The organism is Krasilnikovia sp. MM14-A1259 (assembly GCF_047159535.1).
Classification (GTDB): domain Bacteria; phylum Actinomycetota; class Actinomycetes; order Mycobacteriales; family Micromonosporaceae; genus Actinoplanes.
In genome coordinates this window covers 2,177,214-2,292,556 of sequence record NZ_BAAGAJ010000002.1, presented here as the reverse complement: position 1 = coordinate 2,292,556, position 115,343 = coordinate 2,177,214, and the positions used below count along the sequence as shown (strand labels likewise).

107 protein-coding genes, 1 tRNA gene and 3 pseudogenes (2 of these 111 cut by a window edge) are annotated in these 115,343 nt (G+C 69.6%); 77 read left to right on the top strand and 34 right to left on the bottom strand.

Annotated features, from left to right (window positions below):
- The 18 genes from recN to ACMCNK_RS09865 form a co-directional block, all read left to right on the top strand.
- Positions 1–1,224: the 3' portion of a DNA repair protein RecN gene (gene recN, locus ACMCNK_RS09950; RefSeq protein ID WP_412736101.1), read on the top strand. Its footprint begins 534 nt before the window's first position; 1,224 of the gene's 1,758 nt are visible here — the last part of the coding sequence; its start codon lies off the left edge, out of view; the stop codon is at positions 1,222–1,224.
- Positions 1,225–1,324: 100 nt separating this feature from the next.
- Positions 1,325–2,503 carry a putative cytokinetic ring protein SteA gene (gene steA / locus ACMCNK_RS09945; protein ID WP_412736100.1) on the top strand — a complete coding sequence of 393 codons (1,179 nt, stop codon included), beginning with the start codon at positions 1,325–1,327 and terminating at the stop codon, positions 2,501–2,503.
- A gap of 27 nt (positions 2,504–2,530) precedes the next feature.
- Positions 2,531–3,460, top strand: coding sequence for a copper transporter (locus ACMCNK_RS09940; protein ID WP_412736099.1), 930 nt, complete (start codon positions 2,531–2,533; stop codon positions 3,458–3,460).
- 73 nt (positions 3,461–3,533) lie between these two features.
- On the top strand, positions 3,534–4,403 hold the full coding sequence (locus tag ACMCNK_RS09935) for a hypothetical protein (RefSeq protein ID WP_412736098.1): 870 nt from the start codon (positions 3,534–3,536) through the stop codon (positions 4,401–4,403).
- A gap of 157 nt (positions 4,404–4,560) precedes the next feature.
- A complete protein-coding gene (locus ACMCNK_RS09930; protein ID WP_412736097.1) occupies positions 4,561–6,279 on the top strand; it encodes a lipid II flippase MurJ in 1,719 nt (572 codons plus the stop codon).
- Positions 6,276–7,409: a glycosyltransferase family 4 protein gene (locus tag ACMCNK_RS09925; RefSeq protein ID WP_412736096.1), complete on the top strand. Its 1,134-nt coding sequence runs from the start codon at positions 6,276–6,278 to the stop codon at positions 7,407–7,409. The genes ACMCNK_RS09930 and ACMCNK_RS09925 overlap by 4 nt, the downstream gene beginning before the upstream one ends.
- Before the next feature lie 98 nt (positions 7,410–7,507).
- On the top strand, positions 7,508–9,700 hold the full coding sequence (locus ACMCNK_RS09920; RefSeq protein ID WP_412740804.1) for a hypothetical protein: 2,193 nt from the start codon (positions 7,508–7,510) through the stop codon (positions 9,698–9,700).
- 155 nt (positions 9,701–9,855) lie between these two features.
- On the top strand, positions 9,856–11,559 hold the full coding sequence (locus ACMCNK_RS09915; RefSeq protein ID WP_412736095.1) for a CTP synthase: 1,704 nt from the start codon (positions 9,856–9,858) through the stop codon (positions 11,557–11,559).
- Complete coding sequence (locus ACMCNK_RS09910; protein WP_412736094.1) at positions 11,556–12,152, top strand: NUDIX domain-containing protein; 597 nt, start codon at positions 11,556–11,558, stop codon at positions 12,150–12,152. The genes ACMCNK_RS09915 and ACMCNK_RS09910 overlap by 4 nt, the downstream gene beginning before the upstream one ends.
- 161 nt (positions 12,153–12,313) lie before the next feature.
- Positions 12,314–13,429 carry an alanine dehydrogenase gene (ald, locus tag ACMCNK_RS09905; RefSeq protein WP_412736093.1) on the top strand — a complete coding sequence of 372 codons (1,116 nt, stop codon included), beginning with the start codon at positions 12,314–12,316 and terminating at the stop codon, positions 13,427–13,429.
- Positions 13,426–14,394, top strand: a complete 969-nt coding sequence (locus tag ACMCNK_RS09900; RefSeq protein WP_412740803.1) for a site-specific tyrosine recombinase XerD — start codon at positions 13,426–13,428, stop codon at positions 14,392–14,394. The genes ald and ACMCNK_RS09900 overlap by 4 nt, the downstream gene beginning before the upstream one ends.
- A 152-nt stretch (positions 14,395–14,546) precedes the next feature.
- Complete coding sequence (locus ACMCNK_RS09895; RefSeq protein WP_412736092.1) at positions 14,547–15,479, top strand: ParA family protein; 933 nt, start codon at positions 14,547–14,549, stop codon at positions 15,477–15,479.
- Positions 15,480–15,707: 228 nt separating this feature from the next.
- A complete protein-coding gene (locus tag ACMCNK_RS09890; RefSeq protein WP_412736091.1) occupies positions 15,708–16,634 on the top strand; it encodes a segregation and condensation protein A in 927 nt (308 codons plus the stop codon).
- Positions 16,631–17,653, top strand: a complete 1,023-nt coding sequence (scpB, locus tag ACMCNK_RS09885) for an SMC-Scp complex subunit ScpB (protein WP_412736090.1) — start codon at positions 16,631–16,633, stop codon at positions 17,651–17,653. Before ACMCNK_RS09890 ends, scpB begins: the two co-directional genes overlap by 4 nt.
- Positions 17,640–18,377: a pseudouridine synthase gene (locus ACMCNK_RS09880; RefSeq protein WP_412736089.1), complete on the top strand. Its 738-nt coding sequence runs from the start codon at positions 17,640–17,642 to the stop codon at positions 18,375–18,377. Before scpB ends, ACMCNK_RS09880 begins: the two co-directional genes overlap by 14 nt.
- A 67-nt stretch (positions 18,378–18,444) precedes the next feature.
- Positions 18,445–19,125 carry a (d)CMP kinase gene (gene cmk, locus ACMCNK_RS09875; RefSeq protein WP_412736088.1) on the top strand — a complete coding sequence of 227 codons (681 nt, stop codon included), beginning with the start codon at positions 18,445–18,447 and terminating at the stop codon, positions 19,123–19,125.
- Complete coding sequence (gene der, locus ACMCNK_RS09870; protein ID WP_412736087.1) at positions 19,122–20,543, top strand: ribosome biogenesis GTPase Der; 1,422 nt, start codon at positions 19,122–19,124, stop codon at positions 20,541–20,543. The genes cmk and der overlap by 4 nt, the downstream gene beginning before the upstream one ends.
- A 78-nt stretch (positions 20,544–20,621) precedes the next feature.
- A tRNA-Pro gene (locus ACMCNK_RS09865) sits at positions 20,622–20,698 on the top strand.
- 421 nt (positions 20,699–21,119) lie between these two features.
- Here the strand turns inward: ACMCNK_RS09865 and ACMCNK_RS09860 are convergent.
- The 3 genes from ACMCNK_RS09860 to ACMCNK_RS09850 all read right to left on the bottom strand — a co-directional run bounded on the left by ACMCNK_RS09860 (position 21,120) and on the right by ACMCNK_RS09850 (position 24,236).
- Positions 21,120–21,959 carry a macro domain-containing protein gene (locus ACMCNK_RS09860; protein ID WP_412736086.1) on the bottom strand — a complete coding sequence of 280 codons (840 nt, stop codon included), beginning with the start codon at positions 21,957–21,959 and terminating at the stop codon, positions 21,120–21,122.
- Between the two features lie 329 nt (positions 21,960–22,288).
- Positions 22,289–23,908: a CATRA conflict system CASPASE/TPR repeat-associated protein gene (locus tag ACMCNK_RS09855; RefSeq protein WP_412736085.1), complete on the bottom strand. Its 1,620-nt coding sequence runs from the start codon at positions 23,906–23,908 to the stop codon at positions 22,289–22,291.
- A complete protein-coding gene (locus ACMCNK_RS09850) occupies positions 23,883–24,236 on the bottom strand; it encodes a CATRA system-associated protein (RefSeq protein ID WP_412736084.1) in 354 nt (117 codons plus the stop codon). Before ACMCNK_RS09850 ends, ACMCNK_RS09855 begins: the two co-directional genes overlap by 26 nt.
- A gap of 319 nt (positions 24,237–24,555) precedes the next feature.
- Between ACMCNK_RS09850 and ACMCNK_RS09845 the strand changes: the two genes are divergently transcribed.
- Together ACMCNK_RS09845 and ACMCNK_RS09840 are read left to right on the top strand one after the other, a co-directional pair.
- Positions 24,556–27,294, top strand: a complete 2,739-nt coding sequence (locus tag ACMCNK_RS09845) for a CHAT domain-containing protein (RefSeq protein WP_412736083.1) — start codon at positions 24,556–24,558, stop codon at positions 27,292–27,294.
- Positions 27,291–28,061 (top strand): hypothetical protein, encoded by a 771-nt coding sequence (locus ACMCNK_RS09840; protein WP_412736082.1) that lies wholly within the window; start codon positions 27,291–27,293, stop codon positions 28,059–28,061. Before ACMCNK_RS09845 ends, ACMCNK_RS09840 begins: the two co-directional genes overlap by 4 nt.
- 96 nt (positions 28,062–28,157) lie before the next feature.
- On the opposite strand, the gene ACMCNK_RS09835 is transcribed toward ACMCNK_RS09840, so the two are convergent.
- Genes ACMCNK_RS09835 through ACMCNK_RS09820 form a run of 4 tightly spaced genes read right to left on the bottom strand, consistent with a single transcriptional unit; the run spans position 28,158 to position 31,400 of the window.
- A complete protein-coding gene (locus ACMCNK_RS09835; RefSeq protein WP_412736081.1) occupies positions 28,158–29,366 on the bottom strand; it encodes a tyrosine-type recombinase/integrase in 1,209 nt (402 codons plus the stop codon).
- 3 nt (positions 29,367–29,369) lie between these two features.
- Positions 29,370–29,579, bottom strand: a complete 210-nt coding sequence (locus tag ACMCNK_RS09830) for a helix-turn-helix transcriptional regulator (protein WP_412736080.1) — start codon at positions 29,577–29,579, stop codon at positions 29,370–29,372.
- Entirely contained in the window at positions 29,576–30,775 is a 1,200-nt protein-coding gene (locus ACMCNK_RS09825; protein WP_412736079.1) for a TRM11 family SAM-dependent methyltransferase, read from the bottom strand. Before ACMCNK_RS09825 ends, ACMCNK_RS09830 begins: the two co-directional genes overlap by 4 nt.
- A complete protein-coding gene (locus ACMCNK_RS09820; protein WP_412740802.1) occupies positions 30,768–31,400 on the bottom strand; it encodes a hypothetical protein in 633 nt (210 codons plus the stop codon). The genes ACMCNK_RS09825 and ACMCNK_RS09820 overlap by 8 nt, the downstream gene beginning before the upstream one ends.
- 716 nt (positions 31,401–32,116) lie before the next feature.
- Between ACMCNK_RS09820 and ACMCNK_RS09815 the strand changes: the two genes are divergently transcribed.
- The 4 genes from ACMCNK_RS09815 to ACMCNK_RS09800 all read left to right on the top strand — a co-directional run bounded on the left by ACMCNK_RS09815 (position 32,117) and on the right by ACMCNK_RS09800 (position 36,557).
- Complete coding sequence (locus tag ACMCNK_RS09815) at positions 32,117–32,929, top strand: hypothetical protein (protein WP_412736078.1); 813 nt, start codon at positions 32,117–32,119, stop codon at positions 32,927–32,929.
- A gap of 318 nt (positions 32,930–33,247) precedes the next feature.
- The gene (locus tag ACMCNK_RS09810) at positions 33,248–33,673 is read left to right on the top strand and encodes a pilin (protein WP_412736077.1); all 426 of its coding nucleotides are present in this window, start codon (positions 33,248–33,250) and stop codon (positions 33,671–33,673) included.
- A 245-nt stretch (positions 33,674–33,918) separates the two neighbouring features.
- Positions 33,919–35,580 (top strand): hypothetical protein, encoded by a 1,662-nt coding sequence (locus ACMCNK_RS09805; protein ID WP_412740801.1) that lies wholly within the window; start codon positions 33,919–33,921, stop codon positions 35,578–35,580.
- 47 nt (positions 35,581–35,627) lie between these two features.
- On the top strand, positions 35,628–36,557 hold the full coding sequence (locus ACMCNK_RS09800; RefSeq protein ID WP_412740800.1) for a PrgI family protein: 930 nt from the start codon (positions 35,628–35,630) through the stop codon (positions 36,555–36,557).
- On the opposite strand, the gene ACMCNK_RS09795 is transcribed toward ACMCNK_RS09800, so the two are convergent.
- Positions 36,551–37,774 (bottom strand): IS110 family transposase, encoded by a 1,224-nt coding sequence (locus ACMCNK_RS09795; RefSeq protein WP_412740799.1) that lies wholly within the window; start codon positions 37,772–37,774, stop codon positions 36,551–36,553. The genes ACMCNK_RS09800 and ACMCNK_RS09795 overlap by 7 nt on opposite strands.
- A 227-nt stretch (positions 37,775–38,001) precedes the next feature.
- Between ACMCNK_RS09795 and ACMCNK_RS09790 the strand changes: the two genes are divergently transcribed.
- The 17 genes from ACMCNK_RS09790 (at position 38,002) to ACMCNK_RS09710 (ending at position 54,461) form a co-directional block, all read left to right on the top strand.
- Entirely contained in the window at positions 38,002–39,795 is a 1,794-nt protein-coding gene (locus ACMCNK_RS09790; RefSeq protein WP_412736076.1) for a VirB4 family type IV secretion system protein, read from the top strand.
- A gap of 25 nt (positions 39,796–39,820) precedes the next feature.
- Positions 39,821–41,236, top strand: a complete 1,416-nt coding sequence (locus tag ACMCNK_RS09785; protein ID WP_412736075.1) for a hypothetical protein — start codon at positions 39,821–39,823, stop codon at positions 41,234–41,236.
- Complete coding sequence (locus ACMCNK_RS09780) at positions 41,233–42,213, top strand: type IV secretory system conjugative DNA transfer family protein (protein ID WP_412736074.1); 981 nt, start codon at positions 41,233–41,235, stop codon at positions 42,211–42,213. Before ACMCNK_RS09785 ends, ACMCNK_RS09780 begins: the two co-directional genes overlap by 4 nt.
- 657 nt (positions 42,214–42,870) lie before the next feature.
- Positions 42,871–44,670: a group II intron reverse transcriptase/maturase gene (ltrA, locus tag ACMCNK_RS09775; protein WP_412736073.1), complete on the top strand. Its 1,800-nt coding sequence runs from the start codon at positions 42,871–42,873 to the stop codon at positions 44,668–44,670.
- A 180-nt stretch (positions 44,671–44,850) separates the two neighbouring features.
- Positions 44,851–45,396, top strand: a complete 546-nt coding sequence (locus ACMCNK_RS09770; protein WP_412736072.1) for a hypothetical protein — start codon at positions 44,851–44,853, stop codon at positions 45,394–45,396.
- 68 nt (positions 45,397–45,464) lie between these two features.
- Positions 45,465–46,268 carry a replication-relaxation family protein gene (locus tag ACMCNK_RS09765; protein ID WP_412740798.1) on the top strand — a complete coding sequence of 268 codons (804 nt, stop codon included), beginning with the start codon at positions 45,465–45,467 and terminating at the stop codon, positions 46,266–46,268.
- Complete coding sequence (locus tag ACMCNK_RS09760) at positions 46,256–47,275, top strand: C40 family peptidase (protein ID WP_412736071.1); 1,020 nt, start codon at positions 46,256–46,258, stop codon at positions 47,273–47,275. Before ACMCNK_RS09765 ends, ACMCNK_RS09760 begins: the two co-directional genes overlap by 13 nt.
- Positions 47,276–47,406: 131 nt before the next feature.
- Positions 47,407–47,814 carry a hypothetical protein gene (locus ACMCNK_RS09755; RefSeq protein WP_412736070.1) on the top strand — a complete coding sequence of 136 codons (408 nt, stop codon included), beginning with the start codon at positions 47,407–47,409 and terminating at the stop codon, positions 47,812–47,814.
- 393 nt (positions 47,815–48,207) lie between these two features.
- A complete protein-coding gene (locus tag ACMCNK_RS09750) occupies positions 48,208–49,335 on the top strand; it encodes a MarR family transcriptional regulator (RefSeq protein ID WP_412736069.1) in 1,128 nt (375 codons plus the stop codon).
- A gap of 363 nt (positions 49,336–49,698) precedes the next feature.
- Complete coding sequence (locus ACMCNK_RS09745) at positions 49,699–49,905, top strand: hypothetical protein (RefSeq protein ID WP_412736068.1); 207 nt, start codon at positions 49,699–49,701, stop codon at positions 49,903–49,905.
- A 121-nt stretch (positions 49,906–50,026) separates the two neighbouring features.
- Positions 50,027–50,317, top strand: a complete 291-nt coding sequence (locus ACMCNK_RS09740; protein WP_412736067.1) for a hypothetical protein — start codon at positions 50,027–50,029, stop codon at positions 50,315–50,317.
- 225 nt (positions 50,318–50,542) lie between these two features.
- On the top strand, positions 50,543–51,529 hold the full coding sequence (locus ACMCNK_RS09735; protein WP_412736066.1) for a DUF932 domain-containing protein: 987 nt from the start codon (positions 50,543–50,545) through the stop codon (positions 51,527–51,529).
- 254 nt (positions 51,530–51,783) lie between these two features.
- Positions 51,784–52,314: a hypothetical protein gene (locus tag ACMCNK_RS09730; protein ID WP_412736065.1), complete on the top strand. Its 531-nt coding sequence runs from the start codon at positions 51,784–51,786 to the stop codon at positions 52,312–52,314.
- A 127-nt stretch (positions 52,315–52,441) separates the two neighbouring features.
- Positions 52,442–52,828 (top strand): hypothetical protein, encoded by a 387-nt coding sequence (locus ACMCNK_RS09725; protein ID WP_412736064.1) that lies wholly within the window; start codon positions 52,442–52,444, stop codon positions 52,826–52,828.
- A 44-nt stretch (positions 52,829–52,872) separates the two neighbouring features.
- Complete coding sequence (locus tag ACMCNK_RS09720) at positions 52,873–53,253, top strand: hypothetical protein (RefSeq protein ID WP_412736063.1); 381 nt, start codon at positions 52,873–52,875, stop codon at positions 53,251–53,253.
- Positions 53,247–53,618 carry a hypothetical protein gene (locus ACMCNK_RS09715; RefSeq protein ID WP_412740797.1) on the top strand — a complete coding sequence of 124 codons (372 nt, stop codon included), beginning with the start codon at positions 53,247–53,249 and terminating at the stop codon, positions 53,616–53,618. Before ACMCNK_RS09720 ends, ACMCNK_RS09715 begins: the two co-directional genes overlap by 7 nt.
- Before the next feature lie 192 nt (positions 53,619–53,810).
- Positions 53,811–54,461: a hypothetical protein gene (locus ACMCNK_RS09710; RefSeq protein WP_412736062.1), complete on the top strand. Its 651-nt coding sequence runs from the start codon at positions 53,811–53,813 to the stop codon at positions 54,459–54,461.
- Between the two features lie 60 nt (positions 54,462–54,521).
- On the opposite strand, the gene ACMCNK_RS09705 is transcribed toward ACMCNK_RS09710, so the two are convergent.
- The 15 genes from ACMCNK_RS09705 to ACMCNK_RS09635 all read right to left on the bottom strand — a co-directional run bounded on the left by ACMCNK_RS09705 (position 54,522) and on the right by ACMCNK_RS09635 (position 67,418).
- Positions 54,522–54,692 (bottom strand): hypothetical protein, encoded by a 171-nt coding sequence (locus ACMCNK_RS09705; RefSeq protein WP_412736061.1) that lies wholly within the window; start codon positions 54,690–54,692, stop codon positions 54,522–54,524.
- 137 nt (positions 54,693–54,829) lie between these two features.
- Positions 54,830–55,204 carry a DUF6907 domain-containing protein gene (locus tag ACMCNK_RS09700; RefSeq protein WP_412736060.1) on the bottom strand — a complete coding sequence of 125 codons (375 nt, stop codon included), beginning with the start codon at positions 55,202–55,204 and terminating at the stop codon, positions 54,830–54,832.
- Positions 55,205–55,249: 45 nt separating this feature from the next.
- A complete protein-coding gene (locus tag ACMCNK_RS09695) occupies positions 55,250–56,233 on the bottom strand; it encodes a DUF2637 domain-containing protein (RefSeq protein WP_412736059.1) in 984 nt (327 codons plus the stop codon).
- Entirely contained in the window at positions 56,230–59,157 is a 2,928-nt protein-coding gene (locus ACMCNK_RS09690) for a BTAD domain-containing putative transcriptional regulator (protein ID WP_412736058.1), read from the bottom strand. The genes ACMCNK_RS09695 and ACMCNK_RS09690 overlap by 4 nt, the downstream gene beginning before the upstream one ends.
- 33 nt (positions 59,158–59,190) lie before the next feature.
- Positions 59,191–59,649, bottom strand: a complete 459-nt coding sequence (locus ACMCNK_RS09685) for a pilus assembly protein TadG-related protein (protein WP_412736057.1) — start codon at positions 59,647–59,649, stop codon at positions 59,191–59,193.
- On the bottom strand, positions 59,646–60,104 hold the full coding sequence (locus ACMCNK_RS09680; protein ID WP_412736056.1) for a TadE/TadG family type IV pilus assembly protein: 459 nt from the start codon (positions 60,102–60,104) through the stop codon (positions 59,646–59,648). The genes ACMCNK_RS09685 and ACMCNK_RS09680 overlap by 4 nt, the downstream gene beginning before the upstream one ends.
- A complete protein-coding gene (locus tag ACMCNK_RS09675) occupies positions 60,101–60,568 on the bottom strand; it encodes a TadE family protein (RefSeq protein WP_412736055.1) in 468 nt (155 codons plus the stop codon). Before ACMCNK_RS09675 ends, ACMCNK_RS09680 begins: the two co-directional genes overlap by 4 nt.
- Positions 60,569–60,581: 13 nt before the next feature.
- Positions 60,582–60,770, bottom strand: a complete 189-nt coding sequence (locus tag ACMCNK_RS09670; RefSeq protein ID WP_412736054.1) for a hypothetical protein — start codon at positions 60,768–60,770, stop codon at positions 60,582–60,584.
- Between the two features lie 432 nt (positions 60,771–61,202).
- Complete coding sequence (locus tag ACMCNK_RS09665; protein WP_412736053.1) at positions 61,203–62,096, bottom strand: type II secretion system F family protein; 894 nt, start codon at positions 62,094–62,096, stop codon at positions 61,203–61,205.
- Complete coding sequence (locus tag ACMCNK_RS09660) at positions 62,093–62,998, bottom strand: type II secretion system F family protein (RefSeq protein ID WP_412736052.1); 906 nt, start codon at positions 62,996–62,998, stop codon at positions 62,093–62,095. Before ACMCNK_RS09660 ends, ACMCNK_RS09665 begins: the two co-directional genes overlap by 4 nt.
- On the bottom strand, positions 62,986–64,416 hold the full coding sequence (locus ACMCNK_RS09655; protein ID WP_412736051.1) for a CpaF family protein: 1,431 nt from the start codon (positions 64,414–64,416) through the stop codon (positions 62,986–62,988). The genes ACMCNK_RS09660 and ACMCNK_RS09655 overlap by 13 nt, the downstream gene beginning before the upstream one ends.
- Positions 64,413–65,222, bottom strand: a complete 810-nt coding sequence (locus ACMCNK_RS09650) for a hypothetical protein (protein ID WP_412736050.1) — start codon at positions 65,220–65,222, stop codon at positions 64,413–64,415. Before ACMCNK_RS09650 ends, ACMCNK_RS09655 begins: the two co-directional genes overlap by 4 nt.
- Entirely contained in the window at positions 65,222–65,824 is a 603-nt protein-coding gene (locus tag ACMCNK_RS09645) for an SAF domain-containing protein (protein WP_412736049.1), read from the bottom strand. The genes ACMCNK_RS09650 and ACMCNK_RS09645 overlap by 1 nt, the downstream gene beginning before the upstream one ends.
- Before the next feature lie 158 nt (positions 65,825–65,982).
- Complete coding sequence (locus ACMCNK_RS09640) at positions 65,983–66,915, bottom strand: hypothetical protein (RefSeq protein WP_412736048.1); 933 nt, start codon at positions 66,913–66,915, stop codon at positions 65,983–65,985.
- A complete protein-coding gene (locus ACMCNK_RS09635) occupies positions 66,909–67,418 on the bottom strand; it encodes a hypothetical protein (RefSeq protein ID WP_412736047.1) in 510 nt (169 codons plus the stop codon). The genes ACMCNK_RS09640 and ACMCNK_RS09635 overlap by 7 nt, the downstream gene beginning before the upstream one ends.
- Positions 67,419–67,798: 380 nt before the next feature.
- Between ACMCNK_RS09635 and ACMCNK_RS09630 the strand changes: the two genes are divergently transcribed.
- The 3 genes from ACMCNK_RS09630 to ACMCNK_RS09620 all read left to right on the top strand — a co-directional run bounded on the left by ACMCNK_RS09630 (position 67,799) and on the right by ACMCNK_RS09620 (position 69,295).
- A complete protein-coding gene (locus tag ACMCNK_RS09630; protein ID WP_412736046.1) occupies positions 67,799–68,152 on the top strand; it encodes a hypothetical protein in 354 nt (117 codons plus the stop codon).
- A gap of 164 nt (positions 68,153–68,316) precedes the next feature.
- Complete coding sequence (locus tag ACMCNK_RS09625) at positions 68,317–68,628, top strand: winged helix-turn-helix transcriptional regulator (RefSeq protein WP_412740796.1); 312 nt, start codon at positions 68,317–68,319, stop codon at positions 68,626–68,628.
- 217 nt (positions 68,629–68,845) lie between these two features.
- Positions 68,846–69,295 carry a prepilin peptidase gene (locus ACMCNK_RS09620; protein WP_412736045.1) on the top strand — a complete coding sequence of 150 codons (450 nt, stop codon included), beginning with the start codon at positions 68,846–68,848 and terminating at the stop codon, positions 69,293–69,295.
- On the opposite strand, the gene ACMCNK_RS09615 is transcribed toward ACMCNK_RS09620, so the two are convergent.
- The 7 genes and pseudogenes from ACMCNK_RS09615 to ACMCNK_RS09585 form a co-directional block, all read right to left on the bottom strand.
- Complete coding sequence (locus ACMCNK_RS09615) at positions 69,292–69,942, bottom strand: HAD family hydrolase (RefSeq protein WP_412736044.1); 651 nt, start codon at positions 69,940–69,942, stop codon at positions 69,292–69,294. The genes ACMCNK_RS09620 and ACMCNK_RS09615 overlap by 4 nt on opposite strands.
- Positions 69,943–70,004: 62 nt before the next feature.
- Positions 70,005–70,592, bottom strand: coding sequence for a flavin reductase family protein (locus tag ACMCNK_RS09610; protein ID WP_412736043.1), 588 nt, complete (start codon positions 70,590–70,592; stop codon positions 70,005–70,007).
- Entirely contained in the window at positions 70,589–72,043 is a 1,455-nt protein-coding gene (locus tag ACMCNK_RS09605) for a hypothetical protein (RefSeq protein ID WP_412736042.1), read from the bottom strand. The genes ACMCNK_RS09610 and ACMCNK_RS09605 overlap by 4 nt, the downstream gene beginning before the upstream one ends.
- A pseudogene (locus tag ACMCNK_RS09600) lies at positions 72,040–72,171 on the bottom strand (aminoglycoside phosphotransferase); the annotation flags it as partial. The gene ACMCNK_RS09605 and the pseudogene ACMCNK_RS09600, both read right to left, overlap by 4 nt.
- Positions 72,169–72,360 (bottom strand): annotated as a pseudogene (locus tag ACMCNK_RS09595) (hypothetical protein); the annotation flags it as partial. The pseudogenes ACMCNK_RS09600 and ACMCNK_RS09595, both read right to left, overlap by 3 nt.
- 254 nt (positions 72,361–72,614) lie before the next feature.
- Entirely contained in the window at positions 72,615–72,812 is a 198-nt protein-coding gene (locus ACMCNK_RS09590; protein ID WP_412736041.1) for a DUF397 domain-containing protein, read from the bottom strand.
- On the bottom strand, positions 72,812–73,693 hold the full coding sequence (locus tag ACMCNK_RS09585) for a helix-turn-helix domain-containing protein (RefSeq protein WP_412740795.1): 882 nt from the start codon (positions 73,691–73,693) through the stop codon (positions 72,812–72,814). The genes ACMCNK_RS09590 and ACMCNK_RS09585 overlap by 1 nt, the downstream gene beginning before the upstream one ends.
- A 585-nt stretch (positions 73,694–74,278) precedes the next feature.
- Here ACMCNK_RS09585 and ACMCNK_RS09580 point away from each other — a divergent pair.
- The 12 genes from ACMCNK_RS09580 (at position 74,279) to ACMCNK_RS09525 (ending at position 87,925) form a co-directional block, all read left to right on the top strand.
- Positions 74,279–74,935, top strand: coding sequence for a GOLPH3/VPS74 family protein (locus ACMCNK_RS09580; RefSeq protein ID WP_412736040.1), 657 nt, complete (start codon positions 74,279–74,281; stop codon positions 74,933–74,935).
- 27 nt (positions 74,936–74,962) lie between these two features.
- Positions 74,963–76,495 carry an APC family permease gene (locus ACMCNK_RS09575; RefSeq protein WP_412736039.1) on the top strand — a complete coding sequence of 511 codons (1,533 nt, stop codon included), beginning with the start codon at positions 74,963–74,965 and terminating at the stop codon, positions 76,493–76,495.
- Positions 76,489–77,115, top strand: a complete 627-nt coding sequence (locus tag ACMCNK_RS09570; RefSeq protein ID WP_412736038.1) for a GNAT family N-acetyltransferase — start codon at positions 76,489–76,491, stop codon at positions 77,113–77,115. Before ACMCNK_RS09575 ends, ACMCNK_RS09570 begins: the two co-directional genes overlap by 7 nt.
- A complete protein-coding gene (locus ACMCNK_RS09565; protein ID WP_412736037.1) occupies positions 77,112–78,047 on the top strand; it encodes a hypothetical protein in 936 nt (311 codons plus the stop codon). Before ACMCNK_RS09570 ends, ACMCNK_RS09565 begins: the two co-directional genes overlap by 4 nt.
- A gap of 143 nt (positions 78,048–78,190) precedes the next feature.
- Positions 78,191–79,432: a methyltransferase, FxLD system gene (gene fxlM / locus ACMCNK_RS09560; RefSeq protein WP_412736036.1), complete on the top strand. Its 1,242-nt coding sequence runs from the start codon at positions 78,191–78,193 to the stop codon at positions 79,430–79,432.
- 12 nt (positions 79,433–79,444) lie between these two features.
- Positions 79,445–79,600, top strand: coding sequence for an FxLD family lanthipeptide (locus ACMCNK_RS09555; protein WP_412736035.1), 156 nt, complete (start codon positions 79,445–79,447; stop codon positions 79,598–79,600).
- A 74-nt stretch (positions 79,601–79,674) separates the two neighbouring features.
- Positions 79,675–82,419, top strand: coding sequence for a lantibiotic dehydratase (locus tag ACMCNK_RS09550; RefSeq protein ID WP_412736034.1), 2,745 nt, complete (start codon positions 79,675–79,677; stop codon positions 82,417–82,419).
- Positions 82,416–83,492, top strand: coding sequence for a lanthionine synthetase C family protein (locus ACMCNK_RS09545; protein ID WP_412736033.1), 1,077 nt, complete (start codon positions 82,416–82,418; stop codon positions 83,490–83,492). Before ACMCNK_RS09550 ends, ACMCNK_RS09545 begins: the two co-directional genes overlap by 4 nt.
- Positions 83,493–83,506: 14 nt before the next feature.
- Positions 83,507–84,370, top strand: a complete 864-nt coding sequence (locus ACMCNK_RS09540; RefSeq protein WP_412736032.1) for a thiopeptide-type bacteriocin biosynthesis protein — start codon at positions 83,507–83,509, stop codon at positions 84,368–84,370.
- Between the two features lie 106 nt (positions 84,371–84,476).
- Positions 84,477–84,818, top strand: coding sequence for a hypothetical protein (locus ACMCNK_RS09535; protein WP_412736031.1), 342 nt, complete (start codon positions 84,477–84,479; stop codon positions 84,816–84,818).
- Positions 84,819–84,913: 95 nt separating this feature from the next.
- Positions 84,914–85,225 carry a hypothetical protein gene (locus ACMCNK_RS09530; protein ID WP_412736030.1) on the top strand — a complete coding sequence of 104 codons (312 nt, stop codon included), beginning with the start codon at positions 84,914–84,916 and terminating at the stop codon, positions 85,223–85,225.
- An 861-nt stretch (positions 85,226–86,086) separates the two neighbouring features.
- Positions 86,087–87,925 carry a prolyl oligopeptidase family serine peptidase gene (locus ACMCNK_RS09525; RefSeq protein WP_412736029.1) on the top strand — a complete coding sequence of 613 codons (1,839 nt, stop codon included), beginning with the start codon at positions 86,087–86,089 and terminating at the stop codon, positions 87,923–87,925.
- A 541-nt stretch (positions 87,926–88,466) separates the two neighbouring features.
- Here the strand turns inward: ACMCNK_RS09525 and ACMCNK_RS09520 are convergent.
- Both ACMCNK_RS09520 and ACMCNK_RS09515 read right to left on the bottom strand, forming a co-directional pair.
- On the bottom strand, positions 88,467–91,109 hold the full coding sequence (locus tag ACMCNK_RS09520; protein ID WP_412740794.1) for an ATP-binding protein: 2,643 nt from the start codon (positions 91,107–91,109) through the stop codon (positions 88,467–88,469).
- Between the two features lie 60 nt (positions 91,110–91,169).
- Positions 91,170–91,397: pseudogene (locus tag ACMCNK_RS09515) on the bottom strand (AfsR/SARP family transcriptional regulator); the annotation flags it as partial.
- A 1,208-nt stretch (positions 91,398–92,605) separates the two neighbouring features.
- On the opposite strand from ACMCNK_RS09515, the gene ACMCNK_RS09510 reads away from it, so the two are divergent.
- The 21 genes from ACMCNK_RS09510 to ACMCNK_RS09410 all read left to right on the top strand — a co-directional run bounded on the left by ACMCNK_RS09510 (position 92,606) and on the right by ACMCNK_RS09410 (position 110,827).
- The gene (locus tag ACMCNK_RS09510; protein WP_412736028.1) at positions 92,606–93,625 is read left to right on the top strand and encodes an ABC transporter ATP-binding protein; all 1,020 of its coding nucleotides are present in this window, start codon (positions 92,606–92,608) and stop codon (positions 93,623–93,625) included.
- A complete protein-coding gene (locus tag ACMCNK_RS09505) occupies positions 93,612–94,646 on the top strand; it encodes an ABC transporter permease (protein WP_412736027.1) in 1,035 nt (344 codons plus the stop codon). The genes ACMCNK_RS09510 and ACMCNK_RS09505 overlap by 14 nt, the downstream gene beginning before the upstream one ends.
- On the top strand, positions 94,643–95,983 hold the full coding sequence (locus ACMCNK_RS09500) for a YcaO-like family protein (RefSeq protein ID WP_412736026.1): 1,341 nt from the start codon (positions 94,643–94,645) through the stop codon (positions 95,981–95,983). The genes ACMCNK_RS09505 and ACMCNK_RS09500 overlap by 4 nt, the downstream gene beginning before the upstream one ends.
- A gap of 89 nt (positions 95,984–96,072) precedes the next feature.
- Positions 96,073–96,729 (top strand): TOMM precursor leader peptide-binding protein, encoded by a 657-nt coding sequence (locus tag ACMCNK_RS09495; RefSeq protein ID WP_412736025.1) that lies wholly within the window; start codon positions 96,073–96,075, stop codon positions 96,727–96,729.
- Entirely contained in the window at positions 96,729–98,408 is a 1,680-nt protein-coding gene (locus ACMCNK_RS09490) for a SagB family peptide dehydrogenase (RefSeq protein ID WP_412736024.1), read from the top strand. The genes ACMCNK_RS09495 and ACMCNK_RS09490 overlap by 1 nt, the downstream gene beginning before the upstream one ends.
- On the top strand, positions 98,405–99,184 hold the full coding sequence (locus tag ACMCNK_RS09485) for a nitroreductase family protein (RefSeq protein ID WP_412736023.1): 780 nt from the start codon (positions 98,405–98,407) through the stop codon (positions 99,182–99,184). The genes ACMCNK_RS09490 and ACMCNK_RS09485 overlap by 4 nt, the downstream gene beginning before the upstream one ends.
- A 72-nt stretch (positions 99,185–99,256) precedes the next feature.
- The gene (locus tag ACMCNK_RS09480) at positions 99,257–99,424 is read left to right on the top strand and encodes a thiocillin family RiPP (protein WP_412736022.1); all 168 of its coding nucleotides are present in this window, start codon (positions 99,257–99,259) and stop codon (positions 99,422–99,424) included.
- A 22-nt stretch (positions 99,425–99,446) separates the two neighbouring features.
- Positions 99,447–99,623, top strand: a complete 177-nt coding sequence (locus tag ACMCNK_RS09475; RefSeq protein WP_412736021.1) for a thiocillin family RiPP — start codon at positions 99,447–99,449, stop codon at positions 99,621–99,623.
- A 26-nt stretch (positions 99,624–99,649) separates the two neighbouring features.
- The gene (locus ACMCNK_RS09470; protein ID WP_412736020.1) at positions 99,650–99,820 is read left to right on the top strand and encodes a thiocillin family RiPP; all 171 of its coding nucleotides are present in this window, start codon (positions 99,650–99,652) and stop codon (positions 99,818–99,820) included.
- Between the two features lie 22 nt (positions 99,821–99,842).
- Positions 99,843–100,028, top strand: coding sequence for a thiocillin family RiPP (locus ACMCNK_RS09465; protein WP_412736019.1), 186 nt, complete (start codon positions 99,843–99,845; stop codon positions 100,026–100,028).
- Between the two features lie 118 nt (positions 100,029–100,146).
- The gene (locus ACMCNK_RS09460; RefSeq protein ID WP_412736018.1) at positions 100,147–101,292 is read left to right on the top strand and encodes a PqqD family peptide modification chaperone; all 1,146 of its coding nucleotides are present in this window, start codon (positions 100,147–100,149) and stop codon (positions 101,290–101,292) included.
- A complete protein-coding gene (locus tag ACMCNK_RS09455; protein ID WP_412736017.1) occupies positions 101,259–103,715 on the top strand; it encodes a hypothetical protein in 2,457 nt (818 codons plus the stop codon). The genes ACMCNK_RS09460 and ACMCNK_RS09455 overlap by 34 nt, the downstream gene beginning before the upstream one ends.
- Entirely contained in the window at positions 103,657–104,640 is a 984-nt protein-coding gene (locus ACMCNK_RS09450) for a thiopeptide-type bacteriocin biosynthesis protein (protein ID WP_412736016.1), read from the top strand. The genes ACMCNK_RS09455 and ACMCNK_RS09450 overlap by 59 nt, the downstream gene beginning before the upstream one ends.
- Positions 104,641–104,751: 111 nt before the next feature.
- Positions 104,752–104,931 (top strand): hypothetical protein, encoded by a 180-nt coding sequence (locus tag ACMCNK_RS09445; RefSeq protein ID WP_412736015.1) that lies wholly within the window; start codon positions 104,752–104,754, stop codon positions 104,929–104,931.
- Between the two features lie 519 nt (positions 104,932–105,450).
- Positions 105,451–105,831 (top strand): YbaB/EbfC family nucleoid-associated protein, encoded by a 381-nt coding sequence (locus tag ACMCNK_RS09440; RefSeq protein WP_412736014.1) that lies wholly within the window; start codon positions 105,451–105,453, stop codon positions 105,829–105,831.
- A gap of 4 nt (positions 105,832–105,835) precedes the next feature.
- The gene (locus tag ACMCNK_RS09435) at positions 105,836–106,150 is read left to right on the top strand and encodes a hypothetical protein (protein ID WP_412736013.1); all 315 of its coding nucleotides are present in this window, start codon (positions 105,836–105,838) and stop codon (positions 106,148–106,150) included.
- Positions 106,147–107,148, top strand: a complete 1,002-nt coding sequence (locus ACMCNK_RS09430) for a hypothetical protein (protein ID WP_412736012.1) — start codon at positions 106,147–106,149, stop codon at positions 107,146–107,148. Before ACMCNK_RS09435 ends, ACMCNK_RS09430 begins: the two co-directional genes overlap by 4 nt.
- Before the next feature lie 14 nt (positions 107,149–107,162).
- Entirely contained in the window at positions 107,163–107,753 is a 591-nt protein-coding gene (locus tag ACMCNK_RS09425; RefSeq protein WP_412736011.1) for a DUF6346 domain-containing protein, read from the top strand.
- A gap of 418 nt (positions 107,754–108,171) precedes the next feature.
- Positions 108,172–108,543, top strand: a complete 372-nt coding sequence (locus ACMCNK_RS09420) for a hypothetical protein (protein WP_412736010.1) — start codon at positions 108,172–108,174, stop codon at positions 108,541–108,543.
- Between the two features lie 150 nt (positions 108,544–108,693).
- Positions 108,694–109,830, top strand: coding sequence for a hypothetical protein (locus ACMCNK_RS09415; protein WP_412736009.1), 1,137 nt, complete (start codon positions 108,694–108,696; stop codon positions 109,828–109,830).
- The gene (locus tag ACMCNK_RS09410) at positions 109,823–110,827 is read left to right on the top strand and encodes a hypothetical protein (RefSeq protein ID WP_412736008.1); all 1,005 of its coding nucleotides are present in this window, start codon (positions 109,823–109,825) and stop codon (positions 110,825–110,827) included. The genes ACMCNK_RS09415 and ACMCNK_RS09410 overlap by 8 nt, the downstream gene beginning before the upstream one ends.
- Positions 110,828–110,918: 91 nt before the next feature.
- Here ACMCNK_RS09410 and ACMCNK_RS09405 read toward each other — a convergent pair whose 3' ends face one another.
- Positions 110,919–114,608 (bottom strand): hypothetical protein, encoded by a 3,690-nt coding sequence (locus tag ACMCNK_RS09405; RefSeq protein ID WP_412736007.1) that lies wholly within the window; start codon positions 114,606–114,608, stop codon positions 110,919–110,921.
- On the bottom strand, positions 114,605–115,343 hold the 3' portion of the coding sequence (locus tag ACMCNK_RS09400; RefSeq protein WP_412736006.1) for a lipase/acyltransferase domain-containing protein. 644 nt of this gene lie beyond the right edge of the window; only the last 739 of its 1,383 coding nucleotides appear in the window; its start codon lies off the right edge, out of view; the stop codon is at positions 114,605–114,607. Before ACMCNK_RS09400 ends, ACMCNK_RS09405 begins: the two co-directional genes overlap by 4 nt.

The window sequence follows — 115,343 nt, the reverse complement described above, 5'->3', positions numbered from 1 at the left end:
CTGGCGGACCGGCGTCGTCACGCCCGCCAGCGCAGTCAGGAGGCCGACCTGCTGACGCTCGGGCTGGATGAGATCAGCCGGGTCGACCCGCAGCCGGGCGAGGACGAGGAGTTGCGCGCCGAGGCGCAGCGGCTGGAGCACGCCGAGGGGCTGCGGACGGCGGCGGCGCTGGCCGCGCAGGCGCTCGCGGGCGGGGTGGAGGCGGTCGACGACACCCCGGATGCGACCCAGCTGCTCGGTACGGCACGGCGCACCCTGTCAGCCCAGTCGGGGGTGGATCCGGTGCTCGGTGATCTCGCGGCCCGCCTCGAGGAGGTGGCGACGCTGGTGGGCGACGTGTCCTCGGAGCTGTCGGCGTATCTGGCGGCGCTGGACGCCGACCCGGCGCGGCTGTCGGCGGTGCATGAGCGGCGGGCGGCCCTGCGCGCGTTGACCCGCAAGTACGCGGACGACGTCGACGGCGTCATCGCCTGGGCGGAGCACGCCCGTGCCCGGCTGGCGGCGCTGGACACCTCCGACGAGCTGCTGGAGGAGCTGGACCGGGAGCGGCTGCGGCTGGAGGCGACCGTGGGTGAGCTGGCGGTGCGGCTGACCGCGGCACGGCAGCAGGCTGCGGGCCGGTTCGCCGACCTGGTCAGCGTGGAGCTGGCCGGGCTGGCCATGCCGCACGCGCGGGTGGAGGTGGCGGTGCTGCCGCGGTCGCCGGGCCGCGACGAGCCGGTGCTGCGCGCCGACGGCCGCGATCTGGCGCCGGGCCCGGACGGGGCGGACGAGGTGGAGCTGCGGCTGCTCGCCCACCCGGGCGCGCCCAGCCTGCCGCTGCAGAAGGGCGCCTCGGGCGGTGAGCTGTCGCGGGTGATGCTGGCCATCGAGGTGGCCTTCGCCGGCGCCGGTGGCCCGCCGACTCTGGTCTTCGACGAGGTCGACGCGGGTGTGGGTGGTCAGGCCGCGGTGGAGATCGGGCGACGGCTGGCCCGGCTGGCGCGTACCCATCAGGTGCTCGTGGTGACGCATCTGCCGCAGGTGGCGGCGTTCGCGGACCGGCATCTGGTGGTCGCGAAGGACACCGGCGGCGCGATCACGACCAGCGGGGTGCGGATCGTCGAGGAGGGGGAGCGTGCCCGGGAGCTGGCCCGGATGCTGGCCGGCCTGCCGGATTCCGATCTCGGCATCGCCCACGCGGAGGAGTTGCTGGCGGTGGCGGGTCAGGAGAGGGAACACTGACGCGGCTGCCGGAGCAGCGGATACCTATTTGCCCTATTCGGGCGTGATCTCTCGCATGTCGTATTCGGCGCGGGTGATCGGGCATGTCAGGATGGCCACGATGCGACTTCCCACCTTGCGCCGGACGCGGCCCGTCGAACCGGGTACGCTCACCGGCACCGCGCGCCTCGACCGTCGGACCAAGCGTCTGGTCGGTCGGCTGCGCCCCGGCGACATCGCGGTCATCGACCACGTCGACATCGACCGGGTGGCGGCGGACTCCCTGGTGGCGGTCGGCGTCGCCGCGGTCCTGAACGCGAAACCCTCCATCTCCGGGCGGTACCCGAATCTGGGCCCCGAGGTGCTCGTGCAGGCGGGCATCGTGCTGATCGACGGCCTCGGCGAGGGTGTGTTCGACCGTCTGCGCGAGGGCACCACGGTCACCATCGAGGGTGATTCGGTGCTCGTCGACAACGAGGTCGTGGCCACCGGGATCCGGCAGGACGCCGGCACGGTCGCTGCCGCCATGGCGAATGCCCGCGAGGGGCTGTCCGTGCAGCTCGAGGCGTTCGCCGCGAACACCATGGACTACCTCAAGCAGGAACGTGACCTGCTGCTCGACGGCGTCGGTGTGCCCGACGTGCAGACCCCGATCGCCGGGCGGCACGTGCTGATCGTCGTACGCGGGTACGACTACAAGGCCGACCTGGACGTGCTGCGGCCGTACATCCGCGAGTTCAAGCCCGTGCTGATCGGCGTCGACGGTGGGGCGGACGCGCTGGTGGAGACCGGCTACACCCCCGATTTGATCATCGGGGACATGGATTCGGTCACCGACGACGTGCTGCGCTGCGGCGCGGAGGTGGTGGTGCATGCGTACCCGGACGGGCGGGCGCCCGGCCTGGACCGGGTCCGCCAGCTCGACGTGGCCGCGCTGACGTTCCCGGCCGCGGCCACCAGCGAGGACCTGGCCATGCTGCTGGCCGACGAGAAGGGCGCCTCGCTGATCGTCGCCGTGGGCACCCACGCCAACCTGGTCGAGTTCCTGGACAAGGGCCGCGGGGGAATGGCGTCGACTTTCCTCACTCGGCTCAAGGTGGGCGGCAAACTGGTCGATGCCAAGGGTGTCAGCCGGTTGTACCGGCAGAACATCTCCGGCTCGGCGCTGCTGCTGCTCGTGCTGGCCGCGATCGCGGCCATGGCTTCGGCCGTGGCGGTGTCCACGGTCGGCAAGGCGTACCTCGCTGTGGTATCCGAGTGGTGGGACAATCTGGTGTTCCAGCTGGGACACCTCTTCTGACCCCCGAATGACCAAGAGGCTCTAGGCGTGATCAACTTCCGGTACCACGTGGTGTCGCTCACCGCGGTCTTCCTCGCACTGGCCATCGGCCTGGTCGTGGGCACCGCCGCGCTCAACGGGCCGGTCGCCGACAGCCTCAAGGACCAGGTCACCACGCTCAGCAAGGACAACGGCAACTACCGTTCGCAGGCCAACCAGTACCGCGAGGAACTCACTCGCAGCCAGGACTTCGCCAACGAGGTCGCGCCGGCCCTGGTCAGTGGCAAGCTGACCGGCCGCCGGCTGCTGGTGGTCGCGCTGCCGGGCAGCCAGGACTACGTCGACGGGGTCGTCTCCATGCTGACCGTCGCCGGTGCCAAGGTCACCGCGAAGGTCACCGTCCAGGACAAGTTCTTCGACCCGGCCAACAACGTGGAGCTGCTCGACCTGGCGAACCGGGCCTCGCAGCCGACCATTCAGGTGGCCCGGCTTCCGCTGAACAGCGACGGCGTGGAGACCTCCAGCGCGCTGCTCGCGCTCGCGCTGCAGCAGCGCACCCCGGAGGTCGCTGCGGGCGACCTGACGGCGGTGCTCACCGCGTACGCCAAGCCGGGTTACATCGCGGTCGAGGACGGCGCCGTCGGCGGCGCCGAGGCCACGGTCGTGGTCTCCGCCCTGCCGGCGGTCGACAAGGACGCGGCCCGCCGGAACCAGTCCGCGGTCACGCTCGCCAACCAGTTCAGCAAGGACAAGCCGCTGGTCGTGGCCGGAAACGGCAGCGGTGACGGCAACCTCGTCGCCGAGGTGCGCGGCGACCCGACCATGGTCCGCAAGATCTCGACCGTGGACAACGCGGGCAGCGTGCAGGGCCAGCTCGCCGTCGCGCTGACCGTCATCGAGCGGATCACGGGCGGCAAGATCGGCCAGTACGGCCTCGCCGCGGGGGCGACCTCGCTGGTGCCCAAGACGGCGGCGTAGCCCCGGCTCCCTAGACTCACTACCCGGTCGCCGGTCCTCTCAGCCGGACCGGCGGAGTCAGGAGATCGACATCATGGCTACACGGTTCGCCCGGTCGTTCGGTACCGGGGCGATCGTCGCGCGGGCGGCGCTGGCCTGGATCCGGAGCGATCCGCGCGCGGGCGAGCTGGAGCGCACCAACTTCCACGGCCGTACGGTGAGCCTTGCCGGCGGTCCCGCTCTCGCGGCGGGGGCGACCGTCGGCGCGGTGCTCGGCGCGCCCAGCGCGGCCGTCGCGGGTGCCGCCCTGGTCGCGGGCGCCACGTGCGGGGCGGTCGGCGCCTACGACGACGTGGTCGGCGCGCGGCCCGAGCAGAAGGCCGCCAAGGGCTTCGCGGGCCACCTCGGGGCGCTGCGCGAGGGCCGGGTCACCAGCGGCGTGGTCAAGATCGCCGGGGTGGGTGCGGCCGGCCTCGCCGCGGCCGCGCTGCTCGGCGCGGACCCCCGGGTCCGCGCCCATCGTGGCCGCACCGGCGCCGGGGTGGTCCGCCGGGGTGTTGACGTGCTGCTCGGCGCGGGTGTGATCGCCGGCACCGCCAACTTGCTCAACCTGCTGGACCTGCGGCCCGGCCGGGCGTTGAAGGCCGGCGCGCTGATCGGCGCCCCGCTGGCGGTGGGCCGCGGCGGGGCGGTCGCGGCGGGCACGCTGGGCGCCGGTGCCGCGCTGCTGCCCGCCGATCTCGGCGAGGAGATCATGCTGGGCGACGCGGGCGCGAACGCGCTCGGCGCGCTGCTCGGGGTCGCGCTGGCCGCGCGTACCGGGCCGTTCGGGCGGGCGGTGGCCCTGGCCGCGGTCGCGGGCCTGACCGCTGCCAGCGAGAAGGTCAGCTTCACCAAGGTCATCCAGGACACGCCATGGTTGCGCTACCTGGACGAACTCGGCCGCCGGTCTCCTTCCGCGTGAGCGAGTGCACCGAGCGCAGCGAGGGCCGCGAGCGCACGCCCAGTCAGTTCAGCGTGAGCGAGTGCACCGAGCGCAGCGAGGGCCGCGAGCGCACGCCCAGTCAGTTCAGCGTGAGCGAGTGCACCGAGCGCAGCGAGCGCACGCTCGGGGGAGCAGCGTGAGCGTTCCACCGGAGGCTGGGGTTCCCGAGCGCGCCACCGGGCCGGGATCGGCGGAAGCCCCCGCACAGGCGGATGCCGCGGCCGGCGACGAGCGCGGGCCGGGCTGGGCGCGACCCGCCGCGATGGGACGGGTCGCCGGGGCCGCCGCGGTGATCACGGTGCTGACCGTGGTCGCGCGGCTGGCGGGCTTCGGCCGTACGTTTGTCTTCCTGCACACGGTTGGCCACGGCGGACTGGCGAACGTCTACAACGCCGCGAACACGATCCCGAACATCGTCTTCGAGATCGTGGCGGGCGGCGCTCTCGCCAGCCTGGTGGTTCCGTTGCTGGCCGGTTCGGTGGCCGACGGCGACCGCGCCCGGGTCGCCGCGGTCGCGTCCGCGTTGCTGACCTGGGTGCTGACCCTGCTCGTGCCGCTGGCGCTGGTGGTGGCGCTGGCGGCGGGGCCGATCGCGGGCCTGCTGGACGTGGCCGCCGCCGACCAGGTCGTCGCGGCCCGCATGCTGCGCGTCTTCGCGCCCCAGTTACCCCTGTACGGGATCGGCATCGTGCTCACCGGGGTCCTGCAGGCGCATCACCGGTTCGCCTGGCCGGTCATCGCCCCGCTGCTGTCGAGCGTGACCGTGATGGCCGCGTACCTGACGTATGCCGCTCTGGACGGGTCCGGCACGGACCTGGGCGGTCTGAGCAGCGCCGGGGAGCTGACGCTGTCCGTCGGCACCACCGTCGGGGTGGTGGTCCTCGCGCTGTGCCTGCTCGTCCCGTTGCGGCGGCTGCGGTTGCGGTTGCGGCCGCGCTACCGGTTCCCGGGCGGGGAGGGGCGTCAGGCGCTCCGGCTGGGCTGGGCCGGTGCGGTGACCGTGGGCGCCCAGCAGATCATGGTGGTGACGGTCGTCGCGTTGGCGGTGCACGGCCCGCTGACGCTGTACAACGCCGCCCAGACGATGTTCCTGCTGCCGTGGGCGGTGCTCGCCGTACCGCTGGCCACCGCGGTGTATCCCGGCCTGGCGACCGCGGCCGCCCGTGGCGACGACGCGGCGTACGCGGACAGCCTGTCCCGGACCGCGCGGTCCGTGATGCTGCTGTCGTGCCTGGGTGCGGCCGCGCTGGCCGTGCTCGCGGAGCCGGCGGCGACGCTGCTCAACGCGGACGGGTCGGCGCCCGGCATGGTCGGCTTCGCGCCCGGCCTGCTCGGGTACGCGCTGTTCGCCCTGTTGTCGCGTGCCCTGTACGCCCGGGGCGCCACGGCCGCCGCGGCGCTGGCCACCGCCGCGGGCTGGGGTGTCGCGGCGGTCAGCGCGCTGGCGCTGTCGGCCGCGTTGCCCGCGCGCGATCAGGTGTTCGGGCTCGGCCTGGCGAACACTGTCGGGATGACCGTCATCGGCCTGCTGCTCGTCGCCGCGGTACGGCGGCGCGCGGGCGCCTCGGCGCTCGCGGGGCTGCCCCGCGCCGCCGGGGTCGGTATTGTGGCGGCCGTCGTCGCCGGGATCGTGGCGTTTGCAGTGGTTCGCGGCACAGGTCACGTCCTGGACGCGGCGCCGGAGGGGGTGCGCGGCCTCGGGCAGGGCATTCTTGGTGGTGTCGTGCTCGCGGTCGGTTTCGTCGCGGTGGCCTACCCGATGGACCGTCACGACATCCGGCCCCTGGTCTCGACGCTGGCCCGCCGCTTGCGCCGAGGAGGGGCCGCCACGCCGAACGGGAGGAACACGTCATGACGGACGCGACCCGCGACCATTCCTGGTGCGGGCCGGTCGCCCTCGTGCTGGCCTCCAGCACCGGAGGGGTGGGCCGGCACGTCGCTTCCCTCACCCGTGGCCTCGTCGCGGCTGGGTGCCCCGTGGTGGTGTGCGGCCCGGCGGCGACCGACGAACTGTTCGGCTTCACGGCCGCGGGCGCGGACTTCGTGCCGGTGGAGATCCCGGCGAACCCGGGCCCGCAGGACTCGGGGGCGATCCGGGCGGTGCGGCGGGCGCTGGCGGAGCGGGACGTCGACGTGGTGCACGCGCACGGGCTGCGTGCCGGGTTCGTCGCCGCGCTGGCCCGTCCCCGGGTCCCGCTCGTGGTCACCTGGCACAACGCCGTCCTGGCCCGGGGTCTGCGCGGGCAGGCGTCGTCGCTGGTGGAGCGGATCGTGGCGCGCGCGGCCGACCTCACTCTGGGCGCCTCCGAGGACCTGGTGAGGCGGGCCACCGCGGTGGGCGCCCGGCAGGCCCGGCTCGGCCCGGTCGCGGCCCCCGACGTACGGCTGGCCCGCCGCTCCCGCGCGCAGGTCCGCGCGGAGTTCCGGCTCAAGCCCGGCGGCCCGCTGATCTTGTCGGTCGGCCGGTTGCACCCGCAGAAGCGGTACGACGTGCTGGTCGACGCCGCGGCCCGGTGGCGCGACCTGGACCCGGCCCCTGCGGTCGTGGTGGCCGGCTCCGGTCCCAGCTACATGCCGCTGGCCCAGCGCGCCAGCGCGAAGCGGGCGCCGTTTTTCCTGCTCGGGCACCGTACGGATGTGCCGGATCTGCTCGCCGGTGCCGATCTGGCGGTGGTGACCAGTGACTGGGAGGCCCGCCAGTTGTTCGCCCAGGAGGCCATGCGTGCCGGGGTGCCGCTGGTCGCCACGGCGGTCGGCGGCCTGCCGGGGCTGGTGGGCGACGCCGCGGTGCTGGTGCCCCCGGGCGACGTGGACGCGCTCGACGCCGCCGTCCGGGAGCTGCTCGCCGATCCGCAGCGGCTCGCCGACCTCGCGCAGCGCGGCCCGCAGCGTGCTGCCACCTGGCCCACCGAGGACGACACCGTCGCGGACGTACGGGCCGCGTACTCGGCCGTGACCGCGACCAGCAGAGCTGGGCGAGCGTGACGACGAACCGGCCGCGCTGGGCGCTGCATCCGTTACGCCGCCTGACCGCCCCGGCCCGACGCCGGCTGTCGGCCCCGACCCGGGCGGCGCGGCGGCGTCTGCGCGGCCCGGCCCGGGTCGTGCGGCCGTGGCTGCCGTACGTGCTGGTCGTGCTGGCCGCCGCGGCGAGCCTGGCCGGGCTGACCGTGCGCCCGGCCACCGGCGCCGTCCCGGCCCGCGCCGACTACGTGCTGCTGGCGGGCGCCCCCGGCCTGCGCTGGGACGACCTGGACCCGCAGCGCACCCCGACCCTGTGGCGGGAGGCGTCGCAGGGTTCGGTGGGCTGGTTGTCGGTACGCAGCGCGCACGGCACCACCTGCCCGGTCGACGGCTGGCTCACGCTGGGCGCGGGCAACTATGCCGCGTGGGACACCAAGCGGGTCACGGGCTCGTGCCCGCCGATCCAGCCGGCGCTCACCCGCCCGGACGACATCGGCGCGAACATCACGGAGCAGCGTTCCGTGGTCGACGCGAACGCGGAGGAGTCGCCGTACGGGGCGGTGCCGGGGGCGCTGGCCGAGTCGGTGCGCTGCACCGTCGCGGTCGGGCCCGGGGCGGCGGTGGCCGCGGCCCGCCCGTTCGGCCGCGTCGACCGGTACGAGCCGACGCCGCCCGCCGACCTGCGCGGGCTGCTGTCCTCGTGCGTGCTCAGCATCGTGGACCTGGGCACGATCACCGGTTCGGGGGCGGCCCGGCAGGCCGCGGTGGCGCGGGCCGACGCCGCACTCGCCGCGGTCGTGGCGGCCCGGCCGGAGCGTTCCCTCGTGGTGGTCGCGGGGGTTTCGGACACCGACACCACGTCGCGACTGCACGTCGCGATCGTCGAGGGGCCGGGCTGGGCGGGCGGCTGGCTGACCTCCGCGGGCACCGGCCGCGACGGATACCTGAAGCTGGTCGACCTGGCGCCGACCGTACTGTCCGCGCTGGGCCGCCCGCAGCCGGCGAAGCTGTTCACCGGGCGCAGTGTGTCCTCGGTGCCGGGCCGGCCGGCCGAGCTGGCCGCGGCCGTGGGCGGCGCCCACGACGCGGACCGCCGGGCGGGTGCGCAGGCGTCGGTGGCGGGAACGTTCTTCACCGTGCTGGCCGTGGCCCAGTTGCTGTTGTTCGCGCTGGTCGTGCCGCTGCTGGTGCGGGCCCGGCGGCATGCCGGGCCGACCGGCCCCGCGGGTGTGCCGCGCCGGTGGCTGGCGATCGCCGAGCCCGCGCTGATCGCGGCGGCCCTGGCCATCCCGGCCGCGCTGCTGGCCGACGCCATGCCCTGGTGGCGGACCACCCACCCCGGTCTGGTGTTCGGTCTGCTCACGCTGGTGCTGATGGCGGTCGGCACGGCCGCGGTGCGGGTCGCGCCGCGGTATCCGCGCACGCTGTGGCCGATGGGTGCGGCCGCGGCGATCGGCGCCGCGGTGGTCGGCGCAGACCTGCTCACCGGTTCCCGGCTGCAGCTCAACGGCGTCGCCGGGTATTCGACCGTGCTGGGTACCCGGTATGCGGGCGTGGGCAGCGTCGGGCTGGGCGTGTTCGTGGCCGGTGCGCTGATCGTCGCGGGGTGCGCGGCCCAATGGGTACGCCGGCGCCCGTGGCGCCCGGTGGTCGTGGTCCTGGTCGGCGGTGTCGCCGTGGTCATGGTCGGCAGCCCGTACCTGGGGGCGGACCCGGTGGGGGCGGTCGCGGTGACCGCCGGGGTGTGTGTCGCCGCCGCGATCAGTTCGGGTGGCTGGCTGACGTTCCCGCGGTTCGCGTGGGCCGCGCTGGCCGGGCTCGGCGTGACGATCGGGTTCGCGGTGGTGGATCTGCGCCGTCCCGCCCTCGAACAGGGCAGCCTCGGCCGTTTCCTCAGCGCGCTGGCCGACGGTACGGGCGGCCCGGCCGTGCAGCGGGCGGCGGCCGCGAACGGTCAGACCCTGCTGGACAGCCCGCTGACGCTGCTCGCCGTGGTCGGCGTGCTGATGCTGGCGTTCTGCCGGTACTCGCCGTGGGGCGGGCTGAACCGCCTGTTCGGCCTGCACCCGGCGCTACGCGCGGCGGCCGCCGGTACGGCCGTGGCGTCCTTGATCGCCGGGGCGCTGGGTGGTTCGGCGCTGGCCGTCGCCGGGGCCGCGGCGGCCGCGGCGGTGCCGACGGCGGTGCTGGTCACGCTGCGGGTTCTGGATCATGCGGCGGACCGGACCCGGGCCGACTGGGAGACCGACGGTCCGGGTGGTCCCGGCCTGGCGCCACCCGATCCGGTGTTACGCCGGGTGGGCGCCCGGTGACACGTTCGTGCCCGTGCAGCCCGGACGTCCGTGCGACCGCGATGGTGTTACCCTGGAATCCCGTGGATGATCGGTTCCTGATCATCGCCGGTCTGTAGCTCAGATCCAGTGCCTCTCGGATCGCGGACCGCCTCAGATGACCACGGGAGCAGGCCTTGGCAGCAGCAGTTCGCGAGACGCGGCACATCTTCGTCACCGGAGGCGTCGCCTCCTCGCTGGGCAAAGGCCTCACCGCCTCCAGCCTCGGCAACCTGCTGACCGCACGCGGGCTGCGCGTCGTCATGCAGAAACTCGACCCGTACCTGAACGTCGACCCGGGCACGATGAACCCGTTCCAGCACGGTGAGGTCTTCGTGACCGAGGACGGGGCGGAGACGGACCTCGACGTCGGCCACTACGAGCGGTTCCTGGACCGGGAACTGTCGGCGAAGGCGAACGTCACCACGGGCCAGATCTACTCCGCGGTGATCGCCAAGGAGCGCCGCGGCGAGTACCTGGGCGACACCGTGCAGGTCATCCCGCATGTGACCAACGAGATCAAGGAACGCATCTTCGCGATGGCCGACCCGGACGACCGCGGTCGCCGCCCGGACGTGGTCATCACCGAGGTGGGCGGCACCGTGGGCGACATGGAGTCGCTGCCGTTCCTGGAAGCCATCCGCCAGGTGCGTCACGAGATCGGCCGGGACCGGGTCTTCTACCTGCACGTGTCGCTGGTGCCGTACCTGGCGCCGTCGGGGGAGCTGAAGACCAAGCCGACCCAGCACTCGGTCGCCGCGCTGCGCAACATCGGTATCCAGCCGGACGCGCTGGTGTGCCGCAGCGACCGGGAGATCCCGGAGAAGCTGCGGCACAAGCTGTCGCTGTACTGCGACGTCGACCGCGAGGCCGTGGTCGCCGCTCCGGACGCGCCGAGCATCTACGACATCCCGAAGGTGCTGCACCGCGCGGGCCTGGACGCGTACGTGGTGCGGCGGCTCGGGCTGTCGTTCCGGGACGTGGACTGGTCCACGTGGGACGACCTGCTGCAGCGGGTGCACCACCCGCGCCGCACGATCACGGTGGCGCTGGTCGGCAAGTACATCGACCTGCCGGACGCGTACCTGTCGGTGAGTGAGGCGATCCGGGCGGCCGGGTTCGCCAACCAGGCCCGGGTCAACATCCGCTGGGTGCCCAGCGACGACTGCGAGACCCCGGCCGGTGCGGCGCTCGCCCTCAAAGGCGTCGACGGCATCGTGATCCCGGGCGGCTTCGGCGTCCGCGGTATCGAAGGAAAGATCAATACTTCCCGGTACGCCCGGGAGAACCGCATCCCGGTCCTCGGGCTGTGCCTGGGCCTGCAGTGCATGACGATCGACGCGGCGCGGCACCTGGCCGGGCTGACCGGCGCGAACTCCCTGGAGTTCGAGGAGCAGGCGCAGCATCCGGTGATCTCCACGATGGCCGATCAGGAGGACATCGTCGCGGGCAAGGGCGACCTGGGCGGCACGATGCGGCTGGGCGCGTACCCCGCGGCGCTCGCCCCGGGCTCGATCGTGGCGCAGGCGTACGGCAGCACGGAGATCTCCGAGCGGCACCGCCACCGGTACGAGGTGAACAACTCCTACCGCGACAAGCTGGCCGCGGCGGGCCTGGTCTTCTCCGGCACCTCCCCGGACGGCCGCCTCGTCGAGTTCATCGAGCTGGACCGTGACACACACCCGTTCTTCGTGGCCACCCAGGCCCACCCGGAGCTCAAGAGCCGCCCCACGCGCCCGCACCCGCTGTTCGCCGCGTTCGTGGCGGCTTCGGTCACCTACGCGGCCGCCGACGAGCTGCCGGTGGAGCCGCTGGCCGACGAGGCGGTCTCCGCCTCGTGACCACGTTCGACCATGAGACCCGGTCCCGTGTCCAGCGGTACGCCGGCCCGATCTTCTCGGTGTACACCGACGTGGTGACCATGCCGGGCGGCGGTACCGCCGCCCGGGATCTCACCGAGAACAAGGGCGCCGTCGGCGTCGTGGCGCTCGACGACGCCGGCCGGGTCGTGCTGATCAAGCAGTACCGGCATCCGGTGCGGCGCAAGCTGTGGGAGCTGCCCGCCGGGCTGCGCGACGTGGCCGGGGAGGACCTGGCGCTGACCGCGGCCCGGGAGCTGGCCGAGGAGGTGGATCTGCGGGCCGGCCGGCTGGACCTGCTGCTGGACCTGCACACCTCGCCGGGCTTCAGCGACGAGACGATCCGGTTGTTCCTGGCCCGGGACCTGTCCCCGGTGCCCGAGGAGCAGCGGCACGTGCGTACCGACGAGGAGGCGGACCTGGAGATCGCCCGGTTCGACCTGGACGAGGCGGTCGCGATGGTGCTGCGCGGGGAGATCACGAACGCGGCCGCGGTCGGCGGGGTACTGGCCGCGGCGGCAGCCCGCGCCGCGGATTGGGCGACGCTGCGGCCCGCGGACACCCCGGCCATCTGAGGATCACCCGGCACGCGTCTGTTCGTGACGTGCGGTGACGTCCCGGGCCGCGGTCGGCCTTCCACTGAATGGGACGGTAGTCTCCGAGTGAGCCCCGTTCGGGTATAGGCCGAGCGGACCCGGGACGTCACTCAGCGTTGAGGAAAGGACGGTGTCGGCTCGTGAAGGTCGGCATTCCCACCGAAGTCAAGAACAACGAGTTCCGGGTGGCGATCACCCCGGCCGGCGTGTTCGAGTTCACCCGTGCCGGACACCAGGTGTTCGTGCAGGCAGGAGCCGGGAACGGCTCGTCGATCACGGATGCCGACTACGTCGCCGCGGGCGCGACGATCCTCGGCACCGCCGATGACGTCTGGGGCACCGCAGATCTGGTGCTCAAGGTCAAGGAGCCCATCGCCGAGGAGTACCACCGCATGCGTGAGGGGCAGGTCCTCTTCACGTACCTGCACCTGGCGGCCAGCAAGGAGTGCACTGACGCGCTCCTCGACCGCAAGGTCACCGGCATCGCGTACGAGACGGTCGAGCTGACCGACCGCTCGCTGCCGCTGCTCGCGCCGATGAGCGAGGTTGCGGGCCGGCTCGCGCCGATGGCCGGGGCGTACCACCTGATGCGCTCCGGCGGCGGCCGCGGCGTGCTCATGGGCGGCGTGCCCGGCGTGTACTCCGCCAAGACCGTGGTCATCGGCGCCGGCGTCGCGGGCCAGAACGCCGCCGCGATCGCGCTCGGCATGCAGTCCGAGGTGCTGGTGCTGGACAAGAACATCGCCCGGCTGCGCGCGCTCGACGCCGACTACCGGGGCACCCTGCAGACCGTGGCCAGCAACGCGTACGAGGTCGAGAAGGCCGTCCTCGACGCCGACCTGGTCGTCGGCGCGGTGCTCGTGCCCGGCGCCAAGGCCCCGACGCTGATCTCCAACGAGCTGGTGTCGCGGATGAAGCCCGGCAGCGTGCTCGTCGACATCTCCATCGACCAGGGCGGATGCTTCGAGGACTCCCGGCCCACCACGCACGCCGACCCGGTCTACCGGGTGCACAACTCGATGTTCTACTGCGTCGCCAACATGCCCGGCGCGGTGCCGCACACCAGCACGTACGCGCTGACCAACGTCACCCTGCCGTACGCGCTGGAGCTGGCCAACCGCGGCTGGCGCGACGCGGTCAAGGCCGACCCGGCCCTGGCCCTGGGCGTCAATACCTACGGCGGCCACGTCGTCTACGGTCCGGTCGCCGACGCGCACGGCATGCAGGTCATGCCGCTCGCCGAGGTGCTGCGCTGAGCGACGACGAACCGGGCGACGACGAACCGTCGGCCGCGCTGCGCCGGGTGGTCGGGACGTACCTCGACCACCTGACGGTGGAGCGCGGCCTGGCGGGCAACACGCTCGTCTCGTACCGTCGTGACCTCGACCGGTATCTGCACACCCTGACCGCGGCCGGGATCGCCGACCTGGCCGCGGTCGCCGAGGCCGATGTGGCGCGGCACCTCGCGGTGCTGCGTGCCGGCGAGCCGGGCCACCCGGCCCTGTCGGCCGCGTCCGCGGCCCGCGCGGTCAGCGCGGTCCGCGGGCTGCATCGCTTCGCCGCCCGCGAAGGTGTGACCTCGCACGACGTCAGCCGCGAGGTCCGCCCGCCCGCCCCACCCAAGCGGCTGCCCAAGGCGCTCGACGTCGACCAGGTGGAGCGCCTGCTGGCCGCGACCGGCGGCGACGACGGCCCGCTGGGCCTGCGCGACCGGGCCCTGCTGGAATTTCTGTACGGCACCGGCGCGCGGATCTCCGAGGCGGTCGGCGCTGACGTCGACGACCTGCACCGGGGCGATCCGAGCGCCGCCGTGCTGCACGGCAAGGGTGGTCGTACCCGGCTCGTGCCGGTCGGCCGGTACGCCCGCGCCGCCCTCGACGCGTACCTCGTCCGCGGGCGGCCCACGCTGGTCGCCGCCGGACGCGGCACCCCGAAGGTCTTCCTCAACGCCCGCGGCGGGCCACTGTCACGGCAGAGCGCCTGGTCGATCCTTCGCCGCGCCGCCCAGCGCGCCGGACTGGACACCGACGGGCCGCACGGGGTCAGCCCGCACACCCTGCGCCACTCGTACGCCACCCACCTGCTCGACGGCGGCGCCGACGTGCGTGTGGTGCAGGAACTGCTCGGGCACGCCTCCGTGACGACCACCCAGGTATACACGCTGGTCACGGTCGACCGGCTGCGTGAGGTGTACGCCACCGCGCACCCTCGGGCCCGCTGACCGCACGTAACCGACGGTGCGACACGCCGAATGTTCACCCCGGCCCGGCGCTACGCGTGGCGTACAGTCGAGCATCGGCTGAGCCAACCCGCGGCGGAAAACCGAGATCACCCCGGGAGCGGCGGCGAGTCGAAAGGGGGCGACGGGACGACATGGCGGGCAACGGCGACCAGGCGGAGGCCTGGACCACGGTCCTGCGCGAGCAGCAGAGCGCCCTCGACCTCGGCGCGGACCTCGGCCCCGCCGATCCCACGGCGTACACGATGCGCCGCCCCATTCCCGAGCCGATGCCGACCGACCGGCACGGCCCGGCCCGCATCATCGCCCTGGCCAACCAGAAGGGCGGGGTCGGGAAGACCACCACCACGATCAATCTGGGCGCCGCCCTGGCCGAGTACGGCCGCAAGGTGCTGCTCGTCGACTTCGACCCGCAGGGCGCCTGCTCGGTCGGCCTCGGCGTCAACCCGCACAACCTCGACCTGAGCATCTACAACCTGCTGATGCAGGACGACGTCACCACCGACGACGTCATCATCAAGACCGACGTCGCCGGTCTGCACCTGCTGCCCGCCAACATCGACCTGTCCGCCGCCGAGATCCAGCTGGTCAACGAGGTCGCCCGGGAGATGGCGCTGGCCCGGGCGCTGCGCAAGGTGCGCAAGGAGTACGACTTCATCCTCATCGACTGCCAGCCCTCGCTCGGGTTGCTGGCGATCAACGCGCTGACGGTCGCGCACGGGGTGCTCATCCCGCTGGAGTGCGAGTTCTTCAGCCTGCGCGGTGTCGCGCTGCTGCTGGACACGATCGACAAGGTGCGTGAGCGGCTCAACTTCGACCTCGAGCTCGAAGGCATCCTCGCCACCATGTACGACAGCCGCACCACGCACTGCCGCCAGGTGCTGCAGCGGGTCGTGGAGGCGTTCGGCGACAAGGTGTACCAGACCGTCATCACCAAGACGGTCAAGTTCCCCGAGTCGACCGTGGCCGGTGCGCCGATCACCACTTTGGATCCCGCGTCCTCCGGGGCGCGCAACTACCGCCAGCTCGCCCGCGAGGTGATCGCCTCCCAGGCCGAGCGGGACTGACCCGGTGCTGTTCGCGTCCGGTCAGCCCGTGACCTGCGCCGGCGTGCGGCGCGGGCTGCTGCCGATCGACCTCGTCGGCGGGCTCGTCCTGCGCCTGTGGTCGTAGCGACCACCAGTCACCCCCGGCCGCGTGACGCGTTGGCTTGATCAAGACGTGGTTTCCCGGGGTGTGGGGGTAGGCAGGTGAGCCTTGACCAGGCTGTCGGGCCGGTGGTCTACGGTCAACGCGTGCCCGAGTCACCCCCCACGGAGCCCACTGCGGCCGAGGCCGACGCGTCACCCGACGGCGCGTCCGGCGTCGGCGCGTCCGCTGACGGCGCGCCCGCCGGCGGCTTCACCGTGCGGCTGGACAACTTCACGGGCCCGTTCGACCTGCTGCTGCAGCTGATCGGCAAGCACAAACTCGACGTCACCGAGGTGGCGCTGCACCAGGTCACGGACGACTTCATCGCGTACATCCGGGCCATGGGCGACGACTGGGACCTCGGCGAGGCCAGCGAGTTCCTGCTGGTCGCGGCCACCCTGCTCGACCTCAAGGCAGCCCGCCTGCTGCCCGCCGCCGAGGTCGAGGACGAGGAGGACCTGGCGCTGCTGGAGGCACGTGACCTGCTGTTCGCCCGGCTGCTGCAGTACAAGGCGTTCAAGGAGGCCGCCGCGCACCTGGCGGCGCTGGAGAGCACCGGCGCCCGGCGCTGGCCCCGCGCGGTCTCCCTCGAGCCGCGGTACGCCGAAGCCCTGCCCGACCTGGTGCTCGGCGTCGGTGCGCAGCGGCTGCTCAAGCTCGCCATCAAGCAGTTCACCCCGAAGCCGGGCCCGCCCGAGGTGTCCATCGCCCACATCCACCAGGTCCGGGTCAGCGTCCGTGAGCACGCCAATCTGCTGCGCGAACGGCTGCGCAGGGCGGGCAGTGCCCCGTTCCGTCTGCTGATCGCGGACTGCGACACCACGCTGGAGATCGTCGCCCGGTTCCTCGCCCTGCTGGAGCTGTACCGCGAAGGTCTCGTCGAGTTCGACCAGCCGGTCTCGCTCGACGAGCTCACGGTGCGCTGGGTCGGCGGCGAGGACGCCGCGGACGTGGAGCTCGACATCGACGACTACGAGGGCACCCCGCCCAAGCCCGAGACCGCCCCGGCCCCCGCGCAGGAGACCCCATGACCGACGAGCGACCCGAGTCCCTGGCCGCGCAGGCCGCGTCCTGGGTGCCCCCGTGGGAACGCCCGCCGCTGCCACCGGACCGGGCGTATCAGGAAGCGGCCGTGCGGGCCGAGGAAGCGGCCATGGACGCCGAGGAAGCCGCTGAGCTGGCCGAGCAAGCTGCGGCGCAGGCCGAGGATGCTGCGGCGCAGGCCGAGGATGCTGCGGTGAAGGCCGAGGATGGTGCGGCGCATGCTGAGGAAGCGGACGAGTCCGAGGCTCCGGTCGACGCCGTGAACCAGGACGAAAACGGTATTTCGGTCGAGGCTCTCTATTCGGATGAACCGAGCGTTCCGGTCGAGGTTCTTCACTTGGCTGAACCCAGCGTTCCGGTCGAGGCTCTCCACTTGGCTGAACCCGGCGTCCCGATCGGGGCCCTGGGCGCGGACGAGCCCCGTACCGTCGATGAGCCGGAGGCCGCGCCCGCGCCGATGGACGACGCCGAGCTGCGCGCAGCCCTCGAGGCGATCCTGCTCGTCGTCGACGAGCCGGTCGCCGAGCTGCAGCTCGCCCAGATCCTCGAGGAGCCCGCCGAGCGGGTCGCGGCCGTCCTGGAGGACATCTCCGCGGGTTACACCGCGGCGGGGCACGGCTTCGACCTGCGCCGGGCCGCGGGCGGCTGGCGGCTCTACACCAGGCCCGAATACGCGCGATACGTCGAGCGGTTCGTGCTGGACGGGCAATCCGTGCGGCTCACCCAGGCTGCCCTGGAGACGCTTGCGGTCGTCGCGTACAAGCAGCCGGTGACCCGATCGCGCATCTCCGCCATCCGCGGTGTGAACTGTGACGGCGTCATGCGTACCCTGGTCACCCGCGGCCTCATCGAGGAATGCGGCACGGAGCGGGAGACCGGGGCGTTTCTGTACCGGACAACCGCTCTGTTCCTGGAGAAGCTCGGCCTCAACTCGGTCGACGAGCTGCCCCCGCTGGCCCCGTTCCTGCCCGACGACGTGGAAGAAGTGCTCGATGCCTCAGGCTGACCCGGAAACTGTGCGGCTGCAAAAGGTCCTCGCGACCGCCGGAGTCGGCTCCCGGCGGGCCTGCGAGGACCTCATCTTCCGCCGGCGCGTCACCGTGAACGGCCGGATCGCGCAGCTCGGCGACAAGGTGAACCCCGGCACCGACGAGATCCAGGTCGACGGCCAGCGTGTGGTCACCGACACCAAGATGGTGTACCTGGCCATGAACAAGCCCCGCGGCGTGGTCTCCAGCATGGACGACGATAAGGGCCGCAACGAGCTCGCCGACTTCCTCGGCACGTTCGAGCAGCGCATCTTCCACGTGGGCCGGCTCGACGCCGACAGTGAGGGGCTGCTGCTGCTCACCAACGACGGTGCCCTCGCGCACAAGCTCATGCACCCGTCGTTCGGGGTCGCCAAGACGTATCTGGCGGAGGTGGCCGGGCCGCTGCCGCGTAACGTCGGGCGCCAGCTGCTGGCCGGCGTCGAGCTGGAGGACGGCTTCGCCCGGGTCGACACGTTCCGCCTGGTGGACACGCTCGGCAAGACCGCGCAGATCGAGGTGACCCTGCACGAGGGGCGCAAACACATCGTGCGGCGCATGCTGGATGCGGTGGGCCACCCGGTCAGCCGGCTCATCCGTACGGCGGTGGGTCCGATCCGCCTCGGCGACATGCGGCCCGGCGGCTTCCGGCACCTGTCGAACGCCGAGATCGGGGCGCTGTTCAAGGCCGTCGGGGACTGACTCCGCAGCGGTTCGGAACGGCGGGCACAATAGGAGGGTTGGTCGACCCGGGGACTGAGGAGGAACGGTGGCGGAACAGGTACGGCCGGCGAGGTGCGTGGTGGCCGTCGACGGTCCCTCCGGATCGGGCAAATCCACCGTCTCCCGGCGTCTCGCCACCGCCCTCGACGGCGTCTACCTCGACACCGGCGCGATGTACCGGGCGGCGACCTGGGCGGTGCTGCAGGCGGGCGCCGACCTGCAGGACCCCGAGTCCATCGCCAAGATCGTGGAGGAGACGGAGCTGTCGATCGGTACGGACCCGGTCGCGCCCCACTTCTTCGCGAACGGGACGAACGTGGACAACCCCATTCGTGGCGCCGAGGTGACCGCCGCGGTTTCCGCCGTCGCCGCCGTCCCCGCCGTACGCCGCCGCCTCGTCGAGCAGCAGCGCGCCCTCATCGCCGGCGCCCCGCGCATCGTCGTCGAGGGACGTGACATCGCCTCGGTGGTCGCCCCGGACGCCGACCTCAAGGTCTACCTGACCGCCTCCGCGGCGGCCCGCGCCCAGCGGCGCAGCGCCGAGGACGGCACCCATGTCGCCGCCACCCAGGCCGACCTGGCCCGCCGCGACAAGCTCGACTCCAGCCGCGCCACCGACCCCCTGCGCCAGGCCGACGACGCGATCGAGGTCGACACCACCGGCATGGGCATCGACGAGGTCGTGGCCCACCTGCTCGACCTGCTGAACAGCAAGGCACATTCGTGACGGACTTCCCGGTCGACCTCTCCGAATTCGAGATCGACGACTACACCGCCGGACCGGACGTCGAAGCGAGCCCCACCGGCCCCGCCCCCGTCGTCGCCGTCGTCGGCCGCCCCAACGTCGGCAAATCGACGCTGGTCAACCGCATCATCGGCCGCCGACAGGCCGTCGTCGAGGACGTCCCCGGCGTCACCCGAGACCGCGTGCCCTACGACGCCCAGTGGAACGGGCGCCGCTTCACCGTCGTCGACACCGGCGGCTGGGAGCCCGACGCCAAGGACCGGGCCGCCGCCATCGCCGCACAGGCCGAGATCGCGGTACAGACCGCCGACGTCGTGATCTTCGTGGTGGACGTGACCGTCGGCTCCACCGACGTCGACGAGGCCGCGGTCAGGATGCTGCGCCGCAGCTCCAAGCCCGTACTCCTGGTCGCCAACAAAGCCGACAACCAGAGCCTGGAGATCGAGGCGACCTCGCTGTGGTCGCTGGGCCTCGGCGAGCCGTACCCGATCAGCGCCCTGCACGGCCGCGGCTCCGGCGACCTGCTCGACGCGATCCTGGAAGCCATGCCGCCCGCCCCGCCCATCATCGAAGGCGGCCCGCGCGGCCCGCGCCGGGTCGCCCTCGTCGGGCGTCCCAACGTCGGCAAATCCAGCCTGCTGAACCGGCTCGCCAAGGAGGAACGCGCCGTCGTCGACTCCGTCGCCGGCACCACGGTCGACCCGGTCGACAGCCTCGTGGAGATGGACGGCGAGGTGTGGCAGTTCGTCGACACGGCCGGCCTGCGCAAACGCGTCAACCAGGCCAGCGGCACGGAGTACTACGCCTCGCTGCGGACCGCCGGTGCGGTCGAGGCGGCCGAGGTCGCAGTCGTGCTGCTCGACGCTGCCGAGACCATCAGCGAGCAGGACCAGCGCGTCCTCACCTCCGTCGTCGAAGCCGGCCGAGCCCTGGTCATCGCGTTCAACAAATGGGACCTCGTCGACGAGGACCGGCGGTACTACCTCGACAAGGAGATCGACCGCGACCTCAAGCGGATCCCGTGGGCGATCCGCGTCAACATCTCCGCCAAGACCGGCCGCGCGGTCGACAAGCTGGCGCCCGCGCTGCGGCGCGCACTCGCATCCTGGGAGCAGCGCGTCGCCACCGGCGCACTGAACCAGTGGCTCACCGCCCTCACCCAGGCCACCCCCCACCCGGTCCGCGGCGGACGCGCACCCCGCGTGCTGTTCGCCACGCAGGCCGGTGTGGCGCCGCCACGCTTCGTGCTATTCACGACCGGACCGCTGGACGCCGGATACCTCCGGTTCGTCGAGCGCAAGCTGCGCGAGGAGTTCGGGTACGAAGGGACGCCGATCGAGGTGTCGGTTCGGCCTCGCAAGAAGACCGGGCCGGGCGGGCGGGGCAAGGCGCACGGCTAGGCATGCCGGTGCGCAGGTTTCCGTGCCCCCTTGGTAAGCTTTCCGAGTCGCCGCACCCCGGGTTCTGGGGTGGGGTTACGGGCTGTAGCGCAGCTTGGTAGCGCACTTGACTGGGGGTCAAGGGGTCGCAGGTTCAAATCCTGTCAGCCCGACCAATCCAAGGCCCTGACCAGCAGAAACGCCGGTCAGGGCCTGATTTTTGTCTAGGTCATATTGAACCTTCCCCCGAAAACCCCCCACTTACGCGGTCGGCGACCAGGTTTGTCGGCGATGTACGGCGTCGCCCTGCCATGGTCCGCGCATGTTGCTTTTTCGGGGTTGGCCGACGCGTGTCATGCTTGATCGTGTCGGCGGATCGAGCGGTCTCACGAGGGCCGAACTGCGAGCCTGGCAGCTACAGCACTCCTATCCGCTGCCGGTATGCCGGCAGGTCAGCGCCTGGGCAAATGCGACGCCCAGCTAGGCGGAGCCGTAGCCGGCATGGTGGCGCCTTATGGGTGCCGTACAGGCAGCGCGGGCGAGGCACTGTGATATACCGAGCGCTTGGACGGCTTTCACCTCCACGCCGATCTGTGATCAGAGCGACTCGAGGAACGCCTGCAGCTCACGCTGGTCAACCTGTGCGTACTCCGCCGGGGGCAGCACAATCCGCAGTTCGGTGGTGAGTACCCGCTCGCGCGACGCTGCGACGAACGACAGCAGGATGAGGCGAAGCAACGCCTCGCGATCGAGAGCGTTCACCCGGGCGAGGGCAGCTCCGACGACGGGCATGGCGAGCGGTTGCCGCTGCCCGCGTTCGTGCACCGCTTTCCAGAGTCGACTGAGACTTTGCCACAGCGCGTCCGTGGAGGATGCCGCGACCAGACTGGGCGACATCGTGCTGTACGCGACGCAGAAGAACAGCCGCCGCGGCGCGCCGAGCACGGCCACCGTGCCGATCGGATAGCGGTCCAGCTTGCCGTAAGGCTTCTCGTCGCGGGAGATGGAGGCCAGCACTGGCTCGGGCGCGAGCGCGACCTTCAAATCGGCGTCGAGGTGCGCGACATCGTCGCCATACATCTGCTGCAGGAACTGGGCCTGCACGCTGCGTCCGTGCACGATCCGGTTGCCGGCTACATCAGTGTCGAACACGTCAGTGAAGCCCACGACAAGATGGGCGTCGTCTTGATCGAACATGTCGCCGGGCATCACCACGACGCGAAAGCGCGGGTGGTCGAACACGCGGCACACGGTGCCTACGCGGGCCCGGACCAGCCCGTACAGCAGGGATCCCAACGCCACGACAGCTGAGACCGTTGCCCCGTACCCCGGAAATGCGGGCTTGTCCCAGACTGCCTGATAGGACTGCAGCAGCAGCGCGACCACGCCGAAGGCCGCGAACGCGTGGGTGGCCCAGATCTGCAGCGCCCGTCCCACACGCCGCCACCGCACTCGCCTATTCTGCCCGACGCGCACGAGCTGTCGCAATTGACTGATGAATATGTGACTCAGCGTTACGGCCTCTCGGGCTGAGCTACGGGCGTCATCGTCACGGCCCGGAAGTAGGCGTCCTTATGTGCCAGCTGTCTCGGCGACATCGTGTGCTGACGGTGTCCAGCGCCTTCGGATTGCCATCCGCGTGCGTTCCTGGCCTGCGCTCTCGCGCTCGCGGGCTCGGCGTCGTCGCGGCGCAGGGGGTTGGCCGTGCCAGGCCAGGGCCATTGCTGTAGCCGCAGCGGCCCGCTCCCAGTCGTCAGCGGACACGCTCAGAATGAGCGGGTATACGCCGCCAGGTCCTTGAAGCGGCTGACGTCGAGCCAGTCGGTACCCTGCGTGTTCGCCGCGCACCCGGCAGCGGTGAGCCGGTTGACGATCTTTTTGAGGCTCTCCACCGTGCCGTTGAAGCGGACGACGTTGATCCCGGCCATGTCCGAGACCGGCCGCAGCCGGCCGATTTCGATGACGACCGTTCGCTCGTGTTGTAGCCCCAGGGCCATACCGGCCTCGACCAGCACATTGGGGCGAGCCTGCCCAGTTACGACCGTCTCGTACGCCGGCTCGTCGGCTCCTTGCAGGCTCGGGTGCAGCGACGCGCCGTCATCCGGCGTGAGCAGCACGACCGCGGCCTGGTTGCGCTCGAAGGCCTCCCGGAGCACTTCGCCCATATACGGGCTCGGCTTACCGGTGCGTTGCACAATCTCTTCCCAGTCCAACGGGTGCAGGTCGATGGACTGGAGGAATGTCCAGAGTGCCCGACGGGCCTGGTCGTCGCGGCCGTGGATGACAAAGACGTCACGGGTGTTGGGCACCGGCCGCTTCTCCTCGAATAGTGGAGTGGTGGGTTTGGCAGGGAGTTCGCTCAGGGCGCGGGCCCGCTCATCAGCGGTGCTTAGATACACGAGGTCGTCCTTGAGCTCGCGGCGGAACCAAGTGAGTAGGCGGAGATCTTCGGCGAATGGCCCGGTCGGGCCTGCCTCGCCGAGGGACCGCCGCATGTCGCCAGCGAGTTTCTTCACGGTCGCGCGCAAGTCGCGCACGGAGGCCTGCCAGTACGCCAAGTCGGACCGGAGGCTCGGGAGCTCGGCCGGGCCGCAGCGGTCGAGGCGGTCCTGAACCCGGCGCAGGTCGTGCGCCCGATCCCACACCCTGAGCTGGTAGCGCAGCATGGCGGCAGGCATCAGGTACAGCCCGAACGGAGGCATCACCGGCTCACCGTTCGACCACGTCCAGTCGCTGAGCTGTTCATCACGGTCGGGCGGCGCCAGGATCACGAAGCGGCGGACCGGGCGGTCGTCGGAGCCGTGCAGCCCGGTCTCCCACAGGGCGAAGCCTCTTCCCACGGTGACGCCGTCGTGCCACCAATCGCCGGACGGCATCCCCGGAAGATCCAGAGCGGAACACTCGGCGAGGCGCGGGTCCACCTTCGCGAGCAGGCCGTCGTTGAGGGCCTTGCCGAGGAAGAGGTACGCCGAGCCGATCAGGTGGGATGGCAACGAGCCCGCCGTTTCGGCCCACATCCCGTCAAGGTCCCGCCAGCTGGGCGCGTCGGGGCTGCGGCCACCGCCGACCCCGGGGGAGAGGATCACCGAGAGGTTGAGCACCGCTGGGAAACGGCGCAGGATCGCCTGGTACAGCGAGTCAGGGTTCTTCTGAGCGGCCACGACGAGGCCCCGACCACCGGGCTCGCATGGCAACTCCGCGAGTGTTTGTGGAAGGTCCCGGGGCGGCACCGGGCTGCGCAGCGGCGCTGTCATGCCGAGCAATTCCCGGCAGCGCTCCCACGTGCGGCGAAGTTCGGCATACCCCGGGACGGCCCCCGGGCCGTCCAGGGGTGCGAAGGCATGAACCACCAGCTCCTGGTCAGCGACCCTTGCCGGAGTCACCACTCTGTTCTCCCGCGTGGGTGCGCTGAGGCGGCTTCAGCTCATGCTTCAGGTCGATCTTGGACTGCCGTTGCTGGGCAGACTGTTTGCGCTTGGCTCCACCGCCGGCATCGTTGCCGCGGCGAGGGCCGCTCCGCTCCAGGTCCGCGGTGGCTTCCCGGAAGGCGTCCTCTTTCCCAGCCCGGGCGGCGGCGCGGGCCCGTTCCACGATCGAGTCGACGATGGCCCACGAAGCTTCGTCCAGCTCCCACAGCTCCGTGTCCTCGAGAACTTCGAGGAAGTCGTCGACGGCGTCGTTCGAGAGAGTTGCGGGGCTGTTTACTTCGGACATGGGGTCGATCGTATCCGGCGATGCAGCGGCCGCCGAACCCCGAAAATGATGGCGTGGAGCCTGAACCGGTCACGAAATCGGGCGACCTTCTGCACCGGCCGGCTCAGGATCGTCGGTCGCTATGTACTCGAACGACTGGGACGCCGACCGTCGATGACGCGTTCGCCGTGGTTCAGGACCTCGTTCTCTAAAGCTAGAGCGCGTCTGACGGATCATCACGTGTCGGTTGATCGGTTGTGGACTTGTCCTCGTGCCGGTCGGAGCCGGTCCGACGACTTGATCCCTTGCCCGGCCGCCAGCCGACAGCAAGGATGGCGGCATGCTTGCCAGCAAGCCGGATCGGGTCCGCCACCACATCGCTGCCGGCGATCGCTTCCGTGCGGCGGAGGAATTCGGTCAGGCCCGCGCGGAATACACTCGTGCAATTTCGATCATCGAGAGTGCCCAGTCGCGGTGGAGTTCTCCCCTGTCCCGGTTGCGGTGGGCGCGGCACGCCGCCGACGTGCTGAGCGTGCTCGGTGAGATTGATCTTGCGAGCGGGCGGCCTGATCTGGCGTGCGAGGCATTCGAGGAGGCCCTGCGGCGATACTCCGAGGTCTCGTACCACGAGTCCGAAGAAGTGTCGGTCGTCCTCAACAACCTGGGCATCGCGTATGGGGAGCTCGGCCGGTTCGAGGAGTCGGACCGGGCGTTGCGCCGGGCGATGGAGATCGACCGCAGGATCGGCCGGGACCCGGCGGCGCTCGCAGCCGCCTGGAACAACCTGTCTCAAAGCATGCAGGCGTCCGGCTACCTGGATGAGGCGGCCCGCGCGTTCGAGCGGGCGACGGCGGTGGGCGGGCTGGCGCCGGGGATGATCCGGCAGCTCGACGGGCAACGCTCCTTCCATCTGATGACCCGCGGGCAGTTCAGCGCCGCGCTGGTGCGCCTGACCGGGCAGTTTCGCCGGGCTCCGGAGGACTCGGTAGAGGCCGCGTACCTCGCTGGGAATCTCGCGCAGGCATATGCTGAAATGCAGAATCCGCAGGAAGCACAACGCTGGCACCGCCGTGCCGTGGAGATCCGCCGCAAACGGCAGCCGGGCTCCCTGCCGCTGGCTCTGGCATTACACAATATGGCCGATTCCCTCGCCGCCACCGGGGAGACGGAGGAGGCGGGCCGGCTACTCGACGAGGCAGCCGGCCTGGCGGAGGCAATCGCGCCGCGGAGCGCCGCACTCGCCTCGATGCGGGCGGCCCAGGCTTGGGGGCTGCTCGGGGCCGGCCAGCCGGCAGCCGCAGTCGCACTCGGTGAACAGGCGCTCGTCGCGGCACCGGCTGCCGGACGGCAGCTCACCGGCGTGCGTATGGCGCTCGCTTTCGCCTATCGGGAGCTGGATCAGCCGGACCTGGCCCGCGCGATGCTCGAGGAGGCCCGCGAGGTCTGCGAGAAGATTTCGCCGCTGCTGCCCGAGCTGCGCTGGGTGTACACCGAGTTGGGCCGGCTCCTGCTGGACGAAGGCGCCGCGTTGATCAAGCAGCGTTTCCCCACCTTGACCCCGGCGCAGGTGAGCCGGCACGCGGCTGACCAGGCGGCATCCTGCTTCGACCGGGCGATCGAGGTAGCCGAGACGATGAGGCCCGGCTCGGCCGGGGAACCGGGACTGGAGCTTCTCTTCGGCACCGCCCAGTCCGCATATCACGGCCGAATCCAGGCGGCGTGGAAGAGCCAGACGCCCGAGTCTGCGGCGATTGCGTTTCGTGCTGCGGAGAGCTTCCGGGCCCGCACGCTGGCCGAGATACTTTCCGGGGCAGAGCAGGTGCGACCGCCGGGCAGCGAGGCCGCGACGCTGCTTGCCGAGCTGAACGAGGTCCGGCAACAACTGGGTGCGCTGTACCGGTGTATTGCGGCGGACCCAGACCAGCGTTGGCAGGCCGACCGGGACCGGCTCGAGGAGAAGGCGGAGCTTCTGCGCGTCGACCTGCGCGCGCTCGACCCACTGGCCGCCGATCGGGAGTGCCCGCTTCCTTGCACAGTCACCGAGGTGCAGCGCCATCTGGACAGCGCGGTGACCGTGGCCGTCTACGAGGTGACCGACGACGGCGTGTACCTGTTCGCTGTGCGACGCAACGACTACACCTTCACCAAACTCCCGGTTGACACCGCGACCATCGTCGCGGCCGTCGAGGAGGTCGTCAGTGCGTGCACCGCCGAGGACAGTGCCCCACCGGCCGATGCGCTGCGCCGCCTCGGTGAATGGTTACTGCGGCCCATCGCCGCCCATCTGGGCAACCTCGCGGTGTGCGCCGGCGGAGTGCTGGCCGGCCTGCCGTTTGAGGCCCTGGAACTGGACGGCACCGTCGTGGCGGAACTGTCCGCGCTCCGGATGATCCCCTCCGCAACGATCCTAACTCACTTCGGGACGGACCCGCGCCACCGCCGGGCTGACCGGCCGTTCGCCGGCTTCGCGACACCGTCCACACCAAGCCAGGTCGGGCTGCCCGCCACATCGCGCGAAGTGCGGGAGGCGGCCGCGATCATGGGCGGCCAGTTGCCGGCCGGGGAGGTCAACGCGGCAACCGAGCCGGTCACCCGGGTCGGTGCCGAGGTGACCGTGACGGTAGTGCGCGAACTTGCCTCGAACGCCCGATATGTGCACTTTGCCATGCACGGGCTAATCAGCGACACGCGGCCGCTGTACTCGGGTTTCCCGCTGTCCGGTGGGGAGTTCCTGCACGCGTACGAGATAGCTAGTTTCGATCTTTGCGCGGACTTGGTGGTCTGTTCCGCCTGCGATACCGCCAAGGGCGAGTCCCGGGCCGGTGAGGGAACGGTCGGTCTGGCCTATGCGTTGTTCGGCGCGGGAGCCCGCGCGGTGCTGCTCAGCCGCTGGCCCATCACCGACCCGATCGTGGTCCGGCAGATGCGCGCGCTCTACCGGGAGTTGGCGGACGGCGTGCCAGCGGAGCAGGCAGTACGCGAGGCTGCCCTCGAGGTGCGCCGCCAACGCCACCCGCATCCGCGCGAGTGGGCCTCGTTTGTGCTCATCTCCCTCGGCACGGAATGGAGCCCCGAATGATCACGGTGGACCACCCGACCGAACGGCGCAACGCTGGACTGCAGTACGTGATCGTTGCGTTCGCCCTCTCGGTACTGCTCTACCTCGCCGTCGACGACAAGCGGGTCTTCGCCGCCCTGCTCGTGCCGCTGCTGCAGGTCGCGCTCTATCGGTCGTGGAATGTGGAACGGCTGTCTCCCTCGCTGGCGCAGCACTACGGCCACACAGTCGTGGCACATGGCGCGGACCGGATGGCGCGGGAGTTCGCCACGGACAGCTGGCTGCACGACTCGTGGGCGAGCAGGGGAGCGCCACTGGCCCGACTGCTGGCGCTCCAGCCCGGGCAGATCACCTCCAAGATGGAAGTCCTGGACGCGGCCGGTCCGCCACGACGGACGATGAGCGCGGCTGGGCGGGCCGTCAACCGGACGGCCGCCGCGCTGCTCGGGTTGACCCTGGGTTGGGTGGTGGGTTGGGGCTGGTTCGCCCTGCCTTGGCCGATACTGGCCGGGCTGGTCATGCTTGTGGCGTGGCGAGCAGTTCTAGCTGCGTACAACCGGTGGCAACTCGGCCGGCTCACCGCCACGATACGGACGAACACGCGTGCCGAACTCGAGGCGCTGCTGGCACCGCCGTGGGCGGGCCGGCTGATGGCGGTCTCGCGGGAACTCGACCGGCTACTGGCACCCAGCGCTGGGGCGCGCCGGGTGCCAGAGCTGCGGGTGATCGAGCTATTGCTGGCAGGTGGGATCGTCCTCGGGGCCGTCGTTGGATGGGCGGGTGTCTAATTGGTCGAAATCGGGCGGAGCGGCGGCGTTGTTCTGCCAGAGCCCGCGTACATGGAGGCGAGTTCTGCGGGCGTCAGGCGGTCACGGGACGGCACCTTATGTACGGTGCGGCTGCCGGGGATCGCGATTGCCCGTGGACTGATCGGTGCCGAGCTGTTGGAGGATGTCGGAGACGTCCGGGGCAAGGGCTGGTTTGACGATGTAGTACGTGTTGGTGATCTCCTCGCTGGCATGTCCCAGTTGGGCGGCGGCGCTCTTGGCGTCGGCTTCCTTGTCGATGAGTGTGGCCACGGTCTTGCGGAAGGTATGTGGGGTGACCCATTCCAGGTCGCTGTCGGCGCGGGCACGGCGCCACTGGCGGCGTACGTTGTTGGGGGATAGCCAGGTACCGCGGCGGGACGGAAAGATCGCGTCGTTGCAGTTGTCGGCGGCATCGACTGTGCGGCCCAACAGCATACTGATTGCGAACCGGGGCAGCACGACTGTCCGGTAGCCGGCGTCGGACTTGGTCCATTCTTGGCGGAAGAAGCCTCTGCCTTTGACGTAGACGATGGTGCCTGAGACGGTCAGGGTGGGTCGGGAGGTGGCTAGCTCCAGGTCTGCCCAGCGCAGTGCGAGGATCTCGCCGATGCGGGCGCCGGTAGCGAGCATGAGGTCGACGATGTCGGCCAGATCGCCGGTGTGCCGAGGTCCCGGCTTGCCGGGGACGGGGTGCTGCCATTCCCGGATAGCTGTCCGGACGGCCTGAAGGTGATCACCGGTGAGGGCGGTGACCTTGCGGCGTGGTCTGCGGAGCCGACCGGTGTCGCGAACCGGATTAGCGGTGAGCGCGCCGTGGCGCACACCCAGGGCGAACATCTGTCCGAGGACGACTTTCGCGCCCTTGGCTGATGCCGGATGATTCTTCGCGATTTCCCGGAGGAACCGGTCCAGGCGGCCGACCGTCGCCTCCCGAACTCGCAGATTACCGAGAGTTGGAATGATCATCGTGCGTAGGCTCTTCTGGTACCGGTCGATGGTCTGCGGTGCGAGTCGTTCCTCCGCGGTGATCTCGTCGATCCACAGGTCGGCAAGCGTGCTGATGTGAGTTTCCCTGGTGATCTCGTCGTCATTGGGGGCGACGCGGTCACGCAGCTTCTCCTTCAGGGCACGGACGGCGGCCGGACCGGTGGTGCCGGTGGCCTCGACGTCGCGGGTCTTGCCGTCGTAGTCGCGGAATCGGGCGCGGGCGCAGTACCGGTTGGGGCCGAGCGTCTCGGTGCGGATGTTGCCCCAGGTTCCGATCGGGAGTGGAGGTCGGGCCATGGTTCAGCGCTCCGGGTCGGTGTGGGCGTCGAGCCAGCGGTCGACCTCGCTGCGCCGGTAGCGCAGGGTGTTGCCGACCCGGATGGCGCGGGGTCCTTTGCCGCGGCTGTGCCAGGCGTAGAGGGTGTTCTTTGGCTTGCCGAGCCAGGCCGCTACGTCATCGATGGTGAGGAGCGGGTCGGGCCGCCACTCGGCGGCCGGCGCGGCGCTCATCGCTGGCCCGCCGTGGCGGACGAACCGGACTTCGGGTCGGAAGCGGTGAATGTGGTGTCCGGCTGGGCGTCGCCCGGCGTCGGACGTGAGTAGGGCGGGCACGGAGCGGCGGTCCTTTCGACGTCCCGGTCCGGGGTGGGCCGGGGATGGGTGGCGCTGCCGCCGCCGGTTCTGATGTTGGCGGCGGGCGCCGGGTGTGCCCGTCGATCCACGCGGGACGCGGTGAAGGGATCAAGCCGATCGGTGTGCGGCCCGGCGGGGTCGGCCGTGCTCGGCGCGGGGTCGTGGTGGGTGGTTTGCGGCAGTCCCGCTTTTAGAATCACGACGTCCTCGTGCTGCTGAATCCATTGCGGGTCACCGGCGGTGATGGCGTCGCGGACGTTCTTCTGCTGGAAGAACGAGGCCCGGGGGACGAGCACGCCGTCGCGGACGCCGGCCATCAGCGCGACGCATTCCTCGACCAGTTCGAGCCCGGCCGCGTGTCCGGCGGCGACGACCATGCCGGGGATGTCCACGAGTTCCCCGTGTCGCCGGTAGGGGCGGGCGGTGATGGCGACGTGTCCGCCGGGGCGTAGGACGGCCCGGCAGCCGGCGAGGATTTCGGTGAATCCGGCGGCGAGGGTGTCGTGGTCGCGGTAGGCGAGGTTGTCGCTGTCCCCGTAGCGGTGGTGGATCTTGCGGACCTTGCCGCGTCGCGGGCCGGGGGTGCGGACGTGTCCGTGGGTGGATGGCCCGTACGGTGGCGAGGTGACTACGAGCGCGACCCGGCCGCGAAGCGGGGGCGGCAGCAGCGAGGGGAGCTTGCGGGAGTCGCCGGTGTAGACCTCCCCGTCGCCGGTGGCGCCGTGCCGTTCGGCGAGGGCGATGTTGACGGCGGCCAGGGCCGCCCACCGGTCTTCGTACTCGACGCCGACGCCGTGCCGGCTGAGGTGCATGGCTTCGACCACGGTGGTGCCGATGCCGGCCATGGGGTCGAGCACCACGTCGCCCGGGTCGGTGTAGGTCTGGATGGCGTAGCGGGCGATGGGGGGCAGCATCTTGCCCGGGTGGGTGATCGACTCCGGGGCGTAGCGGCCCTTACGCAACTCCCGGGACGGCTTCTGCCCGGTCACCCAGACCGAACCGGGGTAGCCCTGCTCGATCAGCCGGGCGGGCGAGCCAACGAAGGCGGGCGTGGTGGGACGACGCTCAGACATGGGTGGCCTCCAGGGAGGTGCTGGCGAAGACAAGCAAGTCCCGATGCGCTCGAACGTGGCGGCCGGCGAGCAGCGGCGGCCGAGGAACCGGATCGGATTCGGTACGCGGGTCCGCCTCGGGCAGAGGAACCAGGACCGCGGGGATGTGCTGGTGGTAGAGCAGCCCGACCGCACGGGCGGCGGCGATGACCGTCGAGCGGTGCCCGGCCGCGCCGCCACCGGGCAGAGCGGTCAGCAGCGTGACGAGGAAGCCGCCGGGACGCAGCCAGGTCTGCCAGCCGTCGAAGGTCTCGCTGAGCGCGTACACGTCGCGGGTGTCGACGCCCAGCCGGGGCAGGCTCGCCAGGATCAGCCCGACACTCCACTGCTCGGGGACGACCGGGCTCGGGTGGCGGTGCAGGTGTCGGGCTGCTCCCGCGACCGTCGGGTGGGTGTCGAGGTCGAGCACGGTGTCGCCGTCGCGGCTGTACCGGGCGATCAGACGGGCGACGTGATCGGGGTGGATGCCGTACCAGTTCGGCAGCGGCTGCCCGGTCCGGTCGAGTGGCCGGTGGTCGTGGGGCGGGGTGAGGAACAGTCCGACGGGTGCCGCAGGGCGGGAGTCGGTGGTGGGGCTGTTCGGCATGAGCGTGTGGGCCACGCCCGCCGGCGAACGCTGACACCAACGGAATACAAATCGGGGCGCCGATTTTGCACGCGCCGCGTCTCACCGGCCCGCCGAGTGTGGCCGGGAGCCGGCCGAGGAGTCCTCTTGAACAAGATCATCTTTGGGTTGAACGCGCAGGTCAGGGCGGCTGCACCTCAAACCTTTGGGTGCCCTGTGCGGCCTCGGTGAATTGCTGTCGATGTGGCGCTCGTCGCAGGGCCTTGAACAAGATCATGTCGAGGCTTGAACAAGATCGACTTTGATTCGGCGGCCCGTTGAGCAAGATCCACAACCCCATGAACAAGATCGACTTCAGGACCTTCGGGGGTTGAACAAGATCATCTGATGGCTTACGAGAGCAGCGGGACGAGGCCGCCAACCCCACGTGCGGGGTTGGCGGCCTCGTCGTGTTCAAGGTGCCTGTCGTCGGGTCGCGGCGTCAACTGGCCGCACTCCGCAATGGGGGTTGAACACCCAGCTCTGCTGGCCTTCGCGTACCCGCTTGGCGGTCTCGCGGCGGCGGCCTCGGCCATCGATGGTGATCAGCGGCGGCGGCGCGGAATGGCGGGCGGTGACTTTGAGCAAGATCAACAGTGTTCATGATCTGTTCAAGGCCCCTGGTGGCGTGGTGGCAGACCCGCCGACCGGCCCTCGAATGGCCGGACGGCTCCCACACACCACTAGGGAGTTCCTCCATGTCTGCACGCATCCCGACTGACGCGTTCGCCGCCGTCACCCCGGCGCGCAGCGAGTCGCTGTTGGACGCGATCGAGTACCGGTTCCGCCTGACTGGGCAGAGACCGGATCCCCTGTCCGTTGATGGCCGCGCTCTCGGGCACGGTCTGCCGCGCCGGCCGATCGCGCTGGTCGAATTGTCGTCGATCCTGATGCACCCGTCGTGCAGCCCGGAGGCGGCCGACGCCGCGTGGCGGCTGCTGGTGACCAACGCCCGTACCGGCGCCGAGCGGTGGATCGTCGGCGCGGTCGGGGTGGCCCTGCCGGGGCTGCGCCGCCGGGCTCACCACCTGTGGAAGCTGTCCGCAGGCGACGTCGACGCCGCGCTGATCGCGCAGTTCATGCAGGCGCTGGCCAGCGTCGACATCACCAAGCCCAGCGTGGTGACCCGGCTGCTCAACGCGGCGTTCTCCAAGGCGCGCAGCGAGCTGGACAGGCGCGAACCGGCCTCCGGTGAGGTCAGCTTCGTGCCCGAGTCGCGGGTGCCGACCACCGGTCTCAACCACCCGGACTTCGTGCTGGTCCGCGCCGTCCGGGCCGGTGTCATCACCGCACAGGAGGCGGACCTGATCGGCGCGACCTACCTGGAGAGCGCCAACGTGGGCGAGTACGCCGAGCGGGTGGGTCGCTCGTACTGGCAGGTCTACCGCCAGCGCGGCGCGGCCGTGCAGCGCCTGGTCGCGGCGATCCAGTCCGGGGACCTGTCCGACGACTACGCCGACGTGGTGGCCGAGGCGACCACCACGACCGCGCCGGAGGCCGCCCGCCCCTGACCAGTCCGAAGTGCACCCTGCCTGACCTGCGTCTTTGAAGAATTTTCCGGCCGACCTGCAAAATCGCGGCCCCGATTTGTATTCCGTTAGTGCGGGATCTTCCCGCAGGTGACCCACCCCGACCGATCCCGCTGACGGCGCTGACACCCGATAGACAGCTCTGGCCCACGACTCCCGAACGAGGAGGAGCGGCCACGCCGGTCGGCCCCCGGTCACCACGGCCCCTCGTCGGCCTCTCGGCCGCACACCACCTGCCGCACCTTTCTGGCCCCTGCCATGCCTGGGGGCGGATGCGGCCTGCCCATCGGAGGTCCACCCATGAACCCGATCCCGTCCCCGGGCGACGCCGCGGCAGCCCGCCGCGTCGTCCCGGGGCGGGGACGGCCCGCCCGCCGTCCCCGTCCCCGCCGTCCCCACCCACGCCCGTGGCCGTCCCCGGTGATCGCGGCCGTAGCCGTCACCGTGACGGCGCTGCTGCTCATTGCCGGCACCCCGGACGCCGCCTTCGCCGCCCCCGCCTCCATCGACGTGGTCGTCAACAACATCCGCACCTGGCTCGTCGGCATCCTCGTCGCGGTCGCCACCCTGTTCCTCACCGTCGGGGGCCTGCGCTACCTGGCCGCCAACGGCGACCCGGGCGAGGTCGAGAAGGCCAAGCTCGCCCTCAAGAGCGCAGCGATCGGCTACGCCCTCGCCATGCTGGCGCCGCTGTTCGTCACCATCGTCGGTAAGTGGGTGGCGTGATGACCCACTCCATGCCGATCCGCCGCCCTGTTCGGTTGCTCGTGGCGGTCGTGTTCGGTGTCGGGCTGGCCGTCGGCCCCGCGAACGCGGGGCCGGCGGCGGCCGACCCGGTACCGGCACCCGCCCCGGCTCCTTCGGCGTCCGTCCCCACCGTCGGCCCGTCGTCCCCGGCGGTCCCGCCCATCGCTACGCCGCCGTCCCCGATCGTCGTCCCCGGTGGGGACGACACCGAGGACGACCCGGGGATGTTCGACATCCCCGGCCAGATCCGCAAGGCCATCACCGGGTTCCTCGTGTGGATGGCCAAGACCGGCCTCAAGCCGGTCATGGAGACCCTCGGCTCGACGGCGCTGTCCACCCCGGACCTGACCGGCAACCCGCAGGTCAAGGCCGTGTGGACGACAACCCTGGTGGCCGCGAACGGCATCTACGTGCTGTTCGTCGTCGCTGGCGGCTTCATCGTCGCCTCGCAGGAGAGCCTGCAAACGCAGTACGGGTTCAAGCAGATCGCACGCCGGCTCGTCCTCGGCGCGGTGATCTCCAACGTCAGCCTGATCCTGTGCGGCAAGGCCATCGAGTTCACCAACGCGCTGACCACCGCGGTCGCCGGTCAAGGCGTCGACGGCCCCGCCGCCGCGCAGGCGATCGTCGACATGATGGCGCAGCCGCTGGGTGCCACCTCGCCGAACATCCTGTTCGCGCTGCTGGTCATCGCCATGGTGGTCCTCGCACTGGTCGTGGTCATCACGTTCCTGCTGCGGGTGGCCCTGCTGGTCGTCCTCATCGGCTTCGCACCGCTGGCCCTGGCGTGCCATGCGACGCCGCAGACCGAGGGCCTGGCCTACACCTGGTGGCGCGCGTTCGCCGCCTGCCTCGGCATGCAGGTCGCCCAGGCGCTCATCGTGCTGACGGCGGTGAAGATGTTCCTCACCCCGGCCGGGCTCACGCTGCTCGGGGTGCCGGCCAGCAAGGACGGCCTGCTCGGCGTCCTGGTCTGCGTCACGATGCTGTGGCTGCTGATCAAGCTGCCGGGCCTGCTCAAGCAGTTCGTCCTCTCGCCTCTCGGCCTGCGTAGCCAGGGCCGAGGGCTGTTCGGGCAGCTCCTGCAGGCGTACATGACCTTCAAGACCCTCGGCGCCGTGTCCGGTCTCAGCAAGGGCAAGCGGGCCATCGTCGCGGGCGCAACGAGCGGGCGGGCAGCCGCGACGACGAGTACCGCTCGGCCCGTTCGCGGCGCCGGGGGTCAACCGATGGCCCCGCGACCGGCGCTGTCCCGGCCATCCCCGGCCGGACCGGTCGCGTTCAGCCACGCCCCGGTCACGCAGACGCCACTATCGGCGCCCGCTAGCCGTACCGGGGCACCCGCATTCAGCCATCCGGCACCGCCGGCCACCCCGGCACCGGCCTCGTCCGGGGCGGCGTCCGGCGCTCGGTTCTCCCACCCCGCCACAGCCCAACCGGGCCAGAGTCGACCGGCGAACCACCCGGCGCCGGTGGCGTTCAGCAACGCCACCACTGCGCCGGCGAGCCCACCTCCGGCAGGCCCGCCACCAGCGGCAACGTTCTCCAACCCGCAGCCCGCGCAGAGCGCGCCGGGCCGGCCGCCGGCCCCGTTCACACCGGTGTTCTCCTCCGCGCCGACCACCCCGGCAGGACGGCCGACGGCCGCCCGTCGGCCCACCGCAGCACCGCGCCGAACCAGCGCGGCGAGCTCAACGGCACCCTCGCCGCGACCGGCGCGGAGCCCGACCGCACGGCCAGCACCGGCAGCGCCGCCGCCGTCCCCACCGCGCCCGGCCGGCAGTACGGCTCCGGTCTTCCGGCCGGCGTCGTCCCCGCCGTCCCCGCGCCCGTCCCCGCCGTCCCCACCGCCCGCCCGGCGGCAACCGAGAGGAGGTAAGCCGTGAGTCGCCGTGATGACGAGGCGCCCCTGCGCGCCCGGGTTCCCGCCGATGTGGAACGCGAGGATCGCATCGCGTTCGGCATGACCGGCCGCCAGTTGACCATCCTGACCGTCGCCGCGCTCGTGCTGTACGCGGCGTGGACGGCCCTGGCAAGAGTGGTGCACCCGCTGGTCTTCGTCGCCGCCGCGGTGCCGATCCTCGGCACGGCGTTCTTCCTGGCGGTCGGTCGCCGCGACGGGATCAGCCTCGACCGTTGGCTGCTCGCCGGCATCCGGCACCGCCGGGCACGGCACCAGCTCGTGCCGGCTGAGGGTCCGATCGCCCCGGCCCCCGCGTGGGTCACCACCACGCGGGGGCCGGGCGACCGGCTCCCGCTGCCCGCACCGCTGCGGCTGCCCGCCACGGGCATCACCGCCGACGGTCTCATTGACCTGGGATCGGACGGCACCACCGGCCTCGTGGCGGCCTCGACGGTGGCGTTCGGGCTGCGCACCCCGGCCGAGCAGAACGGCCTGGTCGCCGGGTTCGCCCGCTGGCTGCACTCGCTGGACGGCCCGGCGCAGATCCTCGTCCGCGCCCAGCGCGTCGACCTGACCCACGTCGCCGACCGCATCCTCGCCCACGCGCCGAACCTGCCGCACCCGGCCCTGGACGAGGCCGCCCGCTCCCACGCGGCGTTCCTCGACGAGCTCGCCGCCCGCCGGGAACTGCTGCACCGCCACGTCACCGTCGCGGTGCGCAGCACCCGTAGCCCCGGCCACACCGCGCACCAGGCCGCCGAGGCCGTCCGCGCTTTGTCCGGCTGCGAGGTCGCTGCGTCGGTGCTGGACCCGGGCGACGCGGCGGCCACCTTGGCGGGCGCGCTCAACCCCTCCGCCGCGTCGTCCCCGTCGTCCCTGCCGCTGGCAGGCGGCCGGGGACGGGCCGTCCCCGATACCGACCTGATGGTCGCTGATCTTGATGGAAATGAGTTTCAATGATCGTGGCAAGCCGCGTCTGCGGCGATTGGTGGCGGGTTGTGGAACTCGCGACCGTCACGCAGCAACGCCCATATCACGTCGATCAGCCGGCGGGCCAGGGCGATCAGCGCCTGAGTGTGCCGCTTTCCCTCGCCGCGTTTTCGCAGGTAGAACGTCCGCGACGGCCCGTCGGGTTTGATCGCGGACAGTGCGGCCATGTAGAACACGCGGCGCAGACCGCGGTGGTACCGCTTGGGGCGGTGAAGGTTGCCGCGCACGCGGCCCGAGTCGCGGGGCACGGGCGCGAGTCCGGCATAGGCGGCCAGTCGGCCAGACGTGCCGAATGCCGCCGGCAGGTCGCCGCCTGCGTCGGCGAGCAGCTGGGCGCCGAGGATCGGGCCGAATCCGGGCACGCTGGTGATTCGTGGCGAGTGTGCGTGTTCCGTGAATCGTTTGGTGAGTTGTTTGTCGAGCTCCTTGATCTCCCGGTCCAGGTCCAACATCTGCTGCGCGAGCCGGGCGATCAGCGGCGCGGTGGCGGCTTGGGTGGGCAGGGCGATCGTCTGCGCTGTGGCGGCGGCCAAGGCCTTGTCCACCATGGTCGGTACGCCGGTGGCGCGGACGCCGCCAGCGCGCAGGTGCGCCGCGACTTCCTGTGGGCCGCCGTCGCGGATGTCTTGTGGCGTTTGGAAGCCGGCCAGCAGGATCAATGCCGCGCGGGTGGAATAGTCGAACGACGCCTCCAGCGCCGGGAAAATCGATGCGAGCAAGGAACGCAGCCGGTTGACCCCGCGCACCCAGTCGCCCATCAGGTCCGCGCGGCGGGCGGTCAGCACCTGCAGGTCGGCCACGATCGGGTCAGGTTTGGCGATCGAGTTCAGGTCGCTGCGCAACCGGGCAGTCTCGGCGATCGTACGAGCGTCCTTGGCGTCGCTCTTGCCTTCGCCGGTGAACGCGCCGGCCATGCGGTTGACCAGCCGGCCCGGCACGTATTGCACCTGAGCCTCGGCGGCCAGCAGCAACCCGAGCAACAGACCGGCCGTGCCGGAGGTCATGTCCAAGGCCCATCGCGCCTCGGTAGCGGCCTTACCCGCCCGGGCGATCAACGCCTCGATCTCCGCCTGCCCGTTGGCCAGTCGCTTGCTGAACACCACCGCGCCCGTCGCGTCCACCGCGCAGGCGTGGTGATGCGTCTTGCCCACATCGATGCCAACCCAGATCATCTCGCGGACCTGCACCTGGCTCGTCCTCCCCATACGACAGGTCATCCCCTTGGACAGCCTCGCCAGCAGCTCCATAAACAGCGACGCGCGCACAGATTTCAATCAGCAGCCGAGGCGTCCGACACGGCAGGGCGGCCACTCGCTTCGAGCCACCACGGGCAAGGAGCTGTCAGCCACACCCCACCGTCCCGGGCATCTGAGGCACCCAATCCCCAGACGATCTCCAACCTTATGGAGGAGCTGTGAACCTGTTGTCTCGTCGTCGTCCCCATGCCGTCCCCGAGGCGGGGACGGTCGTGTCCGGCAGCCCGGACGCCGTTGAGGTCGGGGGACGGTCGGTGCGTGTCGGGGACGGCTACACCGCCGCCCTCGCCGTCACCGGCTACCCGGCCGAGGTCGGCCCCGGCTGGCTCGAACCGCTGCTCGCCTATCCGGGCCGGGTGGACGTGTCGCTGCACATCGAACCCGTCCCGCCGGTCGTCGCGTCGCAGCGGCTGCGCAAGCAGCGCGGCCGGTTCGAGGCATCCCGGCGGCAGGATCACGCCAAGGGCCGCCTCGATGACCCCGAGCTGGACGCCGCCGCCGCGGACGCCGCCGAGCTGGCCGCCCGCGTCGCCCGGGGCGAAGCGAGGTTGTTCCGGCTGGGGCTGTACCTGACGGTGCACGCCGACAGCGAGGACGAACTCGCCGACCGGGTGACCGAGGTCCGCGCCCTCGCCTCATCGCTGCTGCTCGACGTCGCCCCGGCGACGTGGCGGCAGCTACAAGGCTGGATCACCGGCCTGCCCCTGGCCTTCGACGCGCTCGGGATGAAGCGGGCGTTCGACACTGACGCCCTCGCCGCGAGCTTCCCGTTCACCAGCCCGGACCTACCGACCACGGCCGGCGACAGCGGCATGGGTGTGCTCTACGGGTTGAACCTGCACAGCCCGGGTGTCGTGGTGTGGGACCGGTGGGCGCAGTCGAACTACAACTCCGTCATCCTCGCCCGCTCCGGTGAGGGCAAGTCCTACCTGGCGAAGCTCGACCTGCTGCGCAACCTGTACCTGGGCGTTGAGGCGTTCGTCATCGACCCCGAGGACGAATACGTGCGCCTTGCCGAGGCGGTGGGCGGGACGATCATCCGCCCCGGTGCCCCCGGGGTGAGGATCAACCCGCTCGACCTGTACCTCGCCGATGGCGATGACGCGCTGGTGCGGCGGGCGCTGTTCATGCAGACCTTCGTCGCCGTGCTCACCGACGGCACCACCGGCGCCGGTGGGGTGTCGCCGCAGGAAGCCGCCGCCCTCGACGTCGCCGTCCTCGCCGCGTACCGGGCCAAAGGCATCACCACCGACCCGCGTACCTGGCGGCGGCCGGCGCCGATGCTCGGCGACGTCGCCGAAGCCCTCGCCGAGGCAGGCCAGGCAGGGCAGACCCTCGCCGCACGGCTGCACCCGTACGTGGCCGGCAGCTTCAAGGGCCTGTTCGACGGCCCGACGACCACGGCGGCGGACGGGCACCTCGTGGTCTACGCGATCAAGGACCTGCCGGACGAGCTGAAGCCGGTCGGCACACTGCTGATCCTCGACGCGGTCTGGAAGACCGTGAGCACGGCCAACCGCCGCGCCGCAGCCGAGTCCCGAGCGCAGGTCCGCCGGCTGGTGCTGGTGGACGAGGCGTGGCTGATGCTGCGCGCCGGCCTTGGCGCTCAGTTCCTCTTCCGCCTGTCCAAGAGCGCCCGCAAGTACGGGGCCGGCTTGTCCGTGATCACCCAGGACGCCGCCGACGTCCTCGCCACCGAAGTCGGCCGGGCCGTGGTGTCCAACGCGGCCACCCAGGTGCTGCTACGCCAGGCACCGCAGGCCATCGACGCCGTGACCGAGGCGTTCGGGCTCACCGACGGCGAGCGGGCGTTCCTGCTGTCCTGCGCCCGCGGTGACGCGCTCTTGGCGTCCGGGTCGTCCCGGGTCGCCTTTCACTCCCTGGCATCCGACACCGAGCACGACCTCGTCGTGACCGGTCCGGAGTTGGGCTCAAGTTCTGCCCGCCGCTAAACCTCAGCCGACTTGGAGACCCCTCGTGTCCTTCCCCTTGCTGTTCACCGGGCCGTCCCCGCTGCTCCTCGCGTCGTCCCCGTGGTCGTCCCCGCCGTCCCCAACGCCGTCCCCGTCCCCGCCGCCGTCCCCGACCGGGTGCGTGCCCGGCCGCGACGGCATCCCGGACTCTGTGCTCGGCAATGTGCTGTGCGGCTCGTGGGGGCCGGAAGCCCCGGGCGCGGTGTGGCACTTCGTTCGGGAACGGTGGCCGCTGCTGCTCGCGGGCCTCGGTCTGCTCCTCGCGGTGGTCCTCGCGTGGCGGGAGTGGCGGCGCCGGGTGTGGCGGCGGCACGCCGCGCAGGCGCGCTGGTTGCAGATCATCCCGCCGGTCACCGCCACCCCGGCCGCGACCGTCGGCCTGTGGCGGCTGCTCGCCACGGCGTTGCCCGCGCCGAGCCGGTGGGCGCTGCGCCCGCCGCGCATCGTGTGGGAGGTCCAGGCTGACCCGCACGGAATGCGGGCGGGGCTGTGGCTGCCGCCCGGGGTGAACCCGACCGCCGTGCTGCGGCTACTCCAGCGGGCCTGGCCCGGCGTGCGCGCCGAACAAGCCGCCCCGCCGGCCGTCCCCACCACGGGCACGGCGACAACCCTCGCTCTGCTGCCCACGCAGCCCGATTGGCTGCCGCTGGTCGAGGACACCTCGACCGCGAACTCCCGCAACTGGGAGACCGCGCCGCCGGACGAGGACCGGATGCGGGCAGTGTTCGACGGGCTCGCCTCGGCCGGGCGCACCGGCGGCGGCCTGCTGCAAGTCCACATCAGCCGCGCTCCCGCGCACCGGATGCGGGCACTGCGCCGGGCCACCACCCACCCCGAACGAGCCCGCAAGGTCCGAGGTGCCAGCCGCGCCGTGGGGCTGCTCGCGGACGGCCTGCGGGCGCTGATCCTCGGCGTCCTCAACATCGTGACGCCGGGACCGTCGAGCACCCGCCGGCGCACCAACTCCCACGATCCGTACCTGGCGGAGTTGGCCCGGCAGGCGCGCGGCAAGCTCGCCGCCGCCCCGCACCTGCTCGTCGCGGTCTACGCCACCGGCATCGGCCCCACCAAACCTGCCGCCCTCGCGGCTGCCGCCGACATCACCGCCGGATTCGGGCTGCTCTCGGCGCACTTCACCCGCCGCCGGCTGCGCCGAGGCGCCACCGCCGCCGCGCAGCGGTGGGTGCCGCAAGCCCGGATGAGCCTCGCCGCCGTCGCCGAGACCGCCGCCCTGGCCGGGCTACCCGCCGAACCGGCCGCCTACGGCCTACCGGCCGCCGCGTCGCGGCGCCGGCCCGGAGGCCGCGACCTCTTCCGCGCCGGCCCCGCCCGCCCCGCCCGGCCGAAGCCCGACGACCCCCAAACGCCGCAGCCCGACACCGACAACGACGACCCGCCTACTCCTTGGAGTGCCCCGTGACCACGCCTGACAACCCGAGCGCCCCGGCCACCGCCCGCCCGCAGGGCCGGCTCAACCTGGTGCCGCGCGACCAGCGAAACGGCATCGGCGGCAAGGTCATCGGCGTCGCCAACGCCGGCCCCCGCATGAGGATCGGGATCTCGCTCACCGACTGCCGCTACCACCTGCACGCCCTCGGCCCGACCGGCACCGGCAAGACCACCCTGCTCATGAACATGATCCTCGACGACGTGGAGGCCGGCAGGGGCGTGGCCGCGTTCGACCCCGCTAAGGGTGACCTCATCCGCGACCTGCTCGACCGGATGCCAAAAGCCGCCGGTGACCGACTCGTGCTGATCGACCCCGACGAGCGGCACGCACCCCCGGCCATCAACCTGCTCGACCCGGCCGTGCATGGCGGCACCCCGCACGACGTGGCCGCCAACGTCACCGCCGTCATGTCGAAGGTGTGGGCGCGCTGGTGGGGCCACCGCTCGGCTGACATCTGCTACCACGCCCTGCTTACCCTGGCCCATTTGGAAGGGTCCACTCTCGCGCAGTTGCCGCGGCTGCTGTCGGACACCAAGTGGCGCGCCGAGCGGGTCAACGCCGTGGTGCGGGGCTTGAGGGCGTGGGAGGGCAACACCCTCGGCGAGTTCTGGGAGGGCTTCGACGGGCTCCCGGCGGGGCAGCGCGCCGGCTTGGTCGCCCCGCTGCTGTCACGGCTGCGGCTGGTGCTCGCGCATCCGGTGGCGAACTCCCTGTTCGGCGTGCCGGCCACCACGTTCTCCTTCGCCGACATCCTGGACGGCGGCGTGCTGCTGGCCCGGCTTCCCAAGGGTGTCATCGGGGAGGACGGCACCCGGCTAGTCGGTTCCCTGCTGCTGGCTGGGTTGTGGCAGGCCACCACCGCCCGCGCCCGCATCCCCGAACACCAGCGGCCCGACGCAACAGTCATTTTGGATGAATGCCACAATTTCCTTCATCGTGCGGCCTGAAAGTCGCTTGTAGCCAGTGAATTACCCAAGAGGAGGCGGTAATTCCCCGCTCAGTGGTCAAACGGGCGGGTCTCCTAAGGCGGGTGCGGGACTGGTAACGGACTCGTGCTAAGCCGCCTGACGTGAAGCCCCAAGGGCAGGTGGGCCATCACCAGCCACAGGGCAAGGAGAAGACCTGAAGGACGAACGCAAGTGAACCCCCGATGAGGCCTCGTGAAAGTTGACCGCGTCAATGGCTCGAAATCGGCGGAAGGGCCCGGAGTTGAAAGACTCAAGGTGGCAGCAGGAGCCGGTGTTCTCCTACTGCGTGACCACCACCGGTCCCGGGGTAAAGGGGGCGTCCTCCCAGGTCGCAACTGGCGCAAGCGGAACAGGTCAACCCCGTAGCGGTCCAGGACGGATGCGTTCTGGTAAGCCGACGGCAACGGAAGCTGAATCCCGCTGCGGGAGTAGGAAGACCCGAGAAGCGAACGCCGCTGGGGCGAAAGCCCAGGGGAAACCGCGGAACAAGGCGCCTCAGCCTCCGCGGATAACCCGGCGGATACCGGAACCTGTTTCCGGGCCCGAAAGGGAGCCCACGCGGGTCTGGTAGGCCTTTGACGATTCACACCACACAAGCCTTCACCAACGCCGGAGTTAGATACCGAAGGAGGCGAAGTGACCGACACAACCGCAAGCAGCACGACCGCAGCGGTGCAGGACGTTCCGGCTCCACCTGCGGGGAACCAAGCGTTGGACGACGCCCGGTACTGGCACAGCATCGACTGGGTCGACGCCGAGCGCAACGTACGGCGGCTGCGGCAGCGAATCTTCAAGGCGACGCAGGACGGGGACCTGAAGAAGGTCCGTAATCTCCAAAAGCTCATGCTGCGCTCACACTCCAACACGCTGGTCAGCGTGCGACGAGTGACGCAGCGGAGCCTGGGACGGCGCACCCCCGGGGTAGACGGGGAACTCGCGCTTGACCCGGCGGCCCGGGGACGGCTGGCGAGGACACTCGCCGAGCAGCCCTGGCCCACGGCCAAGCCGGTGCGTCGTGTGCACATCCCGAAAGCGAACGGGAAGATGCGTCCGCTCGGTATCCCGGTCATCCGGGACCGGGCGCAGCAGGCCAGGGTGAAGAACGCCCTGGAACCGCAGTGGGAGGCGCGGTTCGAGGGCCGAAGCTACGGCTTCCGCCCCGGACGCGGATGTCACGACGCGATCGCCGCGATCTTCAACTTCGCGGCGGGGAAGAAGGCCCGCCGACGGTGGGCCCTCGACGCGGACCTGACCAGCGCCTTCGACAAAATCAACCACGATCGCTTGATGGAAGCCATCGGCGCGTTCCCGGCTGCCCGGGAGATCCGCCGCTGGCTCAAGGCCGGTGTGATGCACGGCGGGCGGTTCGCCCCGACCGACGAGGGCGCACCTCAAGGCGGAGTGATCAGCCCACTGTTGCTGAACATCGTCCTGCACGGCATGGGGACCGCCGCAGGCGACCGGGAGGACGGCACGGCACGGCAACGATGGTTGCATTGCCCGCCGGCGTTCGTCCGGTACGCCGACGACTTCGTGGTGCTGTGCACCACGAAGGAACAGGCACAGCAGGTGAAGCAGCGGCTCGCCGACTGGCTGGCGCCCAAGGGGTTGGCCTTCAACGAGGACAAGACGAAGATCGTCCACCTCGACGAGGGTTTCGACTTCCTCGGGTTCAACGTCAGACGCTACGACGACAAGCTGCTGATCAAGCCGAGCGCCGCGGCGGTAAAGCAGGTCAAGGGCAAGGTCCGGGAACTGGTGAACGCGATGCGCACCGCCCCGACCGAGGACGTCATCAGGCGCCTCAATCCCTTGATCAAGGGGTGGTCCACCTACTACAGGGGCGTGGCCTCCACGGAGACCTTCACGTCCCTCGACCACTACATGCACTACCGCATGTACAGGTGGGCCAAGCGCAGGCACCACCAGAAGTCGGTCGCGTGGATACGCGAGCAGTACTTCGGGCGCTACAACCCCGAACGGCAGGACCACTGGGTCTTCGCCGACCGCACCACCGGACGGTACCTGTACCGATTCGCATGGACCCACATCCAACGGCACACCCTCGTCACGGGCCGCGCGTCCAAAGACGACCCCCTGCTGGAGGACTACTGGGCGGCACGCACCCGCAAGCGAAAGCATCCAGAAGCCGACAAGCGCAACTTGTGGCTGGCTGCCAAGCAGAAAGGACTGTGCCCGCTATGCGGACTGGACCTGATCGCCGGACCAGGCTTCGAACCTGAATCCGTCCGCGAATGGGCGGCATGGTTCTGGGCCAAAGCCCGAACGATCAACAGGCACCACGTGCTCTACCGGTCACGCGGCGGCTCGGACAACAAGTCCAACCTCATGCTCATCCACTGGGAATGCCACCAACAGCACCACGCGGTGGCGAACTCCCGAGGACCCAAGGAGATCCGACATGCGCGCCCATAGCGGCCTGCTTGAGCCGGATGCGGGGAGACCCGCACGTCCGGTTCTGAGGGGGCCCCTGACCCGAGAGGGCCAGGGGCTACCCGACTGCCGATCGGCATCGATGACGCCCTCGCAGAGGCGCGCGGCCTGCACACCTCGTTCGTCCTGGCGCATCAGTACCTCGGCCAGCTCTCCGGGGACATGGCCGAGGCGATCGACGCCAACGCCCGCAACAAGGTGTACTTCGCTCTCGCCCCGCGCGACGCCGTCGACCAGGCCCGCCACCTGCGCCCCTACCTGGACGACGGAGACCTGATCCGCCTCGGCGGCTATGAGGTGGTCCTACGTCCGGTAGCGGGCGGCCGGGTGGTGCCGCCGGTCACCGCCGACACCGAGCCGCCTGCGCCGCCGATCAAGGGTCGGGCCAGCGAGCTGCGCCAGGCGGCTCGGGAGCACACCGGCTTGTCCCACGAGGACCGCAGGAAGCTGCTCGGCACCGCGGTGACCGTTGCCCCCAACTCCGAGGAGGAGGAGTCCTCGACCGGGGTTCCGGTGCCTGAGCTGGTCTTCCGCAACACCTTCGCTGTTCATGGCGAGCGGTCTAACCAGGGCTCTAACGAGTCGTCAAACGAGCGATCTAACGAGCGTTCTAACGAGTCCGAACGCTCGTTAGAACGCGCCCCCTTGAACACGTCGTACGCGCACGTCACGGAAGCTGAGGAGGACTGGTGGACCGGAACCGACTGATAAGAGATATCACTCCTACTAGGTCACAAGCCTCTGCCCCTTCCGGTGCCCGCCTGACGGCGTCCGTCATCGCAGCCGAACTCACCCGCATCACCCCTCGTGACCGACTCCTGCTCGACCTACTCGACCAGCACAAGACCTTCACCACCGACCAACTCGTCGACCTCACGTTCGGCTCCGTCGGCCGTGCCCGCGCTCGACTCAACACCCTGCACTCCCGCGACATCCTCGACCGGTTCCGCCACTACCAACGCCCCGGCTCACAGTCGTGGCGGTGGACCCTCGGCCCGGTCGGTGCCGCCCTCGTCGCGGCCGGACGCGGTGACACGCTGCCCCGCCCGGCCGCCGTACGCGACGCCACGGCCCGAATCGCCATGTCCCCGACGCTTTCGCATCTGCTGACCACCAACGGGTTCTTCGCGGCGCTGACCGGGCACGCCCGCACCCACGGCGGCCGGTTGGCGCGGTGGTGGAACGAGGCCCGATGCCGCGAAGCGGTCGGCACCGTGGTCCGCCCGGACGGTCACGGCGTGTGGGACGACGACGGCCGGGCGGTGCCGTTCTGGTTGGAAGCCGACCTCGGTACGGAAACGCTGGCACGGGTCGCGGGCAAGCTGACCGGCTACGCCGCGCTACCCCCGGTGCGGGCGTACCCGGTGCTGTTCTGGCTGCCCAACACCGCCCGTGAGACCAACTTGCACGCCCACCTCGCCCGCACCGGCGTATCGGCCGGGGTGAGCGTGGCGACGGCCGCCGCCGACAACGCACCCGACGGCCCGGCCGGGCCGGTGTGGCGCATCGTCGGGCGACCGGGACGGGTCACCCCGGCCGACCTTCCGGTGTCTGGGGACGGTGCGCCGTGGGACGGATAGTCACCGGCGTGGCGGTGGCGGCCGTGGCCCTGGTGGTCCTGGTGGCCGCTGCCGCCGCCGGCATCATCGGGTCCATGTCCGGTGCCGGGGCCGGGGTCACGTGCGCGGCGACGCTAGCCCACCCCGGCGCCACCCCGGCCGGGCTCACCGCAGATCAGACCCGTAACGCGGCCGTGATCGTGGCCGTCGGTCAGCGCATGGCCGTCCCGGCGCGCGGGTGGGTGATCGCCATAGCGACCGCGTTGCAAGAGTCGAACCTGATCAATTCGCCGGTTGCCACCGATCACGACTCGGTGGGGCTGTTCCAGCAACGCCCGTCGCAAGGGTGGGGCACCGTGGAACAGGTCATGAACCCGGATTACGCCGCCGAACAGTTCTACCGGCGCCTCGTCCGGGTGCCGGGATGGCAAACCATGCCGCTCACGGCCGCCGCGCAAGCGGTGCAACGGTCGGCGTATCCGGACGCCTACGCCAAGCACGAGATCCGCGCGGCGGCCATCGGCGGCGCGTACACCGGCGGGATCACCTGTGACGGCGGCGTTGCCGGGCCGGGCGGGGACCTTCCCGGACTGCCGCCGGGGTTCACCCTGCCGGCCGGTACCCCGGCGCCGGTGGTGGTGGCTATCCGGTGGGCGGTCAGTCAGTTGGGCACGCCGTACACGTTCGGCGGGGATTGCACCGCCCCCCGTTCCGGGGTGCCGTCGCGTCAGTGTGACTGTTCGTCGCTGATGCAACAGGCGTACCGGGCAGCCGGGGTACGCCTACCGCGCACCACCCACGAACAGGTCCACGCCGGCACGCCGGTGGGCAGCCTGGCCGAGGTGCGCCCCGGGGACCTGATACTGATTCCGGGCAGCGACGGCACCCGCGCCGACCCCGGCCATGTGGGAATGTCAATCGGATCGGGGCTCCTAATGCACGCGCCGAAAACCGGTGATGTGGTGAAGATCAGCAAGCTATCCGGGTGGGCGTCCGACGTGGCTGCGATTCGTCGGGTCGTGCCCTGACAATCGAGATCCACAACGGATCCGGGAAAGGCAAGCCACGAAGTGAGATTCCACACATTTATCGACTTGACTTCATAGCCTGATCGAGGGTCCATGGACATGTAAGCAATTCCGGCCCGAAAGGAAATGACATGCCCGCAACCGCCGCCGCCCGCATTGCCATCGAGACCGTAACGGCCGCCGTGAAGTCCGTAGCGGCCACGTGTACGGCCCCGACGCTGGTCACGCTGACCGCCGCCGGGGTCACCGTCACCGGCCGCCGTGAGACCACCCCCGGCGGCGCGCTGACCGCCGACAACGCCGCCGCCACGTTGCGGGACATGGCCGAACTGATCGCCCGACACCCGGCACTGTTCGACCCTGCCGTGTTCGGCTACGCGCTCATTCTGCCCGGTGAGCGCATCGCGTTCGCCGCTGACCGCACCGGTGTCACGCACAGCATTCAGCTTCCCGGTGCCCCGACCGAGCCGCTACGGGTAGACCGGTGGGGCGCTGTCAGCGACGCACTCACGGCCATGATCACCGCCGCTGTGCGGTAGGCCGCACCACCCGACCGACCCCGCGCGCCCGGCCCATCGGCCGGGCGCGCGGTGCGTTCTGCCCCGAAACCGTGCCCGGCGCAACGGCCCCGCACGCCGCACGCGACCGCGCACCCATGGCGATATACCGGCGACGGCCGTTCGGGGGCGAGCGTGGCGCACAACGGCCGCAATTGCTATCCGGCACTAATGCGCGGTCGCTCGGAACGAGGCCCATGCGCGACTATCACACGGTCCCCGAAAAAGTTTGGGCGCCGGGGTTGACATTAGTTGCGTACAGAGGGTCCATGGACGTGGGCAACAACAAACGCCCGGCGGAACCGCAAAACAATAGGCGCACACGCGCTATGCGGAACCGCTAATCATTCCCTTTCCTCTCGGAGGTAATTCGTCATGTCCGCACCCACCCCCGCCGCTGAGACCGTCGCCCGCACCCTGGCCGCGTACCCCGGCGGCATCACCGCCCGCCAGCTTGCCGCCGCCGCCCAGATCGGTGCCTCCACCGCCGCAAAGGTTCTGGCCGCCATGGAGACCGACGGCACCGCCACCCGCAACCCCGGACCCACCAACGGCACCGGACGGACCGCCGACATCTGGTGCCCCGTCACCACCGACACCGCCACGACCGCAGACCAGGAGATCCCCATGACCGCCGACATCATGACCACGGACGGCGCGGTCACCGCTGACACGGACAGCGCGACCAATGAGGCCGGCGACAACGGGGCCGGGTCGGCTATGGCTGAGGCGCCCGTGTCCGCTGTGCCGGTGTCCGGGGCGCCGGTGTCGGGCGCTCCGTCCGGTAGCGCGGACCACTTCAAGATCGTGATGGTGGCCGGGATTTTGGGCGGCTACCCCGACGGGATCAGCGCGGCGGACGTGACCGATCAGTCCGGTCTGCGCGCGCCGATTGTGGCGCGTTTGCTGACCGCAATGGAGGTCGCGGGCGCGGCGGTACGCAAGCCGGGCGGTAGCGACGATGCCCCGGAACTGTGGGTACGCGGTGAAGCCGACCTGAGCACGGTGGATCTGGCGAACGCGGCCCCGTACCGGGAGTGCGTGTGTTCGTGCGGGCACACCCACCGGGTGCGCACGGGTGCCACGGTCACGACCCGCCGCACCGGCCGGGCGACCGGGGAGATCAACACCGACGGCTCGCCCCGGATGGGCAAGAACGGCCTTCGTAACCAGGTGGAGGCGTTCATTCGCGACCTCGGCGCCGGGCATGAGGTCACCCCGGGCACCGTGGGGCGGGAGTTGGGTGGCCGGTCGTCCGGCGCGTGCCTGAACGCCCTTGCCCGGTTGGCTGTCGCCGGTGTGGTGGTGCTGACCAGCGAAGCGCCGGTGAAGTACGCGCTTGCCGACAACGCACCCGCCCCGTCGGCCGAGGTCGCCGCGCTGATGACCCGCCCGCTGATCGGTGAGGACGACGCTCCGGCCACCGGGTCGGACGACGCCCCGGCCACCGCGACCGACGACGCGGCCGGCGACGCAACGGACAGCGGGGCGCTTGCGGCGTGAGCACCCCCGCGCGGGGCCGGGACGCGGGCAGCGTCCCGGCCCCGCCCTACCCACCAACCACCCCCGAACCGTAGGAGACACATCATGAAGATCAACAACCGGCGCGGGCGGCAATCCCTGGTGTGTCCGGAGTGCGGCGAGCCCGCCCGGGTCGTGCCCACCCCGCCGGTGGGTATCGGCGAACGGTGCCCGGCCGCGCTGGTCGCACCGCGACGGAGAGCCGCTGTGCCCGGTCGCCGGCCCGGCCGGCTACCGTCCCGCCGACCCGTGCCCGGCCCGGCCGGTGCGTCGGGTCGTGCGACGCGGCCCCGTCACCGGTAACGCCCCCACGGCGGCCGTAGCGGGTCCGTCGGATGCCGCGCCGTGTACCTGGTGGCCGGGGGTGACCTGGTGGCCGTGTTCGGCGACGCGGACTCCGCCGTCATGCAACACAGGGTCATGGTCGGCGCCAACCTCGACGTGATCTCCCGGCGGGTCACGGCGGGGCAATGGGTGAGCATCCGCGCGGAGTTGCGGGCGACCGCGCCCGATCTGGTGATCGTGGACGTACGCCCCGGGGTGCGGCGGTGACCGGCGCGGACATGCCGCCCGACCTTCCGCCCGGTCTGGCGGCACGCCCGCGCGACGCCCGGCGCGGTCTGCCGATTCCGCCGGTCAACGTGCACCCCAACCCTGACGGTGGGGCGTGCACGTGGACTTCACCACGATCAACACGACCACCTCGGCACGGTTGGCGGACGAACGTCGGTGTTCGTTGTGCGGTCAGCACCTGGGCTATTGGGCGAACCAGGCGATGGTCGTGGCACCTAACGCGCCGGAATGGGGCACCGTTGCGGTCGCCACCTCCGACCACTGTGCTCACGTCGAGACGGTCTGCAACGACAGCCTCCTGACATGGGCGATCGATTGGCTGGCCGATCCGTCCTCCATCACGCCGGAGGTCGCGGCGATGCTGCGAACGCTCGGCAACCCCTTCAAGTGAAGCGGTCACGGGATGCAGGCGCGGACTGCAACGCCAGCGCCCGCGCGTGGGCCGGGGGTGTACCGCCGCCCACGGCGGCAGATTCGCCGAAGAAACCTCGAAAGACGGGCATGGATCGACTTGATCCAATCGTAAAAGTCGGAATCATTGTTTATGACGGCGTTGCCGGGGTCGTAACCCCCGGCCTGCCGGCCCCACAAACCCATACCGAAAGGACCACATCTCGTGGCACACGAACTGGAAACCCTCGCCAACGGCCAGACGGCCTTCGCCTCCGCCCGGTTGTCCGCCTGGCACCAGCTCGGCACCGTCACCGACGACTGCATGACGGCCGAGGAGATCATGAGTAAGGCGTGGCTCGGCGGCTGGGAGGTCCGCAAGATCCCGCTTCAGGGCATCGAGGTCAACGTCAAGGGCGTCACGAAGGTTGACTGCCCGGACAAGTTCATGACCGTGCGGACCAACCCGCAGACGGGTGAGACGGAGTATCTGGGCGTCGTCGGCGAGGACTACGCCACCGTGCAAAACGAGCAGGTCGCCGAGATGCTCAACCTGCTGGTCGACGCCTCCGGCGCCCACTTCGAGACCGCCGGCTCGATGCGTAAGGGCAAGAACGTCTTCGTCACGATGAAGCTGCCGGACGCTATGGAGATCGCCGGCGTCGACCGCATGGACCTCTACCTGGCCGGGACCACCTCCCACGACGGCACCGCGTCGCTACGGGTGGACGCCACCCCGGTCCGGATCGTGTGCGCCAACACGCAGCGCGCGGCCTTCGCGCAGTCCCAGGGCTCCTACACGTTCCGGCACACCTCGAACATCACCTCCAAGATCAGCGAGGCGCGTGAGGCCCTCGGCCTGATGTGGAAGCACTTCGCCGCGTTCGAGCGCGAAGCGGAAAAGATGATCAACGAGGCGTTGACCATGGGTGAGTTCGAGAAGGTGTGCGCCGAGCTGTGGCCCGTCGCGGACGACGCCTCCGACGCGACGAAGAACAACGCCAAACAGCGCACCGCCACGTTGCGGTACCTCATCCGTGACGCGGACACGCAGAAGGCGATCAAGGGCACCCGGTGGGCCGGATACCAGGCCATCACGGAGTACGTGGATCACTTCGCCAAGGCCAGCACCGCGGAGGTACGCGCCCGCCGCGCGGTCACCGGCACGGGCGCCGACCTCAAGGCCGCCGCGTTCGAGCTGCTGGCGGTCTGAACGTGGCCCGGTATCGGGGCCGGCACCGCCGCACCGGGCGGCGACCGGCCCCGGCACCGGCGGGTGTCACCACGACCGAGCGCCGAACCTCCGTCGGTCGGCCCCGCCCGCCCACACAACCCGGCTCACGTCGGCCACCGGCGACGAACCCGGCCCGGCCGGTGTCCTTGCCTAGCCCCACCCCGGCGGGCGCCGCCACGGCCGCGCCCGCACCTCGATCACCTCAACGCGACTCCATGATGGAGGCCCCAGCCATGCCCACCGCCCCCGCGACACCGCCGCCCGCCATCGCGGCGACCACCGAGGCCATCCTCACCGCGATCAACGAGCTGTGCGAGGCGCACGCGAAGGCGCAAGTGGCCCGCGGCGTCGCCGAGCAGGCCCCCACGAAGGCCGGGCGAGACGATCACCTCTCCCGCGCCCAATATTGGGACCGGCAGACCCACACCCTGCACCGCGCCCTCGTCGACGTGGTCCGCACGGTCACCCCGCCGCCGTCCCGCGTCGAGACGTTCCTGCCCGTGCGCACGCTGCCCAACGGCCACGTCGAACTCCATGCCCGCGACCAGCACTCCCGCCCGGTCGTTGTCGCGCTCACCGGCGCGGAGGCCGTCACCGTCGGCGTGCACCTGACCGCGCACGCCGCGATCGGTCTCGACCGCACCGGCACCCGGGTCGACCGCGTGCTGCCGCCGATGCTCACCGATCCACCGACCGCCACCACCGGCGACGCCCCGGCCACCGGCCGCGCCGCCGCAGCGATCCCCGCGCCACCGGCGCGATGACCCAACGCCGGGCGGTGCGGCGACCCCGCGCCGCCCGGCCCCGCCCCTGCCCTCCACCCCTCGTACCAGTCGAGCCCGACACCGAGCCCAGCACCGGCACGGACACCACCGAGGCGGGGCGGCGGGCATGAACGAGACCACCGAGCACGACGGCTACGAGCCCGACGTCGACATCGCCCAGGCCGTCCTCGACGGCGAACGCCTGACGGCGGCCCTGCGCGCCCTCGGCCCGATCGAGCCCCGCCTCGCCGAGGTGCTCACCAGCCTCCACCTGCGGATATATCCCGGCTACTCAGGCGCCAGCGACCGCAGCACGTACGTCGTGCTCGACGTGCACGGCGTCTCGATCGGCGTGCAACGCCGCGCCCACGACCTCTACCTACACGCCGACACCACCGATACCGACGACGCCCTCATCTCTTCGAGATCAACGGCGGCGGCGAAATCGACCACCCCATCCGATGACCCTGCACGGACGGAGAACAACATGAACATCGGCGACACCGCCCGGTAGGTCACCCGCGCAGCCCTTTCGAGTACCGCCTCGGGACGGTCACCGTGATCGAGCAACAGCGCCCGGGACACGGCCCCGTCTACGAGCTGCACAACCGCCGCCTCGGGCCGCACGAGAGCCGTTACCGGGTGCGGTTCCCTTCCGGCGACGAACGCACTTACGCCGCCACCGAGATCACCAAGTGCACCTGCGACGACGACGCGGCCACCATCATCAACGCCCTGGACAGCGCGGCCCGTTCGCTCGTGGCCGCCTGCCGCATCGCGCACGACTACGACGACGAGGAACTCAGCGCAGAGATCGTTTTCGCTACCGGCTTCCTCGTGGACATCGCCCGTAACCGGCTCGATGTCACCCTCGACCCGGCTCGCCTGGAGCCGGCCTTCCTCGAGGTGGCCACCCTCACCAGGAAGGACCGATCGTGACGGGCTACACCCACGCGAAGGCCACCCATCACGCCGGACCGGTCTGCGGGGCCGACGACGGCCCGGTGACCCGGGTGACCGAGGACCCGCTGCACGTCACGTGTCCGGACTGCCCCGATCTCGTGTGGATCGGGGAGCTGCCCGACGACGCCACGGCCGGCGACCCTCGGGTCATCGAGGTGTTGCGTGAAGTCATGCGCGGGCACGTGCGCAAGATCGACGGGGTGATCGTGGACGCCACCACCGCCGCCGCAATCCTGACCGTGCACGACGTGCTCAAGCCCCCGACTCGGGTCAGGCTCGCCGCGCTCGACATTGACCGGATGGCGCAGGTGGCGTGGCGGTTGCTGCGCCCGAAGGTCTAGGGAGTGGGCCGGTGGCCGGCGGGCACGCCCGAGGGCGTGCGCAACCCCGCCGGCCACCTCATCCGATCCCGAGCCACCGCGCCCATACCAGCCGCTATCCCCGGGCTCGGATGTGCGCCCGATCGTAGCCGGACGCAGCGCCCGCGAGGACGCCTCGCGGGCGCTGCCTCGGCTAGGCCAGGAGGTGAAAGGATGATCGCCGTGGCGCAACGCAGCATCGACGGACGCCTCGCCGTGGACCGGGCAGGAGTGGTTGAGCACCTCGGGGCAGCACGCTCGACCGTCAACCACTGGCACCTGCACCGCGACCGGTTCGGCTTTCCTGACGGCTTCACCGACGACGGCGGCGAGTGGTTCTGGCTCGACGACATCGAGGCGTTCCACACCGAGCACCTGACCGCGAAGAAGGCCGTGCTCACGGAGGTGGACCGCAGCGGAAGCCCGAACGAGCTGGTCAACTCCACCGGCGCCGCCGACATCCTCGGATACGCCTCGTACCGCAACCTGCCCGACACGGTGATCGACCATCCCGACGAGATCGAAGAGCTGCCGAGCGGGCGTATCCGCCGCTACTGGCGGCGACGCACCATTTGGGCCATCGCTGACGCCCGTACCGGCCGGCAATCGACCGGCCGCACGCCGGGCACCACAACCGGCCCGCGCAAGCCGCACGCCTACGCCGACGACCCGCGCCTTCAGGCCGCCGCCACCCTGCTCGCCGAGGCCCGCGCCGCCGGCCGGGACCGGCGCGGCCTCGGCGTCGAGCTGGCCCGGCGCCTGGGTGTCCCGCAACGAACGGCGCAGCGCCTGCTCACTGTGGCCGAGGCGGACGAACGCACCTGACCGCCGCAAACGCACAGGCGTCGCCGGCCCCCTCGCCCGGCGACGCCTCGTCCGTACGCGTCAGTTGTCGTCGTCGTCATCCGACGGCGCGGCCGGCACCGCCGGAGCCTCGATCAAGTAGCGCAACGCGCCGTTGATGTCGGTGTCGCGGGCCTCGGCGGTCCGGGTGAGCACGTCGAACACCTGCTCATCAACCTTGATCGTGTAGGTGTCGGCCGTGGTCGATTCCATCTCGGTTCCTCCTGGCGGTAGGGATCGCCGGTGCCCGGGGTGGGCACCGGCACCCCCATCCACGCCGACCGGCGCCGAGGCATCAAGCCTGGTACAGCGGCACACCGGCGGGCGCCGCACTGGAGGTTCGCCGAGTGTCACCGCCGTACGAGCAGGGCCGGCGGCGCGGCCTCGGCGGTGTCAGCGGCCCGTAGGAGGGCGATGGCGAAGGCGCGCGCCTGGCTGGGGTTGAGGTACAGCTGCATGTCGGTGCCGTCGGGGATGGTGACTTCGACGTGGGGGCGTTCGAGGTCGGCGGGGTCGGTGCCGAGCCAGTCCGGGGCCTTGTCCCAGTAGGCGGCCCGGACCTGGGCGTCGACCAGGCGGCACGCCTCGTCGTACACGGCAACGTTGGTCGCTGGGCCTCGGTGCATCGCGCCGGGCGGGTCGGTGTCGTGGCAGTCGGCGCACCACGGCGGAAGGTGCCCTGCGTGCGGCGCGGCGGCGCCGCGCTCCATGGCGAACTCGTCCATGGACATGCTCCTCACATCCTTGGTCAGGGGGTCGGCGCGGCCGGGTCAGGCCGGCAGCGTGGGGCGCGAACCGTTGACCGGCTGTCCCTCGCGGCGCAGCTCCCGCAGCAGCTCCGACACTCGGTCGTTGCGGATCGCGGTGCCGTTGCGGCGAAGCCGCCGGGCGAGGGCGTCCCGGCTGACCGCGCGGCCCTCGCGTAGCAGCTCGTCGCGGGCCTGCCGGGCGGCGGGCAGCAGCGGCACGAGGTCCGCGTCGAGGCTGGCGCCGTCGTCGGTGTCGTCGTCCTGGTCGTCGTCGGTCTGGTCCTCCTCGTCGTCGGGCTCAAGGTTCGGGCTGGGCTCGGCGTGACTGCCGCTGTGCCCGTCACCGAGGTCGGGTTCCTCGCCACGCTGCGCCGCCTCGGCGTGCGGGTCACGGTCGCCGTCGAGAAGCGCCTCCGCCCTGGCGGCGCCGTCGGGGGCCGGGTCGTGGTCGGCGCCGGGCGGAGGTTGACCGGCGCCGGTCGCCGGTCGTGCCGGTAGCGGTACGGGCGGCACCGGCAGCGTCGGCGCAACCGGGGCGCCGTTCGGGGCTGGGCTGCTCGTGGTGACCGCGCGGGTGGGCTGGGCCGCTGTGGTCGAGGCGGCCGGCTTCGGGAGGGCCTCGCGCCGGGCGGCGAGTTCCACCAGGGACACCGAGGCCACGACGATGAGCCCGTCCACGCTCAACGGCAGCAGGTAGGGGACGCTGCCGGTCTCGCCGTAGCGGGCCACCACGTCGACCATGTGCCAGTACGAGACCCACGCGGCAATAGCAGCGATGCCGTAGGAGACGGCCGCGCGCACGTAGCCGAGGGTGCGCCGTTCGAGCGGGATACGGGTGACCAGCTCGACGGTGATGAGGAACGCCAGCGCTGGCCAGGCCGCGATGGCCTGCGAGATCGGATGGGGTTGGGCGTGTAGGACGTTGGCGGTGATGGAGGCGGCCACACCGAGGGTGAGGGTGGCGCGCACCGCCCAGCGCAGCCGTCGCAGTCGGGCCGGGGTCATCGGCGGCCCCCTGTGGTGATGTTCGGGCGCAGTTGCCGTTCGGCGACGCGGCGGGTGGCCTGCGACGGTTCGGCGTCGCCGAGGTCGGCGAGGCGTTGCTCGAGCCGGCGTAGCGTGCGCCGCACCACGTCGGGCCGTCCGGCGCGGCCGTGGATCCGCATGATCCGCTGGTACAGCTCCTCGTTGACCGGGTCGAACTCCAGGGCACGCTCCAGGGCGGCAACGGCCTGGTCCGGGTGGTCGGGCTCCACGATCTCGGCGATGCGGGCGTAGACGGCGAGGATCTGGTGGCGGTAGGTGGTGGCGTAGTCGGTGATCCAGGTCTGGTCGCCGCCGTCGGCGAAGTCCCCGGCGTACAGCTCGGCCGCCTCGCGCAGCGCCGCCAATGCTGCCGCGTCATCCTCGGCACTGTTGGCGTGTTCGATGGCGGTGAGCATCTGCCACAGGTCCACCGTCACCAGGTCGGGGTCGAGGCGGTAGCGGCCGGTGGCCGAGTCGTGGATGACGAACATCGCCTCCGCCTGGCCGGTGGCGGCGCGCAGGACGCGGCGAATGGTGCCGATGTCGGTCCGGACGCGGTTGGCTGCCGTGCTCGGGTTGGTGTCGGGGTGCAGGTCGGCGCCGAGCTGGTCGAGGGTGCGTCCGCCCGGGTGCACCGCGAGCAGGGCGAGCACGGCGTAGGAGCCGCTACGCATTCCGGTCGTGACCGGCCCGGCCTCGGTGGCGACCGTCATCGGGCCGAGCACGGTCAGCCGCACCACGCCCGGCGCCTGCGCGGCCTGTGCCGGCACCGGCTCGGCCGGCTCCGTAGGCGCCTCGGCGGCGGGTGTGGTCTGCGGGGTGGGGTCGTCGGTGTCGTGGCCCAGCTCGGGGCGGGCTGCGGCGTCGGTGAGCATGGTCATCACGGCGGCGAGGTCGTCGCCGGTCAGGGTGGACATCCGTCGCACGTCGGCCGTCTCGTCGGTGGTGGCGTTGACGGTCCCGTCGGCGGTGACGTCCACGGTCGGCACCCGGTCGAGCGGGCCGAGGATGACCGGGTGCAGGTGCAGCGCCGCCTTGTGGGCGCCGACCGCGAGCAGGCGGGCGGCGTGGCGGGGCGCGGCTTCGATGAGCAGCACGTAGGGCTGTTGCGCCTCGGCGTGGTCGGTGCGGGCGTTGAGCGCGGTGATGCTGTCGGCGTGGAAGGTGTCCAGCAGCCGCCGGCGCACGATCATCTCTTCCTCGGCGTGGGTGACCGCGGCGGCGACCTCGTCCAGGACGATGAGGCGTTCCCCGTCGTAGGTGGTGCCGTCGGGGTCGAGGCCCACCAGCGGGGCGTCTTCGGGTAGGAGCCGGGCGAGGACTTCGACGGTGGTGACCACCACGGGCCGCTGCTCCAGGATCTCGGTGGCGCCGGTGGCGAGCACGGACGCCAGCACCGCGCGGGCGGCGGCCTCGGCCCCGTCGCCGGTCACGGCCAGGCCCGGGGCGGGCAGGTCGAACAGACTCACCTCGGCCCCGCCCGCGTCCACGCCGATCGGGGCGAGCACCGCCGGGAGCGGGGGCCGGTGCGGCTCGAATTCCTCCGCGGCGAGGTGGCGGGCACCGGCCGTGTCGGCCGGGGTGAGCGGCTCGGGCACCGGCGTGGGCTGCGCGGCGAGGCGGGCCGGGATGGGGAAGCCAAGGCGGGCGCGGCGGCGGCGCTGCAGGCGCAGCAGCGACGCCACGGACGCGATCAGAGCAGCCAGGCCGAGGCTGACCCAGCCCTGCGACGGCAGGCTGACCCCGGCCTCGTCGCGCTGACTGCTCGTCTGCGGTCCCGCCGCACTGTCGGTGGCGCTGGCCGTCGGGGTGGCGGCAGCCGAAGAGGCGCTGCCTGCCGGCACGGACGAGCTGGGCGTCGGTGCCGTGCTGACCGGGGGGCTGCTCGGCGCCTCGGTCCGCGTCGCGGCCGGAGCCTGCGGTGCGTCCCCGGCGTCACCGGAGCCCGGGGACGGGTTTGCTGAGCCGTGCGGTGCCGGGCCGGCGTCGGCCGAGCCGGGCGCTGGCGTGACGGGGGGCGGCTCGGCCGCTGGTGTGGCGGACACTGGTGCGGCGGTGGTGTCGCGGGTGGGCATGGCGAGGACCCAGCCGACGTGGATCTCGTCGGGGTCGGTCAGGGCGTAGCCGTTGGCCTGCTCGTGGCCCCGATTGAGGGTGTAGATCTCGCGCCAGCGGTGCGGGTCGCCGAGCTGGTGCTCGGCGATGTCCCACAGGTTGTCTCCGCGTACGACGTGGTGCACGCCGCCGGGGGCGTCGCGTGCCCACGCCGGGACGTCGCGGTCAGCGGCCTCGTGGGCGGGAGCGGCGGCCTTCGTGGGAGCGGCGGTGGAGACGTCGCCGGTGCGCAGGGATCGGACCCAGGCGCTGTCGATGACGGCCGGTGCGACGGTGCGCTGTGCCGGGGCGACCGCGACGGCCGGGCGGCGCGCGGCGGCGTCGGCCGCCGCTGCGGCGGCGCTCGGGGTTGCCGTGCCCGTCACAGCGGCGCGGGCGGCGTCGAACAGCACCGCGCCGACGATCGCGCCGACCAGCACGGCCGCCACCCAGCGGATCGGGCCGCGCCGCACCACCGGGGCGCGCAGCCGGCCGCGCCGGGCGGCGCTGGTGGCGGCGGACGCCTCGATGACCTCCACGAGGACGTCCCGCAGGAAGATCAGCCACAGGACCCAGCCGATCGAGGCGAGCAGGTCCAGGATCATCTGATCCGACCAGGGGCTCGTCACGGTGGTGTAGAGGTCGGACAGGTCGGGGACCTGGGCGAGGGACGGCCAGCCGATCCAGTCCAGCGGCCAGCCTGAGGAGGCGGTCAGCAGCCAGGGCACGCACGCGAGGAAGCTGATTAGCGCGGCGAGCGCGGCCAGGGCGCGCAGCAGGCGGCCGAGGGCGGCGACGACGCGGAACATGCGGGACTCCTTCGCTGGGAAACGGGGGTGGGCTCAGGCGTTGGGGCCGGTCACGCCGTGCACGGCGGTTGCGGTGGCCGAGGCCGACACGTGCAGGCTCCCGACACCGACCAGTTGCAGGAGCTGCGTCCGGCTGGACCGGCGGACGGTGACGCTCACGGTGGTGGTGGTCGCCGAGGCGGTGCCGTCCATACCGGCCGAAGCCAGCCAAGACCGGGCAACCGACGCCGCACGGCTCGGGTCGAGCTGAGCGCGGCCCTGCGTGCGGTACACGCCCAGGTCGATCTCTTGCGCTCCCGCGCGGGCCGCGCTCTGGGCGACGTCGAGAGCCTGCACCTTGGCCGACAGCGCCATGCCGGCGTCGAGCACAAGCCCGGCAACCGCCATCGAGGCGACGGTGAACAGCACCGCGAACGGCGTCACTTGCCCGGCATCGAGACGGCCGGTGCGGCGGCGCAGCCAGCCGGCCACCACGCGAGCGGTTCGTCTCATGAGGCACCTCGCCACTGATCCACGGGGGAGGTCGCGGACGCCTCCACCACCCGACTCCCCGGCACCCCCAGCAAGATCAAATCTGACAGGGGAACCCGGCATGCCACCCGCACGGTCACGGCCCCGCCGGGCTGCTGGTTGCCGCTGACCGAGACGGTTGCGTTGCGGCAGGTGACGCCTCGGGCGGCGAGGGTGTCCCGGGCGGTGCGCTCGGCTTGCGCGGTCGCGTTGCCGCCTCGGGTGATGGAGGCGGTGCGGGCGCCGCTGCTGGCGGCGGCGTCCAGGTCGATCTGCGCGCTGACGAGCCGGCCGCACATGACCACGAACAGCAGCAATGCCACCAGCAGCGGCGTCACCAACGCCATCTCGGCGGTACTGGCCCCGGCGTCCGGTGCCTGGGTGAGCAGTCGCCACCGAGCGGCGAGCGCCGCGCGTAGCGGGGTGGAGGTGATCATTGGTTCGCTGTCCAGCGTTCAACGGGGCGCACGACGACGGCCTTAACGCTCCAGCCCATGCCCGGGACGACGGTGGCCGCCTTCCCGTGGATCTCTACCCGGACCTCGGTGGCGGTGCGACTGACCGACACCGACGGGTTCTTCAGCACGCCGCTGCCGATCGCGGCGAGGGTGTCACTGCCGGCGCCATGACCGGCGCCGGCACTCGACTGGTACGCGGCGGCCGTGGACGCTGCCCTCGTGGCGGCGGCCTGCGCGACGTGGGTGGCGTGCATCCACACGCCGGCCTGGATGACCGTCATGACGATGAACAGCAGTAGAGGCATGGCGATGACCAGCTCGGCCGTCGCTGCGCCCGCGTCGGGGCGGGCGGCTACGCGCCGCCATCGGGCGCGGAGCCGCCCGGCCGTGCCGAGGCCCGGGGAGGAGGGGCGCTCGGCACGGCGGATTCGGGAGGCGGTCACCGACGTTGGCCTTTCAGCCGAGGTCGATGCTGTTGGCCTTGCCCTGGACCTTGGTGTAGATGATCCCGATGGCGAGGATGGCCAGGGTGACGAGCACGGCGGTCGCCACGACTGCCTCGGTGGTGTAGCCGGCGTCCTTCGTGTTGCGCACGACGGCCCAGCGGTGCCGCATCTCCGCGGCGATGTAGCTCAACACAGGCATTGCGGTGTCCCTCCTCGGAACTGGTGTCGGTACGGAAGTGGTGCGGCAGGTGGCGGGACTGCCCAGCAGCGAGCGGGGACGCTCGCACCGCTGGTGACAGCCGGGGACGGGGAACGCCGTGAGACGGGGCTCGGTCAGCACGTCGGCCGGTCACGTCGGCGTCCCGCTCGTGCGCTCGGTGGCACGGCGTGAACGGCGGTCATTGATCACTCCTTCCGGGTGGGGTCGGGGATAGCGGCATCCGTGCGGGCGTCGCGGGCTTCGTCGCCGGTCCGGCGGGGCCGAGGTCAGGTGCATCGGTGAACGAGCGTGCCGACCAGGGCGAGCACGAAGACGACTGCCAGGAGCACGGGCATGACGCGGGTTTCGGTACTCATGCGGGACCTCCTGCAACCTGGGCGTCGCGTCGGGATTCATGAACTGGCGGCTTTCCTAGAGACCTCCCATGACGGCGGCCATGGCCGGGTAGCCGAGGAAGATCAAGAACCCGGCGAACAGGGCCACGATGGGCAGGGCCATGCGTTCGGTCGCGGCGTTGGCGTCGCCCTCGGCGTCGGTGAGCTGCCGTTCCCGCAGCGCCACCGCACGGGAGCGCAGCGACGAGCGGACCCGGGCGCCTTCGGTGCCGGCGAGGCCGACGGTGGCGGCGAGCTGCTGCAACTCCGCGACGGTGACCCGCTTGCCGAGCGCGCCGAGGACGTCCCAGGGGGCGACCCGGGCGAGGCGTGCCTCGGTGAGCGCGTAGCGCAGTTCGGTGTAAGCGGGGCCGGAGCCGACCTTCGCCGCGTCGTCGAGGGCCTGATCGACACCCGACCCGGACGCGAGGCTGATGACCACTAGGTCCAGGAAGGAGGACAGGGTGTCGCAGAATGCGGTCCGGTACTTCGCCGCGTCGGCCCGTACCGACAGCTCCGGGGCGAGGAACCCGGCCGCGCCGAGGATCAGCGACGCCGCCGCTGGCATCGTCATGCCGGTACTCAGCCCGGCGAATGCGGCCAGGGCCGCGGCGACCGGCGGCAGGAGCACTCCGACCACGGCGGCGGTGGCCTGCTCGGCGAGATGCACGTCGACTGGCTTGTCGAGGGCGGCCAGGTCCCGGCGGGTATTCGCTAGGGGCAGGCCAGCGCGACGGAGGAAATGCACCGCCGGGCGTCCCAACCGTCCGGTCCACCCTTGCGGCGCCGTGTCGGTCTCGACCGGGCGGGTCGCACCGTTCGGGGCGTCGAGCGCCTTGTCCAGACGTGGGGGGCGGGGGAACCAGCCCACCACGATCAGCCATAGTCCGAGGCCGGTGCCGAGGCCGGCGAGCAACACCATCCCGTTCATGACCGCACCACCGCCTCCGCGTCCGTGGTCGAGGCGACCCCTACCAAGATTCGGGAGGCGTCGCGGTCGCGCATCAGCCGGCCCAACCACGCGAACGCGCACGCGAAACAGCCCCCGGCCGCCAGCAGGACGAGCTGACCGAACGCGGAGTCGAACGGCTTGAGGTAGCCCCGGTTGAGCAGGGTCAGGACGCCGGCCATGGCGAGGGTCGCCCCGACGATCACTCGGGCGCTGGTGCGGTTGCGTTTGCGGCCGGCGGCGACCCGCTGCCGGCTGGCGACCTTCGCGCGGGCGGAGGCGGCCAGCTCGCCGAGCACCTCGCCGAGCTGCCCGGCGCTGCCCCGGGCGGCCATGAGCAGCCCGGCCACGACCAGGTCGGCCGTGGGGTCGGCCAGCTCGGCGGCGAACGCCCGCAGCGCGGCCGGCAGCCGCCAGCTCCGCTGCAACCGGGTGGCGAGGCGGGTCACCTCGTCGCGGATCGGCTCGGGGGATTCGATAGCGCTAGCGGTGATGGCCTGCTCCAACCCGGCCGCGCCACTGAGGTTGTCGCGCAGCGCCTCGGTCCACGTGGCAATCGCTTCGATCTTGGCGACGCGGCGGGCGTGGTCACGGTCCGGGCCGATGATGTCCGGCAGCACCCACGCCCCCACGACGGCCAGGGCCGCCGCGACCGGCCAGCGGGTCAGCACCGCCGCCAACAGACCGACGGCCAGGCACAGGGCCACCCGGCGCCGGTCGACCGGGCCACGGGCCGAGGTGAACCTCGACAGCCAGGAGCCGGCTTCGAGGTTCGCGGGCCCGTTGTCCCGTCCGGACAGCCCAACCGTCACCAGCACGACGCCGAACGCGGTTCCCAGCCCCAGCAGCGCGGCTAGGGGCACCGTCAACGTCATGACATCCACCCCCCACCCGGGGCAGTGCGGGCATCTTCCAACAGGCGCGGGTCGAAACCGGCCCCGCTCAGCATCGACAGCAGACCGGTGGACAGCGGCGACCCCGGCACGGCCCGCCCGTCGGGGCCGGGTCGCAGGATCTCGTTGCTCGCCACGGACAGGCCGTCGGCGTCGACGACCTCCCGCACGGAGGTCACCACACGGCGGCCGTTGTCGCCGAAGCCGAGGTGGACGACCAGGTGCACCGCCTCCGCCACCAGCAGGTTCGTGGTAGCTGGTTCGAGGCGTTCCGGGGACTGCGCCGCGTACAACGCGAGCTTCTTGAACACCCCGGCGCTGGAGGAGGCGTGGATGGTGCCCAGGCTGCCGTCGTTGCCCTGCGACATGGCGTTGAGCATCGGGATGACTTCGTGACCCCGGATCTCACCGACGATTACCCGGTCCGGCGACATCCGCAGACCCGAGCGGAACAACTCCGACATGTCGATGGCGCCTTCACCCTCGACGTTGGCCTCCCGCGACTGCATCGCCACCACGTCCGGATGCAGCGCCTTATCCACGTCCAAGGCCAGCTCGTAGGTGTCCTCGATGGTCACGATCCGCTCGTCCGGGTCGATCACCGACCCGAGCGCCCGCAACAGCGTGGTCTTGCCGGCGCCGGTGCGCCCCGCAACCAACGTGTTGAGGCGTGCGCGGACGGCGGCGGCGAACAGCTCCCGCAGCAGCGGGTTGAGGGTGCCGAGCTGCTCCAGGTCGGCGAGGGTGACCTTGATGTAGCCGTGCCGGCGGATCGACAGCGCCGGGCGCCGGGTCACCGACATGACCGCGTGTAGGCGCGAGCCGTCCGGGAGCTGGAGCTTCAGGATCGGCGCGGCCCGGTCCCAGCGGCGTTCCTCCGCGCCTTCGCCGCCGGTCTCGGCGCGGCCGGCGTCGGCAGCGAGACGGCGGATCAGCTCGACCATCTCGGCGTCAGAATCGGCGATCGGCGCGACCTGACGGCAGGTGCCGTCGGTGTACCGGACGAAGACCTGATCGAAGCCGTTGGCGTGGATGTCCTCGACCCGCTCGTCGTTCAGCAGCGGCTGCAAGCCGCCCGCGCCGAGGAGCATGTCGGCCACCGCCCGCGCCACCCTCGACTCCGCGGCCGGGCGCAGCGGTGGGCGGCCGGCGTTCATCTCTGCCGTGGCGTAGGCGTCCAACGCGTCGGTGATCAGGCGGTGGGTGGCGGCCTGCTGCTCACCGGCCGGCATCGGCGTGCCTGTGGCGGTCTCGTGCGCCCGGGTTTCGCGGGTCAGCCGCTCGGCCACGTCGCGGCGGATACGCCGCACCACGGCGATCTCGGCCGCCTCGGCGCCGGCCACCTCGGACGGCAGGCCGTCGCCGGGGCGGCGCCCGGCCGGCGGCAATGGCTCGAACGGGTAACTCATCTCGCCTCCTCACGGGCGTGCCTTGCTGGTGCCGAGGGTGCGGTGCTCAGGTGGGTGGTCAGGTCGCCGTAAAGCTCGGCGTACGCGCGAATCAGGGGCAGGCGCCGCCACCGCTTGCCGGCCAGCAGCTCACCGCCGAGTACGGCCGCCGCCTTGCGGTCGGCCGGTAGCGGCCCGAGGACGCTGACCGCTTCGGGGTCGCGGGCCAGCTCGTCCACGACGTGCCGGGTGAGCACGTCGGCGACCTCGGCGGCCGCGTACACCCCGCCCGGGGCCAGCAGCACGACGAGGCTCCCGGCGCCGACGTCGACCAGCTCGGCCAGCGCCTCTCGCACATGGGCCAGCTCGTCCGTGCGGGCACGGACCATCACGAGCACCACGTCCGCTAGGCGCAGCAACGGCCACGCCGGCGAACCCAGGGCGAGGCGTCCGCAGTCGGCCACGACCAGGCGCTCCGGTGCGGTCAGCACCGCCCGGCCGGTGCCGGTCAGCTCCGGTAGCGCGGCGCGGGTCTGCGCGCCGCCGGCCGGTGCGACCACTACCGGCACGGTTGCGTCCCCGACGGTCACGGACTGGAGGCCGGCGGCGAAGGCGTCATCCGGGTTGATGGCGCCTCGGGCGGCAGCCGCCAGGTCCACCACGCCCGGTGTGGCCGCCAGGTCGAGGCGGCGCATGAGGTCACCGCCGGACGGGTCCGCCTCGATCACCACCGGCCGCGCCTCGGCCGGAGCAACGGCCGCCAACCCGAGCGCGGTCGTAGTGACGCCGGGGCGGCCCTTGACGTAGGTCACGGCGAGCAGCGCCATCACGCACCCCCAGGGGAGGTCTGCATCAGCACCACGCCACCGGCCGGTGCGCCGGCCAGCTTTGGGGCGTCCGAGGCATCCAGGAGCAGCGTGATCACCGTGCCGCCCTGACCGTCACCAGCGAGATCCACTCCGAGCACCACGGCCTGCAGCCGCACCGGCGCCGATCCGGCTGTCGAACTGGAGACGGGTGCCGGCTGACCGTTGCCACCGCCCTGCGCGGTCGGCGAGACGTACACCGCGACCCGCGACCCGTTGGCGAGACCCTGCGGGTACTGGCCGGGCTTGAGCGCCACCGACGCCGATACCTTCCCGGCGGGCGGGAACGCGGCCTCACCCACCAGCGAGGGGGTCAGCAGCGTCCCGGCCATGAGCGGGACGACGGCCGTGCGGCCGACGACCTGTTCGGCTTGCGTGGCGGGGATCAGCTGCACCCCAGGGTCCTCGGCCGCCGGGACCTGCTTGAGGTCCGCCGCGGTGATGCTCTGCCCGGCCGCCACCGACCGCGCCACCGCGAGCACCTGAACCCGGTCACCGAGGCGCACCGCGCCCCAGGCATAGCCCAGCACGCACACAATGACCAACAACCCGCCCAACGCCACGAACGGCAACCGCCGGCGACGTCGGGCCGCCCGCCACGGCCCCCGCCCCGCACGCGGCGCGGCAACCTGCGAACGATCTTCTGACCCTATTTTGGGGCGCACTGAACCAAGCGCCATGACATCCTCCCCCGTTTGCTGGCGCGACTGAAGGTGATTGGTTAGCGGGTTACGACCGCCTGAGACTCCTGGACTCGGGTCTGGACCTGACCCGTTGTATTCAGGCCGGGGATCGTCCCGGACTCCCCGCCGCCGGACCAGGTCACCTCCCACGTCACCGTCGCCGTGACGGTGTAGGAGCCGCCGGGGGCACCGGCCGATGAGCGTCGGTACACGTGCCCGCAGTTAGGGGACGCCTTCGCTGGATCAGTGCCCGGCGTCCACGCCGTTCCCGGGCCGGCGCAGTTGACGGTCGACCCGTCGCCCATGGCCCAGGTGACCGTCGCGGGTCGGGCCGTCGCGGTCACACTCATCGCCGGGACCGAGGCGGTTGCCGACTGCGTTTTCCACGAGCCGGAATCGAGGGCGAGCCAGATCGGAAGGTTCACGAGCTGGTCACCCGGCGGGTTCATGCGGATCGTGACCTCGGGCAGCCGCAGGTTCGCGCTCGCCTGCCGAGCGAGGACCGCCGGTGACACCGCTGGCGGAGCGCCGGCGATCCACTGGGGGCCGCCCAGGGCGGAGGTCGCCGTGCCGTCGTTGTTGTAGCAGACCTTCTCGTACCAGCCGCCCTCACCGGCCGGCTGCCCGCCCATGTTCTCGATCATGTCGGGTGAGAGGTTGACCGCCTTGTAGTAGCAGCCATCAGCCCCGGCCCACCCGCCCTCGCGCTGGCACGGGATCTCCTTGCCCTGCGGGTCGCGGCACTTGCCGTCTCCGCCGCGTCCACCGGTTCCACCTCCGTTGCCCCCGTGGCCGCCGGTGCCGGGCTGGTTCGGAGTGCCGACCTTGATGTTGCACTCCGGGCGAGGGTCGTTCTTCTGGCACACCACCTTGCCGCCACCGTCGTCGGCCCAGGCCACCGCCGGCGCAAACGCGACGGCGAAGAGGCCGACAAGGGCTGCCAGGAGAAGCGGTGTCCGTCGTCCTAGCATGTCCCCGACTCCTCCAATATGAACGAGTTGACCTTCCACGCCCCGTCGGACTGCTTCACGGTGGCCGTCATGCGGTGCTGGCCGCCCGGCTTGTCGTCCCACAATTCGCCTGATGCCTTGTGCACCAGCCACTTCGTGGTGTCGACGCAGTCCAGGACAGTCACCTCGGTGGGCACTTGCTCCGGCTTGACCTCGGTCACCTTGGGATCGAGCACTACCTCACCCTTGGTGATCTTCCCCTGCTTTTTGTCGTTGTAGAGACCGCTGGCGATCAGGCGTAGGGCCTGGTCTGAGGCGTACTTGCGTAGCTCCGGCGCTTCCGCGTCCGACGTCTTGGCCGCCTCGACAAATGTGCTCCACATGCCGCGGTACGCGGCGAGCGCATCGCGTTCGGCAGCGGCGCGCGGTCCGAGACTCGGCGCGGACGATGCCGTCGGCGACGACGTGCCGTTCGGCGAGCTGTCCGACTTGCCAGAGGTGCACCCCGCACCGACGAGCAGCACGCCAACAGCGAGACCAACCAGACCCGAACGGCTCAACACCCTCAGTACCTCCCCAGCGTGTGGACTGCCCGCTGCGGGTCAGCCGCTCTTGCGACCCCGACACTGGGCCACATAGGACGGCCCGATCAAGGTCACGAGATGTGTCTACACCCGCACCCCGTAGTGATTGCAACCTTCGTACCTGCGGGTACGTACCTCAAGGCACGTACCTCAGCGCCGGTTGAACTCACGTACATCGACGTACGTACCTTGAGGTACGTACGTCGCTCGAATGCGGGCGATCCGGACCGGAAGGGTGTCGCCTAGCCGACACATCTGCTCGTATCGATTGGTCGTACACTCACCGAAATTGCGCTCGCGCGAGAAAGGTGGACCCGCGCATGAGCGGCCCCGACCGCACCCACCAGATGCTGACCTTGCTGGCGCGCCCCGGCGCCTACGAGGTTCTTCGCGCCATGCGTACGCGCGACGGCACTGCCACCTTCGCGCAGATCGCCACAGAGGCGCCTCGGCCCATGGCTGTGCTGCGTTCCCTCGCTGTCTACGACCTCGTGATCGCGCCGTGCTGCGGAAGTCTCGACGTTGACCCGTGCGGGACGACCTACTTCTGCCTGACGGCCCGTGGCGAGGCCGTCATCGGCCACCTCGACCGCCTGCAGCAGTGGGCTGCCACCCGGAACTCCGGCCGGGGCAATGGCGGTCTTGCCGGTTGGCGACGTGGCGGGTCGATCTAGGACGGGCCGTACGGTAACGATCGACTGGCGGCCCTAATCCTTACGCTTCTTCAATACGTTGAGGCGTCGGCGTGATTACAAACGGGTGGTCGAACATTTGTGCTGCCCAATACACTGTGATCCACCTCGGAGTCGCGCGCTCCTGAACGGGGAGGTGAGCTGCGCTGACGAACGTCCTTCAACTCATCCTCAACATCGCCCGCCGGAAGCTAGCCGTATCCATCCTGATCGCCCTCCAGGAGGGACCGCAGCGGTACAGCAGACTGCTCCACGCGGTCTCGCGGACGAGCCCGGGCGTCGTTCACGCCCGCACACTGACCGACAACCTTACCTTCCTGCAAGACGAGGGCCTGGTCGAGCACCACCATGACCCAGAGGCCGCCGACTACCGGCTCACCCAGGCCGGCTCAGACCTGGTGGACCTGTTCGGCTACCTCGGCCGCTGGGACGAGGAACATCGCAACGACGACGAGTAGGCCGGCGCAAGTGACCGGTCTAGCGACGCTCGCTGCCGCTGTCGCCGGGGCTGTCGCCGGCGTGCCAGTTGCCGCCGTCGCCTACGCGGTGCCGGACGAAGGCCCGGTACGCCTTCCTGCGCGCTGGTGGCGGGGTCACCCGGCACGCCCAGCCATCGTCGCGAGCACCGCAGCCGCTACGGCCGTATCTGCCGGGCTTGCGGTTGCCTCGGTGCCGATGGCGGCTGCCGTGCCCTTCTGGGTCTTCGCCGTCGCGGGAGTTGGCTTGTCGATCATCGATGTTCGGCGACGCCGCCTCCCACATGTCTTAACTGGAGGGCTGTGGGTCGCCTGCGTTGTGTGCTTCGGACTGGCAGCCGCCGTAGAGGGCGATGCGGGTCCGCTGTGGCGCGCGATCATCGCCGGAGTCGCGGCGAGCGCAGCGTTGCTCGTCATCGCGTTCACGCTGCCCGGACAGCTCGGGCTCGGCGATGTGGTCCTCGGGGGTGTTATCACGCTCAGTCTTGGTTGGCTGAGCTGGCAAGCCGCGGCCCTTGGCATCCTCGTCGCATTTGTGCTTCAAGGCGTCGTGGGCCTCGCTGCCAAGATGCGAGCCTGGGGCGACCACGCGGTGCCGATGGGACCGGCACTGTGGGCCGGTTGGCTTCTCGCCGCTCTTGCGACCTAGAAGTGGTCAGTGAGGGTGACGACGTCCGCCATGCTGTGTATCACCCGCTCGGCCCCAGCAGCCATCAGCGCCTCGTCGGCGGCTAGCGAGGCGTACCCGAGCACCGTCATGCCGGCGGCCTTGGCCCCCTTCACTCCGTAAGGACTGTCCTCGATTACCAGACACCGTGCGGGCGGCACACCGAGCCTTCGAGCTGCCAGGAGGAACAAGTCCGGCGCGGGCTTCCCGTGATCAACCATGGTGGCACTGAAGCAGCGATTGTCGAAGTACCCGGCAAGGCCGGTTGCATCCAAGCGAGCCTTGATCTCGCCAGGCGTGCCGCTTGAAGCAACGCAGACCGGCATCGCGGCCTCATGAAGATGGTCAAGCAGCTCGCGTACGCCGGGCACCGGCTCCAGCTCGTCCTGCTGCCGGAGCAGGACGCGGCGCTCGTACTCGCTCGCCAGGTCGAACGAAACGGCATAGCCTAGGGCGCGTTCCACCTCCGCCACGCATTCGGCGGTAGACCGCCCCATATACCGGGCGATGCAGTCCTGGTAGGTGGTGGGGAGCCCAGCACAGGTGACTAGCTCGGCCAGCACTTCGTTGTTGATTCGCTCGGAATCCACCAGGACGCCGTCGCAGTCGAAAATCACGGCCTCGATCACCCGTCGAGGGTGCCACCCATCGACCCGGCTCCGCGAATCGGACGGCGTGCGCTGGCGACTGGTCAGAGAGCCGGGTCTTCGTCCCCGTACGGAATCCGCCTCGACGGCCCCGTCGTCGAGAAGAGGTTGCCGGTGACCTGCATGACCGGACGTAGCTCGCCACGCGGCTCAGCCTCGTCGGTGAACGCCGTGTCGTTGAAGTGCACGTCGGCAACCTCCCCGACGAAGACCCCGTGGTCGCCGCCGAAGTCTGGCCTTTGGATCACGAGGCAAGACATCCATCCCAGACCGTTTGCGAGCACGGGGCCGTGCGGGGTGTCGATAAGCGGCATGCCGCACTCACGCAGCTTCGTCGCCCGGTCCGGGAAGAGGTGGCGGGAGTAGCGAGCCCCGAGTTTCCACACCCCGTCGAGCTGATCATCTGCTGGCACAGAGACGGTGAAGCCGTCCGCGCGGTTGAGGTTGTCGTAGGTCTTCCAAGCTCGGTGAACTGCCACGAGTATCTGTTGGGGGTCCGTGGAGACCGACGTCACATTGGAGATGGGGATCAGGTTCGCTTGCTCGGCCGCGTCGCGGGTTCCGATGAGGAACGCGACACGTGGCGCGAGCAGCCGATGAGCTTTGTTGATCGCGGCCGGACGCATCGTCATGACATGACCACGCGTGGCAGCGGGGATCGGAACGATCGAATGGCGACTCGAAGGTCCCTTGCTGCCGAGTTCTTCCGATAAGCAGGCATTCGTAGGCGACGGTCAAGATCACCCAATACCTGTCCGAGTTGGTTGATTCGCTGGACAGGTGGAAGCGACAGAATGGGCGCGAGTGCGGCCCGCGCGGCCTCTGGACCTCCGTCTGAGCCGCGGTGGTTGAGCCTAGCGACTGCCAGGTAGCTTCCGCTCAATGCCCAGCTCACAGGCCAAGCCCCGTTCGGCGAGGCCGCCTTCTCGTCGTATCCGAGGGCGGCGACGGATCGCTCGACACCCGCAAGATCGCCCAACAAGGCGTAGCTGACAGCACCGTAGTAGCGGCGGCGGGACTCCGGGAATGAGAAGAGCGACCCAAGCTCATCGAGCGCTGCCGGCGTCTGGTTCGTGTCGGCGGGGTCCTCGAGCTGACGCATCAACGTTCGGGCTTCATCCGTTCGGCCGAGTTGGGCTAGAGCGCGCACGCGGAGGCCCTCAAGTCGGAGCCGTCCGTCGCCGGCAATACCCATCTCGCGCGCGCGGTCGGCGTTGTCAACCACCTCGCCGGGCCGCGAGCGCCACAGGTCGATCATGGCTTTGGTGCAGAGCGACCACCCGAGGAGTTGCCGGTGGTCGGCTAGGTCCGCAAACGTCTCCGCAGAGCGGGCGTGCAACATGCCGGCCTCGGCGGCCCCGAAGTCGTGGGAGATCGACGCTAGGAGCAGACAGACCGCACCCATGATGGTGTGCAGCTCGCGCACTTCTCGGGGGCGGCTAGCTCGCTGGTCGATCAAGGGCGCCAATCGGCTACGAAGGAGAAGCGCCTCGGCCGTGATGCGGGGAAGATCCGAGGTCACTACGTAGTCCGTCGTTAGCCGACGAAGATCGGCTCGAAGGAGATCAAGGGTCGGGCCGCTGAGCCCGCTGGCCGCGGCGGCATCACTCATCACTATGGATTCCTGCGCCGAAGCCCAGAGCATCGAGGGCGAGATTGACGCGGCGCCGGCGGTGATGGCCGCTCTAAGAAGTCCGCGACGGTTCACGTTGTTGGTCCCTGGGCCGTCGAGGACCACCGACGCCGCGTCGGAGTCCGGTGACCATGGAACAACTGTATCCGGACCATCCGGGCTGCTCCGGATGATGTAGAACCCCAGCTCGGCCGGGGTGCTCGCCTTGAGGACCGCCACGAATGCCTCGCGTCGGAGGTCACCCGGCCACCGGTGTTTGCCGCTCTCAAGCTTGCCAACGTAGTTGGCGTCGATCGGCCCTTCCCGTGGGTGCTCGTGGCCGACGTAGGCGTTGACCGCGTCGGCCAGTTCCTGCCTCGACATTGGCCGTCCGGGCGAGGTTGGTGACGGGGTGCGCAGTCGGGCTCGTCGCAGGTCTTCGTTCGGTGGTTTGTCGTCCTTGTCGGTCACCGTCGACCTCCTTCCCCTCGGAGGGCAGCGAACGGGGTCCATTGGACCTGCTGGTCTCGGGTTCGGACGCTGTGTAGGCGGGTGCGGAACTCGCGGGCTACGCCGGGGGCGCTAGCGAGAAGAGGTACGTAGAAGCCGAGGTCTGCGTCGCTGGTGACACCCAGCACGGCGCGGAAGGCTTCGCGCCGGGTATCGCGGGGCCAGCGGTGTTCGCCCCGTTCGAGTTTGCCGACATAGTTCGCATCAATGTCGGCGTCGTTGTAGCCCTTGCGGGCGAGGTAGCGGTTGACGGCGTCGGCGACCTCCTGGCGGGACATCCGCCTTCCCGATCCGGATGGCGACACGAGGCGACGGCGAGCGTTGCTGAGCAGCTCGTTGGGCGGACGGTTGCGGCGTCGCCGCGTCATCCCCAACGGTCCTCACCTCGGCTCGCTGTGCCGTCGACCCGTGAGTCGACATGTCCGGTCAGCCCTGACATGTCGGCCAGCGTCAGCATCCCACCGTGACCAATGACGTTCAAGGCGTTGCCGCCACGACAGAGGCGATCGAGAACGTATCCGGTGACCGTTGGTCAAAGATCGAACTCGTCATCCCGGACGCCCCCGGTGAATGCGGCCCATTCCGCCGGGGTGAACTCGAGGACTGGCCCCGTCGGGTTCTTCGAGTCGCGTACGCCCACCACGCCGTCATCGGCGACGGCGAACTCGACGCAGTTGTCTGCGCTGCCGCTGCGGGTGGACTTGCGCCAGTTGGTGAAGCGGTGGGGCATCAGATGACTCCTTGGTGTTCGGGTAGCTCCTCGGCCACGGCGGCGAGGAAGCCGAGGGTCTGCTCCGGGGTCAGTGCCACCGCCCGTAGGCGGTCGTAAAGGGTCAGATAGTGACCTACATCGACGGCGTCCGTCACGACAAGATCCGAGGTGATGGTGTCGACGGAAACCACGATCGGGTCGGCGGAATCCGGGTAGCGGTAGATGGAGAAGGCCGAGCGCGGCACGACATGACCGGCGATCGAGGCGGCGATCGGCAACACCCGAATGGTGACCCGGTCCTGCGTGCGCGCGAGGTCGGCCAGATGCCGGAGTTGCCCTCCGACGACATTCGCAGGCGCGGCGAACCTCCGGATGGCCAGCTCGTCAATGACCACCTCGTAGGTCGGGCCACCAGGCCGTTCCAGGAGCCGTTGCCGGGTGATGCGCGCCTCCAGGGCACGGGCGGCGTCGACACCTTCGGTGTGGGCGGACGGGTCGGCGTGGACCCGAGCCTGGCTGAACGCCGGGGTTTGCAGCAGCCCCGGCAGCAAGGTCATCTGGTACTCCGAGATCCGGTGGGCGCCCGACTCCAGGCTCGCCGAGAGCGCCTGCCGAGGACCCATCTGGTCGGCGTGACGTTCCCACCAGCCGCGCTCCTGGGCTTCACGGGCGATCGTCATGATCTGAGACCAACGGTTCTCACCGACGTTGAACACGGCGAGGATCCGCATTATCAGGTCAGGGTCGGGCCGCACGTGGCCGTTCTCGATCCGGCTGATGGTTTGCCGCTTAACACCAACTGCGCTGGCGAGTCGGTCCGCAGAGTACCCGTACTCGTCGCGGAGTCGCAGGATCTCCATTGCAAGCCTGCGCCGCCGCACATACGGGCTGACCATCATCGAGTCCTCCAGCCGCACCGGCCACACAGCCCACTGACCGTCTCCGTGGACTGTCAGCGCGCCAAGAGCGTAACCCCGAATCCGCCAGTGTGGATCACTAGTCGATCAAAGCGAACCCGAAGAACCGCAGGTCAACGGCTAGTCACCCCGCAAATCTCCCCCCAACTCTCCCCGTAGAACGGGGTTCCGACCTGCCGGACGGTCCGTGATCGTGGACTCACGACACGCAATACATCGATGGCCTGTGGCGGCACCCAGAGCCACGTCGTCATCGACGCATACGAATCAAGCACCGAAGGCACGAGGATCAGGCAGGGGAGGCGACCGATGCAGGCACCGTACCCATTGGCGGCGCAGGCGACGTCCGGACCGCCGCAGCCGCCCCATGTCTTGCGCGGTGATTCAAGCGTGCCGTACCCAGATCCCCGGTCCGCCGCCGCTGCCACCCGGCCGTCGGCGGACCGGGCGCCAGTGCCACGAACGACCCGGGCGACAGCACCGGTTGTAGCCCGTCACGCCGCCCGTGAACCGCACGGACGCCCGGCAACACCACCACCCGAACCACGGACGCACCCGAACCAGCCGATGCCGTCAACGACGCTGCCTCCTACTGGATGGCCTCTGCTGGCTGATGACCTGTTCCGGCTGGCGCACCACGACACGACGGGGCGCCCACTGTTGCACTCGACGGTGGCGGGTCTTGGACTGGCGGCGGCCTTGCTGGCCGAGCTGGCCTTGACCGACACGATCGTCGTTGAACACGACCAGGTGTTCGTCATCCGGCACGCGCCACCGGGCGACGCGCTTGCGCACACGGTGCTCGACCAGCTCGTCGGTGAGCAGACCGCGCACACCGTGCGGACGTGGCTGGCGTTCCTCTCCCAGACCTCATACGACGAGGTGGCGTCGCGGCTCTTGCGGTCGGGGCATGTGCGCGCCGAGGCATCCCGACGCCTGTTGATCAAGACGACGATCTACGTGCCCACCGACGCCAACGTGGCGGCGTGGCCGTGGGCGCGCCTGTCGACGCGGTTGCGCAATGGTCAGCCGTTGAACGGCTTCGACACCGTCCTCGCCGGGCTCACGCTCGCCGCTGACCTGCACCGCCATGTCGTCGACGGCATTCCGGGGAACGTCATCACCGGGCTTCGCCAGCTCGTCGCCAAGGCGCCGCCGTCGATGCGGCTGCTGCTGCATCACACCGAGGCGGCCGTCGGAGATGCCGTCCTCACCGGCCACTAACCCCCACCGCATACGAGGAGCCTGACCATGTCCGTACCCGGACCCCGAACGCCCAGGGCCAGCAACGTCTCGCTGGCGCTGGCCCGCGCCCGTCTCGGTGTCTGGCCGGTGGTCTTCATCGTCATGGCCGCCGCCGCACCGTTGACCGTGGTGGCTGGCGGCGCTACCACCGGCTTCGCCGTCACCGGCGTGGTCGGCATCCCGGTGGCGTACCTCGCCGTCGCGGTGGCTCTCGGCCTGTTCTCCGTCGGCTACGTCGCCATGTCCAGGTGCGTGGTCAACGCGGGGGCGTTCTACACCTACGTGTCGCGCGGCCTGGGCAGGGTGCCCGGCGTCGGGGCCTCGTTCGTCGCGGTCGCGGCCTACAACACCATGCAGATCGGTCTCTACGGTGGGTTCGGCGCCGTCCTCGCCGGTCTGCTGGACGACTGGCTCGGCTGGTCGGTGCCGTGGGCTGTGTGCGCGTTCGCCGGCTGGCTCGTGGTGGCGGTCCTCGGGGTGCGGCGCATCGACCTCAACGGCCGGGTCTTGGCCGTCATCCTGCTGGTCGAGATCGCGGTCGCGGCGGTGTTCGCCGTGGTGCAGCTCGCCCACCCGGCGGATGGGAGGGTCACCTTCGACACCCTCGCGCCGGGGAACTTTCTCGGCGCTGGGATCGGCGCTGCCTTGGTAACGGCCGTGGCCGGGTTTGTCGGCTTCGAGGGCACCGCGGTCTTCTCCGAGGAGTCCAAGGACCCGCAGCGCACCGTGGCGAAGGCGACCTACCGGGCGTTGGCGATCATCGGCCTGCTCTATGCCTTCTGCGCCTGGGCAATGTCGGTGGCGACCGGCCCGGACCGCATCGTCGAGGCGGCGAAGGCCGACGGCACCGAGCTGATTTTCAACCTGGTGCGCCCGTACGTCGGACAGACCATGGTTGAGCTCGGTCACCTGCTGTTCGTCACGAGCCTGTTCGCGGCGCTGCTGTCGTTCCACAACACGGTGGCCCGGTACCTGTTCGCCCTCGGTCGTGAACGGGTGCTTCCGCCGGTTCTGGGGCGGACCAGCACCCGCACCCGCGCGCCGAAGATCGGCTCGATCGTGCAGTCCGGGCTGGCCGCGATCGTGCTCGGCGTCTACGCGGCGATGGGGTGGGATCCAATCGTGCACCTGTTTTTCTGGCTCACGGTCGTTGGTGGACTCGGCGTCCTGATCTTGATGGCCGGTACCGCCGTCGCGGTCATCGCGTTCTTCGCCCGACCGGCCAACCGCGACGGCGTAACCGCGTGGCGGTGGCTGATCGCGCCCGCGCTGGCGGCGATAGCGCTGCTGTGGATCCTGTGGGCCACGATCGACCAGTTCCACACCCTGCTCGGGGTGGAGGCAACCAACCCGCTGCGGTGGCTGTTCCCCGGCGCATTCGCCGTCGCGGCTGTGCTGGGTGTGCTGTGGGCGTTGGTGCTGCGGGCCGCCAAGCCGGGCGTGTACGCCGGTATCGGTCGGGGCGCGAACAGCGTCACCACAGGGCTGGAGACCCCACTCGACCGACTGAACCCGGCGCCGGCCGCGAGCGGGTGGTGACCGCCATGACCGCGTTTGCTTCGACTATTCGCCGCGCCATTCCCGCCGAGACCGACAGGGTGGCCGACCTGCTCGCCGAGGCGTTCCTGTACGGCGACTTCGGTCCGTACCTCGTCCCGAACGTCGAAACTCGGGACCGGGTGTACCGCCCCTACTTTCGGATCTTGACCGAGCACGCCCTGGCCGCTGGCTGGATCGACGTCACCGAGCAGCTCACCGCCACCGCGATCTGGTACCCGATCGGCGAGCGCCTCGACCTCGACATCCCGGGCTACGACACCCGCCTGGCGCAGGCGTGCGGCGAGTACCTGCGCCGGTTCGTCGCCCTCGATCGGGCCATGCACGCCCACCACCCCACCGGCGTGCCGCACCACTACCTCGCCCACTTGGGCGTGCACCCGGACCGGCAGCGGCAGGGACTCGGCAGCGCCCTGCTGGAGCATCACCACGCCCGGCTCGACGCCGATGGAGTCCCCGCCTACCTGGAGGCGACCGGCAGCCGCAACGGCGCCCTCTACCGCCGCCATGGCTACCTGCCCCGGCAGGGCTACCGGGTACCGGACGGGCCGCCGCTTTACCCGATGTGGCGGCGCCCCCGCCCGGCGGGGGAGGCGGGATGAGACTCGGATATAGCTGCTGGGGTTGCCTCGGCCCTGGCGTGGTGGAGACGCCGGACGGGTTACGCGCCTACCGCCGCCCGCTGATCGACGGGCTCACCGACGCGGGTCACGAGGTGGTGCTCGTCCAGGCGAACCGGGACCTGGCCGAGGCGGGACTCGACCTGCGGGACCGATACACCTACGGCGGGCTGCCCGACCTCGACGCGTTGATGCTGGAGTGGCGATGGCCGCTGCCCGGCCGCAACACCACCCCGTGCGGCACCCCGGGCCGCACCTGCGACCTGCACCGGCAAATCGGGCTGCTGGAGCACTACACCCGCGCGTGCGGCACCCCGACGGTGATCTGGGACCTCGACCGGCAGCTCCCCGCCGACGACCCCTCCGCGCGCTGCCGAACGTCGCGGTGTGCGAGTTCGCCCTGCACCCGACGCCGGGCGCCACGACCCTGCGGTGCCCGGTCCCCGACGCCGCGCTGGACGCCGCCGACCCGGCGGCGCTGGCGGGTCTACCCCGGCCGCTGTCGCTGGTGTACGTGGGCAACCAGTACGACCGTGACGACGCCTTCGACCAACGGCCGGTGGCTCGTCGGGCACAACATCGGCGTCGACTGGCGCCTGCTACACCGACGGTGTGCCTCCATCGCCCCGGCCGGGCTCATCGACACGCTGCGCCTGGCCCGCGCCTGCCACCTCGACGCCGGCGGGAACAGCCTCACCACGCTGCTCGATCATCTCGAACTGACTGCCACGGTGACCGGGGCGGTGCCGCACGGGCAGCCACACCGCGCCCTGTGGGACACCGTCGGCGCGGCCGTCCTGCTCGGCAGCCTCGTCTCCCGACGGTGGCCTGCCGGTGTCGGTCTTGCCGGACTGTGCACGGTGGCCGCCCTGCCGGATGTAGCGCCCATGCAGGCGCCGGACACGTTGTTCTGACCCGAGCTGGGTACGAGGCTCAGCCGCAAGGAACCACCCCTGATTTTGGCGAGTCGAGTCGCTTGCCGCGGTGTTGATCCGAACACCGGGAAGGCCGGGCCGTCCGATCGGGCGGTTCTGATGGAGAAGGAGAGTGCAACCCAGTGAGTGTCGACACGGTGGCTAGCGAGGGCCTGCATACCGCGATGGTCGATCAGCTCGTTGCTGATCACGCGGACAAGGGGCTGACGATGCGGCCCGAGGTGGAGGCGGCCCTGCGCGCCGTCCGCCGCCACCTGTTCACACCGGGCGCTCCGCTGGAGGAGGCGTACCGCGCCGACCAGGCCGTGATCGCCAAGCGGCGCGGCGACGAGGCCGTTAGCTCGGTGTCGGCGCCGTGGCTGATCGCGGAGATGCTCGGTCAGGCGACCGACGACGTCGACGGCGGGCTCCTCGGCCGGCACGTGTTGGAGATCGGCTCCGGCGGCTACAACGCCGCGCTGCTGCGCGAGCTGGTCGGGCTGTCGGGGTCGGTCACGACCGTGGACATCGACCGCGACGTGACCGACCGGGCCACGGCGTGCCTGGCGGCGGCCGGCTACGACGACGTGAGGGTGGTCTGCGCCGACGCCGAGCAGCCGATCGGCGACGGCCGCCCCTACGACCTGATCATCGTGACGGTCGGGGCGTGGGACATCTCCCCGGCGTGGACCGGGCAGCTCGCCGAGACCGGCACCCTGGTCGTGCCGCTGCGTACGTTCGGGATGACCCGCTCGTGGGCGCTGCGCCGGGCCGGTGACCGGCTCGTCAGCCGCAGCCAGCGCCTGTGTGGCTTCGTGTCCATGCAAGGCTCCGGAGCCCACGAGATGCGCTACGTCGACATCGCGGCCGGCGTGCACCTGCGCCTGGACGAACTCCAGCAGCAGGCCGATCCGGAGGCCGTCGGCGCGCTGCTGTCACAACCACCGGCGCAGGAGTGGGCCGGGGCGAGCCTGCCGCCGAACACGATCCTGGCCGACCTCGACCTGTGGCTGGCGGCCCGCATCACCGACGCGGGGCAGCAGTTCGTGGTGCTCACCGCCCAACAGGAGGCCATCGACGCCGGCCTCGTCGCCCCGGCGTGGCGCTACGGCACGCCCGCCGCCCTGCACGACGGCAGCTTCTGCTACCGCTCGGCGCTGACCTGGACCGACGACCTGTTCGACCTGGGCGCCCGCGCGCACGGCCGCGATGCTGGCGCGGCGGCCGAGCGGATGGTCGAGCACATGCGCGCCTGGCTGGACGCGGGCAGCCCTTCGCCGTTGCTGCACGTCCTGCCGGCTGGAACTCCCGACGGCGACCTGCCGGCCGGGACGGTGCTGGACAAGCGGCACAGCCGCGTCGTCCTCACCTTCAACCCCTCGTAGAAAGGCAAGCACATGAACGAAACGCCCGTCCCCGAGTTCACCCTGGACGTCACCCTGGTCGACGCCGGCCCCGCCGCGACCGGCTACGCCACCGGCACCGACGACGGCTGCGGCTCGGGCAACACCGGCTCGACCGCCTGCACGGGCCGCAGCGACACCGGCAACTGACCGAGCCAGTTCCCCTCACATCCCAGGCCCGGCGTCTCACGGCGCCGGGCCTGCCGACCCCTCGGTGGTGCAGCATGATTCCCGCGGCCGGTGCGGCGCTGATCAGAGTCGCCGCGTACCCGAGCGATCTGGTTCTGCCGGACTGGCCCGACCTGGCATCCGGCGAACCCGAAGAGTGGCGCACGTGGCTGGACACGGCGTGGGAGCTGCCCCGGTTCGCGGCGGCCGTCACCTCGGCGGCGCCCGAGCTGGCCGAGCAGATCACTCGGGCCGTGTCCGGCGAGCCAGTTGCGCCGCAGCGGCTGCGTCGCCTGGTGCAAGCAGCAGTCAAGTACCTGCTGCGGTGGGGCACCCGCGCGACCCCGTTCGGCACCTTCGCCGGGGTCGCCCCGGTCCAGTTCGGCGCCCACGCAGCGGTCCGCGTGGGCGAGGCCCATCGCCCGGTTGCCCGCCCGGACGGTGAGTTCATCGCCGAGCACACCGCGCGGGCCGAACAGAGTCTCGCCACCCTGCGAACCGTCGAGGTGGTGACGAACTCGCTCGGATTCCAGCGCGGCGGCACATGGGTGCTGCCGTGTGCCCGCTCCGAGGGGGAGCGGCGGTGGGACGTCGAGGTCCGCCTGACCGGCCCGGTCCAGGCAGCGATCCAGGCGGCGCGTTCACCGGTCGGGTTCGCCGAACTCGCCGCAAAGATCGCCGGGACCACCGACGTGGCCGCCGCCGAGCGGCTACTGGCCGAACTGGTGCAGGTCGGGGTGCTGCTGTCGGCGTTGCGGCCAGCGATGACGGTCACCGATCCGGCCGCCTACCTGGCGCGCCAGCACGCTCTACCGCATCCCGGGGATCGGGTCGCGGTCGATTTGCGTGCTGATGTCGCGGTGACGCTTCCTCCGGCGGTGCTGCGCGAGGCGGGCCGGGCGGCTGCGACGCTGGTGGCGGTGGCGCCTGCGTGGCCCGGATGGGTCGGGTACCACAGCGCGTTCATCGAGCGGTGGGGTCCAGGAGCGGCCGTGCCGGTCCGCGACGTGCTGAACGTGCTGGGGTTCCCGGCCGGCTACCGGGGATCGGCCCGCCGCGTCCCTGCGGTGTTCACCGGCCGGGATGGGCTGCTGGGACAGCTCGCGCAGCAGTCCGTGCTGGACGGGTGCGCCGAGGTGGTGCTTGACGATGGGCTGATCGGCCGGCTGCGAGGGGATGACGACCGGCCGCCGGTCCCGCACACCGAGCTGCGGTTCGCGCTCGCTGCCGACACCGTGCGGGACCTGGACCGGGGCGCGTTCACCCTGACGGTGCTCAGCGGGTCGCGTCACGCCGGGGTTTCCGCCGCTCGGTTCCTGCACCTGCTGACCCCGGCCGAGTTCGCCTCGTTTCAGCGCGTCTTTCAACATTTGCCGACCACCCAACCGGGTGCGGCGACCGTGCAGTTGTCCGGTCCGCCGCTGGACGCCCGGCTCGCGGCGGTGGCCCGCACGCCTGAGCTGTTGCCGGTGCTTCCGCTCGGCGAGTTTCACCCGTCACCGCCGTGGAGTGTGGAGGATCTGGCGGTGACCGGCGACGGTCAGCGGCTGTGGCTGGTGTCGCGGACCACCGGCCAGCCCGTCGAGCCGTTGTTGTGCAACAGCGTGCTGCTGCCGTCTCTCCAGCAGCCGCTGATGCGGTTTCTGACCGAGATTTGGGCCGCGTGGAGCGCGCCGTGCAGCCGGTTCGACTGGGGCCACGCCGCCGGCCTGCCGTTCCTGCCTCGCGTGCGGCACGGACGTACTATCGTGCACCCCGCCCGCTGGATCATCGAGCGCACCGCGCTGCCCGCCCGGACCGCCGGATGGTCCCAGTGGCGCGACGCCTGGCAGGGCCACCGTCACCAACGGCACATTCCCCAGCAGGTACTCCTCGGCGAGGACGACGTACGGCTGCGCCTGGACCTGGACAACCACGCACACCTGGCGATGGTGCGTGACCAACTCGACCGGCACGCCCGCATGGTGCTCACCGAGGCCCCCGGACCGGCGGACTGGATCGACAACCGCCCCGCCGAACTTCTGCTCACCCTCACCCACCCCGTGCCTGCAACCCGGCCAGCCCGACCGGCACGGCCCGTCTGCAACATCCAGCACCGGCCCGGCGAGTCGCGGTGGCTGGAGGCACGCCTGTTCGGCCGGCTCGACGCCATCCTGACCGACCTCGCCGGCCGCCCCGCCGACCACCTACCGGCCGGCTGGTGGTTCGTGCGCTACCCCGACCCCGAACCCCACCTCCGGCTCCGCATCCCGCTTCCGGACGTCGAACGGTTCGCCGACACCGCTGGTCACCTCGCCCGCTGGGTGGCCTACCTCCACACCAACGCCGCCGTGTACGACTACAGCCTGCACCCCTACCGGCCCGAAACCCGCCACGGCGCCGGAGCGACCCTTGCCGCTGCCGAAGCGGTGTTCGCCGCCGACTCCCGCGCCGCGTTGCGCCGCCTGACCGGCGACCGGCAGGCCGCCACCGCCGCCGGCATGATCGCCATTGCCGACGGTTTCACCGGCGACGGCTTGGGCTGGCTTGCCGCACACGTTCCCCAATTCACCGGTCCTCGTCTGGAGCCCGCGCAGGCCGAACTCGCCCGGAGGCCGTTGCGCGACGAGCACCTGGCAGCGGCGTTGGCCGCCTATCGGACCTCGGCAGTGGAGGCCGGACTCGACCCCGACCAGATCCTCGGCGACCTGCTGCACCTGCACCACGCCCGGATGATCGGCGTAGACTCCACGTCCGAGCGGCACTGCCTACGGCTGGCCCGCACCGTCGCCCGCACCGCGCAAGCCCGGCAAGCGGCATGAGCGCCGGACAGTCCCTCGCCGACGGTGCGGCCGGCGTCGCCCTGCTGCACCTGGAGACCGGCAACTTGCCAGCAGCGTGCGACGCTTTGCGCCGGGCCACCACCGGTGGCGTCAGCATCGCCGCCGGGGCGAGCCTGTTCTACGGCGCCCCCGCGCTCGCGTTCGTCTTGGCCGCCACCGACCAGCCGGGGCTCGCTCCGGCCCGAGCGATCACCGCCGAGGGCACCGTCACCGTGACCCGCCGACGGCTCGACGCCGCGCACCGCCGTATCGACCGCGACGAGCAGCCGCATTTCGCCGAGTACGACCTGATCCGCGGGCTGACCGGCCTCGGCGTCGCGCTGCGCCGGCTCGGGGACCACGACCTGCTCCGCCACGTCCTGGACTACCTCGTCCGGCTCACCGAACCGCGAGGCTCTCTCCCCGGCTGGTGGTGCTGGAACAGCCCCGAGCGCGACCAGCCGCCGCCCACCGGCGGCCACGCCAACCACGGCATCGCCCACGGCATCACCGGCCCGCTGGCATTGCTCGCCCTCACGATGCGCGACGGCATCCACGTCGACGGACACGCCGAGGCGATCACCCGCATCTGCCGGTGGCTGGACACCTGGCAGCAGCACACCGGCGGCGCGGCCTGGTGGCCTCAGACCGTCACCCTCACCGACCTACACCGGGGTGCCCCAGCCCAGCAGGCCCCGTTGCGGCGGTCCTGGTGCTACGGCACCCCCGGCATAGCCCGTGCCCAGCAACTCGCCGCGCATGCCCTGCACGACACCGACCGGCAGAACCTTGCCGAAGCCGCCTTCGCCGGCTGCCTCACCGACCCCGCCCAGGTCGCGCGGCTCGGCGACCGCAGCCTGTGCCACGGCACCGCCGGGCTCCTGGCCACCGCCCGGCGCATCGCCGCCGACGCGCTCGACCCGACGCCCCTCGGTCCCATCGAGAACCTTCATCGGTCGGCCACCCCGGACACCGGCGAATCTGATGGGCTCCTCGTCGGCACCACCGGATCCGACCTCACCGCCGTTGCCACCACCGCAACCTCGTGGGACGCCTGCCTCCTACTCACCTGACGAAAGGGTCCGCCGTGGATGACAGCCCGTGGCAACAGATCAACATCAGCTATCCCGGCGAGACCCTGCGGGAACGCGAACAGCGCGCGGTCGACCACCTCGGCCAGGTGCTTCCCGCCGCACAGGCGGCCGGGCTGATCACCTCGTGGTGGTTCATCCGCAAAGGCGCGTGGCGCGTCCGCTATCTACCCACCGGGCAGGAACACAGCCGAGAACTGGCACACGAGCTGATCACCGACGGAGTGAGCTGGACCGGCGACATCTACGAACCCGAGACCTACGCCTTCGGCGGGATCGACGCCATGGACACCTCGCACACACTGTTCCACCACGACAGCCGCCACCTCCTCACCTACCTCCACCAGCACCCCACCGACCGCCGGGAACGGTCGCTCGTCCTGTGCACCGCGCTGATGCGTGCGGCGGCGCTCGACCTCAACGAGCAAGGCGACGTCTGGACACGAGTCGTCCAACACCGCGCCGACCACCTCAACCAGCCACCCGCCCCCGACACCCGCACGTGGGAAGGCTTCACCGACAACGTCCGCCAACTGCTCACCGGCACCGCCCGTATGTCCGACGCCTGGCACACCGCCTTCGCCGACACCGGCAGGCGCCTCCAACGCCTACGCGAGACCGGCAGACTCACCCGGGGCATCCGTGCCGTGATCGCCTTGCACTTGATCTTTCACTGGAATCGACTCGGCCTGTCCGCGCCCACCCAGGCCACGCTCGCGCACGCAGCTACCGAAGCCATCTTCGGCACCTCATCAGCGTCATCGGGCCAGCACTCGCCCACCAGCAGCGAGCATCCAGCCGGGATGACGGCGAGCGAACGCCGCGCGAGGCCAACCTGTCATACCGGGCTGACACGATGAGGTCATGTCGATGCCGCCGACTCAAAGGATGCCCGGAACGCTACTGCTACGTGTCCTGGGCAGAGTGGCGCCCTGCCCTCGCTGCGCGCACCAGATGTTATGGATCTTGGCTCTACTGCCCGTGAATCGGCCGGATGTCGGCGAGTTCGTCAAGGTCGACCAGGAGGGCGCCTTGGCGCTCGCAGAAGAGATCCTGCGGTGTTCGGGCCAGGATGTCGTGGCCCGACGGCTACGGCCCAGGCCGTTCAACGAGCGGGGCGCGAGCTTTAATCCGAACACGTGCACCGGTTGCGGAACGCAGCCGGACTGGCACGCCTTCGAAGCCGTGGTGGACACCTCGATATATGAGGGGCAGATTGAGGTGGCGCGCGGACGCGTCGGGGTACGCGAGTGGCGCAACGCCGTCGCCGCTCAGCACACCGTCATCTGCTGGATACCGAACGGCTAGCTGCCACGCAAGCGAACGAGCCCGACAGCTTGTCGCAGTCGGGCTCGTGGACGCATTTGGAACGATGCTCAAGGCAGCGTGAAGGTGGCTTCGATGTGGAGCACACGATCAGTCACGCTGCGTTGTTGCAGTTCTGTGACATGCCCCCGGAGGCGGTCACGACGTGCTGGCCTGGCAAGGCCCGACACCCGTGGATCACGGTCAAGGCCCTACCGATGGCCGGAACACGGCAACGCACGTACACCGGCCGCTTGGGCGGTGGCGCCCACGGCCTCCCGTTCATGATCATCCGTGCTTATTGGCTCGGAGTCAACGCGGTGCTGGCCTACCAGGCCCTCAAACGCTACTTTGAGCACCCCGACGAACGGCCACGTCTGGCACACGTCGGCCAACCAGCCGACCACTGATCAACGCCGGTCGACCACGTCGCGCCACGACTGCGCAACCGGCAGCTGCCCGAGATGGCTGGGCCCACACACGCCGAACTCGGCGATGGAGTCCAGGTAGGCATCGGCTGACCGAAACCGGCGCGATCAGCTTGCGGCGGTGCTGGGATTCAATGGGCATCCGGCGTCCTCGCCGAGCAGCCAATGAAGCAGTCATGCCATTGAGCACGCGCAGACATCGACGGACGACTGGGGTACCGTCGCGGACATCACGATGCACTAGCTAGCCACGAAATCTGGTCGCGTGATGCCGTCGCCAGGTCAGAGCCAGCCCCGGTGCCCTTGGCTTTGCCCACGATGGCGGCTGCGGCTTATTTGCTCCGGCAGCAGGTCGGGTTCGGGAACTTGGTGGGAAGGATTTGGTAAGCCCCGTTCGATACGGTCTGCACCATGATCCAGCGAGACGTCTCGGCAGCTCCAAGGCAACACTTCGAGATGTCGCCGCGGGTCATGCCTATCATCGGACTCGAGAAAAAGGTGTAAGAACAGTGAGTCGACGACTCGTCCTGACCCTCGCAGCTCTGGCTCTCGCGATCTCGGGAGCTATCGGCGTGACCTACTCCACTTCTCATGGCGACGCGCGGCCCTTGGCCGGTGGCGACGCGACCTGGGGACATTAAGACCTGTAGTTGACTATCAAGAGCGCCCTCATTGGAGGGACGTTCAGCGTTGGCGGTCTTTTTGGGCTGGCTGGCCTTGCACGGATGCTGGGCCAGCTAGCCCCGTCCGCTCAGGTTCCTCGTAGGACCTGCCGGAGGCGATCGACCGCTCGCGTTAACAAGAGCTCATGGCAGCTGTGTGATGTGAGACAGGGTGAGGGGCATGGTGTCGTACCGGGATTTCCGGCCAAGGGTCCGTGTGCAGATGACGGTTGCCGTCTCGCCCGACGGCGACATGGTCGCTTACTCCGATGACACGTTGGGGCAGTTCAACGTGGCGGTGCAGCCGCTGGCCGGCGGGGAGGCGCGTCACCTGACCGCGTACACCGACGACACTGTACGGCGGGTGGTCTGGCATCCGGACGGCAAGTCGATCGTGTACGCCGCGGATGCAGGCGGTACCGAGAACCATCAGCTCTATCGCGTTGACGTGATCGGCGGCGATCCTCAGCCGTTGACGGCGAATCCGTCGGCGTCGCACGCCCTGGCTCTTGGGAACCCGTTCTCTCCGGATGGACGCTGGCTGGCCTACTCGGCCAACGACCGTGAACCTGGTGATCAGGACGTACTTATTCGTCATCTCGACACGGGACAGGTCCGCCGGCTCTATGCTGGCGGCGGCCGGGTCTATGCCGGTCACTGGTCACCTGACGGATCCCTGCTGACGGCGACGCATTGGATTGACGCCAATAGTCACCACGTCATCTACGTGGTAGACATCGAGAACGGGTCGGCTACTCGCATTACCTCCGTGGATCCGGCTGCCACCTACTGGTTGGGACCGTGGCTGCCAGACGGCTCGGGTTTCCTCGTCGAGAGCACTGCCGGCCGGGAGTTCACTGGTCTGGCGGTCCTGCGCCTGGACGGCAGTCTGGAATGGCTCGACACCCCGGACTGGGATGTCGAACAGACTGCGCTGTCGCGTGGCGGAAGCACCCTTGTCTGGACCGTGAACGTCGATGGTTCCTCCGCGCTACGGGTGCGGGATATGACGACAGGCGTGGTCATGCCGGGGCCGGATCTGCCGGCCGGCCAGCTCATGAACCTGAGCGTCTCGGCCGACGGCCGCACTGTCGCCGCCCTACTCTCGACCGCACTCGACCCATGGCACCTCGTCACCATGGATTTGCCCACGGGAGAGCTGCACCGGTTGACCGATGCCGCACCTGCGGCCGCCACGACGCACCGGTTCGTCGAACCGGAACTGGTGCGCATCGCGTCCCGAGATGGGCACCACATCGCCGGTTACCTCTACCGGCCGAACGATACCAATGAGCCCGTGGCAGTCGTCATCTCTGTGCACGGCGGACCCGTGTATCAGGAACGCCCGATTTACATGCATGACGGCCTATATCAGTACCTGCTTGCCAACGGTGTGGCCGTGCTGGCCCCCAACATCCGCGGATCGTCCGGGTATGGCCAGGCGTACATCGAATCGGTCTATCGCGACTGGGGCGGCGGTGATCTGCGCGACCTCGCCGACACCGTGACCTACCTCCGGCAGCAAACCTGGGTCGACCCGGAGCGGGTCGGAATTTACGGGGCTTCCTACGGTGGCTTCGTCGTGTTGTCCGCCGTCGCGCGGCTGCCAGAGCTCAACTGGGCCGCGGCAGTGGACCACTGTGGCATCAGCAACCTGCTCACCCTGGCCGAGGCATCGCCACCGACGATTCGGTCCCTGGTGCATACCGTCATCGGAGATCCGGAACACGATGCCGACTTCCTTCGTGAGCGCTCACCCGTCACCTACGTCGATCGGATTCGGGCACCCCTGTTCATCATCCAAGGTGGCAACGACCCACGCGTGCCTCCGAACGAGAGCGAACAGGTCGTCACACAGCTTCGTGCCCGCGGGGTCGACGTGCGCTATGACTGTTATCCGGACGAAGGGCACGTCTTCACCAAGGTCGACAACCAGATTCGATCCAAGACTGACGCTGCTGACTTCCTCATCGGAAAACTGGGCTTCAAGCAACTAGATCATGACTTGTCTGGCGCATAGGTTGGGTCGGCGATCTACGGCCAGTTCGGCCGTGCGGCGGTAAGTCACGTTTGACGAGGTCGCCGGGGCGTACGCTCTCGGGGACCTGGTCGTGCGGGGCGACTTGTCGCGCAGCAGGAGCTGCTCGACCATCGTGGTCAACTCGCTGACGCGCCGTGATCGGGCAGAGGCGGGGCGGGTTCATCGCGACGGACGGTCCAGTTCCGCCACGAGGAAGGACGGCCGCGGTCTTCAGGATTTTGACTCGCCCGGCGAACCTCCCGTGAGAGCGCGGCGAGGCACTCCGCGTCGCCGCTGGTGGTGCCTGGCAGGTCACCGGCGCCGGTCCCAGCCTTCTTCACCGAAGTCCGCCATACTTCCGGATGGATTCCGAGCTGTTCGGCAACCCGCCGGATCGCTCACGCCGCACTCGCCGGATCTCGGCGGGCCTCAATCGCCCGCCGGGTCGTATGCTCACGCAGCTCGTTGGGGAACTTCGGTGCGGGCATTACCGGTGTTACTCCCAGGTTCCGGTCTCCAACAAACTCGGTGTGGGACAGGGTCAGGAAGCGTAAGGCAGCGGCAGGCTACCTGTCTGTTCCAAAGGTGTTGATTGCAGCTCCGACAACGACTGCCGAATCGCCACCTCCATAAACGTGGGTCGGGGTTGCTGAACGAGCGCTAGTGCCTCTTGAAGTAGCCTGCGGGCACGCTCCCGATCGCCGCGCCTGAGCGAGCACACCCCGAGGCCGCGAAGGCACTGGGCTACTCCTGGCCGGTCCTTCAGCCGTTGGCAGATCAGATGAGCCTCCCGAATGCACTCTTCAGCCTCGGCGTACCGTTCCTGTTCAATGCGCAACATTCCCTGCCAGAAGAGTGCTTGAGCGTGTCCTTGTGGCGCCGAAACAGTGTCATAAACGTCGAGCGCATCTCTTAGGTAGGACTCCGCTTCGCTATGCCGACCTGCATTGAGATGAATTTGCGCTATTCCGCGTAAACAGAACGCTAGCGAAACCGCGTTCCCATGCAGTCGAAGTTGTGCCAGCGCCTCATCGTAGACATTGAGCGACCTCACCAGATCGCCTTGCAGGCGATATGCCATGGCGGCATATGCCAAAGCGGTGGCAGCCGCAGCCTCCTCGCCATGTTCTCGGAATAGATGCGCCGATTCCATGTTTCGACGAACGGCGGAGTCGTATTCCGTGCGATCGGCGTCTGCTCCTCCCAGGCGAAACAGTACAGTAGCCTCACCCTCGCGATCCTGCTCCTCGCGGGCCTGCGTTAGGGCTGCTTCCAGCATGTCGCGTGCCACATCGAAATGACGGCGCATTGTAAGCAGTGGAGAGATGACGCAGGCTAGCTCCCACGCCTGAGGGACACGATCCCGTCGGGCTCTTCGGACGACGGCCAGGATCGCCTGCTCCTCGATCTCGAACCACGACATGGGATCTGTAATCAACCTTTTGGTGATGCGACTATCCGCGGTCCATCGAGGTGTTTGGGGCCCGACATGGTGCGCTTTTCCGACCGTCGCGGACTCCGCGGTCTCTGTGAGGTCTAGCCATACCCCGTATGCCCGAACGCGAGCTGCTTCGAGGTCAGAATCAAGTTCCTCGCTTACCGCAAGATCGTTGGCAAAGATGCGGACAAGGTCATGAATGCGATACCGAGTTGACCCGCAGAAATCCTGCCCAGCAACTTCAACGAGTTGTGCATCGAATAGCTGCTCCAGCATCTCTTCCGCTCGGATTATTGATACTTCGAGCAGCGCAGCAGCTACCCATATCGGCACCTCCGGTACATCAAGATTGCCGAGCCGACGCAACAGCGTCTTGAGGTCACCATTGAGGTCGCGGTAGCTGAGCCAAATGCTCGCCTTCACGTCAAGGTATCCGTGCGAGAAGTTGTTTATTCGACTGCGTTCGTCCCTAAAAAGGTGCACCAGACGACGAACCGGCCAATGGGGCTTTGCAGCCAGCTTGGCGCCTGCGACCCGCAGTGCCAGGGGGAGATAGCCGCATTGTTGGGTAAGCTCGAGCGTGGCTTCAGTCTCGGAGGCAACCCTGGCGCCTCCAGCGATTTTGGTTAATAATTCAACCGCCTCCCTTCGCTCGAGAACATCTAGGTTGAGCGTGTGCGCAGCGGTTAGGGCGCCGAGCCGTCCCCTGCTGTTGACCAACACGGCGCAGGACGAACTTCCGGGTAAGAGCGGAACAACCTGCTCGTCGTCTACGGCATTATCCAACAGCACCAGCACGCGACGCTGAGCTAGGAGGGTCCGGTACATATCTGTGCGATCGCTGGTTGTATCCGGGAGCCTCGACCCGTCGATTCCAAGCGCCCGAAGGAACTTCCCTAATACCTCGAATGCCGTGGCCGGCTCGCGTTCACCCAATCCTTGAAGGTTGGCAAAGAGCTGCCCATCCGGAAAGGCGTCACTGTTTCGATGCGCTGCATGAATGGAAAGTGCCGTCTTTCCCACGCCGCCCGGTCCCGTGATCGCCACGACTGATATTCCGTCGCCGTCGGCCCCACGCAACCAGGTAGAAATTTGCCGTACTTCCTCCCTGCGTCCTGAAAAGTCAGCGATATCGGGGGGTAAATTCCGAGGAGAGCCCACGCGGAATCCCTCGACGTCGCCTGACTCTGTTGCAGGCACAGGTAAAGGAACAACACCTTCCGCGTCCACTGCTGAAGGGTCGGAAGGCGCCTCGCGAGGGGCTTGCTCGCTCGGCGCACCGATCTTATACGCGAAGGGCAATGGTTCGTCTCGAAGTATTGCGAGGTGAAGCTGCTGCGCTCTTGCGGGCGGCTCAGTACCCAACTCGTCGCGTAGCCAGTGCCGCCAGGCTTCGTACGCTTGCAGTGCTTCGGCGCTGCGGCCCGCACCGTGTAGGGCGACCAGCATGAGTTCTGTGAGCCGTTCTCGTAACGGGTACGCCTTGGCGCTCTCAACGACTTGGTCGACGACCTGCGGCTCGTCGCCCAACGCGAGCTGAAGCTCGAAGAGATCTTCGACAGCAGTGAGGCGGGTGGCCTCCAGCCCTCTGCATTGAGCTGCGCAAGCCTCTGGCGGTGGGTCTTCTCCGAGCACGGGGCCTCGCCAGAAGCCGAGTGCCGCGCTGAGCATTGCACGACCTTCTACATCGCTACGGCACTGCCGCCACCCGCTCGCGGCCGACCTGAAGCGTTCCGCGTCGATCATGCTCGGAGGGCACTCCAACAGGTAGGCGGCCCCCCGACTGAGAAGTCGGGCTTCGTCTGCTCCACCCTCAAGGAGTGCCCGTAGCTCAGACACCCTGCTCTGCACGATTGGTGTCGCGCGCGCGGGCGGCGTGTCACCCCACAGGAGCTCGATGAGACGGTCTCGGCTGACAACCCGGTTGACCTCGAGTGCCAGTGTCCCGAGGATCAGGCGCTGCTGGCGTCTCACCAGGGGTAGTAGACGGCCGTCGTTCCACAGCTCGACCGGCCCTAGTACCCGAATCTCCATAGCACTCCCGCTCAATGACCGCCCACCAGCGGCCCCAGAGCCACTGACCATGTATAGATGGAGGGCCATCGATTGTATCCCGGTATGGCTGCGAGTGTGCCCGTCCCGGAGCGTCGGCGGTGTCGTGCGTGACCCGAGCGCTTCTCCCACTGCTGGATCTGCCAGCACATCGCCTTCCAGGGTGAGATGTGCCGGCGCGAGCCGCAACTAGGGGCAACTTGCGATAGGGGCATGCTCGCGCAAGCGTCAGCATGGACCGCGGCTGCCTGTCGGCCACGGCGCGGCCTGCAGTGCTCCAGCTCGGTGCCGCGCGCCGCGTCTCGCGTCGACGGCGAGCACCAGCCGGCAGCGTGGTCGAGGCAGTGGCTTGGCCGAGGGCGTCTTAGTGGAGGATTTGCCTGCTCCGGCGGCTTCGCGTTCTGCTGTGGATGGTGTCGAGCCAACGAGGCTCGAGGAGCTGGCTGGGGCGCTACCCAAGGAAACATTCGCCGCACCGGACCCGACCGCGCACGGCAGCGCGACGAAGCCGCCGTACGAGGTCCCGAAGGGTCCGACGCGGCCGGAATCGACCCGGACTGACCTTCGCAGGAGAGCGGCGTTACTCCTCACTCCACCGCCTCATGGACAGGGATCCACAGTGTCTCCTGCCTGCGAAAAGAGCTTTGCCTCCCCGAGCCTCGCGGTAGCCGCCCGCCGGTGCGTGGACCTCAGTGGGAAGGAACTGGGAAGGTTTGGCAGGGCCAAGCTGGCCGCAGTTGACAGCAAACACCCCTTTTCGGACAGTGCTCCACTGGCTACAGCTCTCGAGCCGGTTGCGACGTGCGCGCCAAGGCACGTCATCGGGCAATGTATCGCTTCCCAAGCGGTGGGAAGGATCTGGATATAGGCCAATGTCATTATTGGTCAGCCGGCGACGCCGAGCATGGGTGTGGGAGGTGCGGGTGGGTATGAAATCGAAAGCGACTCCGCTGAAAATGGAGTGAGCGCATGAGAGAAGGGCGGGGCGCTTCAATTGAATAAGCATCTCGTAGGAGCTCGGATAGGTCTCGACCGTACGTTGGCCGGAGCGCTGTCGCTTATGAGCATCGCTTCTCGGGCTCCGCGTGGTCCATAATGGAACATGGGTGGCCTGGCGGTTGCCTACCTGGTCAAGGTCGTTCATCCGGTATGGCGTTCCACCTTGATCAGGCGGGCCACCCCGAAAGCCGGTGCCGAACCCTGTTGATGGCGCGACGAAGAAGGGCAGTTTCCCATTGTCTGTTGACAGATATGTAACGGTCGACTCGACGCTCGCAATCAGCGTCAGGGATTTGAAGAAGAGCTATCCCGGCGTGGAGGCCGTCCAGGGAGTGTCATTTGAGGTCGCCCGTGGGCAGGTGTTCGGACTGATCGGTCCCAACGGGGCGGGTAAGACCACCACCTTGGAGTGCCTCGTTGGTTTGCGAAAACCCACCGCGGGTGTTCTCCGCATACTAGGGCGAGATCCCTCAACCCGGGCGAGCCGGCTGCGACACGTCGTCGCCGTCCAACCGCAGGAGGGTGCACTGTTCGCTCACCTCAAGGTGCGGGAGACCGTGCAGCTGTGGTCCACGTTCTACCAGGATCCCCTGCCTATCGAGCCGGTCCTTACCGAGGTGGGCCTAACTGACCAGGCAAACCAGAGGGTGAAGGCGCTGTCGGGCGGTCAACGGCGCCGGCTGCTTCTCGCCGTATGCCTCGTGGGCAACCCGGAGGTCCTCGTGCTGGACGAACCCGCGTCAGGATTGGACCCGAGCGCCCGGGAACTGCTGTGGGACGTCATCCGCTCCAGACGATCTGCCGGTAGCTCCGTCCTCTTAACGACGCACGACATGAACGAAGCGACTCAGCTTTGCGATCAGATTGGCGTCCTCGTCGGCGGACGGATCGTGGCATCCGGATCCCCGGCTCAACTCGCCCGCGATTTGGGCGGGTTCAGCACAGTGTCGTTTACGACGCAGTCGCCACACACGATCGCCGCGGTACGTCGGTTACCGGCCGTGGCTTCGGTCCGCACGGAGGCGGCTGGCGGCCGGACACAGGTGTATGTCAAGACCAAGGATGGCGACGATGTGGTACGGCACATCGCCTCTACCGCCGACATCGAGGCGAGCGACCTGACGATCACCCATGGCGGGTTGGACGACGTCTTCAAGACCTTGGTCGCCAGCGCGGACGGACGAACGGAGCAGACTCATGACCACCCGTAAGTCCGCCTACGTCGAACTTGTTCTGGCCAGCTCACGCGAACTGTTCCGGGACGGAAAGACCGCCTTTTTCGTCCTTATATTCCCGTTCTTCTTCATCGCGATGTTCCTGGGTATCGGGTTGCTTACCAAGGGGGGCACCTACCACGTCGGGGTGACACCGGGGCCTCGGCAGTCCGAGCTCGTGACCCGGCTCAACGGGGTGCAGGGGATCATTGCGGCTCCGCTTGGCGGACCGGTTCCCGCAAACCCCACCTCGACGGGCGGCAACGATGCCATCGTCCGAGACCAGGGCGATCGCATCACTGTCACCGTAGACACCGCGAAGTTCGGCGCAGTACGTCCACTACGCAAGGGTCTGAGCGTCGGGGGAGACAGCCGCCTGGAATTCCGCACGACCGACGGCTCGGTTCCCTTCGATCCGATCAAGTCGGCCTTGCCATCCGCCTTGTTCATCGCCCTGATGTCGGCCTCCTTCTTCGGTACGGCCACCCCGATGATCGCCTTACGTCAGCGCGGCACGCTTCGCATGCTCAGCACCACACCGTTGTCTCGACGGAAGTTCGTTCTCGCTCAGATGCCAGTGCGACTCATGCTGGTGACCGCGCAGCTTCTCGTCGTGTGTGTGGTGGCGGCGGTGGCCGGACTCTTGTCGGTAGACAGCGTCGCGCCGGGATTGGTCAGTGGCTTGCTCGGAGCGCTGATGCTCTTTGGATTCGGTTACCTGGTGGCTGCTCGACTGCGCAATGCCGAGGTTGCCAACGGGCTCTTGGCGCTGCTCATGCCAGTGACGATGTTGCTGAGCGGCCTGTTCCTGCCGCTGGATCTCATGCCCGGATTCCTGCGCGCCGTGTCCAACATTCTTCCGACCACCTACCTTGTGGACGCCCTCAGCCACGCCTTCATCAAGTCACCGTCCGCCCACGGGATGTTGACCGATTGGCTCGTACTGGGGCTGTCCGCCGCGGTTTTGGCAACACTCGCTGCTTGGCTCTTCGACTGGGATGCGGGGGACGAACGATGACGATGACGGATGAAACCAGATCGACGGTTCCCGAGGGGTTACGCAGGCTGGATCGCATCGTCGGCCCGTACGGGCTCGTCGGGCAGGTCAACCGGTTGCCCATCCAGCCCGGAGAGCCCCGGTTCCCCATCTACGCCGCTTCCTTGGGCGACATTGCCCAGGTGATACCGAATGTGGCGGAGTCGGTGGGTCCCCGCGGGGCGCGAGGGCAGGTCGATGGTGCCGGCGGGGACCTGCACGCGGAGCGCGCCGCACGCCTCTGCGTAGCAGAGGCCCTGGAACGTTACTCGACCTGCGTCGTCCCCGAGGACCAGTTGATCTGGGCAACCGCCGAGGAACTGGGCAACGATGCGCTGCCGATCGCCTCCTTGCCCCGGTGCACACCGCAGGAGCTCGCGCATCCACGCGCGATGGCGGTGGACATCGATGCTCAAGCGCCGATGAGGTGGACACGCGGATGGTCCCTCACCGAGCACCGCCCGCTGTGGATGCCAGCGGTCCAGGTCTGGATGCATCTGGCGGCCAGGTCCCGCGCCGAGCGCCACTGGAATCCCATCTCCACGGGCTGCGCCACGCACACCGATCTCAAGCAGGCACTCGTCAACGCCATCTGTGAGGTGGTCGAGCGTGACTCCATCGCACTGACGTGGTACCAGCGTCTCCCGCTGCCTCGAATCGAGTTCGACGAGGTCCCCGCCACGGTGCGTCCCTACCTCGATCGTTCGCGCGCCAGCCAGGTAGAGACGGTGTTCTTCGACGCGACCACGGACCTCGGGATACCTGTCATCTATTCGATCGACCTTACGCCCGACAATCCGGTTCTCGGCCAGCTGGTCATGTGTAACGCTGCCCTCAACCCCGCCGATTCAGTCTCGAAAATTCTTCGAGAGTCGGCGTCGTCACGCATCGCCATGCAATCCTCGCGCAAAGTTCCCGACACCATTGATGAGTTCGTCAGCGTCTACCATGGGGCCGCGTACATGGGCACGCCGCAACGACGCCCCGATTTCTCGTTCCTGCTGGACAATGCTCGCCGGCGTCGTTTCACCGATCTCCCCAACCTCTCCAGCGGTGACGCCGACACCGACCTTCAGCTCCTGATCGGACGGCTGGCGGACGCTGGATGCGATGTGGTCGCTATCGAGTGCACCACGGATGAGGCCCGCGACGTAGGGTTCCGCGTCGTACGCGTGATCATCCCCCAGCTCATGCCCCTCTCCTTCACCTATCGCGCCCGCTACCTGGCGCATCCGCGCCTCTACACCGCACCAGCCGCCATGGGACACCGCGTGCTGTCGGCCGAAGAGATCAATCCGCTCCCGCAGCCCTTCGCCTAACAGCGACAGCAACACCATTCTGACGCACCTGCCATAAAGGGCAGGCAGCTGGAGCCTGCCCTCATGCCGGCTCATCGAGACGAGGACCGATGGACTCCATACACGTGATTGCACTCGGAGATTTCGGCACGGCAGTCGCCAAGAACCTTGCAGATGGCCGGCCGAACATCACCATGACCGACAGCTCCGGACCCTGGCCTGCTTCGGCCTCAGCCCAATGGCCCAACGCCGCCATACGGATACTGCTCAGCTGGCGGGAAGCGCCTGCGGTCGCGGACGTCATTGACGCGCGAGCCGCCGACTGGGGAACCCCATGGTTCACCGTCACCGTGGATCACCCGCGGCTGCGCCTGGGACCGGTCGTCGTGCCCGGCGCAGGCGCGTGCTACCGCTGCTTCACCCGACGACGCAATCAGCACGAACGCGACCGGGCCAGCACCAGCGCCGTGCACGACCTGTACGACCGCGACCCGAAAGCCGGTCCCGGCGGCTTCCTGCCTCATCACGTCACCCTCGCCGCCGCCCTCGCCGAGGCGCAACTGGATCGTTTCGATGCCGCCACGCTGGATGACAGTGCTGGAACGGTGCGGCACTACAACCTTCTCGACCATCAGGCGTCGACCGCGACCGTCGTGGGTCTTCACGGATGTGACCGCTGCCGTCCGACGACGCAACGACAGGACGCAACGTGGGCCGCCCTCGCCCGAGACCTTGCCCAGCACAGCACCGGCGAGAGGACCAAATGATGGCAGAACAATTGCTCTCGGCAGATGCCATGTACCGTGCGGTGCACAGCGACCCGCAGTTCGCCTGCCCTCGCCGACCGGCCCTGGTGCAGGGGCTTGTACGCCTTGACCTTCCGGACGGGATTCTGTTCGAGGGAGGCCCCAGCCGGCAGATCCTGCGCGGCGCAGCCACCAAGGATCTCGTTCCTGCCGTGCTGCCACTGCTGGATGGAACACTCGACGCCGACGGGATCGCGACCCGCTCAGGGCTGCCGCGTCCGCACGTCGATCGAGTGATCGCCTTGCTCTACACCTGCGGGTTGCTGGAGGAAGGCGAACAGGCTGCCGCGGTCGGCGATCCGAACGCCGCATTGTTCTGGTCGCGAAGCCTTGACTCGAGCCGCGCTAACCGATCGACCTCCGAGGTCCTGCGGCGATTGGACACCGCGCGGGTCGGTGTGTCGGGCTCTGGACTGCTTGCCGACCTCGTCCTGGCGGATCTGCAGGCCAACGGCATCGGCGCCAAGGCGGTCAGCGACAGCACCCCTGAGCCCGACTATGACCTGGTCGTCGGCGTTTCCGACCACGCGAACGCGGACCTGCGGCACATGGCGGACGCCTGTGCTGCCCACCACGTGCCGTTTCTGCCCCTCCGACTGTCCGGTCGAGGCGTCGAGGTGGGCCCCTACCTCGACCCAGCCTTCACGGCGAGCTTCGCTGATTACGACCGCCAGCGGCGAGCCGACCCGATCAAGGACGATGCCGGTGAGCTGTCCTTCCCGGTTCGGGCGAAGCTGGCCGCGGCGCTCGGGAGCGGGCAGATCGTGGGGTTGCTGGCCAGGATCGGCACCGTGCCCGTTCTGCGGGGACTACTTCGCGTCGACCTCGTGGACTGGTCGCACCGTATCCATGTCATCTCGCCCATCCCGGACTCTGTGGGGCCGCAGGTCCGCACGACCACAGCCGGTGTCCCGCTGGCGGTCTGCTACGAGAGTTCGGTGGCGTTCACGCCCCGGCACCTGCTGAATCCCAAGGCACACCAGGTGCACTACAAGCCCGGCAACCTGGCCCTGCAGCATGAGAGCAAGCGGTGGCCCAGTGCCCCACTGCTGGACCTGGCACCCTGGGCGTCCGTCCCGCCAGGGCCCCTGCGTAGGTCCTCCGCTGCAAAGAACGACGGCGATATTGCCTTGCCGGCCATCGCCGCGGTGTTGCAGCGCGCTGCAGGGCTGAGACCCGGGCCCTCGTTCGAGCAGAAGGTGCAACGCTGGGCACCGACCGGCGGCAATCTCGGCTCCGTCCAGCTGCACCTGTTGGCGCACCGCGTCGAAGGCCTGACGCCTGGTGTCTGGGGCTACGTCGGCGACCAACACGCCCTGGCCCGCCTTCGTGACCAGGACGACCTGTCAGCACTGGGCCATCGCAGCGGTGAACCGGCCGCGGCGATCGTGCTGACAGCAGCGCTTGCCCGGGTCGCCAGCAAGTACCTCGGATTTGCCTGGCGCGTCGTTCACCTGGACGCGGGCGCCGCCATCGCGCAACTCGCCTATACCGCACGAGCGTTCGGGTTGGCGGCACACCCGCTGCCCCGCTGGGACGACCAGTGCATCGCGGACCTGCTCGACCTCGATCTCGATAGCGAGCCGGTCACCGGCGTCGTCTTGCTCGGCTCGGCATCCGAAGGAGAACAGCAGCGATGACAGTAGAGATCAACGGGGAGGTCGCCTACCGCGAGGCGGCCAGGTTTCCCGACCACACGCAGGCACTGCGCCTGCTGCAGAAATACAGTCGCCTCGACGCTGACGCGGCCACCGTCGGGCTGCGCCACGCGAATCCTTCGCTGTACCGGGCGGTCGACGCGCATGCCGACGCCCATCACGTCGTCAGGGCGGTTGCCGCTGCCTCACCGGCAACACCGCTCAACGGCATCCAGGAGCAGCGCCTGTCCATCCGATACTTCGACGAGCATCCCGTCACGGTCGACGTCCTGGCGGCGATCACGACGGCCGCCGCCGCATTCGACCAGGAGGCCTGGACCGAACAGGCAGCCGGTACCGATCTGCAGGTACTGGTCGCGGCGCGAGACGTCGCCGGACTGCCACCGGCCATCTATGCTCACCGTCCGCACACCGAGACGTTCGTGCGCGTCGGCGACCTTCCCACGGGGGACGAGTCCGCCGACCTCGTGCTCCAAGTCGAGTTTGCCGATTCCCCGGCGATCGTCTTGATCTGCGGACCGCTGGCGGCAAGCCTCGATCGACACGGCGAACACGGCCACCGCCTGCTACTGAGCAGGGCCGGCGCCGCTGCGTACGCCGGTTGGCTGACCGCTATCGATCACGGCCTGGTGGGCAGCATCTTCGCGGGCTTTCTCGCGACCTCGCTGCGCCCGCTAGCGCCGGTCGACGGCTACTACACCACACAACTGCTCGCCTTGGCTGTCGGTCATCCGCGCCAGCGACACCGCACGCCCTGACGGGCACACAGACCTCCGCTATGCGGAGCCCCGGGACGACGGACGTCCCACATCGATAGGAGGAAACAACCTATGAACGACGCCGATCTGGACCTCTTCGCGGAGGACCTGAATTTGGCCGTTGACGAGCTGCCGGCGGATGTCGCACTCAGCTCGGTTGGCACGATCAGCTCCGTGGACTGCTTCTCGTGCCCGCTGTCCACGGCTTCTAGCAACGGTACCGCCAGCTCCGCTGGCTGACCCCACTGTGGAAGGGCAAACGATGGAAGCTATCGATTTTCTTGACCTGTTCGCCGAGGAAGGCGAGCCGGACCTGACGGCCGAAGCGCTCTCGGATGAGGCAGCGCTGTCCACGTGGGGATCGGTTAGCACGTTCACCAGCGCGTCGTGCCCCGCGTCCACCGCGGGCAGCAGCAGCAGCGCCTCGTCCGCAGGATGAGGCATCACCCAGGAGGAAGAACGATCATGCAGGAGAACATCGATCTCTTTTCCGAGGATCTCAGCGACCATCTGTCGGTGGAGTCCCTCGATGAGGCCAACCTGCTCGGTACCTGGACATCGTCGACGACCGTCAGCTCGGCGTCTTGCCCGGAGTCGACCGTCTCGTCGTCATCCACCGCGTCCTGCGCAGGCTAACGCAAACGGAAGAGGAGATCACGTGAACACCGATGTCACGGCTCTCGAGGCCTTGTGGGAGATCGACCTCTCGGCCGAAGACATGACCGCCGAGACGCTTGACGACACCATGGCACTCGGCACGACGGGCAGCTTCGCCTGTGGTGCCTGCGCCAGCTGCCCGGTGGGCTGCGCGTCCAGCGCTGGCACGTTCTCGTCGGCGGGCTGACACAGCACCACCGCTGGTTCGGCGATAAAGCGGATCGCCGAACCAGCGGTGGCAACCGCCGTACCAGCGGTCGAAACCGGCCGGTCCAGGGTCACCATCAGGATAATCAGGAGGACGCATGCGGCTGCTTGCAGCCCGGACGACGGCTGCGGCCGGCCCAGACGCCGTCGCCGATCGCCGCTGGCTCGACACCGAGCCACTCTGTCTGCGCGAGACCGTCCAACGTCTGGAAGGCGCGGACGGACGACCCATGCTGTTCGACGTCGCTACCGGCCGTTACGTCGCCATCTCGAAGGCCGGTGCCGCCATCGTGGCGTTGCTGAACGGAACGAGCACCGGCAGCGCACTGGTCGAGCGAATCGTCGCGCGGGCATCGGGCGACCCTGCCAACGCCGAGGCCGCCGTTGTGCGCTTCCTCAGCGAGCTGCGACAGGCGGGCGTGCTGTCGACTGATCCGCCCGGCCCCAAGCGGCCCCGATCTGCCCGTTTCATGCGACGCCACACGCCCCGCCTGCCCTTGACACGATCGTTGTTGCTCGTGCTGGAGCCGCTGGCCCGCCGCTTACGTCAGATCCCTCGATTCCTGCTGGCCACTGTCATGATCACCGTCCTCGGTGGTGCGGCGTCCCTTGCCGGACTGGCGCTCAGTAGCCAGCCGTTCGGTCTGCACTACACCCACTGGATATGGGCCGCCGTAGCCATCCTCGTCGCTCAAATCGCCGTGCACGAGGTGGGCCATGCCATCGTCTGTCAGTACCTCGGTGTACCCGTCCGCGAAGCCGGCATCACCCTGATGCTCTTCGTCATGCCCGTGGCATACGTCGATCGCACCGACGCCTACCGGATCCGCAGCCGCGGCAGCCGCACGCTCATCGCGCTCGCCGGGCCCCTCAGCGATGTGCTGTGGGCCGGCGCCACCAGCCTCGTCATACTCACCACGCACGGCGTTGCCGCCCACATCGCCACCCAGCTCCTCCAGATGCAAGTCCTACTCATGATCGTGAACTTGAATCCGCTCCTACCCTCGGACGGCTACCACGCCCTCGAATCCGCATTCGGAGCGATCAACCTGCGAGGACGGGCCTTCAGCTACCTCGCGCACCTTGTCAGCCGCTCCGAGCTGCCCAGCTACTTGCGGATACTCGGCCGCGTCCGGCGGTTCGGGTACTTAGCCTTCGGGGTGGTGTGCCTGAGCTACGGCGCCCTCACCGCCTGCCTGATCCTGCTGTCATGGTGGCGCCTGCTCCTGTCGGCGGTGGCGTAATGATCAGAGCGCCGTTCATGATTCACCGGGTCAATGGCCTGCCGGCGGACGCCCTCAACCTGGGGCTCCACAAGACGAACAGGCTCTTGCGCGAGCTAGACGGCATTGAGGCGGAAATCGGCCGCAACGCGGACCACGCCAGTGATCTGCTGTACCAGCGCATTCCGCTCCTCGACGATCCGCAACAACGCCGGGACCTCCTGGCCCTACGCCGGGCGCTGCACAACGGCAAGCTCCCGCGCGTGTCCACCGAGCAGCGGGCGTCATGGTGCCGCGCGCTCGGTGCTGATGCCGGGGTCCTGGAACGCCACCTGGATACCTTCGACCGGCGTAACGCGCTTCAGACGGCTGCGGAAGACGCATACCGTGCTGAGGCTGACGACGAAGGGGAGCGGCTCGCTGCCATTCTCGATCATCCCGCGTTCGTGCAAAGCCTCGCGCACGCCTCCCCTGACCTGGTGCGATACTTGCAGCGATGGCGGCTGCGTCCGGGTAGCAAGCCGGCACGGACACTGCTGGCATACGCATCCCGTGCAGCCCTGAAGACAAGCCCCTTCTCCCGGTTCACGGCCCTGGCTCTCGACAACCTGCCGGCCGACGGGAGTGCCCGCATCGCGCCCGCGCAGCAGGACATCCGCGGATGGCTCGACGACCTCGCCCGTGACGACGCCTGCGCCCGGATCTTCCTGGTGGCCGCCAACTCGTCTGCCGTGACCGTCAACGACCACCGGTGGCTGATCACACCCGACGTACGTCCTGGCACCGCCCTGGCATGGCGCGGTGACGCGCTCGTCGACGGCCAGCTGTACGCCGACGTCCTGGACACGCTGACCGAATGGGGTGTCCTGCCCGTCGACGAGTTCCTGATGCGACTCGGTGGAGACGACCCATTCGGCGCCTACCTGCGGCTACTCGATACCCACCTGATCCGCATCGTCCTACCCTGGTCGGACTCTCGCGACTCTTCGCCGCTGACAGAACTCGCCGATCTCCTCGACACCGCCGATACCGCTGCCGCTCAGCAGGCGCGCGATCTCCAGCGACGAGTGGAACTGCTCAACCAGGCACAGGGGCCGGCCCGCTTGGCGGCACTCGACAGCCTCCGTCTCGACGGCCGCCGCGTATCGGTGTACGAGGATGCCGTGTCCGACATCGCCGTCGACGTGCCAGGCGCCCACCTCACGACCGACCTACAGCAGCTCGGTGAACTCATCAGGCCGTACATCTTCCGTAGCCACGTCTACGACTGGATCGTCGAGCAGTTCGTCGCACGCTATGGACCAGGCGGCCGATGCGACGACGCCTACGCATTCCTCATCAGCCTGGCAACGCGGCCCGACTTCCTCAACCAGCTCGGCAAGGCCCTCGCAGCCGACCGGGCAATGCTCACCTTCCGCACCGACCGGGCGTGGCTCCCCGCCTCCGTCACCAGCGCACCTCCGTCGACGACCGTGCTCTACCAGCTCGCCGCAAAGGACAACCACAGCATCGCCGAAGGCGCATATCAGCTCGTTGTCAACCAATTCAATCCCGGCCTCGGCGGCCTCGTAGCCCGCTTCCGCCACCTTCTCGATCCCACCGACAACATCGCCGGCGGGCTAACCAGTCGCCTCCGGCAATGGGTCACCGACGCCTTCCCTCACGCCACACCGCACGAGGTCACCCTCTGCGCCGACCTCAACAGCATGCAACGCGACAGCGCCGGCATCTTCCCGCCCTTCCGTTGGCCGGCCGAGCCCGAAAACCGTGATTCCTCCGCAAGCCCACCTCGCTTGATGATCTGGCACGAGCGGGCCCAAGGCACCCTGCTCCTCACCAACGTCGAAGGCCTACCGATCGCGCCTGTCTACCTGGGCGTGGTACCCGCACACCTCATGTCGGGACCGGTACGACTGCTGCTCTGCCTGAGCGACCCCTGGGTGAACGGGGCACATCACCTGTGCTGCACCTATAGCCCGCTCGAACAACTATCCGAGCCCGGCGCTGACATCGTGGAAGAGCCCCGGCAGTCCATCGGCCGACTCGTAACCCGCCGACGCAACTGGCGCATGTCTGCCTCCCACTTCCCGACCCCCCACCGCAACGAGTCACCATTCGACTTCTACAAGCGAATGGACCAATGGCGTCGTGAGCACGACCTGCCCGATGAAGTATTCCTGACGCTGGAAGGCGGCGGTCGACTCACGCAGGACTATCCGGACCGAAAACCCGCCTGGATCTCGTTCAACAGCGCCCACGCCGTACGGGCCCTCGCATCCAACCCCAAGATCGGCGTCGCCCAAGCGGTGCGGCTGGCCGAAGCACTGCCGCACCGAGAGCAGTACTGGCTGCGAGACGGCGAAGACCGGACCAGAGCAGCCGAACATGTCTCCTTCCTCCGTTGGGACCGCCCGAACCCCCGCAGCACGCCTACGCAGCCATGACCGACAGGAAGGGAACCAGGAGATGACTACGCTGCTTCGTAGCCGGCCTGCATGGCTTGACCGGGACAGCTGGTGGTACGCGCGGTTGTACCCAGGAGGACTGGATCATCTGGACATGGCGGTCCGACAGCTTCTACCACCACTGGCCGCCACAGCCCATGACGCGGACGGGCGATGGTTTTTCATCCGATATACGGATTTTCGTGGTCCCCATCTCCGCCTGCGCATCCGAGGGAGCCGCTCACTGCTGGACCCCTTGCAGCGCAGCGTGCCCACCCTGGCACGTGCCTGCCTCGATCTCAGCCAGGCGGCAACCGCGCCGTTCACCGCTCTGGTGCCGCTGGACACCAGCTTCTTCAGCGGCGACTACGCCGGCGCAGATACGGCCCTGTACGAGCCGGAATGGGCCAAGTACGGCGGTCAGGAGGGAGTAGCTGCCGCCGAGCAGCTCTTCGAGATCTCCAGCGAGATCGCCCTGGCAGCAGCGTCCCTCGACAAGGCAACCGATCGTGCAGCCCTCACCGTCCTGCTCATGCAAACCTCCGTTGCGACCGTACAGTCGGTCCACGGCACCCGCCCTGGTAGCCCACCGCCAGCCATCTACTGGGAACGCCACCTGATGTGGTGGACCCGAGACGCCGGCTCCCACGCTGAGCAGCTCAAGTCGAGTCTGCGGAAGCGAGCGGACGCCGCAGGGAACGTCCACAGCGCAGTGCGGCGACTCGCTGAGGACCCGGGTACGACGTCGCTCCTGCAACGATGGTCCGTGAACGTAAGCGCCTACCTCGATGAGGTGAGGAAGAAGGCTGTGCCCAAGACGCCCGGCCACCTCATCTTCCACCAAAACCATATGATGGCGAACAGATTGGGCATTCTCCCGCGGGAAGAGGCAGTGCTGGGGATCGTCGCAGCCGGCTACGCCTGACAGCACCCAGGTCCCGCCCGACGGCCCAGCCGCGACAGCCCGATCTTCACCCGCCGATCTTCACCCGTACCGATCGACAACTATCCAACACGCGATGAAGAGGAGTGTCTCATGACTAGCACGACGGCACCCAAGGTTGGACGCACCGTGCTCGCCGTGTTGCTGTTGCTGTTGGCGGTGGGCGCCATCGCCCTCGCGGTTGCGTTGCATCACCTGGTCACCACGATCTTGCTCGTCATCATCAGCATCGCACTCGTCGCCGCCGGCACCCGCCTCCTCCCGCGTCGCTGACACCCCGGGCAGGTATGGGGCGCGGGCTTGGCTCGCCTGGACCGCCGTAACGACTCAGATCGACTCCGAGGGCTGAGAGCTGACGGCCACCTTGGCACCCGGGTAAGTGTGCCGGCATGCCGATGACGATGTGACGTTCGTGCATGCGCCGAGTGGTGCTCGTCAGAGGTGGGCTGCCAGGTCTGCCTTATCGCCGAGCGGGTCGCGGCCAAGGTAGATGGCGAGGGTCATGGCGGGATCGGCGTGGCCGAGTTGGTCGGCCAGACGGCCACAGGTCTCTCCTCGCTGGGGACAAGGGTCGGATCCTGCCACACATCGCGCGCCGGATCGGATGACCGTTCTGAGTACGTCTCGGCCCGACTCGTGTGGTTCGACTGTTATTCGAGGTCACAGCCCGGGACGGGCTGCGCGAAATGGTCCGCTTTGAGGCCCCACAGGCGGACGGCGAGCCAGGTAGGCTCCGTCTTCCGTGATCAACAAGTCGCGTGGGCTTACAGATTTCGTGTGAGGGGGCAGCCCGTGCCGCAAGACCCCGAGGACCTGCTTTCTGACTGGCAGTACAGGGCCGAACAGCAGGCAGAAACCAGCCTGGAGCTAAGCCGCCGGATGCAGGAAGTCACCGCTAGCGCCGAGTCGGCGGACGGCGAGACTGTGGTGACGGTAAACCATTCGGGCGGTTTGGCCGGGTTGCGGCTGGCTGACAGGGCAATGAGACTTTCGGCTGTCGAGTTGGCCGAAACCATTTTGGCGACCAATCGCCGCGCACAGGCGCAGTTGGCCGAAAAGATGGGCGAGTTGGTGAAGGGCATCTACGGCTCCGACTCACCAACCGCCGCGTTCATCGCCGGTTCCTACAGCGAACAGTTCCCCACGCCGTCGGACGACGAAGAGACGCGGTGAAAAGATGACTCAGCCTGACCTCAGCATCGACACGGACGGCGTGCGCAGCCACGCACGAATGGTCGATCAGGTTGCCGACATGGTCGATGAAGCGCGGGCCGCGGCTGGATTCCTCGACCTCCACGACGAGGTTTACGGCGAGTGGCCCGGTAAGCTAATCGTGCCGCTGCTGAACATCCCCCAGGATTACGCGTCACGAGAGCTTCGCAACGGAACGGATGCGACGATGCATCTCGCGGACGTCATCCGATCCGTTGCCAACTCCGTCGACATCACCGACACTGACGCGGCCCAACGGATCCGGGCGGCCGGATCATGACCGGCGCGGCATCCATCGGCCGGCCCGGCCTCATTGCGCAAGAGAGCGCCACCAAAGGCTACGAAGGTGCGGGAATCTTCGAGTCGGCCTGCGGTGTCGTCGATAGCGGATTCCATCTCGATGGCTTTGGTTTTGCAGGTAACCTAGTCGCCACGGGACTCGGGGCCATCGGCGCGATAATGGACCCGCTCCAAGCGGTCTTCGCGGCGGGCGTCAGCTGGCTCATGGAACACCTCGATTGCCTCCGCGAACCACTCGACCGGCTGATGGGCGACCCCAAGGCGATCGAGGGACACGCGCAAAGCTGGAAGAACATCGAAAAACGCATCTACGATGCCACCGACTTCTTCGTTGCCGAGGTCAATCGCAGCACGGCGGTCTGGGCCGCTGAGTCGGCGGAGGCATACCGGCAACGCGCACACGACCATGCCGATGCCATTCAGGCGATAGGAAAAATTGCCGACGGCATGAGCAAGGCAACAACGATCATGGGCGCGCTGGTCGGCGTGGTACGTAACACGATTCGGGACATCGTCGCTGAAGTCGTGGGTGCCTGCATTTCCAAGGCGATTCAGGCTGCCACAGTCGTGCTGATTCCCAAGGTGGCGGCCGAAGTTGCCGTTCTGGTGGCCAAAACCAGTACCAAGATCCTCGGATTGCTCAAGCAGTTGTTCTCCTCGATCAAGCAAGTTGGCCTGTTCACTAAGCGGATGCAGAGCCTGCTTGAAGAGGTCGCGCAGGCGAATCGAAATGTGCTGCGACTGGAGGCGTTCCGGATCGAGGCGGCAGGGACCGCAGGGAAAGGCTGGAGCGGTTTCAAGGACGCGTACAAGCTTCTCAGTCAGGGCCACGTGTCCGTGCACGGCACTGTCGATCAGGTGATCGCCGACACTGCACGTGATTCGAGCCGGAGCAACGCCGTGCAGAACACAGGCTCAGGACTCTCTACGCTGACGGGCGAGGACCCCGAGCCAGAGCCGATCCACCTTCCCCTCTGACGCAGGAAGTCACCATGGACTCGCACGACGAGCGGATGGCCAAACGCGCCGCCGAACGCAAGGCACTAGAGGCGGAGCTTGACCGCGAAGAAGCCGAGCGGAAGGCCGCAGCCTCCGATCCATCTGCCGTCGTAGTACGCGGGCGCGAGGGCAGCGCCATGCGGTCAGCCGTCTTCCTCATCGGGCTCGTGGCCCTTGCGGTCATACTCATCGGCTCATCGATCACTCTCATCCGACTGGCGGGGCGCGACTACACCGACGCCACACGCACTGGCCGAGCTGCCGTCGACGCGTGCAACCAACATGGCCCCATCACTAACCGCGGATTCGGTTCCTGGTATCGATGCTCGGCGACGATCACATGGGATGACGGTGCGGCCAGCCGGTTGACGGTCGACGCCGTGTTCACCCCGTCAGACATCGGCACCGAGGTTCGCGTCGGGGACCTCGGCCAATACCGCACCAGCAAGCAACTGGCCCGAGAGGACACCCCACCAAGGCCGTGGCTCACCTGGATCGGCTTTCTCGTCGGCTTCCTCGGCGCCCTGCCGGGCCTTCTCGCTGTCCTCATCATTCGTAAACCGCTCCGACGCCAACGTAGGTGAGTGGTGAAGCACCCCCCACCACCCCTGACCACTCAATGAGCGAGCCCAGCGCAAAGTCGCAACGTCGGGTTGCAGTACTAACCGTTGCAGTCACAAGTCATGTGACTACAACGGCTAGTTGGCACGCCTCACGCCTTATGAGCTCGCCCCTTGGAGGCGACTTCAACGCTTGATTGGCCCGTTCTGCAAGAGTTGGTTGGCCACTCTGTGGTTGATCAGGGCCGTGGGCGTGGGCAGTAGTCGTGACGGGCGAAACCGGAATCTGGTCACTTTGGTGATCGGCGTGGTCCGAAGTGAGTCTCCCGCGGACTACGGTGCGTCACCGACAAGCCGGCAGAACGCACGCGGAATGCGGCATGAGAGCGCACTGGCCACCGGGCCGGGGCCCGCGATGATCACCCGGCTATATGGTCAACTCGTGGACGTTTTCCTGCTCTGGCACATTCGCCATGCGCCATTCCTGGACGGCAGGCCGACCGAGCATCGTGGTGAGGATGGTGAACTCGTGTGGGACGAGGAGGACGGGGACGACCTCAAGATCCTCGGCGTCTACTCCACCGAGCAGAAGGCCCAGGAGCGTATCTTCTGCGCCCAGAAGCTACCCGGATTTCGCGACGAACCGGACTGCTTCCTCATCAACCCCTTCACCCTCGACGAAGACCGGGTGGACCGACGGCTTCGTCACGGTGCCGCTGGACCAATGAGTCGACCACCACCTCGTCCGGCTGGCCAATGCGGAAAGCGGAAGAGGATGCTGGTGTTGACGACGGCCGGCGTTTCGATCACGTGATTGATTGTTCTCTGGCCGCTTTAGCTCCGCTACCTCCCAGCAGCGTTCCAGGCGCTGCCGGGAACTTGCCGACGAGTGGACGTGGCGGTCCGATATGCTGTCCGGCTGTCCAACGGAAGGCTGACTGCATTGGCCACTGACCGTGTCCACTTGCCTGATTTTCAGCGGCTCACCTGGCGTGACGTCGACCCCGCCGCCCGCCCCGATGTCGACCTGGCAGGTGCGGCTGCGCTGGTGCGTTCGTTGCCACCGGCTGCTGAGGTCCCGCCGGCCGGCACTGATTGGCGCCTCGCCGATTTCTGGTGGGACCGGATGACGGAGGCCCTGGTCGAACGCCTCGGCGACTGGGTGGTGGGCTGGCAGCACACGGTGGTGATCGAGGACTTCCCGGGCCGGGGGGTCATCCCGGTCTGGCGGGAGGTGGAGCTGACGATCACGACTCCTGCCGAGACCCTGAATCGCCTGGCCGAAGCAGTGGTGGCCTGGCACGAACTGACCGTCGAACTGGCCACCGACGCTCGTGGCCGGTTCGCTGCGGCGGCCCCGGCCATAACCGACAGCTCCGGCGACCCGGTGGCCTGGCGGGCGGTGAAGGCACCCGGTATCAGCCGCCTCAACCCCGGGCGCTTCACCCGCGGCGTTCCCTACCCGGCGAGCCTGAGTTGGGCCGACGTCGATCCGCGAGACTGGGACTTCGATCCGGCGACGGTTGCGACCGTGGTCGCCACACTGGTCACCGCTGAGAGTCTCCCGGCCCAGGGCGCGGACTGGCGACTGCGGGACCTGTGGTTGGAGAGCGTGTCGATTGGTTTCGCGAAGCGGTACGGGCAGTGGGCGGTCGGTTGGCGTTGGTCGGTCGGCGAAGGCGACCTCGACGGTGGGCCGGTCGGTAACTGGTGCTGCTTCTCCCATTCGGTCACGACCCCGGAGGCGACCGCCGCCCTCGTCGGTGCCGCATTGATCGAGTGGCGCGACTGGCTGGAGGACACCGCCGACCGGTTCGACCGGTTCCTGCCGCTGGCCGCAGGCGACCTGGACGGCTGGGAACGCGCGGTCGCCCACCTGGTGACCGCCGTCGGCGACCGTACCCAGTACGAGTCCGCCTGGTACTCGTGCTGCACCACCGTCCTCGGCTGGTTCCTCGAAGCCGCAGGCATCGCCCCAGGCGAGCACAAGAAGCTGCTCGACCACGCAATCGGCGGCCGGTTCAACAGCTGGTCCGAGCCGGACCCGGAACTCATCGCGTCGGTGGCCGAGCGCCTGGCCGGGCAGGCGGCCGGTGCCTGACCAACTCACGACCTGGCAGCAGGTCCGCGAGCAGGTCCCATGGCGCGATCTCGTCCCGCACCTGCAGACCCCGGTTCCCGCTGCCCGCGACGGGTTCACCACCCATGCCACGATCGGCGAGGACCGGCGACGGCAGAGCCTGTTGCTGGCCGCCTACGCCGACGCCAGATACGCGGCGACGACCGGAGCAGGCCTCACCCCGGACCTGACGGCCCGCTGGAACGGGACGCTGCGTGGCATCCCGGCCGCCGACTTCCGCCGTGGCCCGGCTTTCGCCAAGAACGGCCGAGACCGGTACGGGTTACACGCCGACACCCAGCGGCGGTACGCATCATGCCTGTCAGAAGCCACCGACCCGACAATCCCGGTAGCGGCCCGCGCGGCCCGGGCCTATCTCGACATCGCCTTCTTCCACCCCTACGACGACGGCAACGCCCGCCTGGGCGGCCTGCTCCTGCACTACGTGCTGCTGCGCGCCGGCATCGAACTCGACGAAGTCCGCCCGATCCTCACCACGATCCGCCGCGCCGACGACCCGCAAGGCGCAGCCGACCTCGCCCGCCTGATCTACGGCACCGCCACAGCCACCAACCGCCGCTGGCTCCGCTCGTCGAACCCTGACCGGCACCCGACAACCTCACGACCTCCGATCCCAATGGAATGCGTCCACACCGGAAGCCCTCCGTTGAGCCCGGCCGTGAACCCCGACCAGCCGCACTCACGGCGACGCAACGAGGCGCTCGCGCCGTGGGCCAGCTGCCCGAAGCGTCATGACTTCACTCGGCGCTGCGCCCGATCGGCGGCAGATCCGTGCGCCGTGCTGACAGATCTTCAGCCGGTTGTCGAGCAGGGACCGTGGGCTGTCGCCCTGGCGGTTGGTGCGTCGGTGGTGGGTCGGATCGTGGTGATCACGAGCGCCCTTCGTCGGTCGGACCCGAAGGACCGGCCGAGCATCATTAAGGCAGTAGCCGAGCTGTTTCGGTGGCGTCGTCGGTAGACGGCCATCCCGTGTAGCGGGGTGTGGCCAGGCTCAGTCGCCACACCTCGATCGCCTAGGTTCGAGCGGTTCTGGCCGTTATCCTGCGAGCCTAGCCCCGCCCCCCACTGTACCGGGCGGATTGGTTGGGCAACGCAATCGTCAAGGAAGGGCGCAGTTCGGCGTCCTGGTCCGCTCCGAGCGACCGGTAGATTTCCACCGCCTCGTCGATCGCCGCGCGGGCCTTACGAACGAGTCCGATCTCCGCGTATCGGTTGGAGAGGTTGGACAGCGACAGGGCCAGTTCTGTCTGCTGCCCGCGCGACTCGGGCGACTGGCGGAGGTGCGCCACCGCTTCGAGGTTCGTGGCCAGCGCCCCGGCCACGTCGCCGGTGCGGCGTTGCACATACGACAGGGCGTTGAGCGCACTGGCGAGTTCCTCTGCGAGGAGAGGATCGTCGAGGCTGCGGTACGTGTCGACCGACTCCGTGATGGTCAGCAACGCGGCGTCCAGGTCCGCCGCGGCGACGTGCAGATCGGTCAGCGCCTTGAGGCAACGTGGCAGGTCGGCTGGCGGTGCGTCTCCGGCGGCCATCTCGCGATATAGGCCGGCGGCTTCGGTGAGCGCTGCCCTGGCCGCACGGTTGTCGCCGGCAGCGTGCTGCCGGAACGCCAGCATGCGCAGCGCGCTGGCGAGACCTTCCATATCCGCGGCCGGTGTACGCATCAGCGCCACGCATTCCTCCGCCGCGTGGAGCGCCCCGGCATGATCGAGCCTCGCCGCGAGTCGTTCCGACAGCGTGTAGAGGCATGCCGCCAACAGCGCGTCCCGGGCTGGGCCTTCGCTGGCCGATGCGCGACAGGTGTCGAGGGCCTCGCGAGCGGCGTCTAGCGACGCGTCGAACCTGCCATCGAACGCGTGACGTTCCGACAGATCCAGCAGGGCCGGCACGAGCGGGCCTGGCGCGGCGCCGTCCCGCCGGCACTCCCGCAGCACGTCGACGGCCTCCACCACGCGATGCTGTGCCGTCGCTCGGTCACCGGCGGCGGCGTCGGCACCCGCCGCCGCCAGCAGGTACTGGCCGAGCATGGGCCGGTAGTGGCTCGGATGCGCGCCCGCCAGAATTCGGCTGAGGGCGATGGCTTCCTCGATGGTGGTCACGGCCGCGGGCGCCATGTCCAGCGTCTGCTGCCGGGCGGACAGCGTCCGCAGTGCCTCCGCCAGGCGTACGACCTGCACCGGGTCGTGCTCTGCGGCGATGCGGGCCATCCCGACGGACTCCTCGGCCGCACGCAGGGCGGCTTCATGCTCTCCCGCCGCGGCCAGGTAATCGGAATGGAAGTACAGCGATGCGGCGAACTCGGCGTACCGGTCAGTGCCCGCTGCCGGCGCGGCGGCACGGTGGTGAGCGATCGCCTCTGTGCTGGCCGCCAGCGCCGCGGCCACGTCACCGGCGTCGTTCTCCCGCACACCGAGGATGTCGAGGGCAACGCCGAGTTCGTGGTTGTGACCACCGTCCGCCAAGGCTCGTTCGATGTCGGCAGACTCGCGGGCCGCCGCCAGCGCGGCGTCGTGCTGGCGGAGCTCGCTAAGCCGGTTGCTGAGGTTGCTGAGGGTCCGGCCCAGCAACCGGCGGTGGCTTTCGTCGCCGGCGGCGAGCTCGCGCGCCAGCCGCACCGAGTCAGTGGCCGCGGTCAGGGCGCCGTCGAGATCTCCCGCCTTGCTCAGGCGGATGGCAAGGCTCGATACCGCACCTGCGATCAGCGGCGCGTCGGCGTCGGAATCCAGCCGCAGCCGCTGCAGCCGCAACCGGTCTGTCGCCAGGCCGAGCTGCCACAGGGCCGGATGTTCCGGCGGGATCAGCCCGGCCAGCTCGTCCAGCGGCACGATGCCGTCGTCGCCAACGATCTCCATCATTGCCCTCAGCGCCGGTCCGGTCTGGAAGTAAGCGATCATGAACAGCCGCCGCCACAGGGCGGGTGCGGCGCGCACGACCTCTGCCATCAGCGCGGCCGCGTCCGCCGCGTCGTCGGCGCGGGTCGCTCGATTGAGCCGGTAGAGCGCGGGGCGTGCCGCCTCCGGGGAGAGCCCTGTGAGGAGGGTCGTCAGCGCGGCGCGGTCGCGGCGAAGCAGGGTACGGATCAGGTGGTCGGCCACCGGGCCGGGCCGGACGGACAGTTGTTCCCCGGGCCCCGGGCTCAAGCAGACGATGAGCGTACGCGCAATGTCGTGGACGCGGTCCGGTCCCGCTTCGCTCAGCGAGCCTAGGCAGTTGCCAACTGCGGCCTCGTCCGGGGCCGGCGCCAGCAGCGTCACGAAGGCCGCCGCCTTTCGCAATAGGGTGTCCGGCGCCTCGCTCGCTGGCTGAATGCGCGACCAGGCGCGGCGCCAATAGCTGAGCTCGTGCTCGAGGGCGCTGTCATAGAGCGCGTCGAGGCCGGTCGGCGCGGGACCACCGTTCGTGGTCGCGAACCAGCCGAGCAGGACGAAGTCGAGGGTCGTCAGTCGGTTGGCGATGATGCCTTCGAGGTGCTCGACGTCCGGCGGCTGCGCGTCGTCGTGGCCGAGCAGGGACATCGTCTCGCGCAGAATTGTCGTACCGGCGGGGTGGTGGGGCGGCAGTGGTTGGTGGTGCACCTCGTGCGGGTGACCGTTGTCGCGAAGATCGGTGATCACGTCCCGCCACCACGAGCCCTCTGCTGACCGGGCGGTCAGCAGCACCACGGCGGGGCGCCTCTGCAGTCGTGCCTGCATGGCGGCGAGCACCTGCTGCGCCCGCGGCACCTGCGCGTCGGCGTAGTCGACAACGACCAGCAGCGGCGCGACGCCGGATCCGAGCCAGGCGAGATCGTCCGGGGTCGCAGCGGGCCGCAGCAACCCGGCGTGCCAGCCGGCCGCCGACAGGGTCTCGGCGAGCTCCAAGGCGAGCCGGGTCTTGCCTGCCCCGCCCGCGCCCGTCAGCACCACCACGCCGGTGCGGTCGCTGGCCGCGATGCGCCGGCAGAAGTCCTGCAGCTCGGCTAGCTCGGCCCGGTCCACGAACGGAATGAGGCCGTAGTCGGCGCGCAACAGCCGCAGCGGGCCGTCGTCGGCCGGTTCCACGTAGCCGGCGCGCAAGGGGTCGGTCGCGGGACGCGAGGGAAGGGTCAGCGCGTCCTGGGCGCGCCACAGCGTGGCGATGTCGACGCCGAGCAACCATCCGCGCTCGGCGAGCAGTCCTGCGCCGCGCTGCACGGCCGCCGGAAGGTCCAGCCCTGCCCCGGGAACGGTGGTGCCGGGAAGAGCCATGGCGAAGCCAACTGGGTCGAGAACCACCAGGTCGGCCGGTTCGTCCCAGCGCGTCTGCACGAGGTCGTCCAGTCGTGGCGGGCGGTGAGACCACACGCCGGCGGCGGCGCCGAGCGGAAGGGAGTCGTCATCGGCCATCCAGAATCCCACCAGCGCGTGGGCCGGTTCGCGGCCCGCCGGAGCGACAATGATGATGATCGGGTGCAGGCCGGCGACTAGCGCGGCCCCGGCGAGGACGATCGCCAGGTCGAGGCATGTGCCGTGGCGGGGCGACCAGAGAACCTGTTCGGGCGTGCGGATAACCTGCCGCCGGCCGGGCTCGTCGGACGGCGCCTCGTGGGCGTATCGGATGCCGGCTGCGGCCAGGACGCGATACACCTCCGCCAACCGGATCGCCGGGTCGGAGCTGGACGAGCCGGGCAGGGCGAGGTGTTCGGCCACCGCGCCCGGTTGCACGTACTTCGCGAGCGCCGCCGGCTCCCCGGCGAGGCTCCACCGAGGCCAGGCGCTCACTCGTCGACCACCGCGACGGTGTCGTCAACGGTCAGCCGGTCCGCGCCTGACAGGCCCGCGGCGGTGACCTGCATGTCGTAGAACCCAGGTGGCACCGGGCCGAACTCGCCCCGATAGCCGCCCGCGGCGTCGGCGGTGAGCTGCACCCTCTGCACCACCGAGTGATCGGCGCGGAGCGCGGCCGTGATGGTGGACGGCGCTTCGGCGATGCCCTCGACCGACGCCCGGAACTCGATCGGCCGGCCGGCGGCGTGTTCGGTGTCGAGGTCCAGACCGAGTGCGGCGGGCCGTTCGTCTCCGCGAATCGGGGCCAGCGGCCGGCTTCCGTATCGCTCGTACGACTCCACCAGCTCGGTCACGAAACCGGCCGACGCCAGCGGAGTGTGCCGCTGCTTCTCCCGGCGGAACGCCGACGTGTGGCTCTCCATCTCAGGCGGCAGCGCCGAAAACGCTGGAACCGTGCCGTCGCCTTTGTCGTGCTTCCATGCGGTCAGATCCAGCCAGTGCGGTGGCTCCTTCGTGACGCGCAGCCGCCCGTTCTCCCAGAACGCGGCGTTCGGCGTGCCGTGGCTCCAGCCCAGCCGCGGCTCGACCTCAGGTAGGCCGCGAGGCATCCGCTCCCACCCGGCCGCGATCGCCGCATGGGTTTCGGCGGCACGTCGCGCCGGGGCGGTTAGCCAGGGCACCGGCAGCTCGGCAGGTTGCATGGAGGTGCAGGTGGCGGGGTCGAAGATC

What these genes read in the sequence shown, in the direction of transcription:
- steA (WP_412736100.1), top strand. Translation starts at nt 1,325, where the DNA reads ATGCGACTTCCCACCTTGCGCCGGACGCGGCCCGTCGAACCGGGTACG.
- ACMCNK_RS09935 (WP_412736098.1), top strand. Translation starts at nt 3,534, where the DNA reads ATGGCTACACGGTTCGCCCGGTCGTTCGGTACCGGGGCGATCGTCGCG.
- ACMCNK_RS09925 (WP_412736096.1), top strand. Translation starts at nt 6,276, where the DNA reads ATGACGGACGCGACCCGCGACCATTCCTGGTGCGGGCCGGTCGCCCTC.
- ACMCNK_RS09895 (WP_412736092.1), top strand. Translation starts at nt 14,547, where the DNA reads ATGGCGGGCAACGGCGACCAGGCGGAGGCCTGGACCACGGTCCTGCGC.
- scpB (WP_412736090.1), top strand. Translation starts at nt 16,631, where the DNA reads ATGACCGACGAGCGACCCGAGTCCCTGGCCGCGCAGGCCGCGTCCTGG.
- ACMCNK_RS09880 (WP_412736089.1), top strand. Translation starts at nt 17,640, where the DNA reads ATGCCTCAGGCTGACCCGGAAACTGTGCGGCTGCAAAAGGTCCTCGCG.
- ACMCNK_RS09850 (WP_412736084.1), bottom strand. Translation starts at nt 24,236, where the DNA reads ATGTCCGAAGTAAACAGCCCCGCAACTCTCTCGAACGACGCCGTCGAC.
- ACMCNK_RS09845 (WP_412736083.1), top strand. Translation starts at nt 24,556, where the DNA reads ATGCTTGCCAGCAAGCCGGATCGGGTCCGCCACCACATCGCTGCCGGC.
- ACMCNK_RS09840 (WP_412736082.1), top strand. Translation starts at nt 27,291, where the DNA reads ATGATCACGGTGGACCACCCGACCGAACGGCGCAACGCTGGACTGCAG.
- ACMCNK_RS09835 (WP_412736081.1), bottom strand. Translation starts at nt 29,366, where the DNA reads ATGGCCCGACCTCCACTCCCGATCGGAACCTGGGGCAACATCCGCACC.
- ACMCNK_RS09830 (WP_412736080.1), bottom strand. Translation starts at nt 29,579, where the DNA reads ATGAGCGCCGCGCCGGCCGCCGAGTGGCGGCCCGACCCGCTCCTCACC.
- ACMCNK_RS09825 (WP_412736079.1), bottom strand. Translation starts at nt 30,775, where the DNA reads ATGTCTGAGCGTCGTCCCACCACGCCCGCCTTCGTTGGCTCGCCCGCC.
- ACMCNK_RS09820 (WP_412740802.1), bottom strand. Translation starts at nt 31,400, where the DNA reads ATGCCGAACAGCCCCACCACCGACTCCCGCCCTGCGGCACCCGTCGGA.
- ACMCNK_RS09815 (WP_412736078.1), top strand. Translation starts at nt 32,117, where the DNA reads ATGTCTGCACGCATCCCGACTGACGCGTTCGCCGCCGTCACCCCGGCG.
- ACMCNK_RS09810 (WP_412736077.1), top strand. Translation starts at nt 33,248, where the DNA reads ATGAACCCGATCCCGTCCCCGGGCGACGCCGCGGCAGCCCGCCGCGTC.
- ACMCNK_RS09805 (WP_412740801.1), top strand. Translation starts at nt 33,919, where the DNA reads ATGTTCGACATCCCCGGCCAGATCCGCAAGGCCATCACCGGGTTCCTC.
- ACMCNK_RS09770 (WP_412736072.1), top strand. Translation starts at nt 44,851, where the DNA reads ATGGCCGAGGCGATCGACGCCAACGCCCGCAACAAGGTGTACTTCGCT.
- ACMCNK_RS09755 (WP_412736070.1), top strand. Translation starts at nt 47,407, where the DNA reads ATGCCCGCAACCGCCGCCGCCCGCATTGCCATCGAGACCGTAACGGCC.
- ACMCNK_RS09750 (WP_412736069.1), top strand. Translation starts at nt 48,208, where the DNA reads ATGTCCGCACCCACCCCCGCCGCTGAGACCGTCGCCCGCACCCTGGCC.
- ACMCNK_RS09730 (WP_412736065.1), top strand. Translation starts at nt 51,784, where the DNA reads ATGCCCACCGCCCCCGCGACACCGCCGCCCGCCATCGCGGCGACCACC.
- ACMCNK_RS09725 (WP_412736064.1), top strand. Translation starts at nt 52,442, where the DNA reads ATGAACGAGACCACCGAGCACGACGGCTACGAGCCCGACGTCGACATC.
- ACMCNK_RS09710 (WP_412736062.1), top strand. Translation starts at nt 53,811, where the DNA reads ATGATCGCCGTGGCGCAACGCAGCATCGACGGACGCCTCGCCGTGGAC.
- ACMCNK_RS09705 (WP_412736061.1), bottom strand. Translation starts at nt 54,692, where the DNA reads ATGGAATCGACCACGGCCGACACCTACACGATCAAGGTTGATGAGCAG.
- ACMCNK_RS09700 (WP_412736060.1), bottom strand. Translation starts at nt 55,204, where the DNA reads ATGGACGAGTTCGCCATGGAGCGCGGCGCCGCCGCGCCGCACGCAGGG.
- ACMCNK_RS09695 (WP_412736059.1), bottom strand. Translation starts at nt 56,233, where the DNA reads ATGACCCCGGCCCGACTGCGACGGCTGCGCTGGGCGGTGCGCGCCACC.
- ACMCNK_RS09690 (WP_412736058.1), bottom strand. Translation starts at nt 59,157, where the DNA reads ATGTTCCGCGTCGTCGCCGCCCTCGGCCGCCTGCTGCGCGCCCTGGCC.
- ACMCNK_RS09685 (WP_412736057.1), bottom strand. Translation starts at nt 59,649, where the DNA reads ATGAGACGAACCGCTCGCGTGGTGGCCGGCTGGCTGCGCCGCCGCACC.
- ACMCNK_RS09680 (WP_412736056.1), bottom strand. Translation starts at nt 60,104, where the DNA reads ATGATCACCTCCACCCCGCTACGCGCGGCGCTCGCCGCTCGGTGGCGA.
- ACMCNK_RS09670 (WP_412736054.1), bottom strand. Translation starts at nt 60,770, where the DNA reads ATGCCTGTGTTGAGCTACATCGCCGCGGAGATGCGGCACCGCTGGGCC.
- ACMCNK_RS09665 (WP_412736053.1), bottom strand. Translation starts at nt 62,096, where the DNA reads ATGAACGGGATGGTGTTGCTCGCCGGCCTCGGCACCGGCCTCGGACTA.
- ACMCNK_RS09655 (WP_412736051.1), bottom strand. Translation starts at nt 64,416, where the DNA reads ATGAGTTACCCGTTCGAGCCATTGCCGCCGGCCGGGCGCCGCCCCGGC.
- ACMCNK_RS09650 (WP_412736050.1), bottom strand. Translation starts at nt 65,222, where the DNA reads ATGGCGCTGCTCGCCGTGACCTACGTCAAGGGCCGCCCCGGCGTCACT.
- ACMCNK_RS09640 (WP_412736048.1), bottom strand. Translation starts at nt 66,915, where the DNA reads ATGCTAGGACGACGGACACCGCTTCTCCTGGCAGCCCTTGTCGGCCTC.
- ACMCNK_RS09630 (WP_412736046.1), top strand. Translation starts at nt 67,799, where the DNA reads ATGAGCGGCCCCGACCGCACCCACCAGATGCTGACCTTGCTGGCGCGC.
- ACMCNK_RS09620 (WP_412736045.1), top strand. Translation starts at nt 68,846, where the DNA reads ATGGCGGCTGCCGTGCCCTTCTGGGTCTTCGCCGTCGCGGGAGTTGGC.
- ACMCNK_RS09610 (WP_412736043.1), bottom strand. Translation starts at nt 70,592, where the DNA reads ATGACGATGCGTCCGGCCGCGATCAACAAAGCTCATCGGCTGCTCGCG.
- ACMCNK_RS09590 (WP_412736041.1), bottom strand. Translation starts at nt 72,812, where the DNA reads ATGCCCCACCGCTTCACCAACTGGCGCAAGTCCACCCGCAGCGGCAGC.
- ACMCNK_RS09585 (WP_412740795.1), bottom strand. Translation starts at nt 73,693, where the DNA reads ATGATGGTCAGCCCGTATGTGCGGCGGCGCAGGCTTGCAATGGAGATC.
- ACMCNK_RS09580 (WP_412736040.1), top strand. Translation starts at nt 74,279, where the DNA reads ATGCCGTCAACGACGCTGCCTCCTACTGGATGGCCTCTGCTGGCTGAT.
- ACMCNK_RS09575 (WP_412736039.1), top strand. Translation starts at nt 74,963, where the DNA reads ATGTCCGTACCCGGACCCCGAACGCCCAGGGCCAGCAACGTCTCGCTG.
- ACMCNK_RS09565 (WP_412736037.1), top strand. Translation starts at nt 77,112, where the DNA reads ATGAGACTCGGATATAGCTGCTGGGGTTGCCTCGGCCCTGGCGTGGTG.
- ACMCNK_RS09555 (WP_412736035.1), top strand. Translation starts at nt 79,445, where the DNA reads ATGAACGAAACGCCCGTCCCCGAGTTCACCCTGGACGTCACCCTGGTC.
- ACMCNK_RS09550 (WP_412736034.1), top strand. Translation starts at nt 79,675, where the DNA reads ATGATTCCCGCGGCCGGTGCGGCGCTGATCAGAGTCGCCGCGTACCCG.
- ACMCNK_RS09545 (WP_412736033.1), top strand. Translation starts at nt 82,416, where the DNA reads ATGAGCGCCGGACAGTCCCTCGCCGACGGTGCGGCCGGCGTCGCCCTG.
- ACMCNK_RS09525 (WP_412736029.1), top strand. Translation starts at nt 86,087, where the DNA reads ATGGTGTCGTACCGGGATTTCCGGCCAAGGGTCCGTGTGCAGATGACG.
- ACMCNK_RS09520 (WP_412740794.1), bottom strand. Translation starts at nt 91,109, where the DNA reads ATGATCGACGCGGAACGCTTCAGGTCGGCCGCGAGCGGGTGGCGGCAG.
- ACMCNK_RS09505 (WP_412736027.1), top strand. Translation starts at nt 93,612, where the DNA reads ATGACCACCCGTAAGTCCGCCTACGTCGAACTTGTTCTGGCCAGCTCA.
- ACMCNK_RS09500 (WP_412736026.1), top strand. Translation starts at nt 94,643, where the DNA reads ATGACGATGACGGATGAAACCAGATCGACGGTTCCCGAGGGGTTACGC.
- ACMCNK_RS09495 (WP_412736025.1), top strand. Translation starts at nt 96,073, where the DNA reads ATGGACTCCATACACGTGATTGCACTCGGAGATTTCGGCACGGCAGTC.
- ACMCNK_RS09490 (WP_412736024.1), top strand. Translation starts at nt 96,729, where the DNA reads ATGGCAGAACAATTGCTCTCGGCAGATGCCATGTACCGTGCGGTGCAC.
- ACMCNK_RS09485 (WP_412736023.1), top strand. Translation starts at nt 98,405, where the DNA reads ATGACAGTAGAGATCAACGGGGAGGTCGCCTACCGCGAGGCGGCCAGG.
- ACMCNK_RS09480 (WP_412736022.1), top strand. Translation starts at nt 99,257, where the DNA reads ATGAACGACGCCGATCTGGACCTCTTCGCGGAGGACCTGAATTTGGCC.
- ACMCNK_RS09475 (WP_412736021.1), top strand. Translation starts at nt 99,447, where the DNA reads ATGGAAGCTATCGATTTTCTTGACCTGTTCGCCGAGGAAGGCGAGCCG.
- ACMCNK_RS09470 (WP_412736020.1), top strand. Translation starts at nt 99,650, where the DNA reads ATGCAGGAGAACATCGATCTCTTTTCCGAGGATCTCAGCGACCATCTG.
- ACMCNK_RS09460 (WP_412736018.1), top strand. Translation starts at nt 100,147, where the DNA reads ATGCGGCTGCTTGCAGCCCGGACGACGGCTGCGGCCGGCCCAGACGCC.
- ACMCNK_RS09455 (WP_412736017.1), top strand. Translation starts at nt 101,259, where the DNA reads ATGGTGGCGCCTGCTCCTGTCGGCGGTGGCGTAATGATCAGAGCGCCG.
- ACMCNK_RS09450 (WP_412736016.1), top strand. Translation starts at nt 103,657, where the DNA reads ATGTCTCCTTCCTCCGTTGGGACCGCCCGAACCCCCGCAGCACGCCTA.
- ACMCNK_RS09445 (WP_412736015.1), top strand. Translation starts at nt 104,752, where the DNA reads ATGACTAGCACGACGGCACCCAAGGTTGGACGCACCGTGCTCGCCGTG.
- ACMCNK_RS09435 (WP_412736013.1), top strand. Translation starts at nt 105,836, where the DNA reads ATGACTCAGCCTGACCTCAGCATCGACACGGACGGCGTGCGCAGCCAC.
- ACMCNK_RS09430 (WP_412736012.1), top strand. Translation starts at nt 106,147, where the DNA reads ATGACCGGCGCGGCATCCATCGGCCGGCCCGGCCTCATTGCGCAAGAG.
- ACMCNK_RS09425 (WP_412736011.1), top strand. Translation starts at nt 107,163, where the DNA reads ATGGACTCGCACGACGAGCGGATGGCCAAACGCGCCGCCGAACGCAAG.